General features: G+C 66.6%; 112 protein-coding genes and 1 pseudogene (2 of these 113 only partly in view). 41 read left to right on the plus strand and 72 right to left on the minus strand.

Annotation, left to right across the window (positions count from 1 at the left end; all coding sequences use genetic code 11):
* The 5 genes from fabG to DMO17_RS11225 all read right to left on the minus strand — a co-directional run.
* A protein-coding gene (gene fabG / locus DMO17_RS11205; protein WP_110682567.1) for a 3-oxoacyl-ACP reductase FabG crosses the window boundary here: on the minus strand, positions 1-478 show its 5' portion. Its footprint begins 266 nt before the window's first position; 478 of the gene's 744 nt are visible here — the first part of the coding sequence; it begins with the start codon at positions 476-478; the stop codon falls past the left edge of the window.
* 17 nt (positions 479-495) lie between these two features.
* The gene (gene fabD, locus DMO17_RS11210; RefSeq protein ID WP_110682568.1) at positions 496-1,434 is read right to left on the minus strand and encodes an ACP S-malonyltransferase; all 939 of its coding nucleotides are present in this window, start codon (positions 1,432-1,434) and stop codon (positions 496-498) included.
* Positions 1,435-1,615: 181 nt separating this feature from the next.
* On the minus strand, positions 1,616-2,626 hold the full coding sequence (gene plsX / locus DMO17_RS11215; protein ID WP_258371525.1) for a phosphate acyltransferase PlsX: 1,011 nt from the start codon (positions 2,624-2,626) through the stop codon (positions 1,616-1,618).
* Positions 2,627-2,629: 3 nt separating this feature from the next.
* The gene (gene rpmF / locus DMO17_RS11220) at positions 2,630-2,812 is read right to left on the minus strand and encodes a 50S ribosomal protein L32 (protein WP_021700475.1); all 183 of its coding nucleotides are present in this window, start codon (positions 2,810-2,812) and stop codon (positions 2,630-2,632) included.
* A gap of 13 nt (positions 2,813-2,825) precedes the next feature.
* Positions 2,826-3,353: a YceD family protein gene (locus tag DMO17_RS11225; RefSeq protein WP_110682570.1), complete on the minus strand. Its 528-nt coding sequence runs from the start codon at positions 3,351-3,353 to the stop codon at positions 2,826-2,828.
* Positions 3,354-3,460: 107 nt separating this feature from the next.
* Between DMO17_RS11225 and DMO17_RS11230 the strand changes: the two genes are divergently transcribed.
* The gene (locus DMO17_RS11230; RefSeq protein ID WP_110682571.1) at positions 3,461-4,039 is read left to right on the plus strand and encodes a Maf family protein; all 579 of its coding nucleotides are present in this window, start codon (positions 3,461-3,463) and stop codon (positions 4,037-4,039) included.
* A gap of 55 nt (positions 4,040-4,094) precedes the next feature.
* Here the strand turns inward: DMO17_RS11230 and sppA are convergent, their stop codons facing one another.
* From sppA to rluC, 3 genes are read right to left on the minus strand one after another with little or no spacing between them, the layout of a single operon-like run.
* Positions 4,095-5,069: a signal peptide peptidase SppA gene (sppA, locus tag DMO17_RS11235; RefSeq protein WP_110682572.1), complete on the minus strand. Its 975-nt coding sequence runs from the start codon at positions 5,067-5,069 to the stop codon at positions 4,095-4,097.
* Positions 5,059-5,754, minus strand: a complete 696-nt coding sequence (locus DMO17_RS11240; RefSeq protein WP_110682573.1) for an HAD-IA family hydrolase — start codon at positions 5,752-5,754, stop codon at positions 5,059-5,061. Before DMO17_RS11240 ends, sppA begins: the two co-directional genes overlap by 11 nt.
* Positions 5,747-6,700 carry a 23S rRNA pseudouridine(955/2504/2580) synthase RluC gene (rluC, locus tag DMO17_RS11245; RefSeq protein WP_110682574.1) on the minus strand — a complete coding sequence of 318 codons (954 nt, stop codon included), beginning with the start codon at positions 6,698-6,700 and terminating at the stop codon, positions 5,747-5,749. Before rluC ends, DMO17_RS11240 begins: the two co-directional genes overlap by 8 nt.
* A 592-nt stretch (positions 6,701-7,292) precedes the next feature.
* Between rluC and rne the strand changes: the two genes are divergently transcribed.
* Positions 7,293-10,265, plus strand: a complete 2,973-nt coding sequence (rne, locus tag DMO17_RS11250) for a ribonuclease E (RefSeq protein ID WP_220034074.1) — start codon at positions 7,293-7,295, stop codon at positions 10,263-10,265.
* Between the two features lie 60 nt (positions 10,266-10,325).
* Here rne and murB read toward each other — a convergent pair whose 3' ends face one another.
* From murB to DMO17_RS11290, 8 genes are all read right to left on the minus strand, one after another.
* Positions 10,326-11,345 (minus strand): UDP-N-acetylmuramate dehydrogenase, encoded by a 1,020-nt coding sequence (gene murB / locus DMO17_RS11255; protein WP_110682576.1) that lies wholly within the window; start codon positions 11,343-11,345, stop codon positions 10,326-10,328.
* The gene (locus DMO17_RS11260) at positions 11,342-11,806 is read right to left on the minus strand and encodes a low molecular weight protein-tyrosine-phosphatase (RefSeq protein WP_110682577.1); all 465 of its coding nucleotides are present in this window, start codon (positions 11,804-11,806) and stop codon (positions 11,342-11,344) included. The genes murB and DMO17_RS11260 overlap by 4 nt, the downstream gene beginning before the upstream one ends.
* Positions 11,806-12,570, minus strand: coding sequence for a 3-deoxy-manno-octulosonate cytidylyltransferase (gene kdsB, locus DMO17_RS11265; RefSeq protein WP_110682578.1), 765 nt, complete (start codon positions 12,568-12,570; stop codon positions 11,806-11,808). Before kdsB ends, DMO17_RS11260 begins: the two co-directional genes overlap by 1 nt.
* Positions 12,571-12,756 carry a Trm112 family protein gene (locus DMO17_RS11270; protein ID WP_068826273.1) on the minus strand — a complete coding sequence of 62 codons (186 nt, stop codon included), beginning with the start codon at positions 12,754-12,756 and terminating at the stop codon, positions 12,571-12,573. It abuts the gene before it with no gap.
* A 38-nt stretch (positions 12,757-12,794) separates the two neighbouring features.
* Entirely contained in the window at positions 12,795-13,799 is a 1,005-nt protein-coding gene (lpxK, locus tag DMO17_RS11275) for a tetraacyldisaccharide 4'-kinase (RefSeq protein WP_110682579.1), read from the minus strand.
* Positions 13,796-14,224 (minus strand): ExbD/TolR family protein, encoded by a 429-nt coding sequence (locus tag DMO17_RS11280; protein WP_110682580.1) that lies wholly within the window; start codon positions 14,222-14,224, stop codon positions 13,796-13,798. Before DMO17_RS11280 ends, lpxK begins: the two co-directional genes overlap by 4 nt.
* A complete protein-coding gene (locus DMO17_RS11285) occupies positions 14,221-14,892 on the minus strand; it encodes a MotA/TolQ/ExbB proton channel family protein (protein ID WP_110682581.1) in 672 nt (223 codons plus the stop codon). Before DMO17_RS11285 ends, DMO17_RS11280 begins: the two co-directional genes overlap by 4 nt.
* Before the next feature lie 72 nt (positions 14,893-14,964).
* Entirely contained in the window at positions 14,965-17,190 is a 2,226-nt protein-coding gene (locus DMO17_RS11290) for a DNA internalization-related competence protein ComEC/Rec2 (protein WP_110682582.1), read from the minus strand.
* A gap of 97 nt (positions 17,191-17,287) precedes the next feature.
* On the opposite strand from DMO17_RS11290, the gene DMO17_RS11295 reads away from it, so the two are divergent.
* Entirely contained in the window at positions 17,288-17,815 is a 528-nt protein-coding gene (locus DMO17_RS11295) for a DUF2062 domain-containing protein (RefSeq protein WP_110682583.1), read from the plus strand.
* Between the two features lie 39 nt (positions 17,816-17,854).
* Here DMO17_RS11295 and DMO17_RS11300 read toward each other — a convergent pair whose 3' ends face one another.
* The 3 genes from DMO17_RS11300 to DMO17_RS11310 are packed head-to-tail and all read right to left on the minus strand — an operon-like array spanning position 17,855 to position 21,027.
* Positions 17,855-19,099 carry a lipoprotein-releasing ABC transporter permease subunit gene (locus tag DMO17_RS11300; protein WP_110682584.1) on the minus strand — a complete coding sequence of 415 codons (1,245 nt, stop codon included), beginning with the start codon at positions 19,097-19,099 and terminating at the stop codon, positions 17,855-17,857.
* 1 nt (position 19,100) lies between these two features.
* The gene (lolD, locus tag DMO17_RS11305; RefSeq protein ID WP_110682585.1) at positions 19,101-19,784 is read right to left on the minus strand and encodes a lipoprotein-releasing ABC transporter ATP-binding protein LolD; all 684 of its coding nucleotides are present in this window, start codon (positions 19,782-19,784) and stop codon (positions 19,101-19,103) included.
* On the minus strand, positions 19,777-21,027 hold the full coding sequence (locus DMO17_RS11310; protein ID WP_110682586.1) for a lipoprotein-releasing ABC transporter permease subunit: 1,251 nt from the start codon (positions 21,025-21,027) through the stop codon (positions 19,777-19,779). The genes lolD and DMO17_RS11310 overlap by 8 nt, the downstream gene beginning before the upstream one ends.
* Before the next feature lie 98 nt (positions 21,028-21,125).
* Between DMO17_RS11310 and DMO17_RS11315 the strand changes: the two genes are divergently transcribed.
* From DMO17_RS11315 to DMO17_RS11325, 3 genes are read left to right on the plus strand one after another with little or no spacing between them, the layout of a single operon-like run.
* Positions 21,126-21,701, plus strand: a complete 576-nt coding sequence (locus DMO17_RS11315) for a PilZ domain-containing protein (RefSeq protein WP_110682587.1) — start codon at positions 21,126-21,128, stop codon at positions 21,699-21,701.
* Positions 21,698-22,000 (plus strand): phosphodiesterase, encoded by a 303-nt coding sequence (locus DMO17_RS11320; RefSeq protein ID WP_110682588.1) that lies wholly within the window; start codon positions 21,698-21,700, stop codon positions 21,998-22,000. The genes DMO17_RS11315 and DMO17_RS11320 overlap by 4 nt, the downstream gene beginning before the upstream one ends.
* On the plus strand, positions 21,997-22,716 hold the full coding sequence (locus tag DMO17_RS11325) for a glycerophosphodiester phosphodiesterase (protein WP_110682589.1): 720 nt from the start codon (positions 21,997-21,999) through the stop codon (positions 22,714-22,716). Before DMO17_RS11320 ends, DMO17_RS11325 begins: the two co-directional genes overlap by 4 nt.
* A gap of 239 nt (positions 22,717-22,955) precedes the next feature.
* Here the strand turns inward: DMO17_RS11325 and sthA are convergent, their stop codons facing one another.
* The 9 genes from sthA to DMO17_RS11370 form a co-directional block, all read right to left on the minus strand.
* A complete protein-coding gene (gene sthA / locus DMO17_RS11330; protein WP_110682590.1) occupies positions 22,956-24,350 on the minus strand; it encodes a Si-specific NAD(P)(+) transhydrogenase in 1,395 nt (464 codons plus the stop codon).
* A gap of 107 nt (positions 24,351-24,457) precedes the next feature.
* Positions 24,458-24,691, minus strand: a complete 234-nt coding sequence (gene nqrM, locus DMO17_RS11335; protein ID WP_110682591.1) for a (Na+)-NQR maturation NqrM — start codon at positions 24,689-24,691, stop codon at positions 24,458-24,460.
* Positions 24,688-25,773, minus strand: coding sequence for an FAD:protein FMN transferase (locus DMO17_RS11340; RefSeq protein ID WP_110682592.1), 1,086 nt, complete (start codon positions 25,771-25,773; stop codon positions 24,688-24,690). Before DMO17_RS11340 ends, nqrM begins: the two co-directional genes overlap by 4 nt.
* A gap of 61 nt (positions 25,774-25,834) precedes the next feature.
* Entirely contained in the window at positions 25,835-27,061 is a 1,227-nt protein-coding gene (gene nqrF / locus DMO17_RS11345; RefSeq protein ID WP_181418778.1) for an NADH:ubiquinone reductase (Na(+)-transporting) subunit F, read from the minus strand.
* 7 nt (positions 27,062-27,068) lie between these two features.
* Complete coding sequence (gene nqrE / locus DMO17_RS11350; RefSeq protein WP_110682594.1) at positions 27,069-27,677, minus strand: NADH:ubiquinone reductase (Na(+)-transporting) subunit E; 609 nt, start codon at positions 27,675-27,677, stop codon at positions 27,069-27,071.
* Entirely contained in the window at positions 27,677-28,351 is a 675-nt protein-coding gene (locus DMO17_RS11355) for an NADH:ubiquinone reductase (Na(+)-transporting) subunit D (RefSeq protein WP_181418775.1), read from the minus strand. The genes nqrE and DMO17_RS11355 overlap by 1 nt, the downstream gene beginning before the upstream one ends.
* Positions 28,348-29,133, minus strand: coding sequence for a Na(+)-translocating NADH-quinone reductase subunit C (locus DMO17_RS11360; RefSeq protein WP_110682596.1), 786 nt, complete (start codon positions 29,131-29,133; stop codon positions 28,348-28,350). Before DMO17_RS11360 ends, DMO17_RS11355 begins: the two co-directional genes overlap by 4 nt.
* The gene (locus DMO17_RS11365) at positions 29,126-30,334 is read right to left on the minus strand and encodes an NADH:ubiquinone reductase (Na(+)-transporting) subunit B (RefSeq protein ID WP_110682597.1); all 1,209 of its coding nucleotides are present in this window, start codon (positions 30,332-30,334) and stop codon (positions 29,126-29,128) included. Before DMO17_RS11365 ends, DMO17_RS11360 begins: the two co-directional genes overlap by 8 nt.
* 3 nt (positions 30,335-30,337) lie before the next feature.
* Positions 30,338-31,675 (minus strand): Na(+)-translocating NADH-quinone reductase subunit A, encoded by a 1,338-nt coding sequence (locus DMO17_RS11370; protein ID WP_110682598.1) that lies wholly within the window; start codon positions 31,673-31,675, stop codon positions 30,338-30,340.
* A gap of 268 nt (positions 31,676-31,943) precedes the next feature.
* Here DMO17_RS11370 and DMO17_RS11375 point away from each other — a divergent pair, with 268 nt between their 5' ends.
* Complete coding sequence (locus tag DMO17_RS11375) at positions 31,944-32,504, plus strand: chalcone isomerase family protein (RefSeq protein ID WP_110682599.1); 561 nt, start codon at positions 31,944-31,946, stop codon at positions 32,502-32,504.
* Between the two features lie 48 nt (positions 32,505-32,552).
* Here DMO17_RS11375 and DMO17_RS11380 read toward each other — a convergent pair whose 3' ends face one another.
* A complete protein-coding gene (locus tag DMO17_RS11380) occupies positions 32,553-34,019 on the minus strand; it encodes a glyceraldehyde-3-phosphate dehydrogenase (RefSeq protein WP_110682600.1) in 1,467 nt (488 codons plus the stop codon).
* A gap of 133 nt (positions 34,020-34,152) precedes the next feature.
* Here DMO17_RS11380 and mfd point away from each other — a divergent pair, with 133 nt between their 5' ends.
* Positions 34,153-37,593 carry a transcription-repair coupling factor gene (mfd, locus tag DMO17_RS11385; RefSeq protein ID WP_110682601.1) on the plus strand — a complete coding sequence of 1,147 codons (3,441 nt, stop codon included), beginning with the start codon at positions 34,153-34,155 and terminating at the stop codon, positions 37,591-37,593.
* 12 nt (positions 37,594-37,605) lie between these two features.
* A complete protein-coding gene (locus DMO17_RS11390; RefSeq protein ID WP_110682602.1) occupies positions 37,606-38,130 on the plus strand; it encodes a CsiV family protein in 525 nt (174 codons plus the stop codon).
* Between the two features lie 57 nt (positions 38,131-38,187).
* Here the strand turns inward: DMO17_RS11390 and DMO17_RS11395 are convergent, their stop codons facing one another.
* Genes DMO17_RS11395 through DMO17_RS11410 form a run of 4 tightly spaced genes read right to left on the minus strand, consistent with a single transcriptional unit; the run spans position 38,188 to position 41,229 of the window.
* Positions 38,188-38,925 (minus strand): S-methyl-5'-thioinosine phosphorylase, encoded by a 738-nt coding sequence (locus tag DMO17_RS11395; RefSeq protein ID WP_110682603.1) that lies wholly within the window; start codon positions 38,923-38,925, stop codon positions 38,188-38,190.
* A 13-nt stretch (positions 38,926-38,938) separates the two neighbouring features.
* Positions 38,939-39,937 (minus strand): beta-N-acetylhexosaminidase, encoded by a 999-nt coding sequence (gene nagZ, locus DMO17_RS11400; RefSeq protein WP_110682714.1) that lies wholly within the window; start codon positions 39,935-39,937, stop codon positions 38,939-38,941.
* Between the two features lie 19 nt (positions 39,938-39,956).
* Positions 39,957-40,481 (minus strand): L,D-transpeptidase, encoded by a 525-nt coding sequence (locus tag DMO17_RS11405; RefSeq protein WP_110682604.1) that lies wholly within the window; start codon positions 40,479-40,481, stop codon positions 39,957-39,959.
* Positions 40,482-40,521: 40 nt separating this feature from the next.
* The gene (locus DMO17_RS11410; RefSeq protein ID WP_110682605.1) at positions 40,522-41,229 is read right to left on the minus strand and encodes a TetR/AcrR family transcriptional regulator; all 708 of its coding nucleotides are present in this window, start codon (positions 41,227-41,229) and stop codon (positions 40,522-40,524) included.
* Between the two features lie 243 nt (positions 41,230-41,472).
* Here DMO17_RS11410 and lexA point away from each other — a divergent pair, with 243 nt between their 5' ends.
* Both lexA and sulA read left to right on the plus strand, forming a co-directional pair.
* Complete coding sequence (gene lexA / locus DMO17_RS11415) at positions 41,473-42,084, plus strand: transcriptional repressor LexA (protein ID WP_110682606.1); 612 nt, start codon at positions 41,473-41,475, stop codon at positions 42,082-42,084.
* A 17-nt stretch (positions 42,085-42,101) separates the two neighbouring features.
* Entirely contained in the window at positions 42,102-42,572 is a 471-nt protein-coding gene (gene sulA, locus DMO17_RS11420; RefSeq protein WP_110682607.1) for an SOS-induced cell division inhibitor SulA, read from the plus strand.
* Between the two features lie 40 nt (positions 42,573-42,612).
* On the opposite strand, the gene DMO17_RS11425 is transcribed toward sulA, so the two are convergent.
* From DMO17_RS11425 to DMO17_RS11460, 7 genes are all read right to left on the minus strand, one after another.
* Complete coding sequence (locus tag DMO17_RS11425) at positions 42,613-42,846, minus strand: hypothetical protein (RefSeq protein ID WP_110682608.1); 234 nt, start codon at positions 42,844-42,846, stop codon at positions 42,613-42,615.
* A gap of 169 nt (positions 42,847-43,015) precedes the next feature.
* Entirely contained in the window at positions 43,016-43,537 is a 522-nt protein-coding gene (locus DMO17_RS11430) for a DUF6586 family protein (RefSeq protein WP_110682609.1), read from the minus strand.
* 71 nt (positions 43,538-43,608) lie between these two features.
* On the minus strand, positions 43,609-46,218 hold the full coding sequence (topA, locus tag DMO17_RS11435; RefSeq protein WP_110682610.1) for a type I DNA topoisomerase: 2,610 nt from the start codon (positions 46,216-46,218) through the stop codon (positions 43,609-43,611).
* Between the two features lie 90 nt (positions 46,219-46,308).
* A complete protein-coding gene (locus DMO17_RS11440; protein ID WP_021700518.1) occupies positions 46,309-46,563 on the minus strand; it encodes a DUF1653 domain-containing protein in 255 nt (84 codons plus the stop codon).
* 62 nt (positions 46,564-46,625) lie between these two features.
* On the minus strand, positions 46,626-47,801 hold the full coding sequence (fadA, locus tag DMO17_RS11445; protein ID WP_110682611.1) for an acetyl-CoA C-acyltransferase FadA: 1,176 nt from the start codon (positions 47,799-47,801) through the stop codon (positions 46,626-46,628).
* Positions 47,802-47,831: 30 nt separating this feature from the next.
* Complete coding sequence (gene fadB, locus DMO17_RS11450; protein WP_110682612.1) at positions 47,832-49,979, minus strand: fatty acid oxidation complex subunit alpha FadB; 2,148 nt, start codon at positions 49,977-49,979, stop codon at positions 47,832-47,834.
* A 334-nt stretch (positions 49,980-50,313) separates the two neighbouring features.
* Positions 50,314-50,751 (minus strand): hypothetical protein, encoded by a 438-nt coding sequence (locus DMO17_RS11460; protein ID WP_110682614.1) that lies wholly within the window; start codon positions 50,749-50,751, stop codon positions 50,314-50,316.
* A gap of 84 nt (positions 50,752-50,835) precedes the next feature.
* Between DMO17_RS11460 and DMO17_RS11465 the strand changes: the two genes are divergently transcribed.
* Positions 50,836-51,279, plus strand: a complete 444-nt coding sequence (locus DMO17_RS11465; protein WP_110682615.1) for a universal stress protein — start codon at positions 50,836-50,838, stop codon at positions 51,277-51,279.
* 28 nt (positions 51,280-51,307) lie between these two features.
* Here DMO17_RS11465 and DMO17_RS11470 read toward each other — a convergent pair whose 3' ends face one another.
* Complete coding sequence (locus DMO17_RS11470) at positions 51,308-51,994, minus strand: DUF6901 family protein (protein ID WP_110682616.1); 687 nt, start codon at positions 51,992-51,994, stop codon at positions 51,308-51,310.
* A gap of 75 nt (positions 51,995-52,069) precedes the next feature.
* On the minus strand, positions 52,070-53,980 hold the full coding sequence (locus tag DMO17_RS11475) for an ATP-binding cassette domain-containing protein (RefSeq protein WP_110682617.1): 1,911 nt from the start codon (positions 53,978-53,980) through the stop codon (positions 52,070-52,072).
* A 157-nt stretch (positions 53,981-54,137) separates the two neighbouring features.
* Between DMO17_RS11475 and DMO17_RS11480 the strand changes: the two genes are divergently transcribed.
* On the plus strand, positions 54,138-56,066 hold the full coding sequence (locus DMO17_RS11480; RefSeq protein WP_110682618.1) for a transglycosylase SLT domain-containing protein: 1,929 nt from the start codon (positions 54,138-54,140) through the stop codon (positions 56,064-56,066).
* A 72-nt stretch (positions 56,067-56,138) separates the two neighbouring features.
* Here DMO17_RS11480 and DMO17_RS11485 read toward each other — a convergent pair whose 3' ends face one another.
* The 4 genes from DMO17_RS11485 to DMO17_RS11500 all read right to left on the minus strand — a co-directional run bounded on the left by DMO17_RS11485 (position 56,139) and on the right by DMO17_RS11500 (position 61,969).
* Positions 56,139-56,735 carry a tRNA-uridine aminocarboxypropyltransferase gene (locus DMO17_RS11485; protein ID WP_110682619.1) on the minus strand — a complete coding sequence of 199 codons (597 nt, stop codon included), beginning with the start codon at positions 56,733-56,735 and terminating at the stop codon, positions 56,139-56,141.
* Positions 56,736-56,777: 42 nt separating this feature from the next.
* Entirely contained in the window at positions 56,778-58,343 is a 1,566-nt protein-coding gene (locus DMO17_RS20205) for a methyl-accepting chemotaxis protein (RefSeq protein ID WP_110682620.1), read from the minus strand.
* 152 nt (positions 58,344-58,495) lie between these two features.
* A complete protein-coding gene (gene aceK / locus DMO17_RS11495) occupies positions 58,496-60,223 on the minus strand; it encodes a bifunctional isocitrate dehydrogenase kinase/phosphatase (RefSeq protein WP_110682621.1) in 1,728 nt (575 codons plus the stop codon).
* A gap of 447 nt (positions 60,224-60,670) precedes the next feature.
* Positions 60,671-61,969 carry a dicarboxylate/amino acid:cation symporter gene (locus DMO17_RS11500; protein ID WP_110682622.1) on the minus strand — a complete coding sequence of 433 codons (1,299 nt, stop codon included), beginning with the start codon at positions 61,967-61,969 and terminating at the stop codon, positions 60,671-60,673.
* Positions 61,970-62,602: 633 nt separating this feature from the next.
* Between DMO17_RS11500 and nirB the strand changes: the two genes are divergently transcribed.
* The 13 genes and pseudogenes from nirB (at position 62,603) to DMO17_RS11550 (ending at position 72,178) form a co-directional block, all read left to right on the plus strand.
* Positions 62,603-65,161: a nitrite reductase large subunit NirB gene (nirB, locus tag DMO17_RS11505; protein ID WP_110682623.1), complete on the plus strand. Its 2,559-nt coding sequence runs from the start codon at positions 62,603-62,605 to the stop codon at positions 65,159-65,161.
* On the plus strand, positions 65,161-65,511 hold the full coding sequence (nirD, locus tag DMO17_RS11510) for a nitrite reductase small subunit NirD (RefSeq protein WP_110682624.1): 351 nt from the start codon (positions 65,161-65,163) through the stop codon (positions 65,509-65,511). The genes nirB and nirD overlap by 1 nt, the downstream gene beginning before the upstream one ends.
* A 134-nt stretch (positions 65,512-65,645) precedes the next feature.
* Positions 65,646-66,647 (plus strand): AraC family transcriptional regulator, encoded by a 1,002-nt coding sequence (locus DMO17_RS11515; protein ID WP_110682625.1) that lies wholly within the window; start codon positions 65,646-65,648, stop codon positions 66,645-66,647.
* A gap of 41 nt (positions 66,648-66,688) precedes the next feature.
* A pseudogene (locus DMO17_RS11520) lies at positions 66,689-67,195 on the plus strand (M23 family metallopeptidase); the annotation flags it as partial.
* A gap of 234 nt (positions 67,196-67,429) precedes the next feature.
* Entirely contained in the window at positions 67,430-67,834 is a 405-nt protein-coding gene (locus DMO17_RS11525; RefSeq protein ID WP_181418776.1) for a cysteine peptidase family C39 domain-containing protein, read from the plus strand.
* An 86-nt stretch (positions 67,835-67,920) separates the two neighbouring features.
* A complete protein-coding gene (locus tag DMO17_RS19550; protein WP_146224913.1) occupies positions 67,921-68,457 on the plus strand; it encodes a hypothetical protein in 537 nt (178 codons plus the stop codon).
* Between the two features lie 394 nt (positions 68,458-68,851).
* Positions 68,852-69,418 (plus strand): hypothetical protein, encoded by a 567-nt coding sequence (locus DMO17_RS19555; RefSeq protein ID WP_146224914.1) that lies wholly within the window; start codon positions 68,852-68,854, stop codon positions 69,416-69,418.
* 97 nt (positions 69,419-69,515) lie between these two features.
* On the plus strand, positions 69,516-69,893 hold the full coding sequence (locus tag DMO17_RS11530) for a hypothetical protein (protein ID WP_110682628.1): 378 nt from the start codon (positions 69,516-69,518) through the stop codon (positions 69,891-69,893).
* Positions 69,894-69,968: 75 nt separating this feature from the next.
* Entirely contained in the window at positions 69,969-70,457 is a 489-nt protein-coding gene (locus tag DMO17_RS19560; RefSeq protein WP_146224915.1) for a hypothetical protein, read from the plus strand.
* Positions 70,458-70,552: 95 nt separating this feature from the next.
* A complete protein-coding gene (locus DMO17_RS11535) occupies positions 70,553-70,870 on the plus strand; it encodes a DUF2834 domain-containing protein (protein ID WP_110682629.1) in 318 nt (105 codons plus the stop codon).
* Positions 70,871-71,071: 201 nt separating this feature from the next.
* Entirely contained in the window at positions 71,072-71,479 is a 408-nt protein-coding gene (locus DMO17_RS11540; RefSeq protein WP_110682630.1) for an MAPEG family protein, read from the plus strand.
* Positions 71,480-71,493: 14 nt separating this feature from the next.
* Positions 71,494-71,727, plus strand: a complete 234-nt coding sequence (locus tag DMO17_RS11545) for a hypothetical protein (protein ID WP_146224916.1) — start codon at positions 71,494-71,496, stop codon at positions 71,725-71,727.
* 22 nt (positions 71,728-71,749) lie between these two features.
* Positions 71,750-72,178: a VOC family protein gene (locus tag DMO17_RS11550; RefSeq protein WP_258371526.1), complete on the plus strand. Its 429-nt coding sequence runs from the start codon at positions 71,750-71,752 to the stop codon at positions 72,176-72,178.
* Positions 72,179-72,251: 73 nt separating this feature from the next.
* Here the strand turns inward: DMO17_RS11550 and DMO17_RS11555 are convergent, their stop codons facing one another.
* The 4 genes from DMO17_RS11555 to DMO17_RS11570 all read right to left on the minus strand — a co-directional run bounded on the left by DMO17_RS11555 (position 72,252) and on the right by DMO17_RS11570 (position 75,660).
* Positions 72,252-72,905 (minus strand): peroxiredoxin, encoded by a 654-nt coding sequence (locus DMO17_RS11555; RefSeq protein ID WP_110682632.1) that lies wholly within the window; start codon positions 72,903-72,905, stop codon positions 72,252-72,254.
* 91 nt (positions 72,906-72,996) lie between these two features.
* Entirely contained in the window at positions 72,997-74,328 is a 1,332-nt protein-coding gene (locus tag DMO17_RS11560; protein WP_110682633.1) for an ATP-binding protein, read from the minus strand.
* Positions 74,325-75,002, minus strand: coding sequence for a response regulator (locus DMO17_RS11565; RefSeq protein ID WP_110682634.1), 678 nt, complete (start codon positions 75,000-75,002; stop codon positions 74,325-74,327). The genes DMO17_RS11560 and DMO17_RS11565 overlap by 4 nt, the downstream gene beginning before the upstream one ends.
* 52 nt (positions 75,003-75,054) lie before the next feature.
* Entirely contained in the window at positions 75,055-75,660 is a 606-nt protein-coding gene (locus DMO17_RS11570) for an outer membrane protein (RefSeq protein ID WP_110682635.1), read from the minus strand.
* A gap of 164 nt (positions 75,661-75,824) precedes the next feature.
* Between DMO17_RS11570 and DMO17_RS11575 the strand changes: the two genes are divergently transcribed.
* A complete protein-coding gene (locus tag DMO17_RS11575; RefSeq protein ID WP_110682636.1) occupies positions 75,825-76,490 on the plus strand; it encodes a DUF502 domain-containing protein in 666 nt (221 codons plus the stop codon).
* Here DMO17_RS11575 and DMO17_RS11580 read toward each other — a convergent pair.
* On the minus strand, positions 76,452-77,627 hold the full coding sequence (locus DMO17_RS11580; protein ID WP_110682637.1) for an MFS transporter: 1,176 nt from the start codon (positions 77,625-77,627) through the stop codon (positions 76,452-76,454). The genes DMO17_RS11575 and DMO17_RS11580 overlap by 39 nt on opposite strands.
* 130 nt (positions 77,628-77,757) lie before the next feature.
* Here DMO17_RS11580 and DMO17_RS11585 point away from each other — a divergent pair, with 130 nt between their 5' ends.
* Positions 77,758-78,543: a dienelactone hydrolase family protein gene (locus DMO17_RS11585; protein WP_110682638.1), complete on the plus strand. Its 786-nt coding sequence runs from the start codon at positions 77,758-77,760 to the stop codon at positions 78,541-78,543.
* A 237-nt stretch (positions 78,544-78,780) separates the two neighbouring features.
* On the plus strand, positions 78,781-79,491 hold the full coding sequence (locus tag DMO17_RS11590; protein WP_110682639.1) for a 4'-phosphopantetheinyl transferase family protein: 711 nt from the start codon (positions 78,781-78,783) through the stop codon (positions 79,489-79,491).
* On the opposite strand, the gene DMO17_RS11595 is transcribed toward DMO17_RS11590, so the two are convergent.
* Together DMO17_RS11595 and DMO17_RS11600 are read right to left on the minus strand one after the other, a co-directional pair.
* Positions 79,475-80,032, minus strand: a complete 558-nt coding sequence (locus DMO17_RS11595; RefSeq protein WP_110682640.1) for an NAD(P)H nitroreductase — start codon at positions 80,030-80,032, stop codon at positions 79,475-79,477. The two genes, DMO17_RS11590 and DMO17_RS11595, sit on opposite strands and share 17 nt — an antisense overlap.
* Before the next feature lie 38 nt (positions 80,033-80,070).
* Positions 80,071-80,430, minus strand: a complete 360-nt coding sequence (locus DMO17_RS11600) for a YkgJ family cysteine cluster protein (RefSeq protein ID WP_110682641.1) — start codon at positions 80,428-80,430, stop codon at positions 80,071-80,073.
* Between the two features lie 150 nt (positions 80,431-80,580).
* Between DMO17_RS11600 and DMO17_RS11605 the strand changes: the two genes are divergently transcribed.
* Complete coding sequence (locus DMO17_RS11605; RefSeq protein ID WP_110682642.1) at positions 80,581-82,035, plus strand: TrkH family potassium uptake protein; 1,455 nt, start codon at positions 80,581-80,583, stop codon at positions 82,033-82,035.
* 4 nt (positions 82,036-82,039) lie between these two features.
* Complete coding sequence (locus DMO17_RS11610; RefSeq protein WP_110682643.1) at positions 82,040-83,494, plus strand: TrkH family potassium uptake protein; 1,455 nt, start codon at positions 82,040-82,042, stop codon at positions 83,492-83,494.
* Positions 83,495-83,639: 145 nt separating this feature from the next.
* Here the strand turns inward: DMO17_RS11610 and DMO17_RS11615 are convergent, their stop codons facing one another.
* Entirely contained in the window at positions 83,640-84,641 is a 1,002-nt protein-coding gene (locus DMO17_RS11615; RefSeq protein WP_110682644.1) for an AraC family transcriptional regulator, read from the minus strand.
* Between the two features lie 124 nt (positions 84,642-84,765).
* Here DMO17_RS11615 and DMO17_RS11620 point away from each other — a divergent pair, with 124 nt between their 5' ends.
* Both DMO17_RS11620 and DMO17_RS11625 read left to right on the plus strand, forming a co-directional pair.
* Positions 84,766-85,083 carry an Mpo1-like protein gene (locus tag DMO17_RS11620; RefSeq protein WP_110682645.1) on the plus strand — a complete coding sequence of 106 codons (318 nt, stop codon included), beginning with the start codon at positions 84,766-84,768 and terminating at the stop codon, positions 85,081-85,083.
* 166 nt (positions 85,084-85,249) lie between these two features.
* On the plus strand, positions 85,250-86,638 hold the full coding sequence (locus tag DMO17_RS11625; protein WP_110682646.1) for an adenylate/guanylate cyclase domain-containing protein: 1,389 nt from the start codon (positions 85,250-85,252) through the stop codon (positions 86,636-86,638).
* A gap of 46 nt (positions 86,639-86,684) precedes the next feature.
* Here the strand turns inward: DMO17_RS11625 and DMO17_RS11630 are convergent, their stop codons facing one another.
* The gene (locus tag DMO17_RS11630) at positions 86,685-87,716 is read right to left on the minus strand and encodes a glycosyltransferase family 4 protein (protein ID WP_110682647.1); all 1,032 of its coding nucleotides are present in this window, start codon (positions 87,714-87,716) and stop codon (positions 86,685-86,687) included.
* Positions 87,713-88,522, minus strand: coding sequence for a UDP-2,3-diacylglucosamine diphosphatase (locus tag DMO17_RS11635; protein WP_110682648.1), 810 nt, complete (start codon positions 88,520-88,522; stop codon positions 87,713-87,715). The genes DMO17_RS11630 and DMO17_RS11635 overlap by 4 nt, the downstream gene beginning before the upstream one ends.
* A 133-nt stretch (positions 88,523-88,655) precedes the next feature.
* Here DMO17_RS11635 and DMO17_RS11640 point away from each other — a divergent pair, with 133 nt between their 5' ends.
* The 3 genes from DMO17_RS11640 to DMO17_RS11650 all read left to right on the plus strand — a co-directional run bounded on the left by DMO17_RS11640 (position 88,656) and on the right by DMO17_RS11650 (position 90,781).
* Positions 88,656-89,420: an AraC family transcriptional regulator gene (locus DMO17_RS11640; RefSeq protein WP_110682649.1), complete on the plus strand. Its 765-nt coding sequence runs from the start codon at positions 88,656-88,658 to the stop codon at positions 89,418-89,420.
* A gap of 62 nt (positions 89,421-89,482) precedes the next feature.
* Positions 89,483-89,818, plus strand: a complete 336-nt coding sequence (locus DMO17_RS11645; protein WP_110682650.1) for a tRNA-binding protein — start codon at positions 89,483-89,485, stop codon at positions 89,816-89,818.
* A 90-nt stretch (positions 89,819-89,908) separates the two neighbouring features.
* Entirely contained in the window at positions 89,909-90,781 is an 873-nt protein-coding gene (locus DMO17_RS11650; protein WP_110682651.1) for a DMT family transporter, read from the plus strand.
* A gap of 38 nt (positions 90,782-90,819) precedes the next feature.
* Here DMO17_RS11650 and DMO17_RS11655 read toward each other — a convergent pair whose 3' ends face one another.
* The 5 genes from DMO17_RS11655 to recQ form a co-directional block, all read right to left on the minus strand.
* A complete protein-coding gene (locus DMO17_RS11655; RefSeq protein ID WP_110682652.1) occupies positions 90,820-91,095 on the minus strand; it encodes an Rdx family protein in 276 nt (91 codons plus the stop codon).
* Entirely contained in the window at positions 91,095-91,529 is a 435-nt protein-coding gene (locus tag DMO17_RS11660) for a MarR family transcriptional regulator (RefSeq protein ID WP_110682653.1), read from the minus strand. The genes DMO17_RS11655 and DMO17_RS11660 overlap by 1 nt, the downstream gene beginning before the upstream one ends.
* Positions 91,530-91,648: 119 nt before the next feature.
* Positions 91,649-92,653: a DUF2804 domain-containing protein gene (locus DMO17_RS11665; protein ID WP_110682654.1), complete on the minus strand. Its 1,005-nt coding sequence runs from the start codon at positions 92,651-92,653 to the stop codon at positions 91,649-91,651.
* Between the two features lie 85 nt (positions 92,654-92,738).
* Positions 92,739-93,878, minus strand: a complete 1,140-nt coding sequence (locus DMO17_RS11670; RefSeq protein WP_110682655.1) for a GGDEF domain-containing protein — start codon at positions 93,876-93,878, stop codon at positions 92,739-92,741.
* 124 nt (positions 93,879-94,002) lie between these two features.
* Positions 94,003-96,138, minus strand: a complete 2,136-nt coding sequence (gene recQ / locus DMO17_RS11675; protein ID WP_110682656.1) for a DNA helicase RecQ — start codon at positions 96,136-96,138, stop codon at positions 94,003-94,005.
* A 129-nt stretch (positions 96,139-96,267) separates the two neighbouring features.
* On the opposite strand from recQ, the gene DMO17_RS11680 reads away from it, so the two are divergent.
* The 4 genes from DMO17_RS11680 (at position 96,268) to lapD (ending at position 99,998) form a co-directional block, all read left to right on the plus strand.
* Positions 96,268-96,855 carry a UPF0149 family protein gene (locus DMO17_RS11680; protein ID WP_110682657.1) on the plus strand — a complete coding sequence of 196 codons (588 nt, stop codon included), beginning with the start codon at positions 96,268-96,270 and terminating at the stop codon, positions 96,853-96,855.
* Positions 96,856-96,864: 9 nt separating this feature from the next.
* Positions 96,865-97,266, plus strand: coding sequence for a YbaN family protein (locus DMO17_RS11685; protein ID WP_110682658.1), 402 nt, complete (start codon positions 96,865-96,867; stop codon positions 97,264-97,266).
* Between the two features lie 74 nt (positions 97,267-97,340).
* The gene (gene lapG / locus DMO17_RS11690) at positions 97,341-98,039 is read left to right on the plus strand and encodes a cysteine protease LapG (RefSeq protein ID WP_110682659.1); all 699 of its coding nucleotides are present in this window, start codon (positions 97,341-97,343) and stop codon (positions 98,037-98,039) included.
* 9 nt (positions 98,040-98,048) lie between these two features.
* Positions 98,049-99,998, plus strand: a complete 1,950-nt coding sequence (lapD, locus tag DMO17_RS11695; protein ID WP_110682660.1) for a cyclic di-GMP receptor LapD — start codon at positions 98,049-98,051, stop codon at positions 99,996-99,998.
* A 22-nt stretch (positions 99,999-100,020) separates the two neighbouring features.
* Here lapD and DMO17_RS11700 read toward each other — a convergent pair whose 3' ends face one another.
* The 9 genes from DMO17_RS11700 to DMO17_RS11740 all read right to left on the minus strand — a co-directional run bounded on the left by DMO17_RS11700 (position 100,021) and on the right by DMO17_RS11740 (position 108,514).
* On the minus strand, positions 100,021-101,112 hold the full coding sequence (locus tag DMO17_RS11700; protein ID WP_110682661.1) for a PLP-dependent cysteine synthase family protein: 1,092 nt from the start codon (positions 101,110-101,112) through the stop codon (positions 100,021-100,023).
* A gap of 10 nt (positions 101,113-101,122) precedes the next feature.
* Positions 101,123-102,028 carry a DMT family transporter gene (locus DMO17_RS11705; protein WP_110682662.1) on the minus strand — a complete coding sequence of 302 codons (906 nt, stop codon included), beginning with the start codon at positions 102,026-102,028 and terminating at the stop codon, positions 101,123-101,125.
* Between the two features lie 87 nt (positions 102,029-102,115).
* On the minus strand, positions 102,116-102,448 hold the full coding sequence (locus tag DMO17_RS11710) for a Na+/H+ antiporter subunit G (protein ID WP_110682663.1): 333 nt from the start codon (positions 102,446-102,448) through the stop codon (positions 102,116-102,118).
* Positions 102,445-102,714 carry a K+/H+ antiporter subunit F gene (locus DMO17_RS11715; RefSeq protein WP_110682664.1) on the minus strand — a complete coding sequence of 90 codons (270 nt, stop codon included), beginning with the start codon at positions 102,712-102,714 and terminating at the stop codon, positions 102,445-102,447. The genes DMO17_RS11710 and DMO17_RS11715 overlap by 4 nt, the downstream gene beginning before the upstream one ends.
* A complete protein-coding gene (locus DMO17_RS11720; protein ID WP_110682665.1) occupies positions 102,699-103,199 on the minus strand; it encodes a Na+/H+ antiporter subunit E in 501 nt (166 codons plus the stop codon). Before DMO17_RS11720 ends, DMO17_RS11715 begins: the two co-directional genes overlap by 16 nt.
* Positions 103,196-104,683, minus strand: coding sequence for a monovalent cation/H+ antiporter subunit D (locus DMO17_RS11725; RefSeq protein WP_110682666.1), 1,488 nt, complete (start codon positions 104,681-104,683; stop codon positions 103,196-103,198). Before DMO17_RS11725 ends, DMO17_RS11720 begins: the two co-directional genes overlap by 4 nt.
* Positions 104,680-105,039: a Na+/H+ antiporter subunit C gene (locus DMO17_RS11730; protein WP_110682667.1), complete on the minus strand. Its 360-nt coding sequence runs from the start codon at positions 105,037-105,039 to the stop codon at positions 104,680-104,682. Before DMO17_RS11730 ends, DMO17_RS11725 begins: the two co-directional genes overlap by 4 nt.
* Positions 105,039-107,834, minus strand: coding sequence for a monovalent cation/H+ antiporter subunit A (locus DMO17_RS11735; RefSeq protein ID WP_110682668.1), 2,796 nt, complete (start codon positions 107,832-107,834; stop codon positions 105,039-105,041). The genes DMO17_RS11730 and DMO17_RS11735 overlap by 1 nt, the downstream gene beginning before the upstream one ends.
* 215 nt (positions 107,835-108,049) lie before the next feature.
* Complete coding sequence (locus DMO17_RS11740; protein ID WP_110682669.1) at positions 108,050-108,514, minus strand: outer membrane lipoprotein; 465 nt, start codon at positions 108,512-108,514, stop codon at positions 108,050-108,052.
* Positions 108,515-108,693: 179 nt separating this feature from the next.
* On the opposite strand from DMO17_RS11740, the gene DMO17_RS11745 reads away from it, so the two are divergent.
* Entirely contained in the window at positions 108,694-108,936 is a 243-nt protein-coding gene (locus DMO17_RS11745; protein WP_110682670.1) for a hypothetical protein, read from the plus strand.
* Here the strand turns inward: DMO17_RS11745 and DMO17_RS11750 are convergent.
* Together DMO17_RS11750 and DMO17_RS11755 are read right to left on the minus strand one after the other, a co-directional pair.
* A complete protein-coding gene (locus DMO17_RS11750; RefSeq protein WP_110682671.1) occupies positions 108,933-110,063 on the minus strand; it encodes a glycerate kinase in 1,131 nt (376 codons plus the stop codon). The two genes, DMO17_RS11745 and DMO17_RS11750, sit on opposite strands and share 4 nt — an antisense overlap.
* 48 nt (positions 110,064-110,111) lie before the next feature.
* Positions 110,112-111,359: the 3' portion of a GntP family permease gene (locus tag DMO17_RS11755; protein ID WP_110682672.1), read on the minus strand. The gene runs 111 nt beyond the window's last position; 1,248 of the gene's 1,359 nt are visible here — the last part of the coding sequence; its start codon lies beyond the right edge, outside the window — the gene reads right to left on this strand; its stop codon occupies positions 110,112-110,114.

Genomic DNA, 111,359 nt, shown 5'->3' on the forward strand with positions numbered 1-111,359 from the left:
CGGCCTTGGCCGCCGCGTAGTTGGCCTGCCCGGCATTGCCCATGGCACCGACCACCGAGCCGATGTTGATGATGCGCCCCCAGCGCGCCTTGGTCATGCCGCGCAGCACGGCCTTGGACAGGCGGAACAGGCTGTTGAGGTTGGTGTTGATGACGTCGAACCACTCCTCGTCCTTCATCCGCAGCATCAGGTTGTCGCGGGTGATGCCGGCGTTGTTGACCAGGATGGCCACGGCGCCGAAGTCCTTCTGGATCTGCTCCAGAACGGCATCCACCGACTCGCTGTTGGACACATCCAGCATCAGGCCGGCACCCTGGATGCCCTGTTCCTTGAGCGCCTCGCCGATGCGCGCGGCACCGGCCTCGCTGGTGGCGGTACCGATCACGGTGGCGCCCTGGCGACCCAGCTCGAACGCGATGGCCTGGCCGATACCACGGCTGGCGCCGGTGACCAGTGCAACCTTGCCTTGCAGACTCATGTTTCTCTCCTTGTGACTCAGGCCAGCGCCGCACGCACGGCGGCGAAGGCGTCCGGGGTTTCCAGATTGTGGGTATTGATACCTTTGACGCAGCGCTTGTTGAGGCCGGCCAGTACCTTGCCCGGGCCGCACTCGACCAGTTCGGTGACGCCGCGCTCGGCAAGGAACTGCACACTCTCGACCCAGCGCACCGGACTGTACAGCTGGGCCAGCAGGTCGCGCTTGAGGGTTTCGAGGTCAGCCGGCACGGCGGCGCTGACGTTCTGCACCAGGGCGATCTGCGGTGCCTGCCAGGCGAGGCCGTTGACCGTCTTGGCGAACTTCTCGGCCGCCGGGCGCATCAGCGCGCAGTGCGACGGCACGCTGACCGGCAGCGGCATGGCCCGCTTGGCGCCCCGCGCCTTGCAGGCTTCGATGGCACGCTCGACCGCAGCAGCGCTGCCGGCGATCACCACCTGACCCGGCGCATTGAAATTGACCGCACTGACCACCTCGCCCTGCGCCGCCTCGGCACAGGCGGCCAGCACGTCGGCATCCTCCAGGCCGAGAATGGCAGCCATGCCGCCCTGCCCGGCCGGCACGGCCTGCTGCATCAACTGGCCGCGCAGCTCGACCAGCTTGACCGCATCGCGGAATTCGATGGCTCCGGCGGCCACCAGCGCCGAGTACTCACCCAGGCTGTGGCCGGCGACGAAGGCCGGGCGGGCGCCGCCTTCGGCCAGCCACAGGCGCCAGAGGGCAACGGAGGCGGTCAGAATGGCCGGCTGGGTCTTGTCGGTTTCGTTCAGGCGCTCCTCCGGCCCCTGCTGGGTCAGCGCCCAGAGGTCGTAGCCGAGCGCCTCGGAGGCCTCGCCGAAGGTATCGCGGATCAGCGCCTGCTGGGCACCCAGTTCGGCGAGCATGCCGAGCGATTGCGAACCCTGGCCAGGGAAGACAAATGCGATGGAGGCGGACATCAAAACTTTCCCTTATCTAGTCGATGGAAGTGGCGCAGCATGGCGCGCCGGGAACTGCAGATTGGATGGAGCCGCCACGCCAGCGGTCACAGGCAGGCGCGCCCGGTTTTGCCAAAATAGCGATTCCGCGCGCTCAAAAGACGGACCCGGGCAGCGGCAGGACACATGGCGGAGCCGCTCGTCAGAGCAGCAGATCCTCGAGGCGGCCATGCAGGCGCTGCGGCAGATTCTCGCGCACTTCGATGACAGCCCGCCGAATGGCACTCTGAAAGCCCTCGATACTGGCCGCGCCATGGCTCTTCACCACGATGCCCTGCAGCCCGAGGAAGCTGGCACCGTTGTGCCGCGCCGGTGCCAGTTCGCCCTGCAGGCGCTTGAGTAGCGGCATGGCCACGGCACCGGCCAGGCGGGAGACGATACCCTCGCTGAACAGCGCCTCGATCCGCGCGGAGATCATCGACACCAGGCCCTCGCTGGATTTCAGCAGGATATTGCCGACGAAACCGTCGCACACCACCACATCGGCCTCGCCCCGGTACAGGCCATCGCCCTCGACGAAACCGATGTAGTTCAGACCCTGCGCCTGCTGCAACAGGCTGGCGGCCAGCTTGACCTGCTGGTTGCCCTTGATGTTCTCGGTCCCGACATTGAGCAGGGCAACCCGTGGCGACTGCACGCCCTGGGCCTCGGCGGCCACGGCCCCCATCACGGCAAACTGGTAGAGCTGCTCGGCGCTGCAGTCGACGTTGGCCCCCAGGTCGAGCAGATGGCAGATCCCTCTGGACGTGGGCACGGCGGTGACCATCGCCGGCCTATCGATGCCCGGCAGGGGCTTGAGCACGTATAAAGAGAGGGCCATCAGCGCACCGGTATTGCCGGCACTGACGCAGGCCCTGGCCCGGCCGCTGCGCACCAGCTCGAGCATGACGCGCATGGAGGCATCGGGTTTGCCGCGCAGGGCATGGGTGGGACGCTCGTCCATACCGATCACCTCACTGGCGTGCTCGACCTGCAGACGCGCGCGGTCGACACCCGGATGACGGGCAATCAGTTCTTCGAGGACGGGAGCTTGGCCAACGAGGACCAGGTGCAGCGAGGGGAATTCAGCCAGACTGGCGACGCAGGCTGGAACAATGCAGTGGGGACCGAAGTCCCCACCCATTGCATCAATCGCGATCAGCGGAGCGGACAAGGATTACTCGTCGGCGCCCTTGTCGATCACTTTACGGCCACGGTAGAAGCCTTCCGGCGACACGTGGTGACGCAGGTGAACTTCACCGGTGCTCTTCTCGACGGACAGAGCGTTGGCCTCGAGAGCGTCGTGGGAACGGCGCATGTCGCGGGCAGAGCGGGATTTTTTGTTCTGCTGAACAGCCATAACTCAATAACTCCTAAACGTTTGGGTCACGCTTTAACTGCGCCAAAACACTGAACGGGTTGGACCGCGATACCTCGTCCTCGCTCGACTCGGGCTCTTTAGCACCGGCCGGCTGCTGGCAATCCTCAGGGGCATGGGCCGGAACGATGGGCAAAGCGAGCAACAGCTCATCTTCGACCAGCGTCAGCAGATCCAACGGATCTTCACCCACTTCCAGCACGTCATAGCCCTTGGGCAGCGACTGGGTATCCGCACCTTCCTTCACCACCGCGTAATGACACTCGCTGCGGATCGGCAGGGCGACCAGTTCCAGACAACGCTGGCAAACCATCTTGACCTCAACCTCGAGCTCGCTGTGAATACTCACAGCTCGACGCTCGCCACGTTCGAAGACCAGCTTCGCACGCACCTTGCCGGAATCATCTTCCAGCGAGTCGCACAGTCGCTCGAAACTGGCCAGCGGCATCTCCCCTTCGAGAGTGACACCGCGATCGGCGAGTTTGCGCGGATCAACGTGAGGTGGAATCGGCCCATTCGACATAGGCGCGGTATTCTAGGGATGCACCCCTCCCCTGTCAAAGGAATTTCCGCCCTGTCCGTCGCCTGCGCCAGCCGCTAAAATCCGCCGCCCGTCCCGGAGATCGCCCCATGCTGCCCCTGGTGCTTGCCTCAAGCTCACCCTACCGTCGTGAACTGCTGGCGCGCCTGCGCCACCCCTTCACCTGGGCCTCGCCCGCCATCGACGAGACGGCACTCCCCGGGGAGGACGCCGAAGCCCTGGTGCGGCGCCTGACCGAAGCCAAGGCCCGCGCCCTCGGCGAGTTGCACCCCGCGCACCTGATCATCGGCTCGGACCAGGTCGCCGTGCTGGACCGGCAGATCCTCGGCAAGCCCCACGATTTCAGCCGCGCCCGCAGCCAGCTACTGGCCGCCAGCGGCAACAGCGTGACCTTCCTCACCGGCCTGGCTCTGCTCAACAGCGCCAGTGGACGCTGCCAGGTGGACGCTATTGCCTTTACCGTGCATTTCCGCCAACTGAGTGAAGAGCAGATCATCCGCTACCTGCAGGCCGAACAACCCTACGACTGCGCCGGCAGCTTCAAGGCCGAGGGCCTGGGCGTCAGCCTGTTCCGCGCCACCGAAGGGGAGGACAGCACCAGCCTGGTCGGCCTGCCCCTGATCCGCCTGGTGCACATGCTTGCAGAAGAAGGCGTGGCCATCCCCTGAACTCTTTCTATAAATGAAAAAGCCCGGCATTGGCCGGGCTTTTTCATTGCGTCACTCAACGCAGGGTCGGCCCCTGGAAGCCCATCCATAGCGCCAGGCGCTCGGCCACGCTGGCGCCGAGCTTCTTGGTGAAACGATCCAGCGGGCTTTCCTCGCGGGTGAAGTCGACTATGTCCTTGGCGCCTATCACCTCGCGCGCCACATAGCTGCTGCTACCCAGCGCGTCCACCAGGCCCAGCGCCAGGGCCTGCTCGCCGGACCAGATCAGCCCGGAGAACAACTCCGGATGCTGGTCGACCTTGAGCCGCTCGCCACGCCCTTTCTTCACGCTGTCGATGAACTGCTTGTGGGTGGTTTCCAGCACCCCCTGCCAGAAGCGAGTCTCTTCCTCCTTGGGCGGCTGGAAGGGATCGAGGAAGGCCTTGTGCTCGCCAGAGGTGTAGACGCGCCGATCGACCCCGACCTTCTCCATCACGCCGACGAAGCCGAAGGTGGCCGCAGTGACACCGATGGAGCCGACCAGACTGGCCTTGTCGGCGTATATCTGATCGGCGGCACTGGCAATGTAGTAGGCACCGGAGGCCCCCAGATCACTGATCACCGCATAGACCTTGATATCCGGATACTCGCCACGCAGGCGCTTGATCTCGTCATAGATGTAGCCGGACTGCACCGGGCTGCCGCCCGGGCTGTTGATGCGCAGGATGATGCCCTTGGTCTTCTCGTTCTCGAAGGCCGCGCGCAGGCTGCTGACGATATTGTCGGCACTGGCCTCTTCCTCCGCCATGATCATGCCGCGCACCTCGATCAACGCCGTATGGCTCTCGGCCACGGACGCGGACGCGGACTTGCTCAGCTTGAGCAGCGGCGAGAACAGCAGCAGGGTGACGAACAGGTAAACGAATACCAACAGCTTGAAGAAGATGCCCCAGCGCCGGGCACGACGCTGCTCGATGACGCTCGCCTGCAGGGTCTTTTCCAGCAGGTTCCAGGCCTTCTCGTCGCCCGACGCCCTCAATTCATCCGACATACTCGCCCACCTCGACAGTTGCAACTGACGCGCGCCCTTGCAGCCAGGCACGCAATTCGGAAAACTCGTTGATCGCCAGGCGCGGCCCGTGAGCACGCAGGCTCTCCAGCGGCTGCGCACCAAAGCCCACCGCCACCGAGTCCATCCCTGCATTGCGCGCCATCTGCAGGTCGAAGACCGAATCGCCGACCATCAGTGCTCGCGCAGGCGCCACGGCGCAATGCTGGAGAATCTCGTGCAGCATGCGCGGGTGCGGCTTGCTGGCCGTTTCATCGGCACAGCGGGTGACATCGAAATAATCCAGCCAGCCCCGTCCTTGCAATACCCGCTGCAAGCCGCGGCGACTTTTGCCGGTGGCCACCGCCAGACGGTAGCCCTGCTCGCGAAAGGCTTCCAGTGACTCCTCGACCCCGTCGAACAGGGCCGAAGGCTCGTTTTCCAGCGCCAGGTAATGCTCGCTGTACCCCTCGCGAAAACGCTCGACCAGGACGGCCTCGCGCAGCTCCGGGTAGAGCGTCTGGATCGCTTCCGGCAAGCCCAGGCCTATGATGCCCCTAATCGCCTCGTCGCTGCGCTGCGGCAGACCACAGGTATCGGCGGCACGCCGCATGGACTCGACGATGCGACCAATCGAGTCGACCAGCGTGCCGTCCCAGTCGAAGATCAACAGCTGATAGTCAGGCACCGAGACGCTCCAGAGTCTGCGCCCACATCTCGTCGACCTCGGCCTCCAGCTCCAGGCGCTGGCCATCCGGCAGCTCGAGCTTGAGCTGATAGGCGTGCAGGAACAGGCGCTTGCCACCCAGCTCGCGGATCTCGCGGGTGAAGTCCTCGTCGCCATACTTGGCATCACCGGCAATCGAATGCCCGGCATGCTTGGCGTGCACGCGGATCTGGTGGGTGCGCCCGGTGATCGGACTGGCCTCGACCAGGGTGGCGAATTCGCCGAAGCGGCGCAGCACGCGGAACTCGGTGAGCGCCTCCTTGCCCTCGGGATTGACCTCGACCATACGCTCACCGGAGCGCAGGTTGTTCTTCAGCAAAGGCGCGGCGACCTTCTTCTTCGAGGTCGGCCAGCTGCCGCGCACCAGCGCCATGTAGCGCTTGTCCACGCCATCCCCGCGCAGCGCCTCGTGCAAATGGCGCAGCATGCTGCGCTTCTTGGCGATCATCAGCAGGCCGGAGGTGTCGCGATCCAGGCGATGCACCAGCTCGATATCCTTGGCATCCGGACGCAGCTGACGGAACGCCTCGATCACCCCGTAATTGAGGCCACTGCCGCCATGTACGGCGATGCCGGCCGGCTTGTTCAGCACGATCAGCGCCTTGTCCTCGTAGACGATGGCCGTCTCCAGGCGCTCCAGCAGACTCTGCGCCAGCGGCGCCGGCTCGTCGCGCTCGGCCAGGCGCAGCGGCGGCACACGCACCACGTCGCCGGCCTGCAGCTTGTATTCGGGCTTGATCCGGCCCTTGTTCACCCGCACCTCGCCCTTGCGCAGGATGCGATAGATAAGGGTCTTGGGCACACCCTTGAGCTGGGTGCGAAGGAAATTGTCGATGCGCTGGCCGGCGAGCTCAGGCGCGACTTCGAGCAGCTGGACGCCGGAAGTCGGAGAGGCGGGAGTAGTCATTTGTCAATCATAACAATTTTTTATGGAATTGAAGCACTTAATCATTGCTGCTATAGTCGCGAACGCCGCCAAAAGCGGCCCGGCCAGCGGGTGACCGACAACCTTGCCACCCCTGCCGAGCGCAACCCTTTCAGGACGTGAGGCCGTCCGACGGGACTTTCGCCGCAACTAGAGCGCGAACACCCCCGGAAACAAAGCCTTGAGCCACAAGAGCCTTGAGCGCAGCAGTCGCGACCAGGCTCGACAGACGCGCAGGCCCAGCCTGCGGTAATGCAAACCCGCTGCGGATTCTGCGAGCGGCACCCGATTTCAGCGATACGTGTAGGGTGGAGATGCACAACCGTCGGACAGCGTAGCTACAGGCATTACCCAGACGCTTCAGATTCGTCCGCACCGACCGGTTGATTCCTCCCCTGACTGAGTGCTTCTGTCACCACAGCAAACAGGAGCGTAGTCGCGGCCCGGCCCTATTGGCCTGACCGCTGGACACTGGAGTGATTTACGACCACTCCTGAACGCGCCCTGACACCGACCGTGAGAGTCGTGTGTGCCAAACGCCGTTTCCGGCAGCCCCGGAAACCATTGGTACAACATGAAAAGAATGCTGATCAACGCAACTCAGCCCGAAGAGTTGCGTGTTGCCCTGGTAGACGGCCAGAAGCTCTACGACCTGGACATCGAGTCCGGCGCGCGCGAGCAGAAGAAGGCCAACATCTACAAGGGCCGCATCACCCGCGTCGAGCCCAGTCTCGAAGCGGCTTTCGTCGACTTCGGCGCCGAGCGCCACGGCTTCCTGCCGCTCAAGGAAATCTCCCGCGAATACTTCAGCAAGTCGCCCGAAGGCGGCCGCGTCAACATCAAGGAAGTATTGAAGGAAGGCCAGGAAGTCATCGTCCAGGTCGAGAAGGAAGAGCGCGGCAACAAGGGCGCCGCCCTCACCACCTTCATCAGCCTGGCCGGCCGCTACCTGGTGCTGATGCCCAACAACCCGCGCGCCGGCGGCATCTCGCGCCGCATCGAAGGCGAAGAGCGCAACGAACTGCGCGAGGCGCTGAACGGCCTCAACGCCCCGGCCGACATGGGCCTGATCGTGCGCACCGCCGGCCTCGGCCGCTCCAGCGAAGAGCTGCAGCTCGACCTGGACTACCTGATCCAGCTGTGGACCGCGATCAAGGAAGCTTCCCAGGACCGCGCCGCCCCGTTCCTGATCTACCAGGAATCCAACGTCATCATCCGCGCCATCCGCGACTACCTGCGCCAGGACATCGGCGAAGTACTGGTGGACAGCGTCGAGGCCCAGGAAGAAGCCCTGGCCTTCATCCAGCAGGTCATGCCGCAGTACGCCAGCAAGATCAAGCTGTACGAGGACAGCGTGCCGCTGTTCAACCGCTTCCAGATCGAAAGCCAGATCGAGACCGCCTTCCAGCGCGAAGTGAAGCTGCCGTCCGGCGGCTCCATCGTCATCGACCCGACCGAGGCCCTGGTGTCCATCGACATCAACTCGGCGCGCGCCACCAAGGGCGGCGACATCGAGGAAACCGCCCTGCAGACCAACCTGGAAGCGGCCGAGGAAATCGCCCGCCAGCTGCGCCTGCGCGACATCGGCGGCCTGATCGTCATCGACTTCATCGACATGACCCCTGCCAAGAACCAGCGCGCCGTGGAAGAGAAAGTCCGCGAAGCCCTGGAAGCCGACCGCGCCCGCGTTCAGGTCGGCCGCATCTCGCGCTTCGGCCTGCTGGAAATGTCCCGTCAGCGCCTGCGTCCGTCCCTCGGCGAGACCAGCGGCATCGTCTGCCCGCGCTGCAACGGCCAGGGCATCATCCGTGACGTCGAGTCGCTGTCGCTGGCCATCCTGCGTCTGATCGAGGAAGAGGCCCTGAAGGACCGCACCGCCGAGGTTCGCGCCCAGGTGCCGATCCCGGTTGCCGCCTTCCTGCTCAACGAGAAGCGCAACAGCATCACCAAGATCGAGCTGCGCACCCGTGCGCGCATCGTGATCCTGCCGAACGATCATCTGGAAACCCCGCACTTCGAAGTCCAGCGCCTGCGCGACGACAGCCCGGAAGTGCTGAACGGCCAGTCCAGCTACGAAATGACCCCGGCGGAAGTCGAAGACGCCCAGCCGGTCAGCGCCACCCGCACCCTGGTGCGCCAGGAAGCCGCACTGAAGGCCACCCCGCCGCGCCCGGCCGCACCGACTCCGGCCGCCCCGCTGGCACCGGCTGCCCCGACGCCGCAACCGAGCCTGTTCAAGGGCCTGGTCAAGTCGCTGGTGAGCCTGTTCGCCGGCAAGGAAGAAGAGCAGCAGCCGACCGCCGAAGCCAAGCCTGCCGAGCGCAAGCCGCGTGGCGACGAGCGCCGCAACGGCCGCCAGCAGAACCGCCGCGACGGCCGTGGCAACCGCGACCGCAGCGAGCGTGGCGAACGCGAAGAGCGCAAGCCGCGTGAAGAGCGTCAGCCGCGCGAAGCCCGCGAGCCACGCGAGGAACGCCAGCCGCGCGCCCCGCGCGAGGAGCGCCAGCCGCGTGAAGAGCGTCAGCCGCGCGAGGCCCGTGAACCACGCGAGCCGCGTGGCGAAGGCCAGGAAAACCGCCGCGAGCGCCAGCCGCGCGAAGGTCGCGAGCCGCGCGAGGAGCGCCGTCGCGAACTGCGCGAGCCGCTGGACGCCGCCACCGGTGAAGGCCAGGAGCCGCGTGCCGAACGAGCGCCGCGCGAGGAGCGCCAGCCGCGTCCGCCGCGCGAAGAGCGCCAACCGCGTAGCGAGGCGCTGAGCGCCGAGGCCGCCGAGGAAGAAGCGCTGGAGAGCGCCGAGCAGCTGGAAGACGGCCAGGAAGCCGGTGAAGGCGGCGAGCGTCCGCGTCGCCGCTCCCGTGGCCAGCGTCGCCGCAGCAACCGCCGCGAGCGCCAGCGCGATGCCGACGGCAACCTGATCGGCGAAGAAGGCGAAGAGACCGCAGAGGGCACCGAGGCCAGCGCCGAGCAAGGCACTGTCGTGGCCACCGCTGCCGTGGTCGCCGTGGTAGCCGAACAGGCTCAGGCCGAGCCGGAACAGGCTCCGCTGGCCGAGCAGGTGCAGCCGGCCGAAGCCAGCGTGGTCGCCGAGGCGCCCGTCGCACCGGTGGTCGCCAGCGAGCCCGTGACTGCCGAGATCGCCCCGGTCGAGCCGGCACCCGCAGCTCCAGTCGTGGAAGCCCCGGTTGTGGAAGCCCCGGCCGCACCGGCAGAGGTCGCGCCGACTCCTGCCCCGGCCCAGGCCAGCGGTGGCCGCGCGCCCAACGATCCGCGCGAAGTGCGCCGTCGCCAGCAGGAAGCGGCCCGCCTGGCTGCCGAAGCGGCCGCCGCTGCCGCAGTGGCTGTCCAGGTAGCCGAGGCCGCCCCGGCCGAGACCGCCCCGGTGGAAACCGCTGCCGAGGAATTCGTCGCCGAACCCGCCGCGGTGGTTGCCGAACAGGTGAACGCCGAGCCGGCTGGTGCGAACAGCGCCGACGAGCAGGCGCCTGCCGAACTGGTCGCCGAGCCCGCCCCGCAGGCGGATGCTGACGAGGCCAAGCCGCAGGTCTGAGACCTGCGGTAACGAAAAAGGGGATGCTTCGGCATCCCCTTTTTCATTTCTGCGTCCCGCTTACAGCACGTTCGGCTCGATCTCCAGGCGCACGCCAAAGCGCTGCTCGATATCCGCCTGGATACGCCGGGCCAGGTCGAGCAGCTGCGCCCCCGTGGCCTGTCCATGGTTGACCAGTACCAGGGCCTGCAGGCGGTGCACGCCGGCGTCCCCCTCACGAAAGCCTTTCCACCCTGCCCGTTCGATCAGCCAGCCGGCGGCGAGCTTGCTCTGCCCCACGCCCGCCGGATAGGCAACCAGGTCGGCATACTCGGCGCGGATACGCCCGGCCAGCTCGTCCGCCACCACCGGGTTCTTGAAGAAGCTGCCGGCATTGCCCAGCTCCGCCGGATCGGGCAGCTTCTCGCGGCGGATGGCGCAGATGGCGCGGCTGACGTCGCTCGGCGTCGGCACCTCGATACCCTCGGCCTGCAGGCGCTGGCGCACCGGGCCATAGTCCAGGTGCAGGCGCGCCTGTCGACTGAGGGCAAAACGCACCCGCAGGATCAGCCAACGCCCCGGCTGCTGCTTGAACAGGCTGTCGCGGTAGGCGAAGGCGCACTCCTCCAGGCCGAACTCGCGCAGCTCACCGCTCTGGCGATCCAGCGCGGTCAGGCCGGCGAACACATCCTTGATCTCGACGCCGTAGGCACCGATGTTCTGCATCGGCGCGGCGCCGACCGTGCCGGGGATCAGGCTGAGATTCTCCAGTCCGCTCAGCCCCTGCTCCAGGCTCCACAGCACGAAGGGATGCCAGGGCTCGCCCGCCTCGGCCTCGACCAGTACCCGCGCGCCATCGTCTTCGACGATGCGCAGGCCACGGCTGGCCATGCGCAGCACCAGGACCTCGACATCGCCAGTCAGCAGCAGGTTGCTGCCGCCACCGATGGGCAGCAGCGGCAGGCCACGGCGCTCGGCCTCGACCAGAGCCTGGCGCACCTCGCCGTCATCGCGCGCCTCGGCGAACAGCCGGGCTTTGGCATCGACGCCGAAGGTATTGAACGGCTTGAGGGAGACGTCTTCTTGCAGTTGCAGGCTCACAGGCGCCCCTTGATCTCGGCGAGCAGCGCGTCGCTGGCCTGCTCGATCAGGTCCAGCACCTGCTCGAAGCCGTCGGCGCCGCCATAGTAGGGATCGGGCACCTCATCCAGGGCCAGGTCGTAACGGCGCAGCAGCAGGTCCAGCTCGGCGCCGCCGCTGGCCGGACGCAGCGCCTGCAGGCGCGCCAGGTTGTCATGGTCCATGGCCAGGATCAGGTCGAAACGCTGGAAGTCCTCGCGCTGCACCTGGCGCGCGCGCAGGCCGGACAGGTCATAGCCACGGGCGGCGGCGGCCTGGCTGGAGCGATCGTCCGGCGCCTTGCCCACGTGCCAGTCGCCGGTACCGGCGGAATCCACCGTCACCCGCTCGAGCAGGCCGGTCTGCTGCAGGCGCTGGCGAAATACCCCCTCGGCCGTGGGCGAGCGGCAGATATTGCCCATGCAGACGAACAGAACGCGCATCAGGCCCCCAGCAGGCGGCGCACCCGCTCCAGGTCTTCCGGGGTATCGACGCCGGCCGGCGGCGCTTCCAGGGCATCGGCGACATGGATGCGCACGCCGTGCCACAGGGCGCGCAGCTGCTCCAGGCACTCGGTGTCCTCCAGCCAGCACGGGCCCCAGGCGACGAAGTCATGCAGGAAACCGGCACGGTAGGCGTAGATGCCGATATGGCGGCGATAGGGCACGCCCTCCGGCAGCGCATCGCGGTTGCGGGCGAAGCTGTCGCGGGCCCAGGCGATGGGCGCGCGGCTGAAAGTCAGGGCCAGGCCGCTCTTGTCGCTGACCACCTTGACCACATTGGGGTTGAACAAGGCCTGCACATCCTCGATCGGCTCGGCCAGGGTGGCGATGCCGGCCTGCGGATTGGCGGCCAGGTTGGCCGCCACCTGATCGATGATGGCGGGCGGAATCAGCGGCTCGTCGCCCTGCACGTTGACCACTATGGCATCGGCGGCGAGGCCGAGCTGGGTCGCCACCTCGGCCAGGCGGTCGGTGCCGGAGTTGTGGTCGACACGGGTCATCAGCACTTCGGCGCCGAAGCCCTGGCAGGCCTCGAGGATGCGTACATCATCGGTGGCCACCACCACGCGGGCGGCGGAGCTCTTCTTCGCCTGCTCCCAGACGTGCTGGATCATGGGCTTGCCGGCAATGTCCTGCAGCGGCTTGCCGGGCAGGCGGCTGGAGGCGTAGCGGGCGGGAATGACTACGGTGAAGGTGTGGCTCATTTACTTGTCCAGACGCTCGTCGACGGTCAGGGTGCGCGCCTCGCTCTCCAGCATCACCGGGATGCCGTCGCGGATCGGGTAGGCCAGGCCGGCGCCCTTGCTGATCAGCTCGGTCTTGTCTTCGGAGAGCTGCAGCGGGCCCTTGCAGACCGGGCAGGCCAGGATATCGAGCAGTTTGGTGTCCATCGGGGTGTCCTTGCTGGCGTTGTGAGCGCCGGTAAGGCTCAGGCCTTGTCCGGCAGTAGACGGGTCAGTTCGCGGTCGAGCCAGGCGACGAAGGCCGCCGAGGGCGCCGCCTCCACCGCCAGGTACCACCAGTCGGCAGCGGCGAAGGCCCGGCATTTCACCGCATCCTTCTCGGTCATCAGCAGCGGCAGTGCGGGGCTGAACTGCAGGGCCTCGGGACTGAAGCTGGCGTGGTCGGCGAAGGGATGCGCGATCGGCCGCCAGTTTAGCGCTTCGAGGGTATTGAAGAAACGCTGCGGGTTGCCGATGCCGGCCACCGCATGGACCCGCTGGCCGGGCGGGAAGTGACCGAGGGCAGCGCGCTCGCCGCTGCACAGGTTGACCAGGGCGGTCGGGCGCAGCTGCAGGGCATAGCCCTGCGCGTCATCCTCGACGGCGCCATTGCACAGCACCGCATCCACCTCGGCCAGACGCTCGGCCGGCTCGCGCAGGGGGCCGGCCGGCAGGCAGCGACCATTGCCCAGGCCACGGGCGGCATCCACCAATACCAGCTCCAGGTCGCGGGCCAGGCGGTAGTGTTGCAGGCCGTCGTCGCAGAGGATCAGGTCCAGGGTTTCCTGCGCCAGCAACGCCTGCACGGCGCGGGCGCGCTGCGGGTCGATCACCAGCGGCACGCCCGTGCGCTGCACGATCAGCAGCGGCTCGTCGCCGGCTTGGTCGGCGGCATGCTCGGCCCGCACGCGCCAGGGCAGCTGCGGCGGCGTGGCGCCATAGCCACGACTGACCACGCCGACGCGCAGGCCGCGGGCCCGGCAGTGCTCGATCAGCCAGAGGATCATCGGGGTCTTGCCGGTACCACCGACCGTGACATTGCCCACCACGACGACCGGTACGGGTGCGCGATAGATATCGCCCTCCCCGGCCAGGAAGGCGCGGCGCTTGCCCTGCACCACGCGCCGGTACAGCCACTCCAGCGGGCGCAGCAGGGTCAGGGCCGGATGGCCCTGGTACCAGGCGGCAGTGAGCCGGTCGGCCAGGCTCAAGGCTTGGCCTCGGCCTCGACCGTGGTGATGCGCAGGTGGGAGAAGCCCAGCTTGCCGGCCGCGTCCATCGCGGTGATCACCGCCTGGTGCGGGGTCTTGGCATCGGCGCTGATGGCCAGTGGCAGGCTGTTGTCACCACCGGACTCCTTGCCAAGGGCCGCCATCAGGCCCTCCAGGTCATTCTTCAGCAGGGCCTGGCCGTTCAGCGAATAGCTGCCCTCGGGGCTGATCAGCACTTCCAGCTGCTTGAGCTCGGTGGCCTCCGGCGGCGTACCGCTGGCGGCCTCGGGCAGGTCGACCTTGAGCTGGGTCTCGCGGGTGAAGGTGGTGGTGACCACGAAGAACAGCAGCAGGATGAACACCACGTCGATCAGCGACGCCAGGTTGATCTCGACGTTCTCCCGCGGTTTGCGCCGGAACTTCACGCCTTCCTGCCCTCTTTGCGGGATTCCTTCGACGCCGGCGCGCTGCCGTTGCCCAGGTCGACGTCACGGTCGCCCTGCACCACTTCCACCAGCTTGATCGCCTCCTGCTCCATGCCGACCACCAGCTCGTCGACGCGGCGCTGCAGGAAACGGTGGAAGAACAGCGCCGGGATGGCCACGAACAGGCCGGCGGCGGTGGTGATCAGGGCCTTGGAGATGCCACCGGCGAGTTGCGCGGCATTGGCCATGTTGGTGCCGATAAAGGCGCTGAAGATGTCGATCATGCCCAGCACGGTACCCAGCAGGCCGAGCAGCGGGGCCACCCCGGCGATGGTGCCGAGGGCATTGAGGTAGCGCTCCAGCTCATGGATGACGCGGGCGGCGGCTTCCTCGATGCACTCCTTCATGATCTCGCGACCATGCTTGGAGTTGGCCAGGCCGGCGGCGAGGATCTGCCCCAGCGGCGAGTTGGCGCGCAGCTCCTTGAGCTTGTCGTTGGTGAGCTTCTTTTCCTTGATCCACAGCCACACCTGGCCCAGCAGATGGGGCGGCGTGATGCGGCTCGGCCGCAGGGTCCAGAGGCGCTCGGCGATGATGCCGGCGGCGGCGATGGAACACAGAATGATCGGCAGCATCATCCAGCCGCCAGATTTGACCAGCTCCCACACGGTAGTGAATCCCCCTCGGAAAAGTGGCGCCACTCTAGCATAGGGTCGCGCCGGCGCAGACCTCCCCGGTTCTCATTTTTCCCGCCAGAAACGCGGGCGCTCGCGCCAGGCGGCAATGCCCTCGCCTGCGCCCAGCACTAGCCGGATGGCGCCGAGCTCGGCGCTGTCATGCAGGGCAATGTCCCGCGCCTCGTAGCGCGCCACGACGCGCGGATGCGGATGACCGAAGGGGTTGTGCCAGCCGCGCGACAGCAGCGCGCCACGCGGCGCCACGGCGTCGAGGAACGCGCCGCTGGAGGAGCTGCGACTGCCATGGTGCGGCACCTGCAGCCAGTCCGCGCGCAGATCCCGGCCAGCGGCCATGAGCGCCCTTTCCGCCGCCTCGTCGATATCGCCGGTGAGCAGCAGCGCCTCGCCTGCGGCCGCCACCTTGAGCAGGCAGGAGGCCTGGTTACCCGCCTGCGCCGCGGACCAGCGCCAGGTGGTGAAACGCACACCGTCCCACTCCCAGCTGGCGCCATCGACACAGGCACCGGCCTGCAACTCCTCCGGCAGAACCGCTGCCTCGCCGCTCAGCACCCGCCCCACCGCCATGCCTCGCACCACAGCCCCGGCACCGCCGGCATGATCGCTGTCGGCATGGCTGAGCAGCAACAGGTCGAGGCGGCCGACACCCAGCTGGCGCAGCGAGGGCAGCACCACCCGCTCGCCCAGGTCGAAGTCGCCGAAGCGCGGCCCGGCGTCGTACAGCAGCACGTGCTCACGGGTACGCACCAGCACGGCCAGGCCCTGGCCGACGTCCAGCTGCCAGACTTCCGCCTGCCCCGCAGGAATGCGCTCGCGCGGCGGCAGCAACACTGCCAGCAGCATGACCAGGCCGAAGCCACGCAGCGGCACACCGGCCGGCAACAGGCAGAGCAGTACCCCCAGGCTGGCGAGCAGCCAGCACCAGAGCGGCACGGCGGTGGGCAACCAGGCTGGCAGCATTGCGGCTATCCAGGCCAGCGTCTGGAACAACAGCTCCAGCAGGCCACCGGCCAGCCACAGCAACCCCTCACCCAGCCAGGGTACGGGCAGCAACAGGGTTCCGAGCAGCGCCAGCGGCACCACCAGCAGGCTGACCCAGGGCACGGCGAGCAGGTTGGCCAGCGGCCCGCTCAGGCTCAGCGGCAGGCCGAGAGCGAAGAACAGCGGCAGCAGGCCTAGCGCCAGGGTCCACTGGGCACGCCACCAGACGCGCCACCAGGACCAGGCACCGAGCCGCCCACCGAACACCCAGGCGAGCACCGCCACGGCGCCGAAGGACAACCAGAAGCCGGCCTGCAGACTGGCCAGCGGCTCGACCAGCAGCACTAGGACGAAGGCCAGCAGCAGCGGCCACCACAGGCCCAGGTGGCGGAAGCGCAGGCGCCACAGCAGCACCAGGGCGACCATCACGCAGGCGCGGCGCACCGGCACCTCGAAGCCGGCCAGCAGGCCGTAGCCCAGCGCCCCGGCGAAGGCCAGGGCGCAGGCCCAGGGCAACCAGGGCAGCGCCCGCGGCCACAGCCCGAGCCGCACCAACCCGGCAACCAGGCCGTAGAGCAGCGCCGCCAGCAGCGCCACGTGCTGGCCGGAGATCACCAGCAGGTGCACCGTGCCGGTGTCCTGCAGCACCTGCCAGTCGGCCCGACTGAGCCCGGAGTCGTCGCCCAGCACCAGCGCCGCCAGGCCGCCGGCGCGGCCGAACGCCTCGACGGCGAGCAGTCGCTGGCGCAGCGCATCGCGCCAGGCAGCCGGCCCCGAGGCCGGGCGCAGGCGCTCGCCGGCCTTGACCGTGCCGCTGGCGCCGATGCGCTGCGCCAGCAGCCAGGCCTCGTAATCAAAGCCCTGTGGGTTGACCAGGCCCCGCGGACGCTTGAGCTTGACCGCCAGGCGCCAGCGCTCGCCGGCCAGCAGCGGCGGTCCGTCGTACCAGGCCAGGCGCATACGCGCGGGCAGGCGGTGCGTCCGTGCGGTCGCGTCTTCCAGCTGGAAGCGCACCACGCCCGCAGCGACTTCCGGCAACCCGCTGACCCGTCCCTCCAGCCACAGGGTGCGGCCATCGAGCTCCACGGCAAGGCGATCATCCAGGGCCGACTGCGCACTGAAGCAGGCCCAGACGAAGCCGAGCAGAAAAAAGGAGACCGGATGACTGCGCCAGGGCAACAGCATCAGCGCCAGCGGCAGCAACGCCAGCAGCAGCCAGGTCGGCAGCAGCGCCGGCAACAGCGGCAGGCTGGCCAGCCCCGCCGCCAGCGCGAACATTCCCTTGCGCATCGCATCCCATCCTGGGTTATCCGCTGTCACAAAGCGGCCAAGCCGCCCTGCCAGCATCGGTGCATAATAGCCGCGCTTCTGCCTTTCGAGACTGCCCATGCCGCGTCGCTTGTTCAAACGCTACATGCCCGATCCGACCCTGGTTCGCGAGCACAAGTCCCTGCGCTTTCTCGGCGCACTGCTGCACGACCCCAACCTCTGGCACCTCAATCGCCACTCGGTATCGCGCGCCATGGCCGTCGGCCTGTTCGCTGCCTTCGTGCCCATGCCGATGCAGATGCTGCTGGCCGCCAGCCTGGCCATCCCGATCCGCGCCAACCTGCCGATCTCGGTGGGCCTGGTCTGGCTGACCAACCCCGTGACCATGCCGCCGATCTTCTACTGCACCTACAAGCTGGGCGCGCTGCTGATGGGCATACCACCGGTGGAGCTGCCGGAGGAACTGACCTGGGATTGGATCACCGGTGAGCTGGCCACCCATTGGCAGCCCTTCCTGCTCGGCTCCCTGCTAAGTGGCACGGTGCTGGCGGCCAGCGCCTACGGCCTGACCATGGCCTACTGGCGCTGGTGGGTAGCGCACAACTGGCGCAAGCGCGCCGAGCGCCGCCGGCAGGCCACCGATTAGATGAAGAAAAACGCCGCGATGATCGCGGCGTTCTTGTCTTCACTCGTAGCGCAAGGCCTCGGCCGGCTGCGTGCGTGACGCCCGCCAGGACGGGTAGAGAGTGGCGAGGAAGCTCATGCTCAGCGCCGCGCCGCAGATCAGCAGCACGTCCAGGCCGCGCAGGTCGGACGGCAGGCTGCTGATGAAGTAAACGTCCGAGCTGAAGATGTGCGCGCCGCTGGCCTTCTCCAGCCAGGCCACCCAGTCGCTGACATTGAGCGCGACCGTCACGCCCAGCACGCCGCCGATCAGGGTGCCGATGCAGCCGATCACCGTGCCCTGGACCATGAAGGTGGCCATGATCTGCCCCGGCGTGGCGCCCAAGGTGCGCAGGATGGCGATGTCGGCGCGCTTGTCCGCCACCACCATGATCAGCGTGGCGATGATGTTGAAGGCGGCCACCGCGATGATCAGCAGCAACAGCAGGCCGATCATGGTCTTCTCCATCTGCATGGCGCTGAACAGGCTGCCCTGGGTGCGGGTCCAGTCAATCGACTTGTAGCCCGAACCCAGCTCTGCGGCGATGGCGGCCGACACCTGCGGCGCCTGGTACAGGTCCTTGAGGGCGATGCGCACGCTCTGCACCTGCCCGTCCTGCATGCGCTGGATGCTGGAGGCATCGGCGATATGGATCAGCGCCAGGCTGCCATCCAGCTCGGCGCCGACCTTGAACACGCCGACCACCGACAGGCGCAGCATGCGTGGGGTGATGCCGCCGGCGGCCTTGCTCGCCTCCGGCACTATCAGGGTCAGCTTGTCGCCGACACTCAGGCGGAAACGGCGTGCGCTGATCTCGCCGATCACCACACCGAACTCGCCGGCCTTGAGGTCTTCCAGGCGGCCCTGGACCATGTGCCGACCGATGATCGAGACCTTCTGTTCCTCCGCCGGGTCGATGCCGTTGATCTGCACCGGCTGCATGCTGCCCTTGTAGGAGAACATGCCTTCCAGCTCGGCGAAGGGCGCGGCGCCGGTGACCTGCGGGTGCTGCATCGCGGTGGCGGCCACCGCCTGCCAGTCGTCCAGCGGCCGGTCGGCGCTCAGGGCGGCGTGCGGCACCATGCCGAGGATGCGCGAGCTCATCTCCTTCTGGAAACCGTTCATCACCGACAGCACCACGATCATCGCCAGCACGCCGAGGGCCAGACCGATCATCGAGGTCAGCGAGATGAAGGAGATGTAGTGGTTGCGCCGCTTGGCCCGGGTGTAGCGGGTACCGACGAAGAGCGAGAGTGGTCTGAACATATCAGGCGGCTACCAGTCGGCCTTCTTCCAGGCGCAGCACGCGGTCCATCTGGCCGGCCAGCTGCGGGTCGTGGGTCACCACCAGGAAGGCGGTGCGCGAATCGCGGCTGAGCTCGCGCATCAGCTCCTGGATGCCCTGGGCGGTGTGCTGGTCGAGGTTGCCGGTGGGCTCATCGAGCAGCACCAGGGCCGGGTTGTTGACCAGGGCGCGGGCGATGGCCACGCGCTGGCGCTCGCCGCCGGACAGCTCGGCCGGCTTGTGCGACAGGCGATGGCCGAGGCTGACCCGCTGCAGCAGCGCGCTGGCGCGCTGGCGTGCCTCGGGGATCGGCGTCTTGCCGATCAGCAGCGGCATGCACACGTTCTCCAGCGCGGTGAACTCCGGCAGCAGGTGGTGGAACTGGTAGACGAAGCCCAGCGCGCGGTTGCGCAGCAGGCCGCGGGCCTTCTCGTTCAGCGCCGAGAGCTCCTCGCCGGCCAGCCAGACGCTGCCCTTGCTCGGCGTATCCAGGCCGCCGAGCATGTTCAGCAGGGTGCTCTTGCCCGAACCGGAGGTGCCGACAATGGCCACCCGCTCGCCGGGCAGCAGCTCCAGCTCGACGTTGCTCAGCACCTCGACCGTCTGCGGGCCTTCCTCGTAGCTTTTGCCCAGGTTGCGGCAACTCAGCACGGACTTGTCACTCATAACGCAAAGCCTCCGCAGGCTGGGTGCGCGCCGCACGCCAGGCCGGATAAAGGGTGGCAAGGAAACTCAGGACCAGGGCGGCGCCGCAGACCAGCGCCACATCCGAGCCCAGCACCTGCGAGGGCAGGTAGTCGATGAAATACACCTCGGAATTGAGGAACTGGATGCCCAGCAGGCTCTCCAGCCCCTTGATCGCCGCGCTGACATTGAGCGCGGCGAGCACGCCGAGCACGCCGCCGACCAGGGTGCCGACCACGCCGATCACCGAGCCCTGGACCATGAAGGTAGCCATGATCTGCCGTGGCGTGGCCCCTAAGGTGCGCAGGATGGCGATATCGGCCTTCTTGTCGGTCACCACCATCACCAGGGTGGAGATGATGTTGAAGGCGGCCACCGCGACGATCAGCAGCAGCAGCAGGCCGATCATGGTCTTCTCCATGCGGATGGCCTGGTACAGGTTGCCGTGGGTACGGGTCCAGTCGCGGGCATAGAAGTCCTGCTCGCGCAGCAGGGTGGCCAGCTCCCAGGCCACCTGCGGCGCCTGGAACAGGTCGTGCAGCTTGAGGCGGATGCCCTGCACCTCGTCGGACTTGAGGCGCAGCAGGCGACCGGCGTCCTGCACATGGGTCATCACCACGTGGCCGTCGATCTCGCCGGCGCCGACATGGAAGATGCCGACCACGGTGAAGCGCTTCATGCGCGGGAACATGCCGGCCGGGGTCACCGCCACCTCGGGGGCGACGAAGGTGACCTTGTCGCCGATGGCCAGGCCCAGCTTCTTCGCCGCCAGGTCGCCGATGAGGATGCCGAAGCCGCCGGCCTTAAGCGAATCCAGCGAACCCTCGCGGAAGTAGTTGCCGATGATCGACACCTTGGCCTCTTCGGCCGGATCGATGGCGTTGACCAGCACCTTCTGCACCTGGCCGTTGTTGGTCAGCAGGCCCTGCATCTGGGTAAAGGGGGCGATGGCCGCCACCTGCGGGTGGCGCTGCAGGCCCTCGCCGATGGTGCGCCAGTCCTGGATCGGCGTGGCGCTGTCGAGGGTGGCGTGGGGCACCATGCCCAGCACGCGCTCGCGCATCTCGCGGTCGAAGCCGTTCATCACCGACAGCACGACGGTCATCACCAGCACGCCCAGGGCCAGGCCGATGATGGAAGTCAGGGAGATGAAGGAGACGAACAGGCTGCGGCGCTTGGCTCGCGTGTAACGCACGCCGATGAAGAACGGCAGGGGTCTGAACATGAGTGAGGGGTTCGCTGGCGAAAAGGGAGAAACGTCCTTGTGGCGGGGCTTGGCGCGCGGCTTTACACTCAGACCACCACTGCTGCCATGGGTTCGCCATGTCGAATCAAGACGTCGATGATCGCCGCGAATACTACCGTATCGAGGATACGATCGCACTGGATTTCAGCCTGCTGTCCGGGGCCGAAGCACACGCCAGTGACCCGCTGCACGACAACTCGCCGCTGTTCAATCTGCTCAGCGAACTGCACCTGACCGACTTCGAGTCGCAGCACCTGTTACGCCATATCAGCGAACGCGACCGCACCATGGCCAACTACCTCAAGGTGATCAACAAGCGCATCGACCTGCTCGGCCAGGCCGTGGCGCAGAGCCTGCTGCGCGATGTCGGTGCGCCGCGCCGGGTATCCCTCTCCGAGGGCGGCATCAGCTTCAACCACGGCCAGGCGGTGCCCGCCGGCAGTCATCTGGCGATCAAGATGGTGCTGATGCCCCAGGCCCTCGGCCTGCTGCTGCGGGCCCGGGTGGTGCACTGCCAGGCGCGCGCCGATGGCCAGTTCGAGATCGGCACCGAGTTCGAGGCGCTGACCGATGCCCAGCGCCAGCTGCTGGCCCGGCACATCCTGCAGAAGCAGGCCCTGGAGCGCCGCCTGGCCAAGGAACAGCAGCGATGAAGTGGGCGCACGCCCTGCTCTGCGCCCTGTTGCTGCCGCCGCCCAGCCTGGCCGAGACCCTGGAAATCCCCCTCGGCCAGCAGGGTGAGGCCGTCACCGGCCTGCCCCGGCTGGGCGAGTCCAAGCGCTCGGTGCTGGAGCGCTTCGGCCTGGCCGACGAGGAACATCCGCCGGTGGGCCAGCCGCCCATCACCCGCTGGGACTACCGCAGTTTCAGCGTCTATTTCGAATACGACCATGTGATCAACAGCGTGCTGCACCATCAGCCGCACCACCCCCTCGACAAGGATCAACCGTGACCCTGATCTACGGCCACCGCGGCGCCAAGGGCGAAGCGCCGGAAAACACCCTCGCCAGCTTCCAGCGTTGCCTGGAGCACGGCGTCACCCGTTGCGAGCTCGACCTGCACCTGTCGCGTGACGGCGAACTGATGGTGATCCACGACCCGACCCTCAAGCGCACCACAGGCCGCCGCGGCAAGGTGGTGGAGCACGATGCCGAGGAACTGGTGAAGCTCGACGCCCGCCAGGGCGGGCCGGGCTGGAAGACGCCCTGTCCCATCCCCACGCTTGCCAACCTGTTCGAGCAGTGCCCGTTCGAGCACTGGCAGCTGGAAGTCAAAAGCGCCTCGCGGGTACGCGCGGCGCGCACCGTGCTGGCCATCCAGGCGCTGGCCGAGCGCTTCGGCATCAAGGACCGGGTCACCGTCACCAGCAGCTCGCGCGAGGTGCTGCGCGCCCTGCGCCGCCTGGCTCCGGAGCTGTCGCGCGGCCTGGTGGCCGAGTACAACTGGCTCGACCCGCTCAAGGTCGCTGCCCACCATGGCTGCTCGATGCTCGCGCTGAACTGGACCCTGTGCACGCCGGAACGCCTGCTCAAGGCGCAGAAGGCCGGCCTGCACGTGTCGGTATGGACGGTCAACGAGCCGGCGCTGATGCGCCGCCTGGCCGACTTCGGCGTGGACAGCATCATCACCGACTTCCCGGGGCTGGCGGTGGATACGCTCAAGCGCTAGCAGGCGGCTCCGCTGCCGGATTGCATCCGGGCTACGGACTGTTCCCGAAGCCTATTAGCCCGCGTGTACATCCCCTCTCCCATTTATGGGAGAGGGGAGAAAGAAAAACCGGCCCTTGGGCCGGTTTTTTTCTTGCAGCATCGCGCCTGGTCAGAAGCTCTCCCGGTTCGGCCAGCGCCAGCTGCGGGAGTCGCCGAGGGGGTCATCCCCGACCGGTTCAGGCCACCGGTCGGAGCCGCTCAAAAAAGCCGGTTGAGACCGTCGAACGCCGCCACCCGGTAGGCCTCGGCCATGGTCGGGTAGTTGAAGGTGGTGTTGACGAAGTACTTGATGCTATTCGCCTCGCCCTTCTGGTTCATGATCGCCTGGCCGATGTGCACGATCTCCGAGGCCTGGTAGCCGAAGCAGTGCACGCCGAGGATCTCCAGGGTCTCGCGGTGGAACAGGATCTTCAGCATGCCCACCGGCTCGTGGGAGATCTGCGCGCGCGCCATGCCCTTGAAGAAGGCCTTGCCGACCTCGTAGGGAATCTTGGCCTGGGTCAGTTCCTTCTCGTTCTTGCCGATCGAGCTGATCTCCGGGATGGTGTAGATGCCGGTCGGCACGTCGTCGACAAAGCGCCAGCTGTCGTTCTCCACCGCGCTGCCGGCGGCCGAACGGCCCTGGTCATAGGCGGCGCTGGCCAGGCTCGGCCAGCCGATCACGTCGCCGGCGGCGAAGATGTTGCTGATCGGGGTGCGGTAGAACTGGTCGACCTCGATCTGCCCGCGGCTGTTGACCTTGATGCCGATGTTCTCCAGGCCCAGCTTGTCGGTGTTGCCGGTCCGACCGTTGCACCACAGCAGGCAGTCGGCCTTGATCTTCTTGCCCGACTTGAGGTGCAGGATCACGCCGTTCTCCAGGCCCTCGATGCGCTCGTACTCCTCGTTGTGGCGAATCAGCACGTTGTTGTTGCGCAGGTGGTAGCTCAGTGCGTCGGAGATCTCGTCGTCGAGGAAGCTGAGCAGCTGGTCGCGGTTGTCGATCAGGTCGACCAGCACGCCGAGGCCGCTGAAGATCGAGGCGTACTCGGAGCCGATCACCCCGGCGCCGTAGATGATGATGCGGCGCGGCGTATGGGTCAGGCTGAGGATGGTGTCGCTGTCGTAGATGCGCGGGTGGTTGAAGTCCACGTCCGCCGGACGGTAGGGGCGCGAGCCGGTGGCGATGACGATCTGCTTGGCCACCAGTTTTTCCACCACGCCGCTGGTGCACACCACTTCCACGGTCTGCTCGTCGGCGAAGCTGGCGGTGCCGAAGAACACATCGATGCGGTTGCGCGCGTAGTAGCCGGTGCGCGAGGCGACCTGCTTGGCGATCACCCGCTCGGCGCTCTTCAGCACGTCGGGGAAGGAGAACCAGCGCGGTTCGCCGATCTGGCGGAACAGCGGGTTGGTGTTGTACTGCATGATCTGCCGTACCGAATGGCGCAGGGCCTTGGACGGGATGGTGCCGAGGTGGGTGCAGTTGCCGCCGACCAGCGGGCGGTTGTCGACCACCGCCACCTTGCGCCCGGCCTTGGCCGCGTTCATTGCCGCGCCCTCGCCCGCCGGACCGGAACCGAGCACCACCACGTCGTAGTTGTAGACCGCCATGCTTACTCCTTTCAGAACTGCTCAGGGCGCCCGAGGCGCCCTGCAGGTGCCTTAGCGGCACTTTCTTGTCATCGTCCCAGCTTAGCCGGGCCGTTTTGCCCGGCACATTAGCGCTTGGTCGCGTCGTAGGCGAGCTTTGCGTCCACTACATCGCCTTTCTGTTCGCGATTGACCTCTTCGCACTTCTCGCGGCTGCCACCACAGATCGAGCACTCCTTCTCGATGCCGAGGTTGGCGATACCGCCGCAGGAACCGGCGATGGGCTTGCGCCCCATGAGCACACCGACGGCCATGCCCAGCACCACCAGCAGCATGAGACCGAATACCAGCAACCAGGTCATGGCGTTTCTCCTGCGCCGAAATGGCGCTCGAAAGCGGGCGTCGCGCGGGTGGCGAAGCCCTGGTCGGTACGGGTGACGAAGAAGGCCGCCACCTGCGCCTGTTCGGCGAAGGCATAGCCACGCTCGGGGCCCAGTACCATCAATAGCGTAGACAGCCCGTCGGCGCGCAGGGTCTGCGCATCGACCACCGTCACCGCCGCCAGGCGGTGGCTGATCGGTGCGCCGGTCTGCGGGTCGAGGGTGTGCGAGTAGCGCTTGCCGTCGCGTTCGAAATAGTTGCGGTAGTCGCCGGAAGTCGAGACGCCCAGGCCATCCAGCGCCAGCACCTTCTGCGCCACCTGGCGATCGTCGCGCGGCGCCTCGATGGCCACGCGCCAGGCGCTGCCGTCCGGCTTGCGCCCGGCCGCCTTGAGCTCGCCGGTGACATCCAGCAGGTAGCTCTGCACGCCCAGCTCGGCCAGGCGCGCGGCGATGCGATCGACCGTATGGCCGGCGGCGATGCTGTTGAGGTCGAGCTGCACGGCGGCGTCCTTGCACAGCTGCTCGCCGTCGATGCGCAGGTGCTGATGACCGGTGCGCTGGCGCACCTCGGCGATTTCCTCCGCCGTCGGCACCCGCTCGCCACGCGACTGCGGGCCGAAGCCCCAGAGGTCGAGCAGCGGCTCCAGGGTCAGGTCGAAGGCCCCGCCACTGTCGGCGGACAGCCGCTCGCCGAAACGCACCAGCTCCAGCACCGGAGCAGGCATGGCACGGCAGCTGCCGGCCGGCAGGCGATTGAACGCGGAGAGATCGGAATCGGCGCGCCAGGTGGACATCTGCTGGTCCACCTCGGCCAGCAGGCCCTCGACTTCGGCCTTGAGGGCGGCAGGCTCAGGCGTACCCTCGCCCGCCACGTATTTCAGCGAGTAGTGACTGCCCATGGTCGGGCCGCCGAACTCCTCGATCTTCTCGCCGCAACCGGCCAGCAGGATGCTGGCCAGCAGCAGGCATATCGCGGGACAAACTTGGCTTGAGTGGCGTAGCGAGCGCGGCGCATTGGGTCGCAGCCAGCGCGCAGGAACCGCAGTGTACGAACAGTACATGAGGATTCCGAGCACTGCCTGCGGCACAAGACGCAAGCGCAGTAGCCAATCAGGCCGAGTTTTAACCACCGAAATCGTCCAGCAGAATGTTCTCGCGCTCGACGCCCAGGTCCAGCAGCATCTTGATCACGGCGGCATTCATCATGGGCGGGCCGCACATGTAGAACTCGCAATCCTCGGGGGCCGGATGGTCCTTGAGGTACTGCTCGTACAGCACGTTGTGGATAAAGCCTTTCAACCCCTGCCAATTGTCTTCCGGCTGCGGATCGGACAGCGCCAGGTGCCACTCGAAGTTGGGGTTCTCCGCGGCGAGCTGGTCGTACTCCTCGACGTAGAACGCCTCGCGCAGCGAGCGCGCGCCATACCAGAAGCTGATCTTGCGCTTGGACTTGAGGCGCTTGAGCTGGTCGAAGATGTGCGAGCGCATCGGCGCCATGCCGGCGCCACCGCCGATGAAGATCATCTCGGCGTCGGTGTCCTTGGCGAAGAACTCGCCGAACGGGCCGTACACGGTGACCTTGTCGCCCGGCTTGAGGTTGAACACCCAGGACGACATCTGGCCCGGCGGCAGATGGTCCTTGCCCGGCGGCGGCGAGGCGATGCGGATGTTGAATTTGACGATGCCCTTCTCGTCCGGGTAGTTGGCCATGGAGTAGGCGCGGATCACCGTCTCGTCGACCTTGGACACGTACTTCCACTGGTTGAACTTGTCCCAGTCGCCACGGTACTCGGGCTGGATGTCGAAGTCCTTGTAGTTGACCACGTGCGGCGGGCATTCCAGCTGCACGTAGCCACCGGCGCGGAAGTCCACGCTCTCGCCTTCCGGCAGGCGCAGGGTCAGCTCCTTGATGAAGGTGGCGACGTTGGGGTTGGACTCCACCGTGCACTCCCACTTCTTCACGCCGAACACCGACTCTTCCACCTCGATGTGCATGTCCTGCTTGACCGGGGTCTGGCAGGACAGGCGCCAGCCGGCCTTGGCCTCGCGCTTGGTGAAGTGCGACTCCTCGGTCGGCAGCATCTCGCCGCCGCCGCTTTCGACGATGCACTTGCACTGCGCGCAGGTGCCGCCGCCGCCACAGGCCGAGGACAGGAACACGTTGTTCGCCGCCAGGGTCTGCAGCAGCTTGCCGCCGGCCGGCACGGTCAGGGTGCGCTCGCCGTTGATGACAATGTTCACGTCGCCGCTGGAGACCAGCTTGGCGCGGGCCGCCAGGATGATCACCACCAGCGCCAGGACGATGGCGGTGAACATGCCGATGGCCAATGCGATTTCGAAACCCATCAGGTGCTCCTTACAGCTGAATGCCGCCGAACGACATGAAGCCGAGCGACATCAGACCGATGGTGATGAAGGTGATGCCCAGGCCCTGCAGGCCCTCGGGGACATCGCTGTACTTGAGCTTCTCGCGGATGCCGGCCAGCAGGGCGATGGCCAGGGCCCAGGAGAAACCGGAACCGAGGCCGTAGGTGACGCTTTCGGCCAGGTTGTAGTCGCGCTCCACCATGAACAGCGAACCGGCCATGATGGCGCAGTTCACCGTGATCAGCGGCAGGAACACGCCGAGCGCGTTGTACAGGCTGGGCACGAACTTATCGAGGAGCATCTCGAGGATCTGCACGAGGGCGGCGATCACCCCGATGTAGCTGAGCAGGCCGAGGAAGGACAGGTCCACCTCCGGCAGCCCGGCCCAGGCCAGCGCACCTTCCTTGAGGAGGTAGGTGTAGATCAGGTTGTTGGCCGGCACGGTGATGGTCTGCACCACCACCACAGCGATGCCGAGGCCAATGGCGGTTTCCACCTTCTTCGAGATGGCGATGAAGGTGCACATGCCGAGGAAGAAGGCCAGCGCCATGTTCTCGATGAACACGGCCTTCACGAACAGGCTGAGGTAATGCTCCATCAGTAGGCCTCCTTATCCGAAACCTGCGGGGCCATGCGGAAGGCCGGAGCCTCCTTCTGTGCCGGCTTCCAGCTGCGCAGCGCCCAGATGATCAGGCCGATCAGGAAGAACGCCGAAGGCGGCAGCAGCAGCATGCCGTTGGGCTGGTACCAGCCGCCGTCGCTGACGGTGGGCAGCACGCTGTAGCCGAGCAGCTTGCCGGCACCGAACAGCTCGCGGATCACCCCGAGGACGATCAGCATGGCGCTGTAGCCCAGGCCGTTACCGATGCCGTCGAAGAACGACAGCAGCGGCGGGTTCTGCATGGCGAAAGCCTCGGCGCGGCCCATGACGATGCAGTTGGTGATGATCAGGCCGACGAACACCGACAGCTGCTTGGCCAGGCTGAAGGCGAAGGCCTTGAGGATCTGGTCCACCACAATCACCAGCGAGGCGATGATCACCATCTGCACGATCATGCGGATCGAGCTGGGGATCTGGCTGCGGATCAGCGAGATGAACAGGTTGGAGAAGCCGGTCACCAGGGTCAGGGCAACCGACATCACCAGCGCGGTCTTCAGGTTGGAGGTCACCGCCAGCGCCGAGCAGATGCCGAGGATCTGCAGGCCGATGGGGTTGTTATGCACGATCGGGTCGAGCAGTACGCTCTTGATGGTGGGTTGCGACATGTTCACGCCTCCCCTTTCTTGAGGTTGGCCAGCAGCGGGCCGAAGCCGCTCTCGCCGAGCCAGAAATGCAGCAGGTTGTTGACGCCCTTGCTGGTCAGGGTGGCGCCGGCCAGGCCGTCGACCTGGTGGGTGGCCCTGGCCGACTGCGCATCGACGCTGCCCTTGATGATCTCCACGGCCAGTTGGCCCTGCTCGTCGAACAGGGTCTTGCCGGACCACAGCGCCTTCCACTTCGGGTTGTCCACTTCGCCGCCGAGACCGGGGGTCTCGCCATGCTGGTAGAAGCCGAAGCCGACCACGGTGTTGAGGTCACCCTTGACGGCGATGAAACCGTACAGGGTCGACCACAGGCCGTAGCCACGCACTGGCAGGATCAGGGTGTCCAGCGCGCCGTCCTTCTCCACCAGGTAGACGGTGGTGAAGTTTTCGCGACGCTTGATCGAGGCGATGTCCTGCTCGCCGGACAGGGCCAGGGACAGCTTGGGGTCCTTGGCCGCCTTGAGCGGGTCGAAGCTGGCAGGGTCCTGGGCGTCGCTGAAGGCGCCCTTGTCCAGGTCCACCACGCGGGCCTGGATGCGCTCGGCGAACAGCGCCTTCACTTCGCGGGCGGACATGCCCGCCTCGCCCAGGCCGGCGATGGCCAGGATGCTGCGCTGCTTGTCCAGCTGGCGGTTCTCCACCTGCGCAGGCTTGAGCGCCACGGCCGCGCCGGCGACGAACACCGAGCAGACCAGGCACACCAGCACCGCGACGGTGAGGGTACGTACAGTCGATTCCTTGTTAGCCACGGGCGAGCCTCCGCTTGATGTTGGCCTGCACCACGAAGTGGTCGATCAGCGGTGCACAGAGGTTGGCGAACAGGATCGCCAGCATCATGCCTTCCGGGAAGGCCGGGTTGACCACGCGGATCAGCACCACCATGACGCCGATCAGCGCGCCGAACAGCCACTTGCCGGTGTTGGTCATGGACGCCGACACCGGGTCGGTGGCCATGAAGATCATGCCGAAGGCGAAGCCGCCGACCACCAGGTGCCAGTACCAGGGCATGGCGAACATGGGGTTGCTGTCCGAGCCGATGGCATTGAACAGGGTGCTCATGGCGATCATGCCGAGCATGACGCCGGAGACGATGCGCCAGGAGGCGATCTTGGTCAGCAGCAGGAAGGCGCCGCCGATGAAGATGGCCAGGGTGCTGGTTTCGCCCATGGAGCCCTGCTCCAGGCCGATGAAGGCATTCGTCCAGGTCAGGCCGTTGGCCGCGACCTGCTCCATGCCGCTGGCGGCGGCCACGGACAGGGCGGTGGCGCCGGCATAGCCGTCCACCGCGGTCCACACCATGTCGCCGGACATGTCCGCCGGGTAGGCGAAGAACAGGAAGGCCCGCCCGACCAGGGCCGGGTTGAGGAAGTTCTTGCCGGTGCCGCCGAACACTTCCTTGCCGATCACCACGCCGAAGCTGATGCCCAGGGCCACCTGCCACAGCGGGATGTCCGGCGGCAGGGTCAGGGCAAACAGCACGGAGGTGACGAAGAAGCCTTCGTTGACCTCGTGGCGGCGGATGGAGGCGAACAGCACCTCCCAGAAGCCGCCGACGATGAAGGTGGTCAGGTACACCGGCAGGAAGAAGGCCGCGCCCTGGATGAAGTTGTCCCAGACACTGGTCGGGTCGAAGCCCGCCAGCGCGCCGATCAGGCCGAAGCGCCAGCCGTCCTGGGCCGCCAGCAGCTCGGCGTTGCCGGCGAAGATGCTGTTGGCCTGGTAGCCGATGTTCCACATGCCGAAGAACATCGCCGGGAAGGTGCACAGCCACACGGTGATCATCATGCGCTTGAGGTCGATGCCGTCACGCACATGGGCGGTGCTCTTGGTCACGCTGCCGGGGCGGTAGAAGAAGGTGTCGACCGCCTCGTACAGGGCGTACCACTTCTCGTACTTGCCGCCCTGCTCGAAGTTGTGCTCGATCTTGTCGAGGAATTTACGCAAGGACATGAATCAGCCCTCCTTCTCGATGCGAGTCAGGTTGTCCCGCAGGATCGGGCCGTACTCGTACTTGCCGGCGCACACGTAGGTGCACAGGGCCAGGTCTTCTTCGTCCAGCTCCAGGCAGCCGAGCTTCTGCGCCATTTCGGTGTCGCCGACGATCAGGTAGCGCAGCAGCTGGGTGGGCAGGATGTCCAGCGGCATTACTGCCTCGTAGTTGCCCACCGGCACCATGGCGCGCGGGCTGCCGTTGGTACTGGTGTCCATGGCCAGCTTGCGGCCGCCCATCAGCTTGGAGACGAAGATGTTCAGCACCGAGTGCTTGTTCACCCCGGCGCGCAGGTAGTGCAGCAGCTCGCGTTCGCGCCCCTCGTGCAGACAGGAGACCTGCACGTGGTAGCGACCGAGGAAGGCGAAGGCGCCACGCGAGGTACGACCGCCCAGCACCGAGCCGGAAATCACCCGGTTGTGACCGGCCTGCAGTTCGCCGGCGGTCAGCTCTTCCAGGCTGGCGCCCAGGCGCGTGCGCAGCAGGCGCGGCTTGTCGACCACCGGGCCACCCAGGGCGACCACGCGGGTGACGTCCAGCGTGCCGCTGGTGAACAGCGCACCGATGGCAATCACGTCCTGATAGCCGATCTGCCAGACACTCTTGCTGCTGGAAACCGGATCGAGGAAATGGATATGGGTACCCGGCAGGCCGGCCGGATGCGGACCGGCGAAGGCTTCGGCCTGCACTCCGGCGACACCCTCGCCGGACAGACTGACGCCCTCGGCCCGGCACAGGAACACCTTGGCCAGGCGCGCCAGGACCTTGAGGCCGTTCTCGAAGTCGGCCGGGCGCTCGGCGATCACCACGGCCGGATCGGCGGCCAGCGGATGGCTGTCGATGGCGGTGACGAAGATCGAGCTGGGCACGGCATCGATGGCCGGCACCTTGCTGAACGGACGACTGCGCAGCGCGGTCCACAGGCCGGACTGCTGCAGGTTGTCGCGCACCGCCTGGGGCTCAAGGCTGGCGAGCTGGGCGGCGTCGTAGCGGGCGAACTCGACGGCGTCATCGCCCTCCAGGTCGATCACCACCGACTGCAGCACGCGCTGCTCGCCGCGATGGATGGCGGCGACCACGCCGGCACCCGGCGCGGTGAAGTGCACGCCCGGGTTCTTCTTGTCGGAGAACAGGACCTGACCGAGCTTGACCCGGTCGCCGACCTGGACCGCCATGGTCGGCTTCATTCCGTGATAGTCGCACCCCATCAAGGCTACGCTGCGCACGGCACGGGCAGCGTCGATACGCTGCTCGGGTGCACCGCTAATGGGCAGATCCAGCCCGCGTTTGATTTTTATCATTGAGTGATCCAAACACCGATTCAGTGTTTCCACAGGGTTCGAACACAGCCGGAAAACCGGGAGAAAGCCGCGGGCGAGAGCCTGGCACAGCCATGCCCCCAGGATATTCCGGAGCGAAAAGCCTCGGGATTATAAGGACATAAGCGCGAGCTGCCCACCAATCGGTCTCAACTTCGACCAGCAAGTCGTAACACCAAGCAACAGCAGCGGTCTTGACGCTTCGGCCAGGTCGCGCAAAAAAGCGATAAACCCTACAGGAGAATTGTCCATGCGCCGACTCGTGCTTCTGCTCCTGCTGAGCATCGCCACCACCAGCCACGCCAACAGCGCGGACCGACTGCGCGAAGCCGCCTTCGCTGAACGCCAGCAGCAGGCCGGCACCACCCTGGAGCGCAAGAACCAGGCCCTGCTCACCTACCTGTGGGCCGATGTCTACTCCGCCGCCTATTACACGGAAGCCGGCACCAGCCCCCAGCAGGCCAGCGGCCAGAAGGCCAACCAGCGCCTGGAGCTGTACTACTACCGCGACATCGCCCGCACGGATGTGATCAAGGCCGCCTGGGTCACCCTGGAGCGCCAGCACCCAGCGGCCCGGCTGGACGCCCTGCGCCCGATGATCGACGCGCTGCACGCCAGCTTCCGCGACATCCGCCCCGGCGACCGCTACGCCCTGAGCTACGCCCCGGGAGCCGGGCTGAGCCTGGAGATCAACGGCAGCCGCGCCTTCCACAGCGACAGCGACGAGCTGGCCAGCGCCTACCTGGGCATCTGGCTGGCACCGAACGGCCTGTCCGACGAACTGCGCGAGCAGTTGCTGGCCGAACGCTGAAAAACAAAACGGGAGCCGAAGCTCCCGTTTTGCATCCTGCCCTGGCGCTTAGTGCGGGAAGGCCGGCGGGTTGACCCCAGCCATGTCTTCCATCACGCGCACCACCTGGCAGCTGTAGCCGAACTCGTTGTCGTACCACACGTACAGCACGACACGGTTGTCGTTGGCGATGGTGGCTTCGGCATCGACCACACCGGCGTGGCGCGAGCCGACGAAGTCGGTGGACACCACTTCCTGCGAATTGACGAAGTCGATCTGCTTCTGCAGCTCGGAGTGCATGGCCATCTGGCGCAGGTACTCGTTGATCTCTTCGCGGGTGGTGGCCTTTTCCAGGTTCAGGTTGAGGATGGCCATGGACACGTTCGGCGTCGGCACGCGGATGGCGTTGCCGGTCAGCTTGCCCTTCAACACCGGCAGGGCCTTGGCGGCGGCGGTGGCGGCACCGGTCTCGGTGATCACCATGTTCAGCGCGGCACTGCGGCCACGACGGCTGCCCTTGTGGAAGTTGTCGATCAGGTTCTGGTCATTGGTATACGAGTGAACGGTCTCGACGTGGCCGTTGACGATGCCGTACTTGTCATTCACGGCCTTCAGCACCGGCACGATGGCGTTGGTGGTGCAGGAGGCGGCGGAGATGATCTTGTCGTCGGCGGTGATGTCGCCATGGTTGATGCCATGCACGATGTTCTTCAGCGCGCCCTTGCCCGGCGCGGTCAGCACCACGCGGTCGATGCCCGGGCACTTCAGGTGCTGGCCCAGGCCTTCGGCGTCACGCCACTTGCCGGTGTTGTCCACCAGCAGGGCGTTCTTGATGCCGTACTGGGTGTAGTCGATGGACGCCGGGTCGTTGGAGTAGATGACCTGGATCAGGTTGCCGTTGGCGGTCAGGGTGTTGTTGGCTTCGTCGATGGTGATGGTGCCGTCGAACGGGCCGTGCACGGAATCGCGACGCAGCAGGCTGGCGCGCTTGACCAGGTCGTTCTCGGCACCCTTGCGCACGACGATGGCACGCAGGCGCAGGCCGTCGCCACCACCGGTCTTCTCGATCAGGATGCGCGCCAGCAGGCGGCCGATGCGGCCGAAGCCGTACAGCACGACGTCGGTGCCTTCGCGGCCGGCGCCATTCTGCTTGCCGGCCACGTCGGCCAGCTCGTCCTTGGTGAACTGCTCGATGCTGCGACCGGCGCCTTCGGCCTTGAACTTGGCGACCATCTTGCCCAGGTCCACGGAAGCGGCGCCCAGCTTGAGCTCGCTCATGGTCTTGAGGATGGGGAAGGTGTCATGCACGGACAGTTCGTTCTCGCCGTCCAGACGGTGACGGGCGAAACGGTGGGCCTTGAGGATATCGATCACCGAGCGGTTGATCAGGCCACGGCCGTAGATCGAGGTCACGACGTTGTTGTTGCGGTAGAGCTGGCCGATCAACGGAATCATCGCTTCCGCGAGGGCTTCACGGTCGATCCACTCACCGAGACACTGGTCGGGCTTCTGAGTCACGAGCAATACCTTCCACATGTAGGGGCTGAAAAAAGGGGCTACATGATATGCCTTGGCTCAGCCCCGAGCAATGCGCGCCTGTCGCCACTGACAGCCGCCACCTCGCCTCGCTACAATCGCGCACTTCTTTTCGCCTGGGGCCGCGACACCCGTGTCCGTACTGCAACTGCCGAAACTGCCCGGCGCCGCCGGCAAACAGCACTGGGGCAACCTGCCCGGCGCCGCGCTGAGCCTGGCCATCGCTGAGGCGGCAAGCGCCGCCAAGCGCTTCACCCTGCTGCTGACCGCCGACAGCCAGAGCGCCGAACGCCTGCAGGAAGAGCTGGCGTTCTTCGCCCCGGACCTGCCGGTGCTGCACTTCCCGGACTGGGAAACCCTGCCCTACGACGTCTTCTCGCCGCACCAGGACATCATCTCCCAGCGCATCGCCACCCTCTACCGCCTGCCGGAGATCAAGCACGGCGTGCTGGTGGTGCCGATCGCCACCGCCCTGCACCGCCTGGCGCCGACCCGCTTCCTGCTTGGCTCGGGCCTGTTGCTGGACGTCGGCCAGAAGCTCGACGTCGAAGAGATGCGCGCGCGCCTGGAGGCCGCCGGCTACCGCTGCGTGGACACCGTCTACGAGCATGGCGAGTTCGCCGTGCGCGGCGCGCTGATCGACCTGTTCCCCATGGGCAGCGAGACGCCCTACCGCATCGACCTGTTCGACGACGAGATCGAGACCCTGCGCACCTTCGACCCGGAGACCCAGCGCTCGGTGGACAAGGTGGAGTCGATACGCCTGCTGCCGGCCCGCGAGTTCCCCCTGGAGAAGAAGGCCGTCACCGATTTTCGCGGGCGCTTCCGCGAGCGCTTCGACGTCGACTTCCGCCGCTGCCCGATCTACCAGGACCTGGCCTCAGGCATCACCCCGGCCGGCATCGAGTACTACCTGCCGCTGTTCTTCGAGGAGACCGGCACCCTGTTCGACTACCTGCCGGGCGACACCCAGGTGTTCTCCCTGCCGGGCATCGAGCAGGCCGCCGAGCAGTTCTGGCTGGATGCGCGCAACCGCTACGAGGACCGTCGCGTCGACCCCGAGCGCCCGCTGCTGCCACCGGCCGACATCTTCCTGCCGGTGGAGGACTGCTTCGCCCGCCTGAAGCACTGGCCACGCGTGGTGGTCAGCCATGAGGACGTGGAAGTCGGCGTCGGCCGTGAGCGTTTCGACGCCCGCGCCCTGCCCGACCTGGCGATCCAGGCCAAGGCCAGCGAGCCGCTGGCCGCCCTGCGCCGCTTTATCGAGGAATATCCGGGCCGCGTGCTGTTCTGTGCCGAATCCGCCGGGCGCCGCGAGGTACTGCTGGAGCTGCTGGCGCGGCTCAAGCTCAAGCCGCTGGAAGTGGCCAACTGGCACGAGTTCACCGAAAGCCGCGAGCGCCTGGCCATCTGCATCGCACCGCTGGACGAGGGCCTGCTGCTCGACGACCTGGCCCTGGTCGCCGAGAGCCCGCTGTTCGGCCAACGAGTGATGCAGCGCCGCCGCCGCGAGAAATCGCGCGACGGTGGCGACAACGTGATCAAGAACCTCACCGAGCTGCGCGAAGGCGCGCCGGTGGTGCACATCGACCACGGCGTGGGCCGCTACCTGGGCCTGGTGACCATGGAGTTCGACGGCCAGGCCGCCGAGTTCCTCGCCCTGATGTACGCCGAGGAAGCCAAGCTCTACGTGCCGGTGGCCAACCTGCACCTGATCGCCCGCTACACCGGCAGCGACGACGCCCTGGCGCCGCTGCACCGCCTGGGCTCGGAAACCTGGCAGAAGGCCAAGCGCAAGGCCGCCGAGCAGGTGCGCGATGTGGCGGCGGAATTGCTCGACATCTATGCCCGCCGCGCCGCCCGCGAGGGCTATGCGTTCAAGGACCCGGCCGCCGACTACGCCACCTTCAGCGCCGGCTTCCCCTTCGAGGAGACCCCGGACCAGCAGGCCGCCATCGACGCGGTACGCGAGGACATGCTGGCCGGCAAGCCGATGGATCGCCTGGTATGCGGCGACGTCGGCTTCGGCAAGACCGAGGTGGCCATGCGCGCCGCCTTCATCGCCGTACACAGCGGCAAGCAGGTGGCTGTGCTGGTGCCCACCACCCTGCTCGCCCAGCAGCACTACAACAGCTTCCGCGACCGCTTCGCCGACTGGCCGGTGACGGTCGAGGTGATGAGCCGCTTCAAGACCGCCAAGGAAGTCAACGAGGCGGTGGCCAGGCTAGCCGAAGGCAAGATCGACATCGTTATCGGCACCCACAAGCTGCTGCAGGACGACGTCAAGTTCCACAACCTCGGCCTGGTGATCATCGACGAGGAGCACCGCTTCGGCGTGCGCCAGAAGGAGCAGCTCAAGGCCCTGCGCAGCGAAGTGGATATCCTCACCCTCACCGCCACGCCGATTCCGCGCACCCTGAACATGGCGGTGTCGGGCATGCGCGACCTGTCGATCATCGCCACCCCGCCGGCGCGGCGCCTGTCTGTGCGCACCTTCGTCATGGAGCAGCACGACTCGGTGATCAAGGAAGCGCTGCTGCGCGAACTGCTGCGCGGCGGCCAGGTGTACTACCTGCACAACGACGTGAAGACCATCGAGAAGTGCGCCGCCGACCTGCAGGCCCTGGTGCCCGAGGCGCGCGTCGGCATCGGCCACGGGCAGATGCACGAGCGCGACCTGGAACGGGTGATGAGCGACTTCTATCACAAGCGCTTCAACGTGCTGGTGGCCTCGACCATCATCGAGACCGGCATCGACGTGCCGAGCGCCAATACCATCCTCATCGAGCGCGCCGACAAGTTCGGCCTGGCCCAGCTGCACCAGCTGCGCGGCCGGGTCGGCCGCAGCCACCACCAGGCCTACGCCTACCTGCTGACGCCGCCGCGCAAGGGCATGACCGAAGACGCGCAGAAGCGCCTGGAAGCCATCGCCAATGCCCAGGACCTCGGCGCCGGCTTCGTCCTGGCCACCCACGACCTGGAAATCCGCGGCGCCGGCGAGCTGCTCGGCGACGGCCAGAGCGGGCAGATCCAGGCCGTCGGCTTCACCCTCTATATGGAAATGCTGGAACGGGCCGTCAAAGCCATCCGCAAGGGCGAGCAGCCCAACCTGGAGCAGCCGCTGGGCGGCGGTACCGAGGTCAACCTGCGGGTGCCGGCGCTGATCCCCGACGATTACCTGCCGGACGTGCACAGCCGCCTGATCCTCTACAAGCGCATCGCCTCGGCCGCCGACGAGGACGCCCTGAAGGAGCTGCAGGTGGAGATGATCGATCGCTTCGGCCTGCTGCCGGAGGCGACCAAGAACCTGATGCGCCTGACCCTGCTCAAGCTGCAGGCGGAGAAGCTCGGCATCAAGAAGATCGACGCCGGCCCCCAGGGCGGGCGCATCGAGTTCGCCGCCGACACCTGCGTCGACCCGCTGACCCTGATCAAGCTGATCCAGAGCGCGCCGGCTCGCTACAAGTTCGAGGGTGCCACCCTGTTCAAGCTCCAGGTGCCCATGGAGCGCCCGGAAGAACGCTTCAATACCCTGGAGGCGCTGCTGGAGCGCCTCGCCCCGCCATCCGCCTGAAAGGACTGACCCATGCGCGCGCTTCGCCCCCTCCTCCTGCTGCTCTGCCTGCTGGCCCCGCAGGCCTTCGCCGACGGCCTGTTCCAGATCGAAGTGATCGTCTTCCGCCAGGCCGGCGAGGCCCTCTCCTCCAGCCAGCCGGCGCCGGATGACTGGGCCGTGGGCGCCAGCCCCATCGCCGGCAACGAGCGCGGCACCGCGCTGAACGACGAGGCCGCCAAGCTCAACCCGGGCAACGGCTACCAGGTGCTGCTGCACAAGGCCTGGGCGCAGAACCTGACTGCCGCCCCAAGCAAGGCGGCACTGAGCACCGGCAACGAACAGTTCGGCCACTTCCCGGTGGAGGGCGTGGTGTCCTTGAGCGAACAGCAGCGCCTGATCGACCTGGAAGCCGACTTCTGGATCAACCGCTTCGACACCGACGGCCTGCTCACCGGCAGCGAGCGCGTGCGGCAGAAGACCCGCCTCAAGCTGAACGAGCTGACCTACCTGGACAACGGCAGCCTGGGCGTGCTGGTGAAGATCACCCAGCCCTGATCGCGCTGCATGAAAAAAGCCCCGCACTGCGGGGCTTTTTTATTCCGGCCTGATGGCTCAGGCGCTCAGCACATGCCCCAGCACGGCGCGCACCTTGTCGATGCCACGGGCCAGCTCGGCCTCGATCTCGGCCATGGTGATGATGCCGCTGGACTTGCCGGCCGCCGGATTGACCACCAGCGCCAGGCAGGCATAGGGCAGCTCCAGCTCGCGAGCCAGGGCCGCCTCGGGCATACCGGTCATGCCGACGATGTCGCAGCCGTCGCGCTCCAGGCGGGCGATCTCCGCCACCGTCTCCAGGCGCGGCCCCTGGGTGGCGCCATACACGCCGTGGCTGCTGTGCGGGTAGCCGAGCACCTGCAGCGCTTCGATCAGCTTGCCGCGCAGCGCTTCGTCATAGGGATAGCTGAAGTCGATATGGGTGACGTGGTCGATCTCGCCCTCGAAGAAGGTGTGCGCTCTGCCCCAGGTGTAATCGATCACCTGGTGCGCCACGCACAGGTGGCCGCTGCCCATGGCCGCATGGATGCCGCCCACCGCGTTGACCGCGATGATCGCCTCGGCGCCGGCCTGCTTCAGCGCCCAGAGGTTGGCACGGTAGTTCACCTGGTGCGGCGGGATGCGGTGCGGGTGGCCGTGGCGGGCGAGGAACAGCACCTCGTGGCCGGCGTACTCGCCACGCAGCACCGGGGCAGAGGGGGCACCGTAAGGCGTGTCGATGTTCTGCGCCTGCTTGAGGGTCAGGCCTTCCAGCTGGGTCAGGCCGGTGCCGCCGATGATGGCGTAGATGGTCATGCTGCTTCCTTAATCAGTCGATCAGCTGCGCGGCGCGCAGCGCTGCAACGGCCTGCAACCAGCGCGGCTGCTCGCGGTAGTCGGTACGGGCGAAGCCACGCCCACGCATGCGTGCCAGGCCCTTGGGCGGCTGCACCTTGAGGCGCTGCAGGGCGCCGAGAGCCAGCTCGGCAGAGGCGCGGTCGTTGCACACCAGACCCATGTCGCAGCCGGCGCTCAGCGCCGCCTCGATGCGGCTGGCGGCATCGCCCACCACATGGGCGCCGGCCATGGACAGGTCGTCGCTGAAGATCACGCCGTCGAAGCCCAGCTCGCCGCGCAGGATGTCCTGCAGCCAGCGCCGCGAGAATCCGGCCGGGCCGGCGTCCACCTGCGGATAGATGACATGCGCCGGCATCACCGCCGCCAGTTGCTGGCTCAAACGCTGGAACGGGATCAGGTCCCTGGCACGGATCTCGTCCAGGCTGCGTTCGTCCACCGGGATGGCCACGTGCGAATCGGCCTCGGCCCAGCCGTGGCCGGGGAAGTGCTTGCCGGTGGCGGCCATCCCCGCCGCGTCCATACCGCGGATGAAGGCGCCGGCCAGGCGCGTGGCCAGCTCGGCATCGCCCTCGAAGCTGCGGCTGCCGACCACGGCGCTGCGCTGGTGGTCGAGATCCAGCACCGGGGCGAAGCTCAGGTCCAGGCCCACGGCCAGCACCTCGGTCGCCATCAGCCAGCCGCAGTGCTCGGCCAGCTGCTCGGCGTTGTCGTTGTCGGCCAGGGCACGCATCGCCGGCAGGCGCACGAAACCGTTGCGCAGGCGCTGCACGCGGCCACCTTCCTGATCCACCGCCAGCAAGAGGTCCGGGCGTACGGCGCGAATGGACGCGCACAGCTCGCGCACCTGGCGCGGGTCTTCGATATTGCGGGCGAACAGGATCAGGCCGCCCACCTCGGGCTGGCGCAGAATCCGGCGGTCCTCGGCGGTCAGCCAGGTACCGTGGATGTCCAGCATCAGGGAACCAAACAGGGTCGTCACAGAGAAGTCCTTAAACGAGATCGGCCGTGGCCCAGTGCGGGCACGGCGCTTCGTCGATCATCACCGCGCAGTGAGACGGCACGCGGGGAAAGAGGTTCAACAGATCGGCGTTGCGCAGACGCACACAGCCGTGCGACAGCGGCACACCCATGGGCTGATTGTCCGGCGTGCCGTGCAGATAGATGTAGCGGCGGAAGGTATCAACCTGCCCTAGCCGGTTGAAACCCGGCTCGCAACCGCTGAGCCAGAGGATGCGGGTAAGAATCCAGTCGCGACCGGGGAACTGCGCATCCAGCGCCTCCGACCAGACTTCGCCGGTCCAGCGTCGCCCGCGCAGCACGGCGCCCTCGGGCAGGCCCTCGCCGATCTTCGCGCGCACCTGATGGCGACCACGCGGCGTGCAGTTTGAGCCACTGCGCTCACCGGCACCGTTCAGTGCGGTGGAAACCGACAGGCGCACGACCAGCTGCCCGTCGGCAAAGCCGTACAGGCGCTGATCGGCAATGGAGATATGCAGGAAATCGAGCGGGCGCATGGGCCACTAGCTTAGCCCATCGGCCCGCTTGGGCACAGCGTCAGACGGCCTTGGCGGCCGCCTGCGCCTTGTTGCGCGGCTTGAACTGGGCGTTGGCCAGCACTTCGTCGCTCACCCCGCTCTCGGCGCGCATGCCGGCGGCAAGGAAGGGCACCATCAGGCGCATGACCTGCTCGATCGAGGTGTCCACGCCGAAGTCGTTCTCCGCCATGCCCCGCAGGGCCTTGATACCGGACATGCTGAAGGCCGCCGCACCGAGCATGAAATGCACGCGCCAGAAGATCTCCAGCGGTGGCAGCTTGGGCGCTGCCTCATTGAGCAGCAGCATGTAGCGGCGAAAGACCTTGCCGTACACCTCTTCCAGGTACTTGCGCAGGTGCCCCTGGCTCTGGCTGAAGGCCAGGCCCAGCAGGCGCATGAAGATAGACAGGTCATTGCCGCTGCGCGGCTTCACCGCCAGGGCCTGCTCCACCAGCATCTCCAGCAGCTCTTCGAGGCTGGCCTTGCCATCCGGCTTGGCCTGGCGACGATCCAGCTCGCGCTCCAGGCTGACGCAGAAGGGCCCGAGGAAACGCGAGAATACCGCCTGGATCAGCGCCTTCTTGGAGCCGAAGTGATAGTTCACGGCCGCCAGGTTGACGCCGGCCTTGCTGGTAATCAGACGCAGAGAGGTCTCGGCGAAGCCCTTTTCCGCGAACAGCTGCTCGGCAGCATCCAAAATGCGCTCAACAGTTTCTGATTGAGCCATGACACCCTCACCTGACAAACACTTGTTTGAAACATACGTTTCAGGCTACTGCCCTGTCAAGTCTGGCAGGCCCATTCATGGCTGGTCAGTCACGCATTTAACCATAGGCCAGGCAGGGAAAACCCCAACCCGCTCAGCGAGGCAGGAGTAATGGCGCTTTCGCCACAGAGATGAAAGAAGGGTTGCCAGCGAAGAATCACTGTATATAATCACAGCAACTGTATAAACAGACAGACCGCCAGCATGCTCAAACTGACGCCGCGACAATCCGAAATCCTCGCCTTCATCAAGCGCTGCCTGGAGGACAACGGCTACCCACCGACTCGCGCCGAGATCGCTCAGGAGCTGGGCTTCAAATCGCCCAACGCCGCCGAGGAGCACCTCAAGGCCCTGGCCCGCAAGGGCGCCATCGAGATGACCCCGGGCGCCTCGCGCGGCATCCGCATCCCCGGTTTCGAGCCGGCTGCCGCCGAGGAAGAAGGCTTGCCGGTGATCGGCCGGGTCGCCGCCGGGGCCCCGATTCTCGCCCAGCAGAACGTAGAGGACTCCTGCAAGATCAACCCGGAGTTCTTCCATCCCAAGGCCGACTACCTGCTGCGTGTACGCGGCATGAGCATGAAGGACATCGGCATCCTCGACGGTGACCTGCTGGCCGTGCATACCACCCGCGAGGCCCGCAACGGCCAGATCGTGGTGGCGCGCATCGACGACGAAGTCACCGTCAAGCGCTTCCAGCGCAACGGCAACAAGGTCCTGCTGATCGCCGAAAATCCGGAGTTCGCCCCCATCGAGGTGGACCTGGAAGAACAGGACCTGGTGATCGAAGGCCTGAGTGTCGGCGTGATCCGCCGCTAAGCATCAAGGAGAGCTTCATGCAGTTCCCGCAGTCGCTGAATCGTTCGCAACTCCCGCTGTTTGAAGCCTTCCTGGGTGCCAGCATGGCACCACTGCTCGAAGATGCACTGGAAACGCCCTGGATCGATGAACCTGAACCCTTCAGCGAGCTGCGCCTGTCCGGCTCGCCCGGCAACTGCCGCCACCTGCTCGGCCCGGTGTTGCGCGAGCTGAGCCAGAACCAGGACGCCCGCTGGCTGACCCTGGTTGCCCCGCCCGCTTCCATCACTACCACCTGGCTGCGCAGCATCGGCCTCAACCTTGACCGACTGCTGGTGCTGCAGCCACGCGCCGGCCAGGACGCTCTGGAGCTGGCTCGCGAGGCTCTGCGCCTGGGGCGCAGCCATACGGTGGTGAGCTGGATCAGCCTGCAAGCCGGGCAGCGCGCAACCCTCACCAGCGCCGCCCGCCTAGGCAGCGCGCAGAGTCTGAACATCCGCTTGGACTAACGAGGGAATCGAATCAGCTGCACCAATGGGCAGCTGTGGATCAGTGCAGCACGCGCGGCTGTTCTTCGTGCTCCATGTCGCCTTCGGCCAGGCGACCGGCCATCTGCACGCCGACGTTGAGCATGGCCTTGGCCACCTCGACGTGATGCCCCTGCAGGAAGGCCTTGGCATCCGCCGAGAAATCCAGGGTCACCAGCACTTCCTCATCCTCGGCACGGCGCAGGATGATGCGCCCATCGGGCAGTTCGACGATTTCGAGGAAGGAAGTGGACATGGTGTGGATCTCCTAGCAGACAGCCAGTGTAACAGCACCCGCCCGCAGGCCCTAGCCCGCAGGCCGACGGGATGCCCACGGAAGTGCTGGCCACGGGATGCTCTAGCTGCCTGTAATATGCGCGCTAGAGCCTTGCATGATTGCCGCACAACCGCTCAGCGGCAGGACTTCAGCACTCGCTGAGTGACTCACGGTAACGCAGCACCAGTTGTTTGAGCTGCTGGCGCCAGCCTTCCAGCTCCGCATGCCCCAGCCGTGGCGCCTCCTCGGCCTCCAGGCTGACCGTCTGGATCAGCGGCAGGGTCGGGTCGACCTTGGCCGTCTTCGGTGCCTGCGGCGGCTCGAACAGCGCGGCATAGGCGGCCAATAGCCGCGCCAGCCAGCTCTCCGGCTGAGCGGCGATCTCCATCAGCTCGGCGAGCTCGGGTGTCGGGGAACGCTGCAGGACCTCCTGATTCAGCAGCAGCTCGACACGTGGCGCGCGAGCCTCCGCCAGCTTGTAGTAGTCAGCAATCTCGTGACACAGCCCCAGCACGGCCCCATAAAGATGGAACAGCACGGCCTCGCGCTCAGACTGCATCAGCGCCTGGGCATTCATGGCCTCGCCGGCCTCGGCCTTGCGCAGACTCTCCAACGCCAGGCCGGCGAAGAAGATCTTCTGATTGGTACGGGTATAGGGCTCGTGAGCCATGGCCTACTCCTCGACTGCGAGAGCGGAACATGCCGGGTGCATGAGCACCCGGTATCAGAGGGCAACAGAGATCAGCGCTTGTCTTCGACCTTCCACTTGCCGCCATCAAAAAAAGCGCGCCAGCCGGTGGGCTTGCCGTCCACCTCGCTCTGCACATACTGTTCCTTGGTCTTGCGGCTGTAGCGGATCACCGCCGGACGGCCATCGGGATCCTTGGCAGGAGCTTCCAGCAGGAAGTGGTACTTGGGATCGATCTCGTCCTTGTGCGGGATCAGTTCCAGCACCAGCGGCGCACGGGTCTCACGGTTCTTGGGGAAGCCGCTGGCGGCGAGGAACAGGCCGGAAGCCCCGTCACGCAGCACGTAGGTGTCGTCGACCTTCTCGCACTTGAGTTCAGGCATCGGCACCGCATCCATCTTCGGCGGCGCCGCCTCGCCGTTCTTCAGCAGCTTGCGGGTGTTCTTGCAGCTGGCATTGGTGCAACCGAAGAACTTGCCGAAACGCCCGGTCTTCAGCTGCATCTCGCTGCCGCACTTGTCGCACTCCAGGCTCGGACCTTCATAGCCCTTGATGCGGTATTGGCCCTGCTCGATCTCGTAGCCGGCGCAATCCGGGTTGTTACCGCAGATATGCAGCTTGCGGGTCTCGTCCAGCAGATAGGCGTCCATGGCCGTGCTGCAGATCGGGCAGCGGTGCTTGCCCAGCAGCACGCGGGACTCGGACTCGCCCTCGTCGTCCGCGGCGATCTCGTCGCCCGGGATCAGGTTGAGGGTGGCCTTGCAGCGCTCCTTCGGCGGCAGCGCATAGCCGGAGCAGCCGAGGAATACACCGGTGGAGGCGGTACGGATCATCATCGGCCGGCCACAGTCGCGACAGGCGATATCGGTCGGAGTCGGCTGGTTGGCACGCATGCCCTTGTCCGCCGTCTCGGCCACTTCGAGCTTTTTCTTGAAGTCGCCATAGAATTCGTCGAGCAGGTGCTTCCAGTCCCGTTCACCCTGGGCCACGTCGTCCAGATGCTCCTCCATGGCGGCGGTGAAGCCGTAGTCCATCAGGTTGGCGAAGCTCTCGTCGAGGCGCTCGGTGACGATGTCACCCATCTTCTCGGCATAGAAGCGACGGTTATGTACGGTGACGTAGCCGCGCTCCTGGATAGTGGAGATGATCGCCGCATAGGTGGACGGGCGGCCGATGCCGCGCTTCTCCAGTTCCTTGACCAGGCTGGCTTCGGAGAAGCGCGCCGGCGGCTTGGTGAAGTGCTGGCTGGGGTCGAGCTTGAGCAGCTTGAGCGCTTCGCCTTCCTTCATCTCCGGCAGTACGTCGTCTTCGCCCGGCTTGCTCTGTTGCGGCAGCACGCGGGTGTAACCGTCGAACTTGAGGATGCGGCCCTTGGCACGCAGCTCGAAGCCACTCGCCGCCACGCTGACGCTGGTGGACAGGTATTCGGCCGGCGGCATCTGGCAGGCCACGAACTGGCGCCAGATCAGCTCGTACAGGCGCTCGGCGTCACGCTCCATGCCGGACAACTGGGTCGGGCGCAGGTTGACGTCGGACGGGCGAATCGCTTCGTGCGCCTCCTGGGCGCCCTCCTTGCTGGAGTACAGGTTCGGCTTGGCCGGCAGGTATTTCTGACCGAACTCGTTGTCGATGAAGCCGCGCACCATCTCGATGGCGTCGTTCGACAGGTTGGTCGAGTCGGTACGCATATAGGTGATGTAGCCCGCCTCGTAGAGACGCTGGGCCATCATCATGGTCTTCTTCACGCCGAAGCCGAGGCGATTGCTCGCCGCCTGCTGCAGGGTGGAGGTAATGAAGGGCGCGGACGGCTTGCTCGAGGTCGGCTTGTCCTCGCGCTTGACCACGCTGTAGCTGGAGGCTTTGAGCTTCTCCAGCGCCGCCATGGCCTGCGCTTCATTCAGCGGCTTGAAGGCCTCGCCGTTCTCGCGGACCACCTCGAAGCGCACCTTGTCGCTCTTGGCGGTGCCCAGGTCGGCGTGCACTTCCCAGTATTCTTCCGGAACGAAGGCACGGATTTCCTTTTCACGTGCCACCACCAGCTTCACCGCCACCGACTGCACGCGACCGGCGGAGAGGCCACGGGCGATCTTGGCCCACAGCAACGGCGAGACCATGTAGCCCACCACGCGATCCAGAAAGCGGCGCGCCTGCTGGGCATTGACGCGGTTGATGTCCAGCTCGCCGGGCTGGGAGAAGGCCTCCTGGATGGCCTTCTTGGTGATTTCGTTGAACACCACGCGCTTGTAGCGGCTGTCGTCGCCGCCGATGGCCTCGCGCAGGTGCCAGGCGATGGCCTCTCCTTCGCGGTCCAAGTCGGTTGCGAGGTAGATGGTGTCGGCATCCTTGGCCAGGCGGCGCAATTCCTCGATCACCTTCTCCTTGCCGGGCAGGATCTCGTACTTGGCTTTCCAGCCATGCTCGGGATCGACGCCCATGCGCGCGAACAGCTGGCGCTTGGCCTTCTCCTTGGGCGACAGGGCCGGCGCCTCGGCAGCGGCGGCCTTGCCGCGCTTGGCCGGCTCCTTGCTGGCACTGGCGGAACCGCTGGTGGGCAGGTCACGAATATGGCCGATGCTCGACTTCACCACAAACTGGTTGCCCAGGTACTTGTTGATGGTCTTGGCCTTGGCCGGGGATTCCACGATGACCAGCGATTTGCCCATGGACTGGAGAATTCCTGAATACGAAAAAGAAAGAATAAGCGGCGGGAGCCTATAAAGGCACCGCTATATATAGTGGCTGTCGAGTTGCGGTCAAGCGCGATTCCCGGCAGCCCCCTGCCCGATCACTGCCGGTTCGGCCTCGATCAGAGCAAAGCGCGGCACCGTCTCGCCGTCCAGTTCGACCGTGCCACAGAACATCTCCAGTGGCCGCACCCACAGGCCGAAATCGCCATAGAGCGCCTGATAGACCACCAGCCACTCCTCGCTTTCCGAATGGCGCGCGGTACCGAACACGCGGTACTGCGGGCCCTTGTAGTGACGGTAGAGACCAGGTTGCAGTTGCATGAGAGTTCTCCTGAAAAACAAAAACCGGGGCACAAGGCCCCGGTCTTCGCATCGACTAACGCTTAGACGCGTTCGAAGATGGTGGTGATGCCCTGGCCGAGACCCACGCACATGGTGGATACGCCCAGAGTACCGCCGTTCTGCTTCATCACGTTCAGCAGGGTGCCGGAGATACGCGCACCGGAGCAGCCGAACGGGTGGCCCAGAGCGATGGCGCCGCCGTGCAGGTTGACCTTCTGCTCCATCTTGTCGAGGAGTTTCAGGTCCTTCAGCACCGGCAGAGCCTGGGCAGCGAAGGCTTCGTTCAGTTCGACGTGGTCGATGTCGTCCATGGTCAGGCCGGCACGCTTGAGTGCCTTCTGAGTGGACGGAACCGGACCGTAGCCCATGATCGCCGGATCGACACCGGCCACGGCCATGGCGCGAACCACGGCCATCGGCTGGATGCCCAGGTCCTTGGCGCGCTGGGCGCTCATGACGATCATGCAGGAAGCGCCGTCGGTGATCTGCGAGGAAGTACCCGCAGTCACGGTGCCGCCTTTCGGGTTGAACGCCGGCTTCAGGGCCGCCAGGCTTTCCAGAGTGGTCTCCGGACGAATGGTTTCGTCGAAGTCGAACACTTTCAGGAAGCCATTCTCGTCGTAGCCCTGCATCGGGATGATTTCATCCTTGAACTTGCCTTCGACGGTGGCCTTGTGTGCCAGACGGTGCGAACGCTCGCCGAAGGCATCCTGCTGCTCGCGGCTGATGCCGTGCATCTTGCCCAGCATCTCGGCGGTCAGACCCATCATGCCCGACGCCTTGGCGGCATACAGGGACAGGTGCGGGTTCGGATCGACGCCGTGCATCATGCCGACGTGGCCCATGTGCTCCACACCGCCGACGACGAACACGTCGCCGTTGCCGGTCTGGATGGCCTGCACGGCGGTGTGCAGGGCGCTCATGGAGGAACCGCACAGACGGCTGACGGTCTGGCCGGCACTGGTGTGCGGGATCTGGGTCATCAGCGACGCCATGCGCGCGATGTTCCAGCCCTGCTCCAGGGTCTGGTTGACGCAACCCCAGATCACGTCTTCGACTTCAGCCGGGTCCAGCTTGGTGTTACGCGCCAGGACGCCGCTGATCAGGTGTGCCGACATGGTCTCGGCACGGGTGTTGCGGTGCATGCCGCCCTTGGAACGACCCATCGGGGTACGACCGAAGTCGACAATGACTGCGTCTCTCGGATTCAGGCTCATATTTCTACTCTCGCTCTGTTCGCTGCGCGATTAACCGAAGAACTTCTGGCCCTTGGCGGCCATTTCACGAAGCTTGGCGGTCGGGTGGTACAGGGCGCCCAGCTCGGCGTACTTGTCGGCCAGGGCGACGAACTCGGCCACACCGATGGAATCGATGTAACGCAGGGCACCACCGCGGAAGGGAGGGAAGCCGATACCGTAGATCAGGCCCATGTCGGCCTCAGCTGCGGTCTCGACGATGCCGTCTTCCAGGCAACGAACGGTTTCCAGGCACAGCGGGATCATCATGAAGTTGATGATGTCCTCGTCGGTCAGCTCGCGCTGCTCGACGACGATCGACTTCAGCAGCTCGTAGGCGGCCGGGTCGGAGACTTTCTTCGGCTTGCCGCGCTTGTCGGTCTCGTAGGCGTAGAAGCCTTTGCCGTTCTTCTGACCCAGGCGGTTGGCTTCGTACATCACGTCGACGGCGGTCTTGCCTTCAACGCCCATGCGGTCCGGGAAGCCTTCGGCCATCACGTCACGGCCGTGGTGGCCGGTGTCGATGCCGACCACGTCGGACAGGTAGGCCGGGCCCATGGGCCAGCCGAACTTCTCCATGACCTTGTCGATGCGCACGAAGTCGACGCCGAAGCCCAGCAGCTTGGAGAAGCCACCGAAGTACGGGAACAGCACGCGGTTGACCAGGAAGCCGGGGCAGTCGTTGACCACGATCGGGTTCTTGCCCATCTTCTTGGCGTAGGCCACGGTGGTGGCAACGGCCACGTCGCTGGACTTCTCGCCACGGATGACCTCAACCAGCGGCATCATGTGCACCGGGTTGAAGAAGTGCATGCCGACGAAGTTTTCCGGACGCTTCAGAGCCTTGGCCAGCAGGTTGATCGAGATGGTGGAGGTGTTGGAGGCCAGGATGGCATCTTCCTTCACCACGCCTTCCACCTCGGCCAGCACGATCTGCTTGACCTTCGGGTTCTCGACCACGGCCTCGACCACGATGTCGACGTTGCCGAAGTCACCGTAGGACATGGTCGGGCGAATGGCGTTCAGTGCCTCGGCCATCTTGGCCGGAGCCATGCGGCCCTTCTCGACGCGCTTGCCGAGCAGCTTGGAGGCCTCGTTCAGACCCATCTGGATACCCTCTTCGCGGATATCCTTCATCAGGATCGGGGTGCCCTTGGAGGCGGACTGGTAGGCGATACCGCCACCCATGATGCCGGCACCGAGTACGGCAGCCAATTTCACGTCGCGAGCGATCTCGTCATGCTGCTTGGCCTTCTTCTTCAGTTCCTGGTCATTCAGGAACAGACCGATCAGGCTCTCGGCAACGGAGGTCTTGGCCAGCTTGACGAAGCCAGCAGCCTCGACTTCCAGTGCCTTGTCGCGACCGAAGTTGGCGGCTTTCTGGATGGTCTTGATGGCTTCGACCGGAGCCGGGTAGTTCGGGCCGGCCTGGCCAGCGACGAAACCCTTGGCGGTTTCGAAGGCCATCATCTGCTCGATGGCGTTGAGCTTGATCTTTTCCAGCTTGGGCTGACGCTTGGCCTTGTAGTCCAGCTCGCCGGAGATGGCGCGCTTGACCAGGTCCAGAGCGGCGTCCTTGAGCTTGTCGGCGGCAACCACAGCGTCGACGACACCCACTTTCAGGGCGTCGGCAGCCTTGTTTTCCTTACCGGAAGCAATCCACTCGATGGCGTTGTCGGTACCGATCACGCGCGGCAGACGCACGGTGCCGCCGAAGCCCGGGTAGATGCCCAGCTTGACTTCCGGCAGGCCGATCTTGGCGCTCTCGGCGGCAACGCGGTAGTCGCCGGCCAGGCACATCTCGAAACCGCCGCCCAGGGCGATGCCGTTGATGGCGATGACGGTCGGAACGGCCAGGTCTTCGAAATCGCTGAAGATCTTGTTGGCTTCGAGGTTGCCGGCAACCAGCTCTTCGTCGGGCAGCTTGAAGTTGTCGACGAATTCGGTGATGTCGGCGCCGACGATGAACACGTCTTTGCCGCTGGTGACGATTACGCCCTTGATCGAACCGTCGGCCTTGATGGCATCCACGGACTGACGCAGCTCGGTCAGGGTGAGACGGTTGAACTTGTTAACGGACTCACCCTTGAGGTCGAAATTCAATTCGACGATGCCGCCCTCAAGAGCCTTAACCGTGATGGCTTTACCTTCGTAAATCATCAACTGATCTCCACGGTATGGAAGCTGAACTGTACACATCGGAGCCAACCGGCCGGGGCCGCTCTAGGCATAGAGCCGTCGAGCATAGTCCCAATCGATCCGACACACCCGCCGACGCGATAATCGGGCTGTAAAGGCGCTGCCTTGAGAGGCGAAACGCTCGATTCATACGCCCGTTTGATTTGGGTGGGCGTACATTCAGTGAAAACCCGGCAATTGTCAATTGCCCGTCACGGGCGCCCCAAATGGGCGCAACGTCACAGAGTGACCGGATTCACTCGAAAAGCCACGAAAAACCCATGCAAACCCTGCGCTAGAGCCTCTGCACTATCACTCAGGCCAGGGCGGCGAGCAGCTCGGCAATCCTCTGCAGCTCCGCTTCGCCACCTCGCTCACCCCAGTACAACGCCACCATCTGCGGCCCGGCCTCGACCTTGTAGACATCGGCCGGCAGGGTCTGCAGATGCGCCAGCAGCACGGCGTCGGCGCAAGGCTCGCGCCACTGGTTGCACCACTGCCCGGGTGCAGTCTGCCAGTAGCTCCAGCTATCGCTGCGCCCGGCACGCCGCCCCCGGTAATACTGCGCGCAGTTGTCCGGTGCCGAACCGCTCAGCCAGTGCGGCCACTCCTGCTGGCTGAGCTGCATGCCCAGCCCCAGTCGGCGCGCCGCCAGGCGCTGCGCCATCTGTCCGCTCTGCCGGCGCGAGGGCCGCAACCAGACCAGCGGGCTGAGGGCGACGGCGACCATCAGAAGCACTATCCACCAGGTCATTTGGGTCACTTTATGGAAAAGCCTGTGTTATGAAGGGAGCAACGCCATACTGCAAGTACGACCATTGGAGTGGAGGAGACTCAGATGCCCTACCAGCACATCCTGATCGCCGTCGACCTGACCGATGAATGCCACCCGGTCGCCGAGCGCGCGCTGGCCATTGCCGCCAGCAGCGGCGCCAAGACCTCGCTAGTGCACATCGTGGAGCCGATGGCCATGGCCTTCGGCGGCGACGTGCCGATGGACCTGTCGATGCTGCAGCAGCAACAGTTCGACCAGGCCCGCGAGCGGCTCGACACCTTCGCCGGGCGCTACCCGCAGCTGGGCGCGGAACAGCGCCACCTGGCCTACGGCCAGCCGCGCCAGGAAATCCATCGACTGGCCGAGGAACAGGCCTGCGACCTGATCGTGGTCGGCAGCCACGGTCGCCACGGCCTGGCCCTGCTGCTCGGCTCCACCGCCAACGACGTGCTGCACGGCGCCCCGTGCGACGTGCTGGCGGTACGCCTGAAAAAACCCAAGGAGTGAGGAAAGGCCCGGCAACGGGCCTGGTCCGTTATTCCTGGACTTCGCCGGCGCTCATCACCAGCGGACGGATCTTCTGCAGCTGCGTCTCCATGGACACCGTCATGCTCGACGACATGGAGAAGAAGGTGAGGAAGGCCTTGAGGTTGGAGTCGCCCTCGCAGACATCGTGAATGCGCTGCCAGAAGGCCTGGTTGACCAGCTGCAGCTGCTGGAACTGCTTGACCAGCCCCTTCAGTTCCCAGTCAGGGCGACGCCCTTCGCGGAAGTTGAAGTACTGCCGGGTCAGGTACAGGGAGATGGTGCGCAGGATGAACTCCTGGCTGCTGGCGAACGGCAGGTGGTTCTGCGCCATCGGCTTGAGCTTGCCCAGCACCGGGCAGGCGCTGGTGGCCATGATCACGCCGAGCAGAGAACGCAGCCCTTCTTCCAGGCCGACCTGCTTGCTGTACTCGCGCTCAGGGGTGCGCACCCACACCTGGGCCTTCTTGAAGGCCGGCAGACCATGAAAATCCTCGATCACCCGGTGCAGGTCGACCGCCGCCGGGCAACGGCTGAACTCTTCTCTCTTCAGTGGGCAGTTGCTGCACTGGTTGTGTTCCAGGCGCGTCCACTTGGGGGTTTCTTCCGCACTCCGGGGGTCGTACTGACGGTCCAGCTCGATCCTGTAGCTGAACTGATGGTTGTCATCCAGAGTGATGCGGTACTCAATCGCCATGCATGTCTCCGACAGGCTTAATGCGGTCCCGCCGTGACTCCGTCACCCACGGGCGACGTATCAGCAGCGAGCCTCTCAGGCTTCCAGTTCGGCCCAACGCTCCAGCAGTTGGTCCAGTTCTTCTTGTAGGCGTTGCAGGCGCTCCAGGGCGGCTCCGGTGATGGCCGGGGCCTGCTGGTAGAACGCCGGGTCGGCGATCTGTGCCTGCACTTCCGCCAGCTGGGCCTCCAGGGCGTCGATCTGCCCGGGAATGGCATCCAGCTCACGCTGCAGCTTGTAGCTGAGCTTCTTCTTCGCGGCCGGGGCCGCTGCACTTTCCTGCGCCGGCGCCGCTTCTGCCGGCGCGCTGGCTTCGGTCTTGGCCGGCTTGGTTTCGCCGACTCCCAACAGCTTGGGCGAGCCGCCCTGGCGCAACCAGTCCTGGTAGCCGCCGACGTACTCGCGCACCCTCCCCTCGCCTTCGAAGACCAGGGTGCTGGTCACCACGTTGTCGAGGAAGGCCCGGTCGTGGCTGACCATCAGCACGGTACCGGGGAAATTCAGCAGGACCTCCTCGAGCAGCTCGAGGGTTTCCACGTCCAGGTCGTTGGTCGGTTCGTCCAGCACCAGCATGTTGGCCGGCTTGCTGAACAGCTTGGCCAGCAGCAGGCGCGCCCTCTCCCCCCCGGACAGCGCCTTGACCGGCGTGCGCGCACGCTGCGGGCTGAACAGGAAATCGCCGAGGTAGCTCAGTACATGGCGGCTCTGACCATCGATGCTGATGAAGTCGCGACCTTCTGCGAGGTTGTCGATCACCGTCTTTTCCAGGTCCAGCTGATGGCGCAACTGATCGAAATACGCCACTTCCAGCTTGGTCCCTGCCACTATCGTGCCACTAGTGGGCTGCAGATCGCCAAGCAATAGTTTCAATAGGGTAGTTTTGCCGGTGCCATTGGCGCCGAGCAGGCCGATCCGATCGCCGCGCTGCAGCACCAGGGAAAAGTCGCGGATCAGCGCCGCTCCCCCTGGATGCGCAAAACTGACATTTTCCGCCACTATCACCTGCTTGCCGGACTTCTCCGCGGCCTCCAGCTGGATGCTCGCCTTGCCCTGGCGCTCGCGCCGCTCGCTGCGCTCCTGGCGCATGGCCTTGAGCGCACGCACGCGGCCCTCGTTGCGGGTGCGGCGGGCCTTGATGCCCTGGCGAATCCACACCTCTTCCTGAGCCAGGCGCTTGTCGAACAGCGCATTGGCGCTCTCCTCGGCCGCCAGCTGCTGCTCCTTGTGCACCAGGAAACTGGCGTAGTCGCCGTTCCAGTCGATCAGATGGCCGCGATCCAGTTCGAGGATGCGCGTGGCCAGGCTCTGCAGGAAGGAACGGTCGTGGGTGATGAACAGCACGGCGCCGCCGAAGCCCAGCAGCGCCTCTTCCAGCCAGGCGATGGCACCGATGTCGAGGTGGTTGGTCGGCTCGTCGAGCAGCAGCAGGTCCGGCTCGGCTACCAGCGCCTGGGCCAGCAGCACGCGCCGGCGCCAGCCGCCGGAGAGCTCGGCCAGGGTCTTGTCCGCCGGCAGCTGCAGGCGGCTGAGGGTACTCTCCACCAGCTGTTGCAGGCGCCAGCCATCCTTCGCCTCCAGCTCCTGCTGAACCCGGGTCAGCTTGCTCAGGTCATCGTCACCCTGGATGTGCAGGCTCAGGTGGTGGTATTCGGCGAGCAGCCGGCCGACATCGGCCAGGCCCTCGGCGACCACGTCGTACACCGTGCGTTCGTCGGCGCGCGGCAGCTCCTGTGGCAGCTCGCCGATCTTCAGCGCCGGAGCGCGCCAGATCTCGCCGTCGTCGGGCATCTGGTCGCCCTTGACCAGGCGCAGCATGCTCGACTTGCCGGTGCCGTTGCGCCCGATGATGCACACCCGCTCGCCCCGCGCGATCTGCCAGGAGACCCCGTCCAGCAGCGGCATGGCGCCGTAGGCCAGGGAAACGTCGGAGAACTTGAGCAGGGTCATGGGGGGTACCTAGTGAGACGGGGCGCGCATTCTAACCGAGTTGCAGGGCGCACAGGCTGCGGCAAAGCGCCAAGCATTCTCGCGCCTTGCGCAAAAGGCTAAGCTAGCCCTATCGAGAGCCTTGCGCTCGTCTTCGTTTCTTCTGCCCGGATGTGTCATGCGCCGCCCTCTGTTCTGCCTGCTTTCCGCCCTGCTCTCCTGCACCTTTGCCCTGTCCAGCGCCCAGGCCGCCAGCCTGGCCCAGCAACGGCAGATGTACGACGAAGCCAAGCGTGCACTGGCCAAGGGCGACAAGGGTCCCTACCTGCGCTACGCCAGCGCCCTGCGCGACTATCCACTGGAGCCCTACCTGGCCTACGAGGAGCTGACCGCACGTCTGAAATGGGCCAGCAACGACGAGATCGAGGCCTTCCTCACCGAGCACGGCGACCTGCCCCAGGCCGGCTGGATGAAGCTGCGCTGGCTGCGCTGGCTGGCCGAGCGCGGCGAATGGCAGACCTTCGCCAACCACTACGACCCCAGGCTCAACTTCACCGAGCTGGATTGCCTGCACGGCCAGTACCTGTACAAGCAGGGCCTGCAGGCCGAAGCGCGCGCCGCGGCGGAGAAGCTGTGGCTAGTCGGCAAGTCCCAGCCCGAGGCCTGTGACACCCTGTTCAACACCTGGCGCGCCGATGGCCAGCTCACCGAGGAGCGCCGCTGGCAGCGCGCCAAGCTGGCCGCCGAAGCGCGCAACTACGGCCTGGCCAGCTATCTGGTGAAGGGCCTGCCGAGCCTGGGCAAGCAGGGCCAGCTGATGCTCGAGGCGGCGCAGAAGCCGCAGATGATGAGCCAGACCACGCGCTTCGCCCCGGCCGACCGCCACATGGCCGACGCCGCCGGCCTCGGCCTGCGCCGCCTGGCACGCCAGGATCCGGAGAAGGCCCTCAACCTGCTGCAGGTCTATGCCGCCAAACTGCCCTTCTCCGCCGAGGAGAAGGTCGCCATCGCCCGCGAAATCGGCCTGACCCTGGCCAAGCGCTTCGATATCCGCGCCCTGCAGGTCATGGCCCAGTACGACCCGGAGCTGCGCGACAACACGGTGTCCGAATGGCGCGCCCGCCTGCTGCTGCGCCACGGCCGCTGGGACGAGGCCTACCAGCTGACCAGCCGCCTGCCGGCGGACCTGGCCGGCACCAGCCGCTGGCGCTACTGGCAGGCGCGCAGCCTGCAACTGGCGCAACCACAGGGCCAGCAGGCCATCGCCCTGTACCAGCCGTTGGCCAAGGAACGCGACTTCTACGGTTTCCTCGCCGCCGATCGCATCGAGGTGCCCTACAGCCTCAACCACAAGCCGATGGCCATCGACCCGCAGCTGATGCAGAGGGTGCGCAACACCGCCGGCATCCGCCGCGCCCTGGAATTCCACGACCGCGGCCAGATCGTCGACGGCCGCCGCGAGTGGTACCACGTCAGCCGCCTGTTCAGCCGCGAGGAACTGGTGGCCCAGGCCCGCCTGGCCTACGACAAGGGCTGGTACTTCCCGGCGATCCGCACCATCAGCCAGGCGCAGTACTGGGACGACCTGGACATCCGCTTCCCGATGGCGCACAAGAACAGCCTGACCCAGCAGGCCAGGCTGCGCGGCCTGCACTCCAGCTGGGTATTCGCCATCACCCGCCAGGAGAGCGCCTTCATGGCCGACGCCCGTTCGCCGGTCGGCGCCATGGGCCTGATGCAGCTGATGCCGGCCACCGCCAAGGAGACCGCGCGCAAGTTCGGCATTCCGCTGGGCAACCCGCAGCAGGCGCTGATACCGGAGAAGAACATCCAGCTCGGCGCCGCCTACCTGAGCCAGGTACATGGCCAGTTCAACGGCAACCGGGTGCTCGCCTCGGCTGCCTACAACGCCGGCCCCGGCCGCGTGCGCCAATGGCTGCGCGGCGCCGACCACCTTTCCTTCGATGTCTGGGTGGAGAACATCCCCTTCGACGAGACCCGCCAGTACGTGCAGAACGTGCTGTCCTACTCGGTGATCTACGGCGACAAACTCGGCGCGCCGCAGAAGCTGGTGGACTGGCACGAACGCTTCTTCGACGATCAGTGACGACACAGCGGGCGCCCAGGGGCGCCCGTTCTGTTTGGTGAGTTCGCAGCAGGCGTCCGCGGCTTTGGGCAGTCAGGACTGGCGCAGGTGGTTGCGCCTGTAGGTGTCCTCGCCCATCGCCGCGATCTGCCCCTCGATCAGCGCCTCGAACGGGCGCAGCAGCTCGGCGAAGCGGGCGGGCGCCTCCTGCAACTCGAGCGCCGCGACTATCGCCTCGATGGTCGCCAGCGCGCCCTCCGCCGGCGCCTTGCGCAGGCGGTAGCGCGAACTCAACCCGGACGGCAGGCAGACACGCGGCAACTGCGCCAGCTGCGGATTGAGATGCAGCAGCTTGCGCGCCTTGCGCCAGGTGCCATCGGGCACCACCAGCAGCAGCGGACGCGCATCGGCCGCTGACGGCGCCAGCGGCAGTACCTGCGCCGTCTCACCGGGAAACAGCAGGCAGGCGCGGTAGGCGGGATCGAAGTGCAGATCGGCGAACACTTCACCCACCTGCAGTTCTGCGTTTTCCAGGCCCAGCGCCGCCAGGCGGGCCGTGTTCAGCGCGTGGCCGACCTCGTCCGGGTGCTGCAGGATCAGCACCCGGGTACGGCTCGGCAGACGCGGAATCAGGTGGCACAGGCAGTGTTTCAGCGGGCGGGCACAGCGCTCGCAGCGCGCTCGGGACATGGCGGCATTCCTCCGGGCGCGCAGTGTGCCATAGCGCCCGGATCAGCGGTTGAAGCGCTCCGCCAGGCTATGCAGGTACTCGGCCATCTGCTCCAGCTCCTGGCTGATGCCGACTCCCTGCTGGGCCTGGCCGGCGCTGTGGTCGGAGAGCTGGGCGATGCGGGTGATCTGCCGGCTGATGTCCTCGGCGACATGCGCCTGCTGCTCGGAAGCGGCGGCCATCTGCTGGCTCATGCCGGTGATGCGGCTCACCGCCTGGCTGATGCCGTCCAGCGCCTCGCGCACCGCCTCGACGCTGCGCACGCTGTCGCGGGAGATCTCCTCACCGCGGCTGGCGGTGTTCACCGCCTTGTCCGCGCCATTGCGCAGGGAAGAGATGATCTGGTGAATCTGCTCGGTGGACTCGCGGGTACGCCCGGCCAACGCACGCACCTCGTCGGCCACCACGGCGAAGCCGCGGCCCTGCTCGCCGGCGCGCGCCGCCTCGATGGCGGCGTTGAGCGCCAGCAGGTTGGTCTGCTCGGCGATGGAGGTGATCACGTCGGCCACGCTGCCGATGGACTGGGTCGAGGCGGCCAGCTCGTTGACCGCCTGGCCGATCTCGTGCACCGCATCGGCCATCTGCCGCATGGCCTGCAGGCTGCCGCCCGCCAGGTCGCGCCCCTGCAGGGCCAGGCGATCGGCCTCCTCGGCCGCATGCGAGGTGTTCTGCACGTTGTGCGCCACCTCCTGGATGGTCGCCGCCATCTGGTTGATCGCCGTGGCCGACTGGTCCGTCTCGCTGCGCTGCTGCTCCAGCAGGTCGGCGCCGGAGCGCGACAGCTCGGCGGACTGCGCCGCGCGCTGGCGCACGTTCTCGCCGGCGTCCTCCAGGCGCGTGAGGGCGGTCTGCAGGCGCGCCTCCTCGCTGATCATGGCCATGTCCAGCAGGGCCTGGGCACCGCGGTTGTCGCTGTAGGTCAGGGCCACCAGGGCGCTGGTGAAGGCCTTGGGATGCTCGGCCAGGGTGCGCCGGATCAGCTGGCGCTTGCTGTACAGCTGGTAGGAGCCGAGGGCGAACATCACCGCGACGATGAAGGCCAACAGCCAGGGACCACTCAGCAGCGAATGGCTAGCCACTATGACCAGCCCGGCCAGAATCAGCGGCCAGGAGCGCAGCAGGTCGTAGGTCCAGTATTCGATCATCGGCACCGGCGGCTTGCCGGCCCGCAGGCGGGCGTAGAGGGCCTCGGCACGGCGCTTCTGCGCCTCGCTGGGCACCGAGCGCACCGACTCGTAGCCGGCCAGCTTGCCGTTTTCATAGATGGGCGTGACATAGGCGCTGACCCAGTAGTGTTCACCGTTCTTGCAGCGGTTCTTGACGATGCCCATCCAGGGCTTGCCCTGCTTGATGGTGTCCCACATGTGCCCGAATACCCCCGGCGGCATGTCCGGGTGACGCACGATGTTGTGCGGCTGGCCGACCAGTTCCTCGCGGGAGAAGCCGCTGATGGCAACGAAGGCGTCGTTGACGTAGGTGATCTTGCTGTTGAGGTCGGTGGTGGAAATCAGGCGCTCGGCATCGGTGAAGGTGCGCTCGCGCTGGGTCACGGGCAGGTTCTGGCGCATAGGCAGACCGTCCTTGGGGAAATATGGGGGTGGTGGTTATTACTTCCAGGTCTTACACATCTCAGGTCTAGCACATCCGTACCAAACCGGCATAAGGCCACCACTGCCCCGCCAATCTCCCGACAAACGGTATGGCTATAGCCGCGGACGGCTTAGACGATCAGGTCCGCCTTGCGCCGGTAGGGGAACACGTCGATCACCTTGCCGGCGCGGATCGCCTCCTGCAGCCCTTGCCAGTACTCGGCGGTGTAGAGATCGCCGTGCAGCTGGTTGAACAGGCGGCGCTGGCCGAGATCGGCGAACAGGAAACGCGGGAACTCCTCGGGGAACACGTCGTTCGGCCCCACCGAGTACCAGGGCTCGCTGGACATCTCATCTTCGTCGTAGCGTGGCGGCGGGATGCGGCGGAAGTTCACCTCGGTCAGGTAGCTGATCTCGTCGTAGTCGTAGAACACCACGCGGCCGTGGCGGGTGACGCCGAAGTTCTTCAGCAGCATGTCGCCGGGGAAGATGTTGGCCGCCGCCAGCTGCTTGATGGCCAGGCCGTAGTCCTCCAGCGCCTCGCGCACCTGGGCCTCGTTGGCGTGCTCCAGGTAGATGTTCAGCGGGGTCATGCGCCGCTCGGTCCAGCAGTGGCGGATCAGCACGGTATCGCCGTTCTCGATCTGCACGGTGGACGGCGCCACCTCCAGCAGCTCGGCCAGGCACTCGGGGTCGAACTTGGCCAGCGGGAAGCGGAAGTCGGAGAACTCCTGGGTGTCGGCCATGCGCCCGACCCGGTCGACGCTTTTGACCAAGCGGTACTTCTCGATCACCGTGTTGCGGTCGACGTTCTTCGACGGCGAGAAGCGGTCCTTGATGATCTTGAACACGGTATTAAAGCCCGGCAGGGTGAACACGCTCATCACCATGCCGCGCACGCCGGGGGCCATGATGAACTTGTCGTCGGTGCCCGCCAGGTGGTTGATCAGCGCACGGTAGAACTCCGATTTGCCGTGCTTGTAGAAGCCGATCGAGGTGTACAGCTCGGCGATGTGCTTGCCCGGCAGGATGCGCTTGAGGAAGCCGATGAACTCCGCCGGGATCTCCACCCGCACCATGAAGTAGGAACGGGTGAAGGAGAAGATGATCGAGACTTCCGCCTCGTCGGTGATCAGGGTATCGATCTGCACGCCCTGCCCTTCGCGGTGCAGCAGCGGGAACACCAGCGGCCACTGTTCGTCGGGGGTGAAGATGCGTCCGACCAGGTAGGCGCCCTTGTTGCGGTACAGAGTCGAGGAGAACAGCTCGATGGTCAGCTCCTGGTCCTTGCACACCCAGTCCGGCAGGTTGGCGCGCAGCTGCTGCTCCAGCCTGGCCAGGTCGCGGTCGAGGTCCTCGAAGGGCACGCTGTAGCTGTAGTCGGTGAAGATCTGCCGCAGCGCCTGGTTGAGGTCGCCACGCGGATGGTAGCTGCGGGTCTGCGGCGTGCGCTCGTGGGGGCGCAGCGAGGGCCGGGTGGTGTGGATGAACATGCAGCCGTCGCTGATCTGGTCATGGCTGAACAGGCCACAGAAGATCGAGTTGTACCAGGTCTCGGCCAGCTCATCGTCGTTGCGCAGGTCGATCAGGCCGATGTAGGCACTCTTGGCCAGCGGCCACAGGTCGATGTCCAGCAGCAGCTCATCGCTGAAGGCCTGGCGCAGGCGCTCGCTGACCTCGGCCACCTTCTCCTCGTACAGGTTGATGCGCGCCGCCGAGGCGCGCTGGGCCTCCTGCCACTGGGCCTGCTCGAAACGGGCGCGGGCACCGTTGGTGATCTCGCGGAAGTGCGCGCGATAGTCGTCGAAGCCATCGAGGATCATTCGGGCGATATCGGCGGCCGGCCGTTGCTGCGACATGGGTAAGCCTCTGCTGCATGTGCGGAAGGCCGAGCTTAGCCAGTGCCGCGGCCGAGGAAAAGCCGCCACGGGGATGAGTCTTCCCGGTCAGTTTGCGAACGGCAAAAAAACAGGCGATGCCGGGGTGGTCATCGCCTGAAAGGCTCTCGGGTCGAGCAGAAACGCAGAATGCCGCGCCGGCCAGCGCCGGGGCGGTTCAACAATAGAGGCAGGAGGTCGGTGCGAGGCGCGCAACCCCGGACGGGGTCGGGTGCGGGGCGGTCGACATGGCATCCATTCCAGAGTCGTTGCACAGGCCGACAGTTATGCCCGAAGGCGCGAGGCGGCGCCGCAATCATCGCTCAGGGCTGTGAGGGCCGTCATGCTTTGTCTCGCACAAAAAAAGCCCGTCGCGAGGACGGGCCAGGAGAGTGCCGCCCCGCTGTCAGGGACGGCCGAGAAAGGGCATCAGGCGGTTTCGCGGGCAGCAGCGGCCTCGACCAGCGGCTTGCCGCCCTCAGCCAATTCGTGCTGCAGGGTGCTCTCGTCGAGCTGCTTGCACCACTTGGCGACCACCAGGGTGGCCACGCCGTTGCCGATCAGGTTGGTCAGGGCGCGGGCCTCGGACATGAAGCGGTCGATGCCGAGGATCAGCGCCAGGCCGGCCACCGGCAGATGGCCCACCGCAGACAAAGTGGCCGCCAGCACGATGAAGCCGGAACCGGTGACGCCGGCGGCACCCTTGGAGGCGATCAGCAGCACCGCCAGCAGGGTCAGCTGGTGGGTGATGTCCATCGGCGTGTCGGTGGCCTGGGCGATGAACACCGCGGCCATGGTCAGGTAGATCGAGGTGCCGTCGAGGTTGAAGGAGTAGCCGGTGGGGATCACCAGGCCGACCACCGACTTGTTCGCCCCCAGCTTCTCCATCTTGGTCAGCATGCGCGGCAGGGCCGACTCGGAGGACGAGGTGCCCAGCACGATCAGCAGCTCCTCGCGGATGTACTTGATAAACTTGAGGATGCTGAAGCCGTGGGCACGGGCGATGCCACCCAGCACCACAAGGATGAAGAAGGCGCAGGTGATGTAGAAGCACAGCATCAGCTGGCCCAGTTGCACCAGCGAACCGACGCCGTACTGACCGATGGTGAAGGCCATGGCGCCGAAGGCACCGATCGGGGCGACCTTCATGATCATGTTGATGATGCCGAACATCACCTGGGCGATGCGGTCGATGAACTCCAGCACCGGCTTGCCGTAGTCGCCCATGCGCTGCAGGGCGAAGGCGAAGATCACCGAGAAGAACAGCACCTGCAGGATATCGCCGCTGGCGAAGGCGCCGACCACGGTGGACGGGATCACGTTGAGCAGGAAGGCCACGGTGCTCTGCGCCTCGCCGGCCTTGGCGTAGGCGGCGATGCTGCTGGCGTCCAGGGTGCTCGGATCAACGTGCATGCCCACGCCCGGCTCGGCCAGGTTGACCACCACCAGGCCGATGACCAGGGCCAGGGTGGAAACGATCTCGAAGTACAGCAGCGCGTAGCCGCCGGTCTTGCCCACCGCCTTCATGTCCTGCATGCCGGCGATGCCGCTGACCACGGTGCAGAAGATGATCGGCGCGATGGCCATCTTGATCAGCTTGACGAAGCCGTCGCCGAGCGGCTTCAGCGCCACCCCGGTTTCCGGATAGAAGTGGCCGAGCAGGATACCGATGGCGATGGCCACCAGGACCTGGACATACAGGCTCTTGTAGAAGGGTTTGCGGGTCATGGCAGTTCCTCGCTCGCCGCCTCGGCCACCCCCTGGCGGGGTGATCGCTCGGCTACTCAAAGTGCTAGCCCTCCTGCACGGGAGGGATTTCTTGTAAGCGCCCCGACCTGGGGGCTGACGCACCTATCGCAAGCGCTGTGCCATACCGTTAAATAACAATAAATTCTTTATTATCAATTACTTGATTAATCACAACCGCACTCGCCCGGGCTTTTTTGGCGGAAATCCGCCAGGCCGGCGGCGGCCCTTCGCCGAGCCCAGTGGAACAGAGCGCCGCGGTCGCATTGCCCCTGCCCGTCCTGCCAGGCGAGCGATTCACAATAGGGCAGCGCACCCTTTTCGCGCATCGTTTTGGGTCTTACCCGCCTCGCATCGGCCACCCGAACAACCAGAATAAATTCATTAATATCAGATACTTGAGAACAATAAAGGCACCTGGCACAGGCAGTGCATAAGCCCCAGCGAGCCCGCTACATCCGGGCCGTCCAGTCGATCAATGGCGATCGCGCGATGGACGTCAGGGTGCCCACGAAGGCACCGCACAGAACAGGCAAAGGCGCCTGAGACCGCAAGGTTTCAGGCGCCTTTTTATTTGCCGCGGAAAAACCTGATGAGCTTTGGCCGGGAAACGCTATGAACAGCACAGACGCCTCCACTGACAAGCAACGACTGATCGTCGTCGGCAACGGCATGGTCGGCCACCACTGCGTCGAGCAACTGCTCGCCGGCGGTGCCCTGGCGCACTACCGCATCGAAGTGTTCGGAGAAGAAGCGCAGCGCGCCTACGACCGCGTGCACCTGTCCGAATACTTCGGCGGCCGCGATGCCGAATCCCTGGCCATGAGCGCCGCCTCCCTCTATGAAGTAGAAGGCCTGACCCTGCACCTGGGCTGCCCGGTGCTGGGCATCGACCGCGAGGCGCGCGAGGTGATCACCGCCAACGGCCGCTTCGGCTACGACAAGCTGGTGCTGGCCACCGGCTCCTACCCTTTCGTGCCGCCGATCGAAGGCGCCGAGGGCGACTCGCGCCTGGTCTACCGCACCCTCGACGACCTCGACGGCATCCGCGCCGCCGCCCAGGGCAAGCGCCGTGGCGTGGTGGTCGGTGGCGGCTTGCTCGGCCTGGAAGCGGCCAACGCGCTGAAGTCCCTGGGCCTGGAAGCCCACGTGGTGGAATTCGCCCCGCGCCTGATGCCGGTACAGCTGGACGACTTCGGCGGCGCGGCGCTGAAGCAGCGCATCGAGGACCTGGGCGTCGGCGTGCACCTGTCCAAGGCCACCCAGAGCATCAGCGCCGGCAGCGAGTACCGCTACCGCATGAACTTCGCCGGTGATGACTTCCTGGAAACCGACCTGATCGTGTTCTCCGCCGGCATCCGCCCGCAGGACGCCCTGGCCCGCGCCTGCGGCCTGGAGCTGGGTCCGCGCGGCGGCATCGCCATCAACGACCAGTGCCTGACCAGCGACGAAAACATCTTCGCCATCGGCGAATGCGCGGCGTGGAACGGCAGCATCTTCGGCCTGGTCGCCCCCGGCTACCAGATGGCCCGCCTGGTCGCGGCCCAGCTGTGCGGCCAGGAGGGCCAGCCGTTCCTCGGCGCGGACATGTCGACCAAGCTCAAGCTGCTTGGCGTGGACGTCGGCTCCATCGGCGACGCCCACGGCGCCATGCCCGGTGCCAAGAGCTACCGCTACATCGACGAGGCCACCGCCAGCTACCGCCGCCTGGTGGTCTCCGCCGACGGCAAGCAGGTACTCGGCGCCGTGCTGGTCGGCGACAACAGCTACTACGACACCCTGCTGCAGTACGCGCAGAACGGCATCCAGCTGCCGGAAGACCCGGCCAGCCTGATCATGCCCGCCGGCGAAGGCGCCCCGGCCCTCGGCGCCGATGCCCTGCCGGACAGCACCACCATCTGCTCCTGCCACAACGTCAGCAAGGGCGCGATCTGCGCGGCCATCGACGGCGGCTGCAGCGACATCGCCGGGGTCAAGGCCTGCACCAAGGCGGCCACCGGCTGCGGCGGCTGCGCGGCGCTGCTCAAGCAGGTGGTCGAGCACGAGCTGACCGCCCGCGGCGTGGAAGTCGACAAGAGCCTGTGCGAACACTTCGCCTACACCCGCCAGGAGCTCTACCACTTCGTCCGCGTCGAAGGCATCGAGAGCTTCGAGGAACTGCTGGCCAAGCACGGCAAGGGCCACGTCGGCTGCGACATCTGCAAGCCGGCGGTGGGCTCGATCCTCGCCTCCTGCTGGAACCAGCCGATCATGAACCCCTCGCTGGTGCCACTGCAGGACACCAACGACACCTTCATGGCCAACATGCAGAAGAACGGCACCTACTCGGTGGTGCCACGCATCCCCGGCGGCGAGATCACCCCGGACGGCCTGATCGCCATCGGCGCGGTGGCGAAGAAGTACGACCTCTACACCAAGATCACCGGCGGCCAGCGCATCGACCTGTTCGGTGCCCAGCTGCACGAGCTGCCGGAGATCTGGGGCGAGCTGATCGCCGCCGGCTTCGAGACCGGCCACGCCTACGGCAAGTCCACCCGCACGGTGAAGAGCTGCGTCGGCAGCACCTGGTGCCGCTACGGCGTGCAGGACAGCGTGAAGATGGCGCTGGACATCGAGCACCGCTACAAGGGCCTGCGCTCGCCGCACAAACTCAAGTTCGCCGTCAGCGGCTGCACCCGCGAGTGCGCCGAGGCGCAGAGCAAGGACATCGGCGTGATCGCCACCGAGAACGGCTGGAACCTCTACGTATGCGGCAACGGCGGCATGCGCCCGCGCCACGCCGAGCTGTTCGCCACCGACCTGGATGACGCCACCCTGATCCGCTACATCGACCGCCTGCTGATGTTCTACATCCGCACCGCCGACAAGCTGCAGCGCACCTCGGTGTGGCGCGAGTCGCTGGAAGGCGGCCTGGACTACCTCAAGGCCGTGGTCATCGAAGACAGCCTGGGCCTGGCCGCCGAGCTGGAGGCGCAGATGCAGCTGGTGGTCGACCGCTACGAATGCGAATGGGCCAACGCGCTCAAGGACGAAGAGAAGCTCAAGCGCTTCCGCACCTTCGTCAACGAGCACGGCGGCGATCCGGATATCCACTTCGTCCGCGAACGCGGCCAGCGCCGTCCGGCGCGCGAAGACGAACTGCAACTGATCCCCGTGACCGAGGAGGCCGTCTGATGAACACCGCACTCAACCTCGAAGCCAGCTGGCAACCGCTGTGCAACGCCGCCGACCTGGTGGCGGGCTCCGGCGTGGTCGCCCTGCTGGATGGCCAGCAGGTGGCCCTGTTCTACCTGCCGCAAACCGAGCAGCAGGTGTTCGCCATCGGCAACTGCGACCCCAAGTCCGGCGCCAACGTGATCGGCCGCGGCATCCTCGGCCACCTGCAGGGTGAGCTGGTGATCGCCTCGCCGCTGTACAAGCAGCACTACCGCCTGCGCGACGGCAGCTGCCTGGAGTACCCGGACCAGCAGCTGCCGGTGTGGCCGGCGCGGCTCAACGGCGAGCAGGTGGAAATCTTCCGTTAACGGCCTTTGCGGCACAGGGTAACGGGGCGCAGTAGATGACTGCCCCCGACAAACCATCACGCCGCCACAGGGTGGTCTTGTTCTCGTCGAAGGCGAACGCCTAACATCCGCCGACGCCCTCGACGAGCCCGCCCATGCGCGAACGCACCATCGCCAGCCACTTCATCCGTGCCGCCCTGCGCGGCGCCGAGCGCCAGGGCTGCGACTGTGGCGGCCTGCTGCGCGAGGTCGGCATCCAGCCGGCACTGCTCGACGAGCCGCGCGCGCGCCTCGACCCGCAACAGTTCTCGCAACTGATCCAGGGCCTGTGGGCGCTGCTCGACGACGAGTACATGGGCTTCGGCGCCATCCCCAGCAAGCGCGGCACCTTCGCCATGATGTGCCACGCCATCATCCACTGCCACAGCCTGGAAAAGGCCCTGGTACGCGGCATGCTGTTCTACGGCCTGTTCCCCGAGGCGCCGCGCGTGGCCCTGCAGCGCGAGGGCGAACGGGTGCGCCTGACCCTGGACAGCTCGGCCCTGTGGGACCCGGACCACTTCCTCACCGAAAGCCTGCTGGTGATCTGGCACCGCCTCGGCAGCTGGCTGATCGGCCAGCGCATCCGCCTCGAAGAAGCCAGCTTCGCCTACCCCGAGCCGGCCCACAGCGGCGAGTACGACCTGCTGTTCCCCTGCCCGCGGCGTTTCGAGGCGGGCAGCACCAGCCTGCTGTTCCACACCCGCTACCTGGGCATGCCGCTGCTGCAGGACGAGCGCACCCTCAAGCAGTTCCTCGAACACTCGCCGGCCGACCTGCTGGCCCGCCCCGACGGCGGCGACAGCCTGACCAGCCGCATCCGCCGCCTGCTCGGCCGCGACTGCGCGCACTGGCCGGACCTGGAAAGCGTCGCCGCGCAGCTGCACATCAGCCCGCAGACCCTGCGCCGCCACCTGCGTGAGGAAGGCAGCAGCTTCCAGGAGCTCAAGGACCACCTGCGCCGCGACCTGGCCATCTACCACCTGGGCCGCGACGAACTGTCGATCAACGCCCTCGCCGAACAGCTCGGTTTCTCCGAGCCCTCGGCCTTCCACCGCGCCTTCAAGAAATGGACCGGGCTCACCCCCGGCGCCTACCGCGCCCACCAGGACGGCTAGCCACACGCCGCCCCAACACCCGCCGCAAGGAAGCGCCCCCCATGAACCTGAAGAAACTCCGCAAACGCCACCTGCTGCTCGGCCTCGCGCTGGCCTGGCTGCTGGCCCCGGAATGGCCAAAAATCCCCGTGCAGGGTGCCAGCACCCGCGACTGGCACCCACAGAGCTTCTGGTTCGAGCCCTGGGGCCGCTCCGGCACGCACAAGGGCATCGACATCTTCGCCGCCACCGGCACTCCGCTCGTCGCCCCCAGCTACGGCCTGGTGCTGTTTCGCGGCGAAATCCAGATGGGCGGCAAGGTCATGCTGATGCTCGGCCCGAAGTGGCGCCTGCACTACTTCGCCCACCTCGACAGCTACAGCGCCCTACCCGGCCAACCCGTGCTACCCGGCAGCCCGCTCGGCACGGTCGGCAGCACCGGCAACGCCCAAGGCAAGCCACCCCATCTGCACTACTCAGTCGTCACCCTGTTGCCCTATCCCTGGCGCTGGGACGACAGCAGCCAGGGCTGGAAGAAAATCTTCTACCTGGACCCGAGCGCGATACTAGGCGCCCCCCCCCCCCGATGGACAGCCGCTAGGCGAGCCAGTAGCGTCGCAGATGAAACAGATATCGGCCCTGCCCCACAGCCTGTCTTTTTCCAATCGGCAAAGCCGTCGTGTTTACCGTAGCAGCCACAAGGGAAAACAGGGGCTTAGCCAAGGGCAAGGAATGTTATGCGACACAAGTGGCGGAAAAAATTACGCCATTTGTGTCGTCTACTTATAGTTAGACGCCTTAATATGCAACGAGTAACCCAAATAGACTCAACAGGATGCGGCCTAGCATGTGTCGCAATGCTTGCGCAAACAAACTATAAAACAGTAAAGGCCCGCGCAATAAAATCGAAAATCTTAAATCCAAGCGGCCCTTTTTACACATCTTCAAAAGACCTGCGCGAATTACTTTCTGAATTCAAAATAAAAACCCGCACAGGAAGAGCAATAAAAAAATGGGAAAGTCTGCCCAACAGAGCAATAGCTGGAATTAACTACAAAGAAAAAACAAAAACCTGGCACTGGGTTGTCTTTATTAGGAAAGACTGCGGAGAATCCTATGTTCTTGACCCAAAACCCAGTATTAAAACCAAAAAAAGAAATGATTTCGGGCGCATGCGATTAAGATCATACATTCCAGTCGGCGTCTAACAATGCGCTCAACTGCCGCTCACTTCGTTCGCTGGACAGCCAAAAGCTACGCTTTTGTCTGCCCGTTAGCTTAATCGTTAGACGCTATGCAAATCCAGACTCCAGCAGGAACACTGATACTAATTAACGAGCCGGCATATTCGTTTGGATCTGCTGACAACTCTCGGCAGTACCCTATCGAGCTATTGCTAGACGATGAGTATTCCCCAAGCTCCGTCCACGGGATTCTGTTAGATGGCAATCCACTTGTGGTACTTGGTGATGCCGGCGGCTGCACTGGAGTTCACAAGCATTCACTTGTGCTGTACAACGAAGCTGTTTATGTGGCCGTTGGGCGGCACGTAACCAAGCTGGTTCTATTTCCGTTCTCAGTCGCGTGGTCCTTGCAGGTCGATGACGCCACGTGTTTCGGTATACACGCAAATGTGGAACGCAATGCGTTACTGTCACACGGAGAGCTGGGGATTTGTCGCTTCTCTGAAATTGGTGAAATTCTCTGGTCTGCACTAGGCGCAGACATCTTTAGCGAGGGCTTTTCGTTACACCAAGACCACGTGGAGGCAGTAGATTTCAATCATAAAATTTATAAATTTGGCTATGAGAATGGCGAATTACGCGTCTAACAAATGGTTCAAATCGTTCGCTTCGCTCACTGGGACGGGCTAAAGCCCGCCCCTTAACCAAACGTTAGGTAGCTCATGCCGAAACTTGCATGCCCATGCGGCTACATCCATAACCTCTCGCAAATCCCAGATGCCGGCTGGATAACGATTCGAGACGAAGAATTTGACTCAATCAGCACCTCTGGACTTGGGAGTGAAGAAAAAATCGATGCATTGTATTCAGCATCGGGCAGCATTTATGTCTGCCCCAACTGCGAGCGACTAATGTGGGCAAAAAAAGGCAGCGCCGAGTTTGTCACCTACTCCAGAGAGCAACCTAACTAGTGGTTCAAGCCGTTCGCTTCGCTAACTCGGGACCGGCTAAAGCCGGCCCCTTAACCAAACGTTAGCCCCAATGAAAAACAGCATAATCAGAAAGTTAAATTTTGCTTTTATTATGACCACTCTTTTAAACAGCGCGAGCGCACTGGCATGCAACAAAATCCAAGAGAAACTTCCTACTCAAGAAATTGATTTCTCAGAATTAAAATCCGGCCAGCATAAGATTATTTTATGGGATCACTTACCAGTCGCAATAATCAATAAACCAAAACCATACAAACCCATTAACAATAAAACAACAAATAAGGCCGCCACAAAAGCAGAGCTCGCCCTTAGATGTTCCGTAGGTGGAAATGGATTTCCCGCCAAGAATCTGAATCCTAGCAGAGTATCAGTACTCTTACTCCTCCCACCGCCAATTGGCTGCGCTGGCGCAAAGATCATCATACCTCCAGAGAAAGCTCCAACAGACAAAGCTGCAGAGCTGCTGAAAAAAACTGGCGGCATAATATATGACTCATGTGCCGGGTACATTTTTGATCTTGATGGTCTTGCAATAGGTCAAGAATCAGACAACATGCAAATCCCAAAACACAAAATCACAGGAACCACTCTAACACTTGGCCAGGAGGCTAACTAATGGTTCAAGTCGTTCGCTTCGCTCACTCTGGGACGTCCGCAAGCTACGCTCGCGACCGCCCCTTAACCAAACGTTATGCTCAGGAGCAGTAAGCCCCATGCTGATATGGAAGATCGTATTCTGGGTAACCACAACACTTATACTTTTCGCAGTTCTTACGCTTCCCTTTGCTTACATCTTCCCTGAAGCAGAGGACATAGTTGCCTTGGCCATCCAAATTCTTGGGCAATTCTGCATATACGGCTACGCTTATCAAAAAGCCGTCGGAACCAAAAATATAGCGATTGCGGCATTTCTGTTGAACCTCGGCCTCAGCATTTACAGCTTAATTGACGCCGCGCCGTTGCTCTTGGAGATCAAAGAGACTTGGGGAATTATCGTTGCCATTGCAGCCATAAGCATAGTTGCAGTACTGCTAATCCCTCTCTATCGCTACTCTTTCAAGTCCGAACACATATGGGGGAGCGCAGCATAACAATTGGTTCAAGTCGTTCGCTTCGCTCACTCGGGACCGGCTAAAGCCGGCCCCTTAACCAAACGTTAGAAGCACATGAAATATTTCACCAGCCTTAAAGAAAAAACTGACTTAGTTCACCACCAATTTTCCGAACTGATTGGCAAAGCAATTGTTGGCTATGAGTTAGCGCAAATCTGGTGTGAGGAAACGGCCGCTTGGAGCGAGTGGAATGACCTTCCAGTATTTTTATCAATTGGTTCAGGTGAGCTCTCTATCTCATGGCAAAAATTTGATGAGCTCGCTATAGAGGCCGGTCGCGTTCTGTCTTTTTCACTTTGCGGGAGTACAGTGCGCTGGATAGATAGCGGAAATATCCATCTTGACGCTGCCATTGGGCGTACCGTTGAGTCAGTTTCTTTAGCACAAGGAGAAATGACAGTAGGCGGCGGCGAAATAGAAATCTGGACGCGCTTACTAATTCATTTCACAGGCGGTGGTAGCTTGGAAATTTTCAATGCGCTTGACGAAAACGGTTTTGAATTGCATACCAAAACTGTGGAGGCCGGCGTGTCGTGCTTCTAACTAGTGGTTCAAATCGCTCACTTCGTTCGCTGGGACGGGCTGAAGCCCGCCCCTTAACCAAACGTTATGTTTCACTTCTAGCCAAGGAAGGTGCCATGAAAAGAGCAGTTCTCCCCCTAACCGTACTGCTGGCTTTCACAGCCTACACAGCGTTTGCCATGTCTCAAGCAGAGCAATCGCTTATAGATTTCGGCATTGAACTAATATCAAGTCTGGACACCGCACAAGTCGTCATTGACCTCTACATCCTGGCTGCCCTTGCTTGCGTCTGGATGTATCAAGATAACAAATCACGCCAAAAGCCATTCATAGCCATAGTCCCTTACATTGCGATCACAGCAATTTTTGCATCCATTGGCCCACTGCTCTACCTTGTCGTCAAAGGTTTCTCAAAAGAGCAAGGTGCAACATAACAGTTAATTAAAGTCGCTTGGTTCGCTCACTGCGGGACAGGCTAAAGCCGGCCCCTTAACCAAACGTTAGTCGCAAGAGCAATATCGTTTTCCGGCATCGAACCAAGGAATAAACCCCTCGACTCGTCGCGGCACGCGCTCCCCACCTTCGCCTCTGCCAACGCCTAATCTCCATCGAGAGCCACCGCCCCGGAGTCGCCCATGTCACCCTCACTGCTCGCGCTGCTCGGCTTCATCACCTGGACCCTGCTGCTCCTGCTGCTGATGGAGGCCATCCGTTCCCAACTGGTGCTGAGCGGCAAGGTCGCCGCCAACGGCTTCAATCCCGAGAACTCCAACCTGTCGCCCTTCATGCAGCGGCTCGCCCGGGCCCATGCGAACTGCCTGGAGGGGCTGCCCGTCTTCGGCGGCCTGCTGCTGCTCGCGGTGGTGGCCGGCCAGGCCGAAGTCACCGACCCGCTCGCCTATGGGTTGCTGGCAGCCCGTATCGTGCAGTCCGTCATCCACCTCGCCTCCCTTTCGGCGGCGGCCGTCACCGCGCGCTTCGCGGCGTTCGGCGTGCAGCTCGGCATCGCCCTGTACTGGGCGGTCGCGCTGTTGCTGGCCTAGGGATGATCGCGGCAGTGCGCATCCTGGCGACCCTGCTCGGCTATCTCCTGGCCCTGGTGCTGGTGGCGGCGCTCGCCCTGTTCGGCGTACTGGTGCTGGCCGGGCCGCACGCCGGTATTTTGCCCGGCTGGCTCGAGCCCGCGGTTCTGGTGCTGGGCTGGCTGGCAGTGCTGCTCCTGCCGCTGTGGCTTGCCCGATGGATCTGGCGCGGCCTGGGTGGAACCAGGCGCGGCAGGACTCCACGATAAGCGTGGTACGCCAGAGGGACAGATGATGAAGGCTCGCCTTTCCGTGATTACGCTGGGCGTTGATGACCTGGAGCGCTCGCTGCGGTTCTACCGGGACGGGCTCGGGCTGCTGACGGACGGCATCGTCGGCCAGGAGTTCGAGCATGGCGCGGTGGCCTTCTTCGCGCTGCAGTCCGGCCTGCGCCTGGCCCTGTGGCCGCGCCGGAGCCTGGCCCGGGACTGCGGGCTGCCGCTCGGCCCCGGCAGCCCGACGAACTTCTCGCGGGGGCACAACCTGGCCAGCCGCGCCGAGGTGGATGCCCTGATGACACGGGCGCAGGCGGCCGGGGCACGCATCGTCAAACCCGCGCAGGACACCTTCTGGGGTGGCTACGCCGGGTACTTCCAGGACCCGGACGGGCATCTCTGGGAGCTGGTGTGGAACCCGCAGTGGCTCCCCCAGGACGACTGAGCGCCCCGGTGGCGCACGAAGCTGCCTTACGCTCTCACACCCTCTCTGCTGAGCGGTAGAGAGGTCGCCGCCGCTAGTGTGGCGCCCTGGTGGTGCGCAGGTAGGGCAGCTTGATGTCGATCTCGCCGTACTGCTCGCGGGCCTGCTGGTCGTTGAGGGCGAGCGCGACTATCACGTCCTGGCCTACCGCCCAGTTGGCCGGTGTGGCCAGCGGCACGTTGTAGGTCAGCTGCAGGGCGTCGAGGGCGCGCAGCACTTCGGCGAAGTTGCGGCCGACCGACATCGGGTAGGTCATGGACAGCTTGAGCTTCTTGTCCGGCCCGATGATGAACACAGAACGCACCGTGGCGGTGTCCGCTGCGGTGCGCCCATCCGGCAGGTAGGCCTCGGCCGGCAGCATGTCGAAGGCCTTGGACACCGCCAGGCCCTCGTCGGCGATGATCGGGAAGTGCGCCGGGGCGCCACAGAAGGACTCGATGTCGCCCTTCCACTGGCGATGGGCCTCGGCGCCATCCACCGAAACGCCGATGACCTTGGTGTTGCGCTTGCGCCACTCCTCCGCCAGCTGGGCGACCACGCCGAACTCGGTGGTGCAGACCGGGGTGAAGTCCTTGGGATGGGAGAACAGGATGGCCCAGCCCGAGCCTATCCACTCATGGAAACGGATCGGGCCCTGGTCGGTTTCGGCGGCAAAGTCGGGCACGGGATCGTTGATGCGCAAGGTCATGCTGGCGGTCTCCCTGGTGCGGATGCTGACGGAGCGCCGCCTCGCGGCGGCCACGCCCCAGGCAGTATAGGCCCGGCCGGCGGGCCGCCACTCAGCCCGGCAGGTGCATGCGGAAGCAGGCGCCGCCCAGGCTGGAGTCTTCCAGCTGCAGCTGGCCGTCGTAGCTGTCGAGGATGTCCACCACCACCGCGGTGCCGATGCCCTGCCCCGGGTGCTGGCTGTCCAGGCGTTCGCCGCGCTGGAGGATGCGCGCGCGCTGGTCGGCGGGGATGCCGGGGCCGTCGTCCTCGACCACCAGCTCGCAGCCCTCGGCGCCGATCCGCGCGCTGACGCGGATCTGCCCCAGGCACAGGCGGTAGGCGTTCTCCAGCAGGTTGCCGAGCAGCTCGAACAGCGCGCCGCGCTCCATCGGTACGCACAGCTCGGCGGGGAAATCGCGTTGCACCTGCACGCGCTTGTCGCGGTAGACCTTGTCCAGCGCGCCGCACAGGGTATCGAGCACCTGCCCGAGCGGCTCGCGGTGGCGCACCAGGCCGCTCTTGCGCAAGCTGGCGCGCTGCAGCTGGTAGTCCACCTGCTGGCTCATGCGCTCCACCTGGCTCTGCAGCACCTGCGCCTGAGCGCGGTCGCCGATGCCCTCGGCCACACCCTGCAGCACCGCCAACGGGGTCTTCAGGCTGTGCGCCAGGTCGCCGAGCGAGTCGCGGTAGCGTTCGCGCTGGCGCCGCTCGCCGTCGAGCAGGCGGTTCAGCGAGTCGGTCAGGCGTAGCAGCTCGCTGGGATGCTCGCGGCTCAGGTGGTCACGGTTGCCGCCTTCCACTTCGTCCAGCTCGCGGCTCAGGCCACGCAGGGTGCCGAAGCCCCAGGTCAGGCCCAGCCAGAGCAGGCCGAGCAGCACCAGCAACGCGCCGCCCAGCCACAGGCGCAGCTGGCGGCCGAGGCTGTCGAGCATGGCCTGGTATTCGCTGGCCGGCTGCATGGTGACGATGCTGTAGGCGGCGGCCTGACCGCGCAGCAGGTCCACCTCCAGGTCGTAGACGAAGAACTCCTCGCCGCGCGCGTCGCGCAGGCGCAGGAAGTCATGGCCGTCGCCGTCGTAGCTCGGGTGGTAGTCGATCTGCTCGTCGGCGGTGGACGGCGAGCGCCAGACTTCGCGGCCGTCGCGGTCGTAGATGAAGCCGAGCAGGCGCGATTCGAGCTGGTTGAACTCCTCGTCCGGCAGGCGCGCGGGCATGCTCAGGCGCGTACCCTCGATGCGCGCGGCGGAAATCAGGGTGGCGGCGTCGGCCGCCAGGCGCTGCTCGATGACGTTCTCCAGGGCGTTGCGGAACGCGCCCTGCACCAGCGGCAGCAGGGCCGCCATGAACAGCACCGCCAGGGCGGCGGCACCGAGCATCAGGCGCACACGCAGCGAGCGGATCATCGGCAACGCTCGGTGAACAGGTAGCCCTGGCCGCGCACCGTGTCGATCGGCTTGAGCGCGCAGGCGCCCTCGATCTTGCGGCGCAGGCGCCCGACCAGCACCTCGATGACGTTCGGGTCGCGCTCGTCGTCGCCCTCGTACAGCTGCTCCATCAGGCGGTCCTTGGACACCACCTGCTGCGGGTGCAGCATGAGGTATTCGAGGATGCGGTACTCGAAGGCGGTGAGCGCCAGCGGCTGCTCATCGACCAGCGCCTGCTTGCGATTGAGGTCGAGCCTGAGCGGGCCGGCCTCGACGCTGGACTGCACCAGGCCGACCGAACGGCGCAGCAGCGCGTGCAGTCGCGCCTCCAGCTCCTCGAACTGGAACGGCTTGACCAGGTAGTCGTCGGCACCGGCGGCCAGGCCCTCGACCTTGTCCTGCCAGTTGCCGCGGGCGGTGAGGATCAGGATCGGCAGGCTGCGGCCCTGGCCGCGCAGCTGGCGGATCAGGTCCAGCCCGCTCATGCCGGGAAGGCCGAGGTCGACGATGGCGATGTCGTGGTTGAATTCCTGGGCGCGGTACAGCGCCTCCTCGGCATCAGCGACGGCATCGACCACGAACGCACGTTCACCCAGGCGGGTGTGAAGGTGGTGGCGCAGCAGCGCCTCGTCCTCGACAACAAGAATCTTCATACGGGGTCCCTCGCAGCGGACCGGGCATGCGCCCGGTCCAGTTCCTGGTTGATCAGAACTTGTAGTTGGCGCCGAGGAATACCTGGCTGCTGCTGTGCAGGTCCAGCGAGCCGACCTTGCCGCCGCCGTGCGGGGCCATCTCGGTGCTGGCATTGGTGCGCAGATAGCGGTAGCCGGCCTCGATCGAAGTGTTCTGGTTCAGCTCCTGCAGGATACCCGCCTGCAGGCCGGCCGCGTAGCCGATGTCGCTGTCGCGCTTGAAGCCGCGGCTTTCCTGCTCCAGCTTGACCAGACCGAGGGTGGCGCCGCCGTAGAGCTTGGTGCCGTTGTCGCCCAGCGGCAGGAAGGCGTCGTAGCTGCCCAGCAGGTTCTGCTGGCGGTGCTTGTAGCCCTGGTCCTTGTCCGAGAGATTCTCGTAGGTCAGGTAGTAGCGGCCGTCCTGGTCCATCTGGCCGGCGCGCACGCCCCAGGTGCCGCTGCCGTCGATCACCTTGTCCAGCTTGGGGTTGTCCAGATTCTGGTTGAGCGCATGGGACTTCTGGATGTTGTTGTCGGTCTGGCCCCAGGTCAGGCCGACGAAGCTGTCGGCGGCATTGGCGCCGACGGCGGCGCAGGTCAGGGTGGTGGCCAGGGCGAGTTTGCTCAGGGTGTTTTTCATGATGTTTTCTCCGCGTTGGGACAGTGGCTGAACTCGGGAACCATGTTGCCGGCGCGGCCCTGAACCGCTCCTGAACCCTTGCTGAACCAATGCTGAACGAAAACGCGACGGCCGCCGCGCAATCGCATAGCCTTGTCGCGCCCTCGCCCACGGATGCCTTCGCCATGTTCAAACGCAGCTTCCACTCCCTCGCCACCACCTGGCTGGCCGGCCTGCTCGCCTTGTTGCCGCTGGCGCTGTCGCTGGCCCTGCTGGGCTGGCTGGTGAGCCTGCTGAACCAGTTGATCGGCCCGACCAGCTTCATCGGCAAGCTGTTCGCCGGGCTCGGCCAGCCTTTCGTCAGCAGCCCGGAGCTGGCCTGGCTGCTCGGCACTCTGGCCCTGGTAGTGGCGCTCTACCCGCTCGGCCTGGCCGTGCAGCTGGGCCTCAAGGGCCCGCTGCGCCGCCTGTTCGACCGCACCCTGCGGCGCATCCCGCTGCTCGGCAACCTGTACGGCCTGGCCGACCGCTTCGTCGGCCTGCTCGACCAGAAGGACAACGCCGACCTGGCGGCCATGCGCCCGGTGTGGTGCTTCTTCGGCGGCGACGGCACGGCCGTGCTGGCGCTGCTGCCCAACCCCGAGCCGGTCGAGATCGACGGCCGCGCCTACCACGCCATCCTGGTGCCGACCGCGCCGGTGCCGGTGGGCGGCGGCCTGCTCTACGTGCCGGTGGAATGGGTCAAGCCGGCGGAGATGGGCATGGACAGGTTCACCAGCATCTACGTGTCGATGGGCATCACCCCACCCGGTTCACAGGCGGCGGGCGCGCCACAGCGCCAGGAGAAATAACCCGGCCAGGGCGGCGAGCAGCGCCAGCCAGCCGCCCCGCTGCCAGACCCAGCCCGCGGCATAGCCGACCAGGCTGGAGCCCAGGTAGTAGGCGCACAGGTACAGCGACGAAGCCTGCGCCCGCGCCCCCCGGGCACGCTGGCCGACCTGGCCGCTGGCCACCGCATGGGCAGCGAAGAAGCCCAGGGTAAACAGCGCCAGGCCCAGCACCACCGCCCACAGCCAGGGCGCGGCGCACAGGGCGACGCCCAGCAGCATGATGCCGATGCCGCCCTGCAGCACCTGCCGCGCCCCATGCCGCGCCACCAGGCGCCCGGCCCAGCCGGCGCTGAGGATGCCGCCCAGGTAGACCACGAACAGCAGGCCGATCAGCGTCGCCGACAGCGAGAACGGCGGCGCCGCCAGGCGGAAGCCGACATAGTTGAACAGGGCGACGAAGCCGCCCATCAGCAGGAAGGCCTGGAGGAACAGCTCGCGCAGCGGCGGGTGGCCCAGGTGCCCAGCGAAGTTGCCGAGCAGCCCGCGCAGCGACAGCGACTGGGCGTGGAAATGCCGCGATGGCGGCAACAGCCAGAGGAACAGCAGCAGCGCCAGCACGCCCAACCCGGCGATGCCACCGAGGGCCAGTGGCCAGCCGCCGAGGTCGGCCAGCAACCCCGCCAGCAGACGCCCGAGCATGCCGCCCAGGGCCGTGCCACCGATGTACAGGCCCATGGCCGCCGGCAGCGCCTCGGGGTCGAATTCCTCGCCGACATAGGCCATGGCCAGGGCCGGCAGGCCGCTCAGGGCCAGGCCGAGCAATGCGCGCAGGAGCAGCAGCAGGTGCCAGTCGCGCACCCAGGCGCAGGCCAGGCCCAGCGCCACCGCCAGGCCCAGGGCGGCGACCATCACCGGCTTGCGCCCCCAGCTCTCGGCCAGGGCGCCGGCCAGCAGCAGGCACAGGGCCAGGCTCAGGGTGGTCAGCGAGAGGGCCAGGGCGCTGCTCGCCGCCGACACGGCGAAATGTTCGGCCAGCGATGGCAGCAGCGGCTGCACGCAGTACAGCAGGGCGAAGGTGGCGAAGCCGGCACAGAACAGCGCCAGGGTGGCACGCCGGTAGCCGGGGCTACCGCGCACCAGGTGGGAGGATGCGGACATCGTGACTCTCGAACGGACGAGCCGGAACAGAGCCTCAGGCTAACACAGAAAGTCACGAACGATAGCTGGCTAATCTTCCACCTTGGTCTATCTTGGCCAGTCCACCTTGTCTGCAGAACGGAGACACACCATGCGCAAAGCCTTGCTCGGCCTGCTCTGCCTCGGCGCCCTGAGCGGAGCGGCCCAAGCCGAAATCCAGACCCGCGAAATCGCCTACACGGCCGCCGACGGCACCCGCCTGGTCGGCTACCACGCCTGGGACGACAGCATCGCCGGCCAGCGCCCGGGAGTGATAGTGGTGCACGAATGGTGGGGCCTCAACGACTATGCCAAGCGCCGCGCCCGCGACCTCGCCGCCCTCGGCTACAGTGCCCTGGCCGTGGACATGTACGGCGATGGCAAGAACACCAGCCACCCGGACGATGCCAAGGCCTTCATGAATGCCGCCCTGGCCGACCCCGCCACGCCCAAGGCGCGCTTCCAGGCCGGCCTCGACCTGCTCAAGGCGCAGCCGCAGACCGATGCCGCCAGGCTGGCCGCCATCGGCTACTGCTTCGGCGGCAAGGTGGTGCTGGACATGGCCCGCCAGGGCCTGCCGCTGGCCGCGGTGGTGAGCTTCCACGGCGCCCTGGTCACCGCCACCCCGGCGACGCCGGGCAGCGTCAAGGCCAAGGTGCTGGTGGAGCATGGCGCCGCCGACAGCTTCATCACCCCCGAGCAGATCGCCGCATTCAAGGCCGAGATGGACCAGGCCGGCGCCGACTATCGCTTCGTCGAACTGCCCGGCGCCAAGCACGGCTTCAGCAATCCCGGTGCCGACGCGCACCAGGGCCACGGCCTCGACCTGGGCTACCAGAAGGAAGCCGACGAGCGCTCCTGGGCCGACATGCAGGCGCTGTTCAAGGAAGTCTTCTGAGCCGCCCGCGGTACCGGGCAAAAAAAACGGGAGTCCGACTGGACTCCCGTACTCGATCAGTAGAGTAAAACCACGGCGGCGCGACGCCAGCCGGGGCTACAACCTCACCAGCGTTCACTTGGAACGCATGTCCCATTCTTACCAGAACCAAGCGTTTGCTCTGTAGCACTTCGTTGTTGCCGTGCAACGAAATGTAAACGGCTGGCCCGTCCCGCCCGGCCACGGCAGAATGCCGCCATGACACTGCCCGCCTTCTGCCAACTGCTGCCCGCCCTGCCCGAACTGCTGCCTGCCAGCCGCCTGGTGTGGGCGCAGTTCGACCCGACGCGGCTGCAGGCCGATGACTTCGTGCGCCAGGGCATAGCGCCGGTGCGCGGCGTGGCCAAGCGCCAGGGCGAGTACCTGGCCGGCCGCCTGTGCGCGCGCGAGGCCCTGCGCCAGCTGTGCGGCCAGCCGCTGGTACCGGAACGCGACGAAGAGGGCGTGCCGGTCTGGCCCGCCGGCACGGTCGGCTCGATCACCCATGGGGGCGGCAAGGCGGCCGCCCTGGTGGCCAGCGAGCTGCATTGGCGCGGCCTGGGCATCGACCTGGAGAAGCCCCTGAGCGTCGAGCGCGCCAGCCGCCTGGCCGGGGAAATCCTCACGCCCGGCGAACTGCAGTGGGCCTCACAGCTGCCACCTGAGGCCTTCGCCGCCCGGGTGACGCTGACCTTCTCGCTCAAGGAGAGCCTGTTCAAGGCGCTCTACCCGCTGGTGCTGCAGCGCTTCTACTTCCAGGATGCCGAGCTGCTGGAGGGCGCCGACGGGCACGCGCGCCTGCGCCTGCTGCTCGACCTGCACCACGACTGGCCGGCCGGCAGCGAACTGGAAGGGCGCTTCGTGGAAGCGGACGGCCACCTGCTGAGCCTGGTGGCCGTCGCCCAGGTGCGGATCAGCTCCAGGCGCTGACGAAATCGGCCGGCTGCAGGGCCGGCGGCGTGCGCCGCTCGCCCTCGAAGCTGCCGAGGTAGAGGAAGCCGACGATCTTCTCGCTGGCGCTGAGGCCGAGGCCATCGCGCACCCTGGGGTTGTGGGTCAGTTCGCCGGTGCGCCAGATGGCACCGAAACCCAGCGCCTGGGCAGCGAGCAACAGGCCATGGGCGGCACAGCCGGCGGACAACACCTGCTCCTCCTGCGGCACCTTGGGATGCTCACCGAGGCGGGCGATCGCCACCACCAGCAGCGGCGCGCGCAGCGGCATAGCTCGCGCCTTGTCCAGCGCCTCCGGCTTGGCTGTGGGGTTGCTAGCCAGCAGCGCCTGGGCGAACAGCTCGCCCAGGCGGGCGCGGGCCTCACCCTCGACGGTGAGGAAACGCCAGGGCCGCAGCTGGCCGTGGTCCGGCGCACGCAGGGCGGCACGGAACATCAGCTCGCGCTGAGCGGCATCGGGCGCCGGCTCCAGCAGGCGACCCACGGAAACGCGGTTGAGCAACAGATCGAGGGCTTGCATGGGCGACTCCTGAACGGACAGGCCGGCATTCTAGCCGATTACGCGACCTGCTCCGGCATCAACGGCGGCTCCAGCGGCGGCAGGCCGTAGGCGGCGCGGGCGGCGTCGCAGCGCGGGTTGTGCTGGCCGTCAGCCCAGCTGGCGGTGAACTCGCGGCAGGGGCTGGAGCGCTGCTCATAGAGCGTGCAGCGGGTGGCGCCGCCGACTTCGCCGAGCAGACCGACACAACGCGTCGGCTTGGCGGTGGTGCCGAGCATGGCGACATGGTGGGGGCCGATCTGCTCGACCAGCTGGTCGGGCACGCTGCCACCGGCAGACTGGCACTCGCCCCAGAAGAAGGACACGCGAAAGTGCGCGCAGCAGGCGCCGCACGCGATGCAAGGATTGGCTTCGGACATGGCTGGATGGTTTTCGAAAACCGGTGAGGGGCCGGCACCCGAGGGCCTATTCTATGAATCGGCGCGAAGCTGTGAAGCCCCCGGCGACGGATTTACAGCCCGGTCGGCCAGAGTAGAATGGCGCCCTCGCCTGCAGCCCGAGCCCCTTTCATGGCCCTGCCGACCCTGCGCATCATCGGCTTCATCATCGGTATCTTTCTCATCACCCTGGCGGTCAGCATGGTCATCCCCATGCTCACCCTGCTGGCCTTCGAGCGCACCGACGACCTCAACGCCTTCCTCTGGTCCAGCCTGATCACCTTCGTCGCCGGCCTGGCCATGGTCCTGCCGGGCAAGCCCAAGCACGTGCAGCTGCGCCCGCGCGACATGTACCTGCTGACCACCGCCAGCTGGGTGGTGGTGTGCTGCTTCGCCGCCCTGCCGATGGTGATCATCGCCCACATCAGCTACACCGATGCCTTCTTCGAGACCATGTCCGGCGTCACCACCACCGGCTCCACCGTGCTGGTCGGACTGGACCACATGTCGCCGGGCATCCTGATCTGGCGCTCGATGCTGCACTGGCTGGGCGGCATCGGCTTCATCGGCATGGCAGTGGCCATCCTGCCGCTGCTGCGGGTCGGTGGCATGCGCCTGTTCCAGACCGAGTCGTCGGACTGGGGCGACAAGGTGATGCCGCGCTCGCACATGGCCGCCAAGTACATCCTGCTGATCTACCTGGTTCTCACCGGGCTGGGCTTCCTGGGCTTCTGGGCCGCCGGCATGACGCCCTTCGACGCGATCAACCACTCGATGGCGTCGATCTCCACCGGCGGCTTCTCCACCTCCGACTCGTCGCTGGCCAACTGGCAGCAGCCGGCGGTGCACTGGGTCGCGGTGCTGTTCATGATTCTCGGTGGCCTGCCCTTCATGCTCTATGTCGCCGCCCTGCGCGGCAACCGCCGGGCACTGTTCAAGGATCATCAGGTACGTGGCTTCATCGGCTTCCTAGTATTGACCTGGCTGGTGTTCGGTACCTGGCTGTGGCTGCACTCGGAGCACAGCTGGCTGGACGCCTTCCGCATCGTCGCGGTCAACGTCACCTCGGTGGTCACCACCACCGGCTTCGCCCTGGGCGACTACACCACCTGGGGCAGCTTCGCGGTACTGCTGTTCTTCTACCTGACCTTCGTCGGCGGCTGTTCCGGCTCCACCTCCGGCGGCCTGAAGATCTTCCGCTTCCAGGTCGCCTACGTGCTGCTCAAGGCCAACCTGATGCAGCTGGTACACCCGCGCGCGGTGATCAAGCAGCAGTACAACAACCACAACTTGGACGAAGAGATCGTCCGCTCGCTGATCACCTTCTCCTTCTTCTTCACCATCACCATCGGCGTGCTGGCCCTGGCCCTGACCCTGGTCGGGCTGGACTGGGTCACCGCGCTGACCGGCGCCGCCACCGCGGTGTGCAACGTCGGCCCGGGCCTCGGCCCGATCATCGGCCCGGCCGGCAACTTCGCCAGCCTGCCGGACTCGGCCAAGTGGCTGCTGACCCTCGGCATGCTGCTCGGCCGCCTGGAAATCCTCACCGTGCTGGTGCTGGTCACCCGCAGCTTCTGGAAGCACTGAGCCGATGTCCCTGTCCAGCCTACGCATCCTCGCCTTCATCAACGGCATCTTCCTGATCACCCTGGCGCTGAGCATGCTGGTGCCGGTGGCCACCCTGCTGGTCTTCGAGCAGCCCAAGGGCATCAACGCCTTCCTCTGGTCCAGCCTGATCACCGCGGTGGCTGGCGTGGCCATGGTCGCCCAGGGGCGCCCGCAGCAGACCCAGCTGCGCCCGCGCGACATGTACATGCTGACCGTGTCGAGCTGGATCATGGTGTCGATCTTCGCCGCCCTGCCGTTCCTCTTCGCCGAGCGTGCCAGCGTCACCGACGCCTACTTCGAGAGCATGTCCGGCATCACCGCCACCGGCGCCACCGTGTTCAGCGGCCTGGACAGCATGTCGCCGGGCACCCTGATCTGGCGCTCGCTGCTGCACTGGCTCGGCGGCATCGGCTTCATCGCCATGGCCGTGGCCATCCTGCCGATGCTGCGCATCGGCGGCATGCGCCTGTTCCAGACCGAGTCCTCGGACCGCTCGGACAAGGTCATGCCACGCTCGCACATGGTCGCCAAATACATGGTGCTGGCCTATGTCGGCCTCAGCAGCCTGGCCGTGCTGGCCTTCTGGCTGGCCGGCATGAACCTGTTCGACGCCATCAACCACGCCATGTCGGCCATCGCCACCGGCGGCTTCTCCACCTCCGACGCGTCCCTCGGTCACTGGGACCAGCCGGCGGTGCACTGGGTCGCGGTGCTGGTGATGATCCTCGGCAGCCTGCCCTTCGTGCTCTACGTCGCCACCCTGCGCGGCAACTACAAGGCCCTGCTGCGCGACCAGCAGGTGCGCGGTTTCTTCATGCTGCTGCTGGCCAGCTGGCTGATGCTGGCCTGCTGGAAGTGGAGCACCAGCGAGCTGCACTGGCTGGATACGCTGCGCCTGGTGGCGGTGAACATCACCTCGGTGATGACCACCACCGGCTTCGCCGTCGGCGACTACCACCTGTGGGGTCCCTTCGCCAGCATGATGTTCTTCTACCTGGGCTTCGTCGGCGGCTGCTCCGGCTCCACCGCCGGCGGCCTGAAGATCTTCCGCTTCCAGGTCGCCTATATCCTGCTCAAGGCCAACCTGCGCCAGCTGATCCACCCGCGCGCGGTGATCAAGCAGCAGTACAACCGCCACCGCCTGGACGAGGACATCGTCCGCTCGATCCTCGCCTTCGCCTTCTTCTACACCATCACCATCGCCAGCCTGGCGCTGGCGGTGGCCATGTGCGGGGTGGACTGGATCACCGCCCTGACCGGCGCGGCGGCCATGGTCTCCGGCGTCGGCCCGGGCATGGGCGAGGTGGTCGGCCCGGCGGGCAACTACGCCAGCCTGCCGGACCTGGCCAAGTGGCTGCTGACCATCGGCATGCTGCTGGGGCGCCTGGAGATCCTCACCGTACTGGTCCTGCTGTTCCCCGCCTTCTGGCGCCACTGATGCGCCGAGCCTGGCCAAGGCGCGCTCGCGACGGTCGAAGCGAATTTTTCGTCAGATCGAAAACTCGTGTGAGCATGCAGCCATGTAGCCCGGATGCAATCCGGGGAGGCCGCTGCCCCGGATTGCATCCGGGCTACGGCCACACTCACAACCGCGCGCGATACTCGCCCGGAGTCGCATCGAACCAGCGGCGAAATGCACGGAAGAAATTGCTGGGGTCGGCGAAGCCGAGCAGGTAGGCGACTTCCAGCAGGGTCAGGTTGGGTTGCGCCAGGTACTGCTCGGCCAGCTCGCGACGGGTGTCGTCGAGCAGCTGCTGGTAGCTGGTGCCCTCCTCCTGCAGGCGACGCTGCAGGGTGCGCTCGGACAGCAGCAGGGCCTGGGCCACCGCCTCGCGCTTGGGCTCGCCCTGCGGCAGCAGGCGGCACAGCACCTGGCGCGCCTGATGGGTCACCCGGCTGCCGGAGAAGCGCGCCAGGTACTCGCCGGCGAAGCGGTCGTGCAGCTGCGCCAGCGCCTCGTTGGCGGTGGGCAGCGGGGTCTCCAGGTCGGCCCGCGCGTAGAGCAGCGAATAGTGCTCGGCATTGAAGCGCAGCGGCGCCTGGAACACCTGGCGAAAGGGTTCGAGATCGGCCGGCGGCGGACTCTGGAAGCTCACCTGCAGGGGCGTGATCGGCTTACCGGTGAGCCAGCGGCAGAACGCCAGCGAGTAGGCCAGCGAGGCCTCGGCGCTCTGCCGCGCCGGCGGCAGGCGGTCGCCATGGATCGCCAGCACCAGCTCGTAGCCGTCCGGCAGCGGGCGCAGGCTGAGGTCCGAGCCCTCGGCGATGATGCGCTGGTAGCGCACCAGGCGGGTAAAGCCCTCCAGCAGGTTGCGACTGGACATCAGCGCATAGCCGACCACATGGAAGGACGAGGGGCGCACCACCTTGGCCATGTTCAGGCCGATGGCCGGATTGCCCGACGCCTCCACCGCCAGGTGCCACAGGCGGGTCATGGCATCCTGCGGGAAGCGCGCATCGGCATCGGCGAGCGCCGCATAGTCGAGGCCGAGACGGGCAAACAGGCTGCGGCAATCGACACCGCCCAGCTCCAGGGCCGCGACGATGCCGGATGCCCAGCTGGATGAAGTGGTACGTTCGCTCATCGATTGTTCTTATGGGTTGGTCGGCACGAAATGGCGCCACGAGGATACTAAACTGGCACTGTATGTCACTGGCCGCAGGAGACAGCTCGCCTACACTGCGGCCAACAATGACAGGAGGTACGCCATGAGCGCCGAAACCACCGAACGTTTCCACAGCTTCGCCGAGTTCTATCCCTACTACCTGCAGGAGCACAGCAACGACGTGTGCCGCCGCCTGCACTACGTCGGCAGCCTGCTGGTGCTGTCGATCCTCGGCTATGCCCTGGCCACCCAGCAGTGGCTGTGGCTGCTGGCACTGCCCTTCGCCGGCTATGGCTTCGCCTGGGTCGGCCACTTCGTCTTCGAGAAGAACAAGCCGGCCACCTTCAAATATCCGCTGTACAGCTTCATGGGCGACTGGGTGATGCTCAAGGATGCCTTCACCGGGCGCATCCGCTTCTGAGGCCCGCCACGCCCCGGCGGCGCACGCCGCCCGGGGCCGCCTTCCGGCAGGCTGCACTGGCCCCGCGCGCCGCGCGCCGTTATGATCCCGCCTGGCCTGGCTCTTGCAGAGTCCAACAGACGCCCACCAGAGGCGTCAGAAATCCAGCAGGGATAGTCCGTACTTGATGAAATCCAACGTCCAGGAAACACCCAGGGCGCAGCCTGCTCCGTTGCTTCGCGAATACTACTCGCGGGTGCTGGCGTACATCGCCCCTGCCGCGGCCATCGCTGCCGGTACCTACACCAACCATTTCGGCTACGCCATCCTGTGGATGGTGCCCTATGCCCTGCTCTACCCGCACCTGGCCCATCACCTGGGCAACCGCTTTCGCCAAGACCACCCGCAACAGACCCGCCTGACCCTGCTGTTCCTCGACGCCCTGCACGCCGGCGCCGCCGCCGTGCTGATGGGCTTCTCGACGGTGCCGGCGCTGATGTTCCTGCTGACCCTGTGCTTCAGCTCGCTGATCGCCGGCGGCCTGCGTCAGATGGGCCTGGCCGTGCTGGTGGCGGCCGGCAGCATGGCGCTCAACACGGCGCTGATCCGCCCCGAGCTGAACACCGCCACGCCGACCCTGGTGGCGGTGGTCAGCATCCTGCTGAGTACCCTGTACATCTGCATCGCCGCCTACTTCGTGCATGAGCAGGGCATGCGCCTGACCCAGGCGCGCAGCGAGATCAAGCGCGAGCAGGAAAAGGCCGCACGCCTGGCGCGCAACCTGGCCAAGTACCTGTCGCCGCAGGTCTGGGAAATGATCTTCAGCGGCAAGAAGCACGTGCGCCTGGAGACCCAGCGCAAGAAGCTCACCGTGTTCTTCTCCGACATCAAGGGCTTCACCGAGCTGTCCGAGGAGCTGGAGGCCGAGCAGCTCACCGACCTGCTCAACAACTACCTCAACGAGATGTCGAAGATCGCCCTCCGGTACGGCGGCACCATCGACAAGTTCGTCGGCGACAGCGTGCTGGTGTTCTTCGGCGACCCGAGCAGCCAGGGCGCCAAGAAGGACGCCCTGAACGCGGTGTCCATGGCCATCGCCATGCGCAAGCACATGAAGGTGCTGCGCCAGCAGTGGCGCGCCCAGGGCATCACCAAGCCGCTGGAGATCCGCATGGGCCTCAACACCGGCTACTGCACGGTGGGCAACTTCGGCGCCGATACGCGCATGGACTACACCATCATCGGCCGCGAAGTGAACCTGGCCAGCCGCCTGGAAAGCTCCTCCGAGGCCGGCGAGATCCTCATCTCCCACGAGACCTACTCGCTGATCAAGGACGTGATCATGTGCCGCGACAAGGGCCAGATCGCGGTCAAGGGCTTCAGCCGGCCAGTGCAGATCTACCAGGTGGTGGACTTCCGCCGCGACCTGGGCGCCCGCTCCAGCTACGTCGAACACGAGCTGCCCGGCTTCTCCATGTACCTGGATACCAACGGCATCCAGAACTACGACAAGGAGAAGGTCATCCAGGCCCTCAACCAGGCCGCCGAGAAGCTGCGCGACAAGGTCATCCTGTAACGACAAAGCCGCCCGAGGGCGGCTTTTTCATGCCCCGCATCCAGGCTCAGGCGCGCGCCGGCTGCCAGTCGTCCTCGGCCAGCGGCTCGCCATCCAGCAGCGGCTGGCTGGCCAGGAACTCCAGGGCCGAGGCACGCCAGGACGAGCGCGCGGCCTGTTCGGCGCAGCGCCGTCGATCCAGCGCCAGCGCGGCCAGGCAGGCCTGGCCCAGGTCCTCGTCCATCACCCCGCTCACCCCCGCCTCCAGCACATCCAGCGGCCCGGCCACCGGGAAGGCCGCCACCGGCGTGCCGCAGGCCAGGGCCTCGAGCATCACCAGGCCGTAGGTGTCGGTGCGCGACGGGAATACCAGCACGCTGGCGGCGGCGAACTGCGCGGCCAGCGCCTCGCCCTGCAGGTAACCGAGGAAGTTGGCCTGTGGATAGTCGCGCTGCAGCTCGTCGCGCTCGGGGCCATCGCCGACCAGGCGCTTCTCGCCGGGCAACTGCAGGTCGAGAAAGGCGCGCAGGTTCTTCTCCGCCGCCAGCCGGCCGACGTAGAGGAACACCGGCTCGCCGGCGCCCTGTGGGCGCGGCTGGAACAGCGCGCTGTCCACCCCCTTGCGCCACAGCGCCAGGCGCCGCAGGCCCTGCCCGGCGAACTCCTGGCGCAGGCGCTCGGTGCTGACCAGCACGGCCTGGCTCGGCCGGTGGAAGCGGCGCAGGTAGGCATAGCCCCAGGCGAGCGGAATCCACGGCCAACGGGTGTGTACATATTCGGGAAAGCGCGTGTGGATGGCGCTGGAGAAGGCCAGCCCGCGGCGCGTCAACCAGCGCCGCGCGGCCCAGCCCAGCGGGCCCTCGGTGGCCAGGTGCACGCAGTCCGGACGGAAGTCGCGGATCGCCGCGCCGACCCGCCACAGGTCCCAGGTCAGGGGAATCTCCGGGTAGCTGGGGCACGGCAGGCGCCTGAAGTCCTGCGGCGACAGCAGCTTGACCAGGTGCCCCATTGCCCGCAGCTCGCTCACCAGCGCCTGCAGGCTGGTGACCACCCCGTTGACCTGCGGATGCCAGGCATCGCTGACGATGAGGATCCTCATGCGGCCTGCCCGATGGCTGCCACTTCGGCGGCCTGCGCCTGGTCCTCGGCCAGCCGGTAGAGCTGGATGCTGCCGTCCAGGTGCTCGATCAGCGCCGTGCAGGACTCCACCCAGTCGCCGCAGTTCATGTATTCCACGCCGCCCACCGGACGGATCTCGGCGTGGTGGATATGCCCGCAGACCACGCCATCGAGGCCGCGCCTGACGCACTCGTGGGCGATGGCCTCCTCGAAGTCGCTGATGAAGTTCACCGCCGTCTTGACCTTGTGCTTGAGGTAGGCCGACAGCGACCAGTAGCCGTAGCCCCAGCGTTCGCGCCAGTGGTTGAGCCAGCGGTTGAGGGTCAGGGTCAGCTCGTAGGCCGAGTCACCGAGGAAGGCCAGCCAGCGGTGGTAGCGGGTGATCACGTCGAACTGGTCGCCGTGGATCACCAGCAGGCGACGGCCGTCGGCCGTCTCGTGCACGGCCTCGTCGACCAGCTGGATGTTGCCGAGCATCAGCGTCGAGTAGCGGCGCAGGAATTCGTCGTGGTTGCCGGTGACGTAGATCACCTCGGTGCCGCGCTTGCTCATGGTCAGCAGGCGGCGGATCACGTTGGTGTGGGCTTGCGGCCAGTAGATGCCGCCGCGCAGCTTCCAGCCGTCGATGATGTCGCCGACCAGGTAGATGCGGTCGGCCTGGTAGCGCTTGAGGAAGGCAGCCAGGCGCTCGGCCTGGCAATCGCGGGTTCCCAGGTGGACATCGGAAATCCACAGGGTGCGGACGTGCTGCTTGCGGCTGGGCTTGCTGCGCTCGGCGATGCTCATGGGCGGCCTCCGGCTGGGTTTGGCCAAGCGTGCGCCGCGGCGGTGAAGCGTCCGTGACGACGCGATGACCATTGCATGACAAGCCGCCCCCGCCGGCGCGATGTACACTGACCGCTCGATCAGGAGTTCCGCCATGTCCCAGCTGCTCTCGCTGCGCCACTACCACCACGAGCAGATCGCCCACAGCCACGACCACGCCCAGCTGGTGTTCGGCCTCTCCGGCCGGCTCGACTTCGAGGTCGCCGGGCGCGGCTGCCAGGTCTCCAGCATGAGCCTGGCCGTGGTGCCGCCCGCGGCCCACCACGCCTGCGCCAGCCCGGCCGGCAGCCGCTGCCTGGTGCTGGACGTGCCGCAGGATGGCTGGCTGCAGCAGCGCCTAGGCCACCATGCCGAGGCCAGCCGGCGCCTGCTGGAGACCCCGGGGCGGGTGCAGCTGAGCCCGGCGCAAAGCCAGCTGGTCGACTGGCTGGCGGCCAGCCCGATCGACGACGCGGTGATCGCCCAGCAGGGCGCCGCCCTGCTCCTGGCCAGCCTCAGCGGCGCCCCGGCGCTGGCGGCGCCAGCGGGCCTGCCGCTGGCCAGCCTCGACGCGCACATCGACCGGCACTGCGCCCACCCGCTGCAGGTGGCCGACCTGGCGCGCCTGTGCGGCCTGTCGGCGGCGCGCTTCCATGCACGCTTCCTCGCTGAGACCGGCCGCACGCCGATGGAGCATGTACGCCTGCGCCGCCTGCAGCTCGGCCGCCGCCTGCTGCTCGGCAGCCGCCTGGCGGTCGGCGAGATCGCCGCGCGGGTCGGCTACGCCTCGCAGAGCGCCTTCACCGCGGCCCTGGTGCGTGAACTGGGCGTCACCCCCAGCCAGCTGCGCCGCGAGTCGCGCGACAACGCCCGCGAGTAGCGCGACAGACCGGCGCCTGCCGCCGCGCCTAGACTGCTCCGAGCCATCAGGAGAATTTCGCGATGCAGATCATCGAGTGGCAGGACTTCGAGCGCGTGGAACTGCGCGTCGGCACCCTGCTCAGCGCCCGCCCCAATGACAAGGCGATCAAGCCGGCCTATGTGCTGGAAGTGGACCTCGGCGACCTCGGGGTGAAGACCTCCAGCGCCCAGCTCACTGCCCACTACGACGCCGCGGAACTGGTCGGCCGCCAAGTGCTGTGCGTGTGCAACTTCGCCCCCAAGCGGGTCGCCGGGGTGCGCTCGGAAGTGCTGGTGACCGGCGTCTACGACAGCGATGGCAAGGTGGTGCTGGCCAGCTTCGACAGGCCCCTGCCCAACGGCGCCCGCCTGGCCTGAGCGATGGCAGGCACCAGGCGGTGAGGCCATGGCGCCCCGTCCGGCCCCCGGAAAACCCCACTTTTCTTAATCCTGCAGTCTGGAAGTCCCATGCAGCACCGCACCGCCCTCTTCGCCCTGCACCTGGGCGCCCTGTTCTTCGGCCTGTCCGGCATCTTCGGCAAGCTGGCCCTGGCCGCCCCGGTGGTCATCGTCTTCGGCCGCGCCCTGTTCGCCGTGCTGGCCCTGCTGCCGCTGACCCGCCTCGGCGAGGCGGTGGCCCGGCTGAGCTGGAACAGGCGCCTGGCCCTGGCCGGCGCCGGCCTGCTGCTGGGTGGCCACTGGTGGGCCTTCTTCATCGCGGTGAAGGTGTCCGGGGTGGCGGTAGCCACGCTCGGCTTCGCCAGCTTCCCGGCCTTCACCGTGCTGCTCGAGGGGCTGCTGTTCCGCGAGAAGGTGCGCCTGGCCGAATGGGGCGTGGTCGGCCTGGTCAGCCTCGGCCTGGTGCTAGTCACCCCGAACTTCGACCTCGGCAGCGACGCCACCCTGGGCCTGGCCTGGGCGGTGTTCTCCGGGCTGCTGTTCGCCATGGTATCGGTGTCCAACCGCGCCACCACGGCCGGGGTCAAGCCGGCCCAGGCGGCGCTCTGGCAGAACCTGGCGATCGCCCTGGTCAGCCTGCCGCTGGCCTGGTCGGCACTGCCCACGGTGCGGGCCCTGGACTGGCTGTGGATCGCCCTGCTCGGCCTGCTCTGCACGGCCCTGGCGCACAGCCTGTTCGTCGCCAGCCTGCGCGTGCTCAACGCGCGCAGCGCCTCGGTGGTGTTCGCCCTGGAGCCGGTCTACGGCATCGCCTTCGCCTGGTGGCTGTTCAGCGAGCAGCCGACCCTGCGCATGCTCTTCGGCGGCAGCCTGATCCTGCTCGCCACGCTGATCTCGGCGCGCCTGAGCAAACGCGCCGCCAGCGTGGAAGATCTGGGCTAGCTCGCACCCGCCACGGCGCCGCACCGGAGCCGGCAGGCCTAGCGGTCGTTGTGGCCGAGGTCGCGCTGCGGGTCGATCAAATCGCGCAGGCGCTGCTTGAGCACCTTGGCCTCGGGAAAGCCGCCATCGGCCTTGCGCTCCCACAGCTGCACGCCGTCGCAGGTGATGCGGAACACCCCGCCCGTGCCCGGCTCCAGGCTGACCATGGCCAGTTCGTCGGCGAAGGTGCTGAGCAGCTCCTGGGCCAGCCAGGCGGCGCGTAGCAGCCACTGGCACTGGGTGCAGTAGCTGATCACCACGTGCGGCTTGCCCATCAGGACTTTTCCAGGTTGGCCAGGATGCGTGCGTGCACCTGCTGGCAGAGGCGCTGATCTTCCTCGCTGACGCCGGCGAACAGCTCCTTGCGCAGCTGCAGGGCGATGCTCTCGATCTGCACGATCAGCGGCCGCGCCTTGTCGGTGAGCACCACCTTCTTGGCGCGGCGGTCCTCCGGCACGGCGATGCGTTGCACCAGCTCCTGGGCCTCCAGGCCGTCGAGCAGGCGGGCCAGGGTCGGCCCCTCGACGCCCACCGTCTGCGCCAGCTCGCGCTGGGTCGGCGGCTCCTTGAGCAGGGCCAGGTGCAGCAGCACCAGCCAGCGTGCCTGGGACAGGCCCAGGCCGGACAGTCGACGATCCAGCTCGGCGCGCCAGGCGCGGGAAAGCTGGGCCAGTTGCATACCGAAACTGTGTTGCGCAAAGTTCTGCATAGTTGACTCTCGCTGGTCCTCGCCGCTGCCCGCATCCCCTGTTCCCGGCGGACAGCAGAAAAACCTAATTATTAGTCAACTAACCATAACTCCTGAAAAGCCCGTCGCCAAGCCCGCCGTTACCATTTGACATACTGGTCCTCGACGAAGCCCCACAGGTTGTCGATGCGTAGCGGCGCGCGCCCCGGCGGGCGCAGGGTGCCCTGGAAGCGCCCGAACACCTGCTTGAAGTTGCTGGCCAGCAGGCCCAGGTCGAGCTGCTCGCGGTGCAGGCCATGGCCGTGGAACTGCAGCTCGACCTGGCCGTCGGCCGAGAGGATATGCCAGGGCTTGAGCGGGTCGTCGCGGTCGAACTGGAAATGCACGCCGCCGACCGGCAGCAAGGCGCCATCCAGCCAGTAGCAGTTCTCGCTGAAGCTGGTCTCGTTGACCCCGCACGACAGGTTCAGGCCGACCCGCGTGCCGCCCAGCGCACCGGACAGGCAGGCCCAGTTCCAGTTCGTCTCCGGCCGCATGTAGCCGGCCGACCAGTCGTGGTGGGCGAAGGCCTCCAGCGCCGCCAGATCGAAGTCGCCCAGGGCGCTGTGCACCTGGCCGCGGCAGCGCACGCCGGCCACCTTCTGCGCGTAGACCCAGCCGTTGACCGCCGTCGGCGTGCAGATGCACATGGGCTGCAACTGCTGCTCGGAGAAGCTCGCCTCGATACGCGTGCCGTCGTCCAGCTCCACCAGCAGGTGCTTGTCCAGGCCCTGGTTGCTCAGGCGCAGCCAGTTGGCGCCGCTGCGCAGCTCGCAGACGCCGGCGTTGGGCCGCGGCGAGAACGCCGTGCCGAGGCCCAGCGGGCGCCTGAACTGGCGCTCGAGCATGCGCCCGCTGGCCGGGTGGAACAGGTAGACGAAGCCGGCGCCGAGCAGACTGATGTCGGCCAGCGCGCAGCCGCCGATCAGCTCGTCGCTGACGATGCCGAAGTACTGGAACTGGTGGTAGCGCCGCCACTTGGCCAGGGCACCGAGGCGCCGCCCCATCGGCGAGCGGAAGTCGAAGTCGCGCCAGTTCACCTCGCCCGGCGCCGCCGGGAAGATGCCGTAGTGGGGTTGGCCGTTGGCCTGGATCAGTCGTTCCATGAGTACTGCCGGCAGTGGAAAGCCGCGATCCTAGCAGCCGCGCGGCGACATCACAGGGACCATTGGCGCCAGCCCGGGTGGCGCTTCAGGTCACCACCTGGTTGCGGCCGAAGGCCTTGGCCTCGTAGAGGGCACGGTCGGCATGGCCGCAGAGGCTGAAGGGGTCCTCCTCGGCCTGCGGCTGCAGGCAGGAGACGCCGATGGACAGGGTCAGCACCGCCGCCGTGGGCGAGCCGGCATGGGCGATGGCGCAAGCCTGCAGGGCCTGGCGCAGGGCCTCGGCACGCTGGCGGGCCTCCTCGGCACCGATGCCGTAGAGCAGCACGGCGAACTCCTCGCCGCCGAGGCGCACGGCCATGTCCAGCGGGCGCCGGGCGGCGCCCAGCAGCACCGTACCGACCTGCTGCAGGGCACGATCGCCGGCCTGGTGGCCGTAGTGGTCGTTGTACGCCTTGAAGTGATCGACATCGCACAGTAGCAGGGCCAGCGGCTTGCCCTCGCGCTGGGCCTGGCGCCACAGGCGCGGCAGCTCGCGGTCGAAGCTGCGCCGATTGTGCAACCCGGTGAGGCTGTCCTGGTGCGCCAGCTGGCCCATCAGGTGGCTGACCAGGAAGTGCTCGCGCGACTTCAGCTCCAGCACATAGCAGCCGACCGCGCCAATCAGGTTGCCGCACACCAGGAACAGCAGGTTGTTGTACAGGCGCTCCGGTGCCAGCCCGCCCAGCCATTCGAGCAGGCCGTAGATCAGCAGCACCAGCAGCGAGGCGCTGGCGGCCTCGACCAGGCGCAGGCCGGCCAGGAAGTAGCCGGCGATGCACACCAGCAGCAGGCCTTCGTAGGGAAAGAAGGGATCCTGGCTGTGGCCGAGGGTGATGATGGCCGCGGTGCCGATGCCCATTGCCAGCATGCCCACCAGCATCATCGTCGTCTGCCGCGGCGACAGGCCGCTACGCGCCATGTTCCAGGCCAGGGCCAGCAACAGCAGGGCCACCACCAGGCGGATGGCCAGCATGGCGAACAGCAGGGGGCCGTCGACCATCCAGATGTCGACCCCGGCGAAGGCCAGCCAGACCACCAGGGCGAAGGCCAGGGCCGTGCGCTTGAGCTCGAAGCTGTCGCGCAGCAGGTAGTCGCGGTATTCGCGCTCCAGCCCGGCGCCGAAACGCAGGCGGCGGAAGCCCCGTGCCAACTGGTCGGCATAGGGGCTGGAGCGGACTTCGGCCAACCATTCTGGATGCGGCGCCACCTGTACCTCGCAAAGAAATCGTCAGGAGCACCCTAACGTTTTGAGACACACGTCACAAGTTTGTCGCCGGTGATTTGGCGTAACCATTCGTTAACGCTCGCGGTCAGACCTCGAACTCGGCCTGTAGAGCGGCGCGCACACAGTGCAACACGCCCTCCTCTACCCGCCCGGCGAACTGTTCAACCACTGCCGCCACCGGCGGCAGCTCGCCTTCGCCATCGAGGAAGGCATCCTGGATCTCGCCGAGCAGCTCCTCCGGCAGGTCCAGCGCCTGCTCCAGGGACAGCTGCTGGCGGCCGATGGCCTCAGCCAGCAGGTTGTACACGCTCTTCTCGCCGCAGTTGAGCTGGGCTGCGATCTGCGCCGGGGTCATGCCGGCGCGGGCCAGGCTGACCAGCTCGTGGCGCAGGTCGGTGACCACCCTGGGCGCCTCGGCGGACTCGCCGCCGGCCAGCACTTCGAGGAAGGCCTCGCCGTAGCGCTCCAGCTTGCGCGCGCCGACGCCGCTGACCCGGGCCATCTCGGACAGGTTGCGCGGCTGGCTGCGCAGCATCTCCAGCAGGGTCGAGTCGGGGAAGATGACGTAGGGCGGCACGCCGTGCTCCTCCGCCAGCTTGCGGCGCAGGGCGCGCAGCGCCTCCCACTGTTCGCGCTCCTCGCCGCGCACCAGCTGGCTGGCGCTGCTGCCGCTGGCCTTGGCCGCCTGCTGCGGCTTGAGGTCGCGGCGCAGCTCCAGGGTCACTTCACCGCGCAGCAGTGGACGGCAGGCATCGGTCAGGCGCAGGCCGCCGTAGCCGTCCAGGTCGACGTCGGCCAGACCGCGCGCCACCAGCTGGCGGAACAGGGTGCGCCAGTCGCCCTCGGCCAGCGCCTTGCCGATGCCGAACACCGGCAGGTGCTGGTGGCCGGCAGCGCGGATCTTGTCGTTCTCGCGGCCCAGCAGGATGTCCACCAGATGGCCGACGCCGTAGCGCTGGCCGCTGCGATAGATGGCCGACAGGGCCTGGCGCGCCGGCTCGGTGGCGTCCCAGGTCTGCACGTTGTCGACGCAGGTGTCGCAGTGCCCGCAGGGCTGCTCCAGCACCTCGTCGAAGTAGGCCAGCAGGGCCTGGCGGCGGCAGCGCGTCTCCTCGCACAAGGCCAGCATGGCATCGAGCTTGTGCTGCTCGACGCGCTTGTGCCGCTCGTCGCCCTCGGAGCCGGCGAGCATCTGCTTGAGGAAGATCACGTCCTGCAGGCCGTAGGCCATCCAGGCATCCGCCGGCAGGCCGTCGCGGCCGGCGCGGCCGGTCTCCTGGTAGTAGGCTTCCAGCGACTTGGGCAGGTCGAGGTGGCAGACGAAGCGCACGTTGGGCTTGTCGATGCCCATGCCGAAGGCGATGGTCGCCACCATGATCAGCCCTTCCTCGTTGAGAAAGCGCTTCTGGTGGTAGGCGCGCAGCTCATTGGGCAGGCCGGCGTGGTAGGGCAGCGCCGGATAACCCTGGGCGCTGAGAAAGTCGGCGACCTCCTCGACCTTCTTGCGCGACAGGCAGTAGACGATGCCGGCATCGCCCTTGCGCGCGGCGAGGAAGGCCAGCAGCTGCTTGCGCGGCTGATCCTTGGGCTGGATGCGGTAGAAGATGTTCGGCCGGTCGAAGCTGGAGAGGAAGCGCTCGGCGTTCTCCAGGTGCAGGCGCTGGGCGATCTCCTCGCGGGTGCGCTTGTCCGCCGTGGCGGTCAGGGCGATGCGCGGCACGCCGGGGAAGAGCTCGGCGAGCTGGCCCAGCTGCAGGTATTCGGGACGGAAGTCGTGGCCCCACTGCGACACGCAGTGCGCCTCGTCGATGGCGAACAGGGCCACCTGCAGGCGCTGCAGGAAGGCCAGCATGCGCGGCTGAACCAGCCGCTCGGGGGCCAGGTAGAGGAACTTGATCTCGCCGCGGCGGATGCGCTCGGCGATCTCGCGCTGCTCGTCGGCGCTCAGGGTGGAGTTCAGCGCCACCGCGGCCACGCCCAGCTCGTCGAGGGTGGCGACCTGGTCGTCCATCAGCGCGATCAGCGGCGAGACGATCACCGCCAGGCCTTCGCGCAGCAGGCCGGGCACCTGGTAGCACAGCGACTTGCCGCCGCCGGTGGGCATCAGCACCAGGGCATCGCCGCCCGCGGCCACGCGCTCGATGATCGCCGCCTGGTTGCCGCGAAAGGCGTCGTAGCCGAATACGTCTTTGAGGATGCCAAGGGCCTGTTGGTCGAGCATGCCGGTCTCCGTTGCGAGCCGCGCAGTATACGCGAGGCGCGCCGGCGGCAGGCCATCGCCCGTCGGCCGTGCTTTTGCCGGCATGGGCGGCTAGAATCCCGATGTTTACTCACTCAAGGTAGTCCCACGATGTCCTTCGCCGAGCAATTGTCCCGCCTGCAAGCCTTCCTCGATGCCGATGACCTGCACGAGGAGGCCCTGGACTACGTGGCCGCCCACGGCTACCTGACCGCCCTGTCGATCTGCCCCGAGCAGGTGCCCGAGCGCGAGTGGATCGACGCCCTGTTCGCCGAGCCGCCGCACTACCGCAGCGACATCGAGCGCGAGGAAGTGGAGATCACCCTGCAGCTGCTCAAGGCCCACATCGCCCGCCAGCTGGCCAGCGACGACGAGCCGGAAATCCCCTGCGAGCTCGACCTCGGCGACGATCCGGATGACTCCGAGCTGCGCGGCTGGTGCATCGGCTTCATGGAGGGCGTGTTCCTGCGCGAGGCCGTGTGGTTCGAGGACGCCGAAGACGAAGTCAGCGAGCTGCTGCTGCCGATCATGGTCGCCTCCGGCCTGTTCGACGAGCAGCCCGAATTCGCCGAGATCGCCCGCGACCGCCAGCTGGTGGACAGCATGGTCGAGCAGATTCCCGAGCTGCTCACCGCCCTGTTCCTGCTGTGCCAGGCGCCGGAAGAGAAACCCGCACTGCTCAAGCCCCGTCATCACTAAGCCGCGCTTATGGCGCACGCCGACATCCCGCAGAACCGCCATCGCAGCGTGCGCTATGCGCTGCTGGTGGTCGGCTGGCTGAGCGTGGTGCTGGGGGTGATCGGCATCTTCGTGCCGGTGCTGCCGACCACGCCCTTCCTGCTGCTGGCCGCCGCCTGCTTCGTACGCAGCTCGCGGCGCTTCTACCTGTGGCTGGTCAACCACCGCCACCTCGGCCCGTGGATTCGCGACTACCTGGAAGGCAACGGCATCCCGCTCAAGGGCAAGGTCTACGCCATCGGCCTGATGTGGGCGAGCATCGGCCTGTCCTGCTACCTGGTGCCGCTGCCCTGGGCGCGCGCCTTCATGCTCACCAGCGCGGTGCTGGTCAGCCTCTACATCCTGCACCAGAAGACCCTGCCCAGCCGCTGAGCGGCGCTGCCGGCAGGCGGCAAAAGCGTGATGCAGTGCCTACACTCTCAGCACTTTCCGCGGAGAGAACCTTCATGCAGCTGCGGCCGAGCATTCAGGGACGAGTCCCGCGCCTACCGGCGGGCCGGCTGCTGCTGGGTGCCGCGCTCGGCCTCCTGCTGGCGATGGCAGCCAAAGCCAACTGGGACTTTCCGCTGATCATCGGCAAGGCCGAGCAGCGCTACGGCAACCTCGGCATAGCCAAGGGCCGCATCGAGGCCTGGGATGAGCTGATCCGCAGCAGCGGCCAGCTCTCCGAGAGCGAGAAGCTGGCCACGGTCAACCGCTTCTTCAACCGCCAGTTCCGCTTCTCCGACGATATCCGCAACTGGCGCCAGAACGACTACTGGGCCACCCCCATCGAGGCCCTGGTCAAGGGCGCCGGCGACTGCGAGGACTACTCCATCGCCAAGTACTTCACCCTGCGCCGTCTCGGCGTCCCCAGCGACAAGCTGCGCATCACCTACGTCAAGGCGCTGCGCTACAACCAGGCGCACATGGTGCTGACCTATTACGCCAGCCCCGGCGCCGAGCCGCTGGTGCTGGACAACCTGATCGGCGAGATCCGCCCGGCCTCCCAGCGCAAGGACCTGCTGCCGGTCTACGCCTTCAATGCCGAGGGGCTCTACCTGCCGGGGCAGACCGGCCGCAAGAGCGACACCAAGAAACTGTCGCGCTGGCAGGATCTGCTGAAGAAGATGCGCGCCGAAGGCTTCGACATCGGCGAAGGTTAGGAGAAGACCATGTCCCTGTTGAAACAGCTGTTTCTCGCCATCTGCCTGTTCCTCGTGGTGGCCTTCACCGGCAGCTTCATCGCCGGGGTGGAGACCTCGCGCGAGCAGCTGCTCAGCCAGCTGCGCTCGCACGCCCAGGACGCCGCCACGGCGCTGGGCCTGTCGATGACCCCGCACGTCGACGACCCGGCGATGATCGAGCTGATGGTCAGCTCGATCTTCGACAGCGGCTACTTCGCCACCATCCGCGTGGTACGCATCCCCAGCGAGGAAGTGATAGTCGAGCGGCGCACCACCACCACCTCGGACAAGGTGCCGGCCTGGTTCGTCGACCTGGTCGACCTCGACCCGCAGGGCGGCGACGCGCTGATCATGCGCGGCTGGGAACAGGCGGCGCGGGTCGAGGTGCTCAGCCACCCGCAGTTCGCCCTGGCCAAGCTGTGGGACAGCGCCATCGGCAGCCTGCTCTGGCTGCTGCTGTGCGGGGTGGTCAGCGCCATCCTCGGCGGCTGGCTGCTGCGCACCCAGCTGCGCCCGTTGGACAACATGGTGCAGCAAGCCCAGGCCATCACCCGCCGCGAATTCCTCACCCTGCCCCGCGTGCCGCGCACTCCCGAACTCAAGCGCGTGGTGCTGGCGATGAACCAGATGGTGGAGAAGCTCAAGCAGCTGTTCGCCGAGGAAGCCGCGCGCAGCGAGAAGCTGCGCGAGGAGGCCTATCAGGACAACCTCACCGGCCTGGCCAACCGCCGCCTGTTCGATATCAAGCTGGCCAGCCAGCTGGCAATCACCGAGCAGAACGCCGAGGGCTACCTGATGTTCCTGCGGGTCAACGACCTCGGCGGCCTCAACCAGCGTCTCGGCGGGCAGAAGACCGACGCGCTGATCGGTGCCATCGGCGAGATCCTCAAGCGCCTGCTGGAACAGCACGGCAAGCCGGACTGGCTGGGCTCGCGCAGCCGCGGCGGCGAGTTCACCCTGCTCGCCCCCGGCCTGGCCGCTGACGACGCCGACCGCCTCGCCCAGGATCTCAGCGAAAGCCTGGAGAGCCTGCGCCAGACCGGCGCAAGCGACTGCACCCCGGTCGCCCACCTGGGCATCGCCGCATTCAAGCCGGGCGAGGACGTCAGCGCGGTGATCGGCCGTGCCGACCAGGCCCTGGCCCAGGCGCAGGCCAATCCGGGCAAACCCTGGGAACGCCTGGACGACTTCAATGCCCTGCCCGGCCAGGGCCAGCACGACTGGCGCAAATGGATCGACGAGGCCCTCACCCAGGGCAAGCTGCAGCTGTACTTCCAGCCGGTGGCGACCTGCGCCGACACCCGCCAGCTGTTGCACCGCAAGGTCCTGGCGCGCCTGCTCGACCCGCAGGGCGAGGCCGTGGCCGCCGGCCGCTTCCTGCCCTGGATCGAGCGCCTGGGCTGGGCCGCTCGCTTCGACCTGGCCATGCTCGAACACAGCCTGGCGCACCTGGCCAAGTATCCGCAGCCGCTGGCGCTGAGCCTGTCCGCCGCCACCCTGCGTGACGGCGCCAGCCAGGCCAGGCTGCTGGAAGTGCTCAAAGCCCACCCGCAGCAGGGCGAACTCATGACCCTGGAGCTGGACGAGCGCTACCTGCCGCCGCCGGCCGAGCTGGAAAGGCTCAGCCAGCAGGTGCGCGAGACCGGCTATCACCTGGGCCTGCAGCACTTCGGCGGGCGCTTCAGCCTGATCGGCAACCTGACCCACCTCGGCCTGGCCTACCTGAAGATCGACGGCAGCTACATCCGCACCATCGACCAGGAAGACGACAAGCGCGTGTTCATCGAGGCGATCTTCCGCGCCACCAACAGCATCGACCTGCCGCTGATCGCCGAGATGGTGGAAACCGAGGGCGAGCTCAACGTGCTGCGCGAACTGGGCATCCACGGTGCCATGGGCCGCCTGGTCGGCGCGCCGGCGCCCTGGCAGGAGCAGTGATCCGCACGCCCCGCGCGGGGCGCTAGCGGAACAGGCAGGGCAGCGGCGGCAACGCCTGGCCCTGTTCGGCGCAGGCCGCCACCGCCGCGGTCAGCGGCGCCAGGTCATAGCCCTGTGCCGCCAGCCAGGCCTCGTCGTAGTAGCTGGTGGCGTAGCGCTCGCCGCCGTCGCAGAGGATGGCCACCACCGAACCGGACTCGCCCGCCTCGACCATCCGCCGCGCCACCAGCAGGGCGCCGACCAGGTTGGTGCCGCTGCTCGCCCCCACCCGCCGGTTGAGGCGCCGCGCCAGGTAGTGCATGGCGGCCAGCGACAGGGCGTCCGGCACCTGGCAGGCGGCGTCCAGCACATCGGCCATGAACGAGGGCTCCACCCGTGGCCGGCCGATGCCCTCGATGCGCGAGCCGCAGTCCAAAGTCAGGCTGCGATCGCCGCTGACATAGCTGGCGAAGAACACCGAGCGCTCGGCGTCGGCACACAGCACGCGGGTGGCGTGCTGGCGGTAGCGCACGTAGCGGCCCAGGGTGGCCAGGGTGCCGCCGGTGCCGGGGCTGGACACCAGCCAGGCCGGCTCGGGGCAGCGCTCGTGGCGCATCTGCTGGAAGATCGACTCGGCGATGTTGTTGTTCGCCCGCCAGTCGGTGGCGCGCTCGGCGTAGGTGAACTGGTCCATGAAGTGGCCGCCGCTCTCGCGGGCCAGGCGCACGGACTCCTCGTGGATGCGCGTGGGGTCCTCGACCAGATGGGTCTGGCCGCCATAGAAGGCGATCTGCGCCAGCTTCTCGCGGGCGGTGGCAGCCGGCACCACGGCGATGAAGGGCAGCCCCAGCAGGCGCGCGAAGTAGGCCTCGGAGATCGCCGTGGAGCCGCTGGAAGCCTCGATCACCGGCGCGCCGGGGCGCAGCCAGCCGTTGCACAGGGCATAGAGGAACAGCGAGCGGGCCAGGCGATGCTTGAGGCTGCCGGTGGGATGGCTGGACTCGTCCTTGAAGTACAGCTCGACGCCCGGCAGCCCCGGCAGCGCCAGGGGAATCAGGTGGGTGTCGGCGCTGCGCTGGAAGTCCGCCTCGATGATGCGTACCGCCTGGCGAATCCACTGGCGTTCATCGCTCATGGCCGCCGCCTCAATCCAGGATGCCGGCCGGCGCCGGCGCGCGGCTGCGCCACTGGCTGAGCGCCACGCCGGCGAACACCAGGCCGGCCGCCAGGTACTGCTCGGTATTGAGGCGCTCGCCCAGCAGCACGGCGGCGAAGATCAGGGTGAACACCGGGATCAGGTTGGTGAAGCCGGACGCCTGGCTGGCCGGCAGGCGGCTGACACCGTAGTTGTACAGGCCGTAGGCGCCCACGGTGACCACCAGGCCGAGGTAGACCACCGAGCCGACGCCGAGCGCGCTGAACTGGCTCGGCAGCGGCTCGGTCAGCAGCGCCAGGGGCAGGAAGAACAGCGAGCCGACCAGGGCCTGCATGGCAGTGAGGATGAAGGGCGAGTAGCGCTCGGAGAGGAACTTCAGCAGCAGGGTATAGCCGGTGGCGCAGAGCATGGCGAGGAACTCGTAGAAATTCCCCAGCAGCGGCGCCGGCGCGCTGGCGTCGGCCTCGCCGGCCAGGCTCAGCCAGATGGCGCCGAGCACCGCCAGCAGGAAGCCGGCCCAGGTGCTGGCGGCTACCCGCTCGCGCAGGAAGACGAAGGCGCCCATGGCCACCAGCAACGGCAGCAGCGCGGTGATCATGCCGGCCTGGGCGGCGCTGGTGTGCTGCAGCGCCAGGGCCTCGAAGATGAAGTACAGGCAGGGCTCGCAGGCGGCCAGGGCGAGCAGGTAGCGCCAGTCACCGGGCCGGTAGTCGAGGCGCCCGCGCCAGCGCCAGGCCAGCAGGAACACCAGGCTGCCGAGGGCCATGCGGCCGAAGATCACCCACATCGGCGGCAACTCGGCGAAGGCGAACTTGAGGGCGATGAACGAACTGCCCCACAGGGCCATGGCCAGCACCAGGCAGGCCATGGCGAACAACGATCCCTGCCGGGCCATGCGCACCTCCAGTCGAAAAGCTCAGTCTAGAAGGCGGCCCCGCTCGGCGACAGGCACAGCGGCGCAGCAAAACTGTGCGGGCGCGCCCTACTGCTCCCAGGGCTTGCCGCGTGTCTTCGGCTCCAGCGGCAGCTGCTGCAGCACCGCAGCCTTGGCCAGCATGTAGGCGCTGACCGGGGCGCTGATGAACAGGAACAGGCTGATCAGCAGCTCATGCAGGCTGAAGCCCTTCTCGCCGAAGGAGAAGAACAGCAGCGAGGCCACCACCATGCCGCCGATGCCCAGGGTGGTGGCCTTGGTCGGTCCGTGCAGCCGGGTGAAGAAATCAGGCAGGCGGTACAGGCCGATGGCGCCGATCAGGACGAAGCCGCAACCGAGCAGGAGGAACAGACTGACGAGGATTTCCAGCCACAGGCTCATTCGATGATGTCTCCGCGCAGCATGTACTTGGCCACCGCCACGGTGCTGACGAAGCCGAGCACGGCGATCAGCAGGGCGATCTCGAAGAACAGCTCGGTGCCGCGCCAGATGCCGTAGAGGATGATCAGGGCGATGGCGTTGATGTACAGGGTGTCCAGCGCCAGCACCCGGTCCGGCAGGCTGGGCCCCTTGACCAGGCGCGCCACGGCCAGCAGCAGGGCCGCGCCGAGCATGGCCAGGCAGGCCGGGATCACGTAGCCGAGCATGGGAAAATCTCCTTCAGCGGCGCCTCGTAGCGCTGCTTGATCTCGTCGATCATGGCCTGCACGTCCGGCACGTCGAGGCCGTGCACCAGCAGGGTGCGGCGGTCGTGGCTGAGGTCGGCGGCCAGCGAGCCGGGCGTCATCGACACCACGCTGACCAGAATGCTGATGGCCAGCTCGTTGTCCAGCTCGATCGGCACCTCGACGAAGGCCGGGCGCAGCTCGCCGACCCGCCCCAGGGTCAGGCGCGCCACCTGGAAGTTGGCGACCAGGATGTCGCCGATCACCATCAGCAGGTAGCGCAGCAGCTGCAAGGGCCTCCACGCCCGGGGATGCTCGACCAGCAGCGACCCCAGCAGCAGCGGAATGACGATGGCGAGGAAACCACCCAGCAGCCAGTGGCCGAAGGCGATCGAGTCGACCAGCAGCAGCCAGGTGCACAGCAGCAGCAGACTCTGCGCCGGGTGCGGCAGGAGTCGTCGCATCATGGTGCGGCCTCCACGATGATCGAACGGTACAGCGGCAGGTCATGCAGCTGCGCGGCAGCGGCCTGGGCATAATCCAGCAGCGGCGCTGCCAGCAGCACCAGCAGCAAGGCGCAGGCCAGCAGCAGCAGGCAGGCGCACAGGCGGCCAGGATCCAGCTCGGCGCTGTCCAGACTGCTCAGGCCGATGCGCCAGAACAGCGTGCTGCCGGCCCGGCTCAGCGCCACCAGCACGGCGAAACCGCCGAGCAGCAACACGCCCCACAGCGCCGGCGACGGCAGCGCCTGCAACAGCAGCAGCTTGCCGAGGAAGCCGGACAGCGGAGGCAGACCGACCACCGCGATGGCGCCGAGGAAGAACAGCCCGCCAAGCAGGCCGGGATTTTCCAGCGCCGGCCCCTGCACCAGGGCGCCGGCCTTGTCGCCGCGCTGGCGGGCGATCAGGTCAGCGAGGAGAAACAGACCGCCCACCACCCAGGTGCTGTGCAGCAGGTAATAGAGCGCCGCGGCATGGGCCTGCGGCGTGCCGATGGCCACCGCGGCCAGCAGGGTGCCGGCGGAGACCACCACCAGATAGGCCAGCAGCATCTGCAGGCTGCGCGCCGCCAGGGCACCGACGGCCCCCAGCGCCACCGTGGCCAGGGCCAGCGGCCAGAGCCAGGCCTGGGTCAGGTCGGCCAGCTCGCCGGCGCCCGCGCCGAACATCAGGGTGGCCAGGCGCAGGATGGCGTAGATGCCGACCTTGGTCATGATCGCGAACAGCGCCGCCACCGGCGCGCTGGCGGCGGCGTAGGCACGCGGCAGCCAGAAGTACAGCGGCAGCAGCGCCGCCTTGAGGGCGAACACCAGCAGCAGAAGCAGGCCGGCCGCGGCCAGCAGCGGCACCTGGTCGCCACTGGCCTGGGCCACCCGGGCCGACAGGTCGGCCATGTTCAGGGTGCCACTGGCGCCGTAGACCATGCCCAGGGCAATGAGGAACAGCGCCGAACCGGTGAGGTTGAGCACCACATAGTGCAGCCCCGCCCTCACCCGCTCGGCGCCCTGGCCGTGCAGCAGCAGCGCGTAGGAGGCGATCAGCAGGATCTCGAAGAACACGAACAGGTTGAACAGGTCGCCGGTGAGGAAGGCACCGTTGATGCCCAGCAGCTGGAACTGGAACAGCGCGTGGAAGCGCGGGCCGAGGCGGTCGTCGCCGCGCAGCGCATAGAGCAGCGCGGCGACCGCCAGCACGGCGGTGGCCAGCAGCAGCCAGGCGCTGAGGCGGTCGAGCAGCAGCACGATGCCGAACGGCGGCTGCCAGTCGCCCAGGGCATAGACACGCAGCTGGCCGTCGTCCGCCAGCTGCAGCAGGTACAGGCTGAGCGGCAGCAAGGCCAGGGTGGCGAGCAGCGACAGGCCGCGCTTGAGGCGCTCGTGGGACGGCAGGATAAGCAGCAGCGCACCGGCGAACAGCGGCAGCAGGATGGGCAGGATCGGCCAGTGACTCAAAGTGCACGCCCCCCATCCGCCGGGCTGTGAGGCTGTTCGTCCGGGCGGCCGTCGACATGGTCGTTGCCCAGTTCGGCCAGGCCACGCAGGGCCAGGATCACCACGAAGGCGGTCATGGCGAAGCCGATGACGATGGCCGTCAGCACCAGGGCCTGCGGCAAGGGGTCGGCCGGATTGGCGCTCTGTCCGATCACCGCCACGTCGCCACTCAGGCGGCCCATGGCGAAGAGGAACAGGTTGACCGCGTAGGACAGCAGGGTCAGGCCCAGCACCACCGGAAAAGTGCGCCCGCGCAGCAGCAGGTAGACGCCGCTGGCACTGAGCACACCGAGGGTGACGGCGAACAGCGCTTCCATCAGTGAATCTCCTTGCTCGCGGCGGGCACCAGGCTGAGCTTGCCCAGACGGGTCAGCACCAGCTGGGTGGAGCCCACCACCGTGAGATAGACGCCAAGGTCGAACAGCATGGCGGTGGCCAGCTCGAACTCGCCCACCAGCGGCAGCTCGAAATGGCCGAAGGCGCTGGTCAGGAACGGCCGGCCGAAGACCCAGCTGCCGAGGCCGGTGAGCGTCGCGATCAGCACCCCGACGCCGGCCATGCGCTGGTAGTTGAGCGGCAGGCGCTGCTCGACCCAGGCCACGCCGCTGGCGATGTACTGCAGGGCCAGCGCCACGGCCGTGACCAGGCCGGCGATGAAGCCGCCGCCGGGCAGGTTGTGCCCGCGCAGGAAGATGAACACCGAGATCAGCAGCGCCAGCGGCAACAACAGGCGCGACAGGGTCAGCAGGACCAGCGGGTTCTTCGCCCAGGCCCAGCGCCGCCCCTGCGGATCGCAGGTCGGATTGTGCAGGCGCAGGCCGTCGAGCATGGCCAGGATGCCCATCGCGGCGATGGCCAGCACGGTGATCTCGCCCAGGGTATCGAAGCCGCGGAAGTCCACCAGGATCACGTTGACCACGTTGGTGCCGCCGCCACCGCTGACGCTGTTGGCCAGGAAGAACGGAGCGATGCCGTCATAGGCGCGGGTCAGCACCACGTACACCAGCAGCGCCACCATCACCCCACAGCCGCCGGCCAGGAGGAAATCGCGCAGGCCGCGCAGGCTGGAGCTCTCGCGCGGTGTGCGCGAGGGCAGGTAGAACAGCGCCAGCATCAGCAGGATGATGGTCACCACCTCGACCACCAGCTGGGTCAGCGCCAGGTCAGGCGCGGAGAAGCGGGCGAAGGCCAGTGCCACCAGCATGCCGCCCAGGCCGAGGATCAGCAGCGCCACCAGGCGCTGGCGATGGAATACGGCGGTGAGCAGACCGCTGGCCGCCAGCACCAGCAGGCCGAGCGCGGTGATGCCGTCCAGCGGGCTGAGACCACGTGCACCGGTCAGCTGCGGCAGCGGCGCCAGGGCGGTGGCCACCAGCACCAGGGCGGCGATCAGCAGGAAGCTCAGGTAGCGCTGCAGCGAACCGTTTTCCAGGCGCCCGGTCAGCCAGCCGGCCAGGCGCACCAGGTTCTGCACCTGGCGCTCGAAGATCATCCGCGCATCCACCTCCGGCAGCCCGGCGTACCAGCGGAACAGCGGCTGGCGCAGGGCGTAGACCAGGATGCCGCCGACCAGCGCCACGCAGCTCATCGCCAGCGGCAGGTTGAAGCCGTGCCAGATCGCCAGGCTGTACTCCGGCAGCGCGCCGCCCAGGCTGGCGCCGGCCGCCACCGCCAGCAGCGGCGCCACGGTGTAGGCCGGCAGCATGCCCACCAGCAGGCAGAGGAAGACCAGGATCTCCACCGGAATCTTCATGTAGCGCGGCGGTTCGTGGGGAGGATACTTGGGCAGGTTGACCGGCTCGCCGTTGAAGAACACGTCGTGGATGAAACGCAGCGAATAGGCCACCGAGAACACCCCGGCCAGGGTCGCCGCCGCCGGAATCGCCCAGCTGAAGCTGCCCAGCAGGTGTTGGCGGAGGGTTTCGCCGAAGAACATCTCCTTGCTCAGGAAGCCGTTGAGCAGCGGCACCCCGGCCATCGCCGAAGACGCCACCATGGCCAGCACGGCGGTGTGCGGCAGGTATTTCCACATGCCGTTGATGCGCCGCATGTCGCGGCTGCCGGTCTCGTGGTCGATGATGCCGGCGGCCATGAACAGCGAGGCCTTGAAGGTGGCGTGGTTGATGATGTGGAACACCGCGGCGACGTTGGATAGCGGCGTGTCGAGGCCGAACAGCAGGGTGATCAGGCCCAGGTGGCTGATGGTGGAAAACGCCAGCAGGCCCTTGAGGTCGTGCTGGAACAGGGCCATGCCGGCGCCCACCAGCAGGGTGGCCAGGCCGGTCAGGCTGACCAGGTAGAACCACAGGTCGGAGTCGGCCAGCGCCGGGTACAGGCGCGCCAGGAGGAACACCCCGGCCTTGACCATGGTCGCCGAGTGCAGGTAGGCCGACACCGGGGTCGGCGCCGCCATGGCGTGGGGCAGCCAGAAATGGAAGGGGAACTGCGCCGACTTGGTGAAAGCGCCGAGCAGCACCAGCACCAGCACCAACGGATAGAGGGCATGGGCGCGGATCAGCTCGCCGGACTGCAGCACCACGCTCAGCTCGAAGCTGCCGACGATATGGCCGAGCAGCAGGATGCCGGCCAGCAACGCCAGGCCACCACCGCCGGTGACGGTCAGCGCCATGCGCGCGCCCTTGCGCGCATCGCTGCGCGCGCCCCAGAAGCCGATCAGCAGGAACGAGGCCAGGCTGGTCAGCTCCCAGAACATCAGCAGCTGCAGCAGGTTCTCCGACAGCACCACGCCGAGCATGGCGCCCATGAACAGCAGCAGATAGGCGAAGAAGCGCCCGGTCGGCTCGCGCTCGGAGAGGTAGTAGCGGGCGTAGAGGATCACCAGCAGGCCGATGCCGAGGATCAGCAGGGCGAACAACAGGCCCAGGCCATCCAGGCGCAGGGCCAGGTTCAGGCCGAGCTGCGGCAGCCAGGGCTGGGAGACCAGCAGCTGCTCGCCGGCGAATACCGCCGGGGCCTGCCACAACAGCAGGCCGAGCCCCAGCAACGGCGCGACGGCCGCCGCCAGGGTGCAGGGCACACGCCCGTAGCGGTCGCACAACAGGGGCAGGAGGGCACCGAGCAACGGCAGTGCGACGATGAGCAGCAGCTCCATGAATCTCCCCTCTGCGGCCCCAAGCCCGCCGTTGAGCAGAGTGGCTGCGGCAGGGGCGAATCATCCATTGCCTGGCGCCGGAAGGGCCCCGCCGCTCAGGTTCGTCCGCCGATTATCCATAACTATCGGAAGCAAGTCATGGATGAATTATTACTAAAACTTATCTCGACCAGCCCATCGCAAGAGGCCCGGCGAGTGCCGGGCCTGCGGGTCGATCAGCGCGCGACGCGACTGGTGCCGTCGACGGTGAGGATGCGCACGCGATCGCCGACGCGGAAGATCTCGTTCTCCTGCACGGCCTGCACGTAGGCGCGTAGGGTGCCATCGTCCTCGCGCACGGTGATCTCCACGCCCTGGGTGCGGGTCAGCCCCTCCTCGGTGGCGGCGCCCAGCAGGCCACCGGCCACGGCGCCGATCACCGCGGCCACGGCGGCGCCGCGACCGCCACCGACGCCACTACCGGCCACGCCACCGATCACCGCGCCGGCGCCAGCGCCGATCGGTGTCTTGGTACCCTCGATCTTCACCGGGCGCAGCATCTCGATGGTGCCCATGCGCACGGTCTGTACCTTGCGTGCCTCGTCGCGGCTGTAGGTATCGCCGGTCAGGCTGGAGGCACAACCGCCGAGGGTCAGACTCAGGGCCACGAGGGAAGCGGTGATCAGTTTGGAATTACGCATCGAGACTCTCTCCGAATAGTGCGACAACCATTAGACCGTGCAGCCCGGCGTCTGTCACCCGCCGCGCGCCACGCCACACCTACCCGCAGAGTGTAGAGGGCGGGTGCGACATCGGGTCCGCTGTGCAGGCGACAAGCGCGGGCGCAGGATAGCTGCAGCCTCTCCCGGAAATTTCCACGATGGACTACTTCATAGTCGCGGTGACGACACTGGCCGGCCTGTACTTCCATGGCTGGCTCTACGTGCGCATCCGCCGCTGGATGGACCGCGACCTGGCGCTATCCATCGCCGCCGGCGATCCGGCCATGCAGGCCCACCTGCTGGAGAAACTGGCCGAGGCCAAGCGTCTGGGTGTGCGGCGCGGCCAGCTGGAAGACTGGCTGCACCAGGCGGCCCGGGACTACCTGCAGCGGCGCGACTAGCGGGCCAGGCGCCACAGCCGCGCCAGGTCGCAGGCGCGTGCCTGCAGCTCGGCGGCCGCGCCGGCCAGCGCCTGCTCCAGGCTCAGCGGCCCCGGCGCCAGGCTGAAGGCGGCGTCGATACCTGCCGCGTAGAGCGCCTGGTAGCCCTCGCCGAGGCTGCCGGCCAGGGCCAGCACCGGTACGCCGGCGGCCTTGGCGATGCGCGCCACGCCCACCGGGGTCTTGCCATGCAGGCTCTGCGAATCCAGGCGCCCTTCCCCGGTGATCACCAGGTCGGCGCCCTGCACCGCCGCGGCCAGGCCGGACAGCTCGGCGACCAGCTCGATGCCGGGCCGGAAGCGCGCCTTGAGCAGGGCCCGCGCGGCGAAACCGAGGCCGCCGGCGGCGCCGACACCGGGAAACTGCGCATGATCCTCGCCGAGGATGGCGGCCATTACCCGCGCATAGTGCGCCAGGGCGGCGTCCAGCGCCTCGACCTGCGCGGGGCTGGCGCCCTTCTGCGGGCCGAACACCCGCGAGGCGCCGCGCGGGCCGCACAGGGGATTGTCGACATCGGCGGCGACTTCCACCTGCACCCGCAGCAGACGCGGGTCCAGCCCGCGCAGGTCGATCTGCGCCAGCCGGGCCAGGGCCAGGCCGCCGGGGGCCAATTCCCGGCCCTCGACATCCAGCCAGCGCACGCCCAGGGCGCGCAGCAGGCCGGCACCGCCATCGTTGGTGGCGCTGCCGCCGAGGCCGAGGATGATGCGCGTGGCACCGGCATCCAGCGCCGCGCGGATCAGCTCGCCGGTACCGAAGCTGCAGGCGCGGGTGGCGTCGCGGCTATCCCGCGGCACCCAGTGCAGGCCGCTGGCGGCGGCCATCTCCAGCACCGCGGTGCCCTCCCCCAGCCAGCCCCAGTGCGCCGTCACCGCTTCGCCCAGGGGGCCGCGCACGCGCAGCTCGCGGCGTTCGCCACCGCTGGCGGCCAGCACGGCATCCACCGTACCCTCGCCGCCATCGGCCATCGGCCGCAGGAGGATCTCGGCGTCGGCGAACACCTGGCGCCAGCCGGCGGCGATGGCTTCGGCCACCTGCGGGGCGGACAGACTCTCCTTGAAGGAGTCGGGGGCTATGACGATTTTCATGGCTACGACCTTGCGCGAGGAGCGTGGCGCCCGCAGGCGCCACGGCAATTACAGCAGAACCAGGCTGAGCAGCCAGACGGTGAGGATGCCGGCGATACCCTGGATCAGGGTGGCGACGGTCTGCGCGCGGTAGGCCACGGCCACCGGCATGCGGCTGAACTGGGTAACCACCCAGAAGAAGCTGTCGTTGGCATGCGACACGGTCATGGCGCCGGCGCCGATGGCCATCACGGTGAGCACGCGGCCCATCTCGCTGTCCAGGCCGAGCTGGGCGAGCATCGGCGCGACCAGCGCCGAGGTGGTGACCAGCGCCACGGTGGTCGAGCCCTGGGCGCTCTTCAGCGCAGCCGCCACCACGAAGGGCATGAACAGGCCGATGCCCAGCGCCGACAGGGTGCTGCCCAGGTAGTCGCCCAGCGGGGTGACCTTGAGCACCGCGCCGAAGGCGCCGCCGGCACCGGTGATCAGCAGGATCGGCGCGGCCGAGAGCAGGCCCTCGACCACGTGGTCGTGGAACTCCTTGCGCTTGTCGTCGCTCTTGAGCAGGCTGCAGGCCAGCGCCAGGCCCACCAGCAGGGCCACCACCGGCTGGCCGAGGAAGCTCAGCGCCGCGAGCATGAAGCCCTCGCCCAGCGGCTTGCTGGGGAATACCGCGATCGAGCCCAGGCAGATCAGCAGGATCGGCACGAAGATCGGCGCGAAGGCCTGGAAGGCACTGGGCAGCTTGCCGTAGCGCGCCTTCAGTTCGGCGAAATCCTCGGCGGCCGGCAGCGGCAGGCCGTCGTCCTCCAGGGCGATGTCCTTGCCGATGAAGCGGTTGGCCCACCACATGCCGGCCAGGGCGGTGACCAGGGCCACCAGCAGGCCGACGGCAATGACCAGGCCGAGGCTGGCGTCCAGCCCCAGATTGCCGGCGGCGGCGATCGGCCCCGGGGTGGGCGGCACGAAGGTGTGGGTGGCGTACAGGCCGGTGGCCAGGGCCACGCTCATGGCCACCACCGAGACCTTCATGCGCGCGGCCAGGGCGTTCTTCAGCGAGTTGAGGATGACGTAGCCGGAGTCGCAGAACACCGGGATCGACACTAGGTAGCCGATGATCGACATAGTCAGGGTCGGGAAGCGCTCGCCGAGCAGGCGGATCACCGTCTCGGCCATGGTGATGGCGGCGCCGCTGCGCTCGAGGATCACCCCGATGATGGTGCCGAGCACGATGACGATGCCGATGTAGCCGAGGATGCCGCCGAAGCCGCTGGTGATGGTCTTGACGATTTCTGCGCTGGGCAGCTGGTAGGCGAA

Origin of the sequence: Aquipseudomonas alcaligenes (assembly GCF_003205495.1) — a bacterium.
Taxonomy (GTDB): domain Bacteria; phylum Pseudomonadota; class Gammaproteobacteria; order Pseudomonadales; family Pseudomonadaceae; genus Aquipseudomonas; species Aquipseudomonas alcaligenes_B.

Bases quoted from the DNA above. Each gene is read 5' to 3' on its own strand.
- DMO17_RS11700 (WP_110682661.1), bottom strand. From the start codon at position 101,112: ATGAGCGATGAACGCCAGTGGATTCGCCAGGCGGTACGCATCATCGAG.
- DMO17_RS11730 (WP_110682667.1), bottom strand. From the start codon at position 105,039: ATGGAAGCGCTGTTCGCCGTCACCCTCGGTGTGCTCAGTGCCAGCGGC.
- DMO17_RS11315 (WP_110682587.1), top strand. From the start codon at position 21,126: ATGTCGAATCAAGACGTCGATGATCGCCGCGAATACTACCGTATCGAG.
- DMO17_RS11645 (WP_110682650.1), top strand. From the start codon at position 89,483: ATGCAGATCATCGAGTGGCAGGACTTCGAGCGCGTGGAACTGCGCGTC.
- DMO17_RS11365 (WP_110682597.1), bottom strand. From the start codon at position 30,334: ATGTCCTTGCGTAAATTCCTCGACAAGATCGAGCACAACTTCGAGCAG.
- DMO17_RS11710 (WP_110682663.1), bottom strand. From the start codon at position 102,448: ATGAGCCTGTGGCTGGAAATCCTCGTCAGTCTGTTCCTCCTGCTCGGT.
- DMO17_RS11655 (WP_110682652.1), bottom strand. From the start codon at position 91,095: ATGGGCAAGCCGCACGTGGTGATCAGCTACTGCACCCAGTGCCAGTGG.
- DMO17_RS11590 (WP_110682639.1), top strand. From the start codon at position 78,781: ATGACACTGCCCGCCTTCTGCCAACTGCTGCCCGCCCTGCCCGAACTG.
- DMO17_RS11340 (WP_110682592.1), bottom strand. From the start codon at position 25,773: ATGTACTGTTCGTACACTGCGGTTCCTGCGCGCTGGCTGCGACCCAAT.
- DMO17_RS11680 (WP_110682657.1), top strand. From the start codon at position 96,268: ATGTCCTTCGCCGAGCAATTGTCCCGCCTGCAAGCCTTCCTCGATGCC.
- DMO17_RS11705 (WP_110682662.1), bottom strand. From the start codon at position 102,028: ATGGCCCGGCAGGGATCGTTGTTCGCCATGGCCTGCCTGGTGCTGGCC.
- DMO17_RS11580 (WP_110682637.1), bottom strand. From the start codon at position 77,627: ATGTCCGCATCCTCCCACCTGGTGCGCGGTAGCCCCGGCTACCGGCGT.
- aceK (WP_110682621.1), bottom strand. From the start codon at position 60,223: ATGTCGCAGCAACGGCCGGCCGCCGATATCGCCCGAATGATCCTCGAT.
- DMO17_RS11595 (WP_110682640.1), bottom strand. From the start codon at position 80,032: ATGCAAGCCCTCGATCTGTTGCTCAACCGCGTTTCCGTGGGTCGCCTG.
- DMO17_RS19550 (WP_146224913.1), top strand. From the start codon at position 67,921: ATGCAAATCCAGACTCCAGCAGGAACACTGATACTAATTAACGAGCCG.
- lapD (WP_110682660.1), top strand. From the start codon at position 98,049: ATGTCCCTGTTGAAACAGCTGTTTCTCGCCATCTGCCTGTTCCTCGTG.
- rpmF (WP_021700475.1), bottom strand. From the start codon at position 2,812: ATGGCTGTTCAGCAGAACAAAAAATCCCGCTCTGCCCGCGACATGCGC.
- recQ (WP_110682656.1), bottom strand. From the start codon at position 96,138: ATGCTCGACCAACAGGCCCTTGGCATCCTCAAAGACGTATTCGGCTAC.
- DMO17_RS11685 (WP_110682658.1), top strand. From the start codon at position 96,865: ATGGCGCACGCCGACATCCCGCAGAACCGCCATCGCAGCGTGCGCTAT.
- DMO17_RS11540 (WP_110682630.1), top strand. From the start codon at position 71,072: ATGTCACCCTCACTGCTCGCGCTGCTCGGCTTCATCACCTGGACCCTG.
- fadA (WP_110682611.1), bottom strand. From the start codon at position 47,801: ATGAGCCTGAATCCGAGAGACGCAGTCATTGTCGACTTCGGTCGTACC.
- DMO17_RS11560 (WP_110682633.1), bottom strand. From the start codon at position 74,328: ATGATCCGCTCGCTGCGTGTGCGCCTGATGCTCGGTGCCGCCGCCCTG.
- DMO17_RS11555 (WP_110682632.1), bottom strand. From the start codon at position 72,905: ATGACCTTGCGCATCAACGATCCCGTGCCCGACTTTGCCGCCGAAACC.
- DMO17_RS11665 (WP_110682654.1), bottom strand. From the start codon at position 92,653: ATGGAACGACTGATCCAGGCCAACGGCCAACCCCACTACGGCATCTTC.
- DMO17_RS11460 (WP_110682614.1), bottom strand. From the start codon at position 50,751: ATGACCTGGTGGATAGTGCTTCTGATGGTCGCCGTCGCCCTCAGCCCG.
- sthA (WP_110682590.1), bottom strand. From the start codon at position 24,350: ATGGCGGTCTACAACTACGACGTGGTGGTGCTCGGTTCCGGTCCGGCG.
- DMO17_RS11320 (WP_110682588.1), top strand. From the start codon at position 21,698: ATGAAGTGGGCGCACGCCCTGCTCTGCGCCCTGTTGCTGCCGCCGCCC.
- DMO17_RS11575 (WP_110682636.1), top strand. From the start codon at position 75,825: ATGTTCAAACGCAGCTTCCACTCCCTCGCCACCACCTGGCTGGCCGGC.
- lolD (WP_110682585.1), bottom strand. From the start codon at position 19,784: ATGAGTGACAAGTCCGTGCTGAGTTGCCGCAACCTGGGCAAAAGCTAC.
- DMO17_RS11295 (WP_110682583.1), top strand. From the start codon at position 17,288: ATGCCGCGTCGCTTGTTCAAACGCTACATGCCCGATCCGACCCTGGTT.
- DMO17_RS11550 (WP_258371526.1), top strand. From the start codon at position 71,750: ATGATGAAGGCTCGCCTTTCCGTGATTACGCTGGGCGTTGATGACCTG.
- DMO17_RS11625 (WP_110682646.1), top strand. From the start codon at position 85,250: ATGAAATCCAACGTCCAGGAAACACCCAGGGCGCAGCCTGCTCCGTTG.
- DMO17_RS11390 (WP_110682602.1), top strand. From the start codon at position 37,606: ATGCGCGCGCTTCGCCCCCTCCTCCTGCTGCTCTGCCTGCTGGCCCCG.
- DMO17_RS11745 (WP_110682670.1), top strand. From the start codon at position 108,694: ATGGACTACTTCATAGTCGCGGTGACGACACTGGCCGGCCTGTACTTC.
- sulA (WP_110682607.1), top strand. From the start codon at position 42,102: ATGCAGTTCCCGCAGTCGCTGAATCGTTCGCAACTCCCGCTGTTTGAA.
- DMO17_RS11635 (WP_110682648.1), bottom strand. From the start codon at position 88,522: ATGAGCATCGCCGAGCGCAGCAAGCCCAGCCGCAAGCAGCACGTCCGC.
- DMO17_RS11270 (WP_068826273.1), bottom strand. From the start codon at position 12,756: ATGGACACCAAACTGCTCGATATCCTGGCCTGCCCGGTCTGCAAGGGC.
- DMO17_RS19555 (WP_146224914.1), top strand. From the start codon at position 68,852: ATGAAAAACAGCATAATCAGAAAGTTAAATTTTGCTTTTATTATGACC.
- nqrM (WP_110682591.1), bottom strand. From the start codon at position 24,691: ATGACCTGGTTGCTGGTATTCGGTCTCATGCTGCTGGTGGTGCTGGGC.
- DMO17_RS11440 (WP_021700518.1), bottom strand. From the start codon at position 46,563: ATGCAACTGCAACCTGGTCTCTACCGTCACTACAAGGGCCCGCAGTAC.
- DMO17_RS11395 (WP_110682603.1), bottom strand. From the start codon at position 38,925: ATGACCATCTACGCCATCATCGGCGGCACCGGCCTGACCCAGCTGGAA.
- DMO17_RS19560 (WP_146224915.1), top strand. From the start codon at position 69,969: ATGAAATATTTCACCAGCCTTAAAGAAAAAACTGACTTAGTTCACCAC.
- DMO17_RS11535 (WP_110682629.1), top strand. From the start codon at position 70,553: ATGAAAAGAGCAGTTCTCCCCCTAACCGTACTGCTGGCTTTCACAGCC.
- DMO17_RS11610 (WP_110682643.1), top strand. From the start codon at position 82,040: ATGTCCCTGTCCAGCCTACGCATCCTCGCCTTCATCAACGGCATCTTC.
- DMO17_RS11475 (WP_110682617.1), bottom strand. From the start codon at position 53,980: ATGACCCTGCTCAAGTTCTCCGACGTTTCCCTGGCCTACGGCGCCATG.
- DMO17_RS11410 (WP_110682605.1), bottom strand. From the start codon at position 41,229: ATGGCTCAATCAGAAACTGTTGAGCGCATTTTGGATGCTGCCGAGCAG.
- DMO17_RS11230 (WP_110682571.1), top strand. From the start codon at position 3,461: ATGCTGCCCCTGGTGCTTGCCTCAAGCTCACCCTACCGTCGTGAACTG.
- DMO17_RS11735 (WP_110682668.1), bottom strand. From the start codon at position 107,834: ATGGAGCTGCTGCTCATCGTCGCACTGCCGTTGCTCGGTGCCCTCCTG.
- DMO17_RS11500 (WP_110682622.1), bottom strand. From the start codon at position 61,969: ATGACCCGCAAACCCTTCTACAAGAGCCTGTATGTCCAGGTCCTGGTG.
- DMO17_RS11470 (WP_110682616.1), bottom strand. From the start codon at position 51,994: ATGGCGATTGAGTACCGCATCACTCTGGATGACAACCATCAGTTCAGC.
- DMO17_RS11300 (WP_110682584.1), bottom strand. From the start codon at position 19,099: ATGTTCAGACCACTCTCGCTCTTCGTCGGTACCCGCTACACCCGGGCC.
- sppA (WP_110682572.1), bottom strand. From the start codon at position 5,069: ATGTCGGATGAATTGAGGGCGTCGGGCGACGAGAAGGCCTGGAACCTG.
- kdsB (WP_110682578.1), bottom strand. From the start codon at position 12,570: ATGAGCCACACCTTCACCGTAGTCATTCCCGCCCGCTACGCCTCCAGC.
- DMO17_RS11720 (WP_110682665.1), bottom strand. From the start codon at position 103,199: ATGATGCGACGACTCCTGCCGCACCCGGCGCAGAGTCTGCTGCTGCTG.
- nirD (WP_110682624.1), top strand. From the start codon at position 65,161: ATGAACACCGCACTCAACCTCGAAGCCAGCTGGCAACCGCTGTGCAAC.
- DMO17_RS11290 (WP_110682582.1), bottom strand. From the start codon at position 17,190: ATGCGCAAGGGAATGTTCGCGCTGGCGGCGGGGCTGGCCAGCCTGCCG.
- DMO17_RS11605 (WP_110682642.1), top strand. From the start codon at position 80,581: ATGGCCCTGCCGACCCTGCGCATCATCGGCTTCATCATCGGTATCTTT.
- fabD (WP_110682568.1), bottom strand. From the start codon at position 1,434: ATGTCCGCCTCCATCGCATTTGTCTTCCCTGGCCAGGGTTCGCAATCG.
- DMO17_RS11660 (WP_110682653.1), bottom strand. From the start codon at position 91,529: ATGCAGAACTTTGCGCAACACAGTTTCGGTATGCAACTGGCCCAGCTT.
- DMO17_RS11515 (WP_110682625.1), top strand. From the start codon at position 65,646: ATGCGCGAACGCACCATCGCCAGCCACTTCATCCGTGCCGCCCTGCGC.
- DMO17_RS11525 (WP_181418776.1), top strand. From the start codon at position 67,430: ATGCAACGAGTAACCCAAATAGACTCAACAGGATGCGGCCTAGCATGT.
- lexA (WP_110682606.1), top strand. From the start codon at position 41,473: ATGCTCAAACTGACGCCGCGACAATCCGAAATCCTCGCCTTCATCAAG.
- DMO17_RS11650 (WP_110682651.1), top strand. From the start codon at position 89,909: ATGCAGCACCGCACCGCCCTCTTCGCCCTGCACCTGGGCGCCCTGTTC.
- DMO17_RS11430 (WP_110682609.1), bottom strand. From the start codon at position 43,537: ATGGCTCACGAGCCCTATACCCGTACCAATCAGAAGATCTTCTTCGCC.
- topA (WP_110682610.1), bottom strand. From the start codon at position 46,218: ATGGGCAAATCGCTGGTCATCGTGGAATCCCCGGCCAAGGCCAAGACC.
- nqrE (WP_110682594.1), bottom strand. From the start codon at position 27,677: ATGGAGCATTACCTCAGCCTGTTCGTGAAGGCCGTGTTCATCGAGAAC.
- DMO17_RS11615 (WP_110682644.1), bottom strand. From the start codon at position 84,641: ATGAGCGAACGTACCACTTCATCCAGCTGGGCATCCGGCATCGTCGCG.
- DMO17_RS11565 (WP_110682634.1), bottom strand. From the start codon at position 75,002: ATGAAGATTCTTGTTGTCGAGGACGAGGCGCTGCTGCGCCACCACCTT.
- DMO17_RS11640 (WP_110682649.1), top strand. From the start codon at position 88,656: ATGTCCCAGCTGCTCTCGCTGCGCCACTACCACCACGAGCAGATCGCC.
- DMO17_RS11485 (WP_110682619.1), bottom strand. From the start codon at position 56,735: ATGTCCCGAGCGCGCTGCGAGCGCTGTGCCCGCCCGCTGAAACACTGC.
- DMO17_RS11375 (WP_110682599.1), top strand. From the start codon at position 31,944: ATGCGCCGACTCGTGCTTCTGCTCCTGCTGAGCATCGCCACCACCAGC.
- lapG (WP_110682659.1), top strand. From the start codon at position 97,341: ATGCAGCTGCGGCCGAGCATTCAGGGACGAGTCCCGCGCCTACCGGCG.
- DMO17_RS11465 (WP_110682615.1), top strand. From the start codon at position 50,836: ATGCCCTACCAGCACATCCTGATCGCCGTCGACCTGACCGATGAATGC.
- DMO17_RS11260 (WP_110682577.1), bottom strand. From the start codon at position 11,806: ATGCGCGTTCTGTTCGTCTGCATGGGCAATATCTGCCGCTCGCCCACG.
- DMO17_RS11630 (WP_110682647.1), bottom strand. From the start codon at position 87,716: ATGAGGATCCTCATCGTCAGCGATGCCTGGCATCCGCAGGTCAACGGG.
- DMO17_RS11750 (WP_110682671.1), bottom strand. From the start codon at position 110,063: ATGAAAATCGTCATAGCCCCCGACTCCTTCAAGGAGAGTCTGTCCGCC.
- DMO17_RS11310 (WP_110682586.1), bottom strand. From the start codon at position 21,027: ATGTTCAGACCCCTGCCGTTCTTCATCGGCGTGCGTTACACGCGAGCC.
- DMO17_RS11740 (WP_110682669.1), bottom strand. From the start codon at position 108,514: ATGCGTAATTCCAAACTGATCACCGCTTCCCTCGTGGCCCTGAGTCTG.
- rluC (WP_110682574.1), bottom strand. From the start codon at position 6,700: ATGACTACTCCCGCCTCTCCGACTTCCGGCGTCCAGCTGCTCGAAGTC.
- DMO17_RS11715 (WP_110682664.1), bottom strand. From the start codon at position 102,714: ATGCTCGGCTACGTGATCCCGGCCTGCCTGGCCATGCTCGGCGCGGCC.
- DMO17_RS11530 (WP_110682628.1), top strand. From the start codon at position 69,516: ATGCTGATATGGAAGATCGTATTCTGGGTAACCACAACACTTATACTT.
- DMO17_RS11480 (WP_110682618.1), top strand. From the start codon at position 54,138: ATGCGCCGCCCTCTGTTCTGCCTGCTTTCCGCCCTGCTCTCCTGCACC.
- DMO17_RS11225 (WP_110682570.1), bottom strand. From the start codon at position 3,353: ATGTCGAATGGGCCGATTCCACCTCACGTTGATCCGCGCAAACTCGCC.
- DMO17_RS11405 (WP_110682604.1), bottom strand. From the start codon at position 40,481: ATGCGCCCGCTCGATTTCCTGCATATCTCCATTGCCGATCAGCGCCTG.
- DMO17_RS11600 (WP_110682641.1), bottom strand. From the start codon at position 80,430: ATGTCCGAAGCCAATCCTTGCATCGCGTGCGGCGCCTGCTGCGCGCAC.
- DMO17_RS11570 (WP_110682635.1), bottom strand. From the start codon at position 75,660: ATGAAAAACACCCTGAGCAAACTCGCCCTGGCCACCACCCTGACCTGC.
- rne (WP_220034074.1), top strand. From the start codon at position 7,293: ATGAAAAGAATGCTGATCAACGCAACTCAGCCCGAAGAGTTGCGTGTT.
- fadB (WP_110682612.1), bottom strand. From the start codon at position 49,979: ATGATTTACGAAGGTAAAGCCATCACGGTTAAGGCTCTTGAGGGCGGC.
- nirB (WP_110682623.1), top strand. From the start codon at position 62,603: ATGAACAGCACAGACGCCTCCACTGACAAGCAACGACTGATCGTCGTC.
- DMO17_RS11425 (WP_110682608.1), bottom strand. From the start codon at position 42,846: ATGTCCACTTCCTTCCTCGAAATCGTCGAACTGCCCGATGGGCGCATC.
- DMO17_RS11370 (WP_110682598.1), bottom strand. From the start codon at position 31,675: ATGATAAAAATCAAACGCGGGCTGGATCTGCCCATTAGCGGTGCACCC.
- DMO17_RS20205 (WP_110682620.1), bottom strand. From the start codon at position 58,343: ATGCGCCAGAACCTGCCCGTGACCCAGCGCGAGCGCACCTTCACCGAT.
- DMO17_RS11620 (WP_110682645.1), top strand. From the start codon at position 84,766: ATGAGCGCCGAAACCACCGAACGTTTCCACAGCTTCGCCGAGTTCTAT.
- DMO17_RS11380 (WP_110682600.1), bottom strand. From the start codon at position 34,019: ATGTGGAAGGTATTGCTCGTGACTCAGAAGCCCGACCAGTGTCTCGGT.
- DMO17_RS11585 (WP_110682638.1), top strand. From the start codon at position 77,758: ATGCGCAAAGCCTTGCTCGGCCTGCTCTGCCTCGGCGCCCTGAGCGGA.